Here is a 112,377-nt window from a genome sequence, read left to right as displayed (position 1 = left end):
GCGCCACCAGCGCCCGGTGGAACGCGCCGTTGCGCCACTGCAGCGTGGAGGTGTCCACGGCCAGTTCGATGTCGGAGAGCCAGGCGGTGAGCCGCTCGATCGCGGTGGTGGCGATCAGCAGCGCATGCCGCTTCACGGGGCAGGCGTGCGGACCGGCCGCCCAGGCCAGGTGCGAGCCGCCGCCCGAGCCGGGACCCGTCTGCCCGGTGGTGTCGAACTGGCTGTTGGCGGCCGCGTACGACACCATCACCAGCTGGCCCTTGCGCACCCAGGTGCCGTGGAAGAAGACGTCACGGACCGGGAAGTGGGCGGAGTAGTTGGTCAGCGGCGGGTCGTTCCACAGCACCTCGTTGATCGCGTCGTGCGCGGTGAGCGCGCCGCCGGTCAGGGTGTTGTAGTAGCGGTCGTCGGAGAGCATCCGCGCCAGCGCGTTGCCGATGAGGTTGGCGAGCGGCTCGTTGCCCGCGCCCATCGTGAGGATGATGTTGTGGATCAGTTCCTCGTCGTTCAGCCCGTTGGCGTGGTCCATGAACCAGGAGGTCAGGTCCGGCCCGCGCTGCGCCTTCTTCGCGCCCACCAGCTCCATGATGTAGGTGGTGAACGCGTCGTTGGCGGCGGCGGCCTCCTCGGGGGAGTTGCCGTCCAGCATGCCCGCGATGGCCGCGATCAGCCGCTCGCTGTACGAATCCGGCAGCCCGAAGAGGTTGTTGAACATCAACAGCGGGATCAGCCGCGCATAGTCGGCCATCAGATCGACCTCGCCGTGCGCACCGAACCGCTGGATCAGCATGTCCGCGGCGTGGTGGACGCGGGCCCGCAGCTCATGCGGCTCGACGAGCTTGAAGCTGTCGACGATGACGTCCCGGTAGCGGACGTGCGCAGGACCGTCCGCGTAGAAGACGTTGGGGCGCCACATCAGCATCGGCATGACGGGGGAGTCCGGCGGGACGGTCGTCATCCATTCCCGGGAGTCCTTGGACCAGGTGGCGTCGTCGTGCAGCAGATCGAGCGCCGCCCGGTAGTCGGTGACCAGCATCGCGGTCACCTCCGGTGCGATCTCGACCGGTGCCAGCGCGCCGTACTGGCGCAACTGCGCATAGATACGGCGCGGATCGGCGGCGAAGTCCGGTCCGTAGAGCTTCACCGGCGTCTGGGCGTCGGGCTGCGCGGGCGGGTACTGCTGCGGAGGGGCGGCGTGCGCCGGGCAGCCCGGTGGCGGCGCGGCTCCCGGCTGGTGCGGGGAAGTCACGGGTTCGGGTTCTCCTCGGGGGTGTGGGCCAGGACGTGCCCGACGAGCGCGATCAGCGCGTCGACGGACTGCTCCCGGTCGCGGGCATCGCACATCACCAGGGGGGTGTCGGGGTGCAGATCGAGCGCCTCGCGGAGCTTGTCTGCGTCGTAGTGGGGCGCGTCGGGGAAGGTGTTGACGGCGACCGCGTAGCGCAGCCCGGCCTCCTCGACGATGTCCATCACCTCGAAGGAGTCCGCCAGCCGGCGGGTGTCGGCGAGGACCAGCGCGCCCAGCGCACCGCGGGCGATGTCCTGCCACAGGGGCCGGAAACGTTTCTGCCCGGGTGTGCCGAACAGGTACAGCACCAGGTCCCCGGGCAGCGTCAGCCGTCCGAAGTCGATGGCGACGGTGGTGGTGGTCTTCTCCCGGACACCGGCGAGATCGTCGACACCGGCGCCGGTCTGGGTCATGACCTCCTCGGTGTGCAGCGGCGGGGTTTCGGACAACGCCCGGATGAGCGTGGTCTTGCCGACCCCGAACGGTCCCGCGACCAGCAGTTTGACCAGGGTCTGGTGCTCGCCGGAGAGGTACATGTTGCCGGTGCCCGCGGCCGTGTCGGCGCTAGCACTTGAGAGAGCGGAGTCCATCGAGAACCCTCTCCAGGATCTGTCGGTCGAATTGCTCGGCTTCGGGGATGGGGGGCCGGGCGTGCAGCCGCCCGGCGTCGACGAGATCGGCCACCAGCACCTTCACCACGCTCACGGGGAGGTGAAGGTGGGCGGCGACCTCGGCCAGAGACAGCGCCCCGGGCTGCAGCAGCTCCAGGATGCGCTGCTCCTCCGGGCGTACCTCACTGGTGATCGGCATCCCCACGCCGTGCAGCAGGGTCAGCCGGTCGAGGGTGTTGCGGCTCGGCCGGGCGCGTCCGCCGGTCGCCAGATAGGCCGGTACGAGGCGCCTGCCGCTGCTCTGGCGTGGTGTCATGCCGGGGTACCGAGGTCCCGGGCCCGGCTGTTCATGACCTTGTTGCCCAGCGTCGTGACCTGGACCTGCATGTGGTGTGCGACGACGCCCATGTTCACCTCCGGGCCGGCGAAGACGGCCAGGCAGGTGTTCTCGCCGGCCGGTATCGCAAAGACGAAACCCTCATCGGACTCGATGACCGTCTGCCGCAGCCTGGTGTCGTCCTTCTCGGCGAACGCGGCGGTGACGGCACGACCCGCGCCCTGGAGCGCGGACATCATGGCGGCGACCCCCTCGGCGGAGTCCCGCTTCAGCCCCGGCGAGGAGCCCTCGATGAAGCCGTCGCCGGAAATGACGGCCGCGTGGATAACATGCGGCAACTCCAGGAGGGGCGTGAGCACCCAGGACTTGTCCTCGGCGACACGGCGGCGGGTGGGGCTGTTCATGATTAAGCGTTCCCTTCGGGACTGCGAGGGGGTTCTGACTGGACGGCTGCCCGGCCGGATTCGGTGCCGCGCTGGAGTGCGGCCCAGCGGGACCCGGTCTCCTCCGGGGAGCGCGGGGGCGGCGAGGCGGTGCGCTCGGCGCTCTCCTCGCTCTCGGATACGGGCTTACGGCGGCGCCGGCGCGGGAGTTCGCCCTCCGCCTGGACGGGCGGCGCGGCCTCGGACCGGTCGTCCCGCCGCGGAGCCGGAGCCGCCGCTGCGGCAGGGGCGGCCGGTGCGGACGGGGCGGGCGCGGCGGCCGCAGGGGACGCGGTGCCGGTCGGCAGCACGGACGCGGACCGGTCCGGCACCCCCGAACGGTGCGGCATCGGCGCCATCACCGACATGGGCTGGGCGCTCTCGTCGAGGACGGTGAGCAGGGGGTCACCCGGGATGTACACGACCGCGCGCACGCCACCGTACGGCGACGGCTCGACGTGCACACCGAAGCCGTACTGGCGCACCAGCTGACCGGCGGCGGCGAAGCCGGACCGCGGCGGGTCACCGAGCTGGGTCAGCAGCACGTCCTCGTCGCCCGCCAGCAGCTCCATCGCGGCCTTGATCTCGTCGTCGTGCATGCCGACGCCGTAGTCGTCGACGAGGACCGACGCGCCGCGGTTGCCCTGCTGAAGGGTGAGGATGACCGGAAGCTCACGGTGCGAGTGGTGCAGCGCGTTCGCCAGCAGCTCGGTGACGACGATCGCGACCGGCTCGACGGCCCGCGCGACGACGGCGACCGGGTCGCGCAGCTGGTTGCTGATCTGTACGCGCTCGTAGCCGCGCAGCCGGGAGGTGGCGCCGACGACCAGCTCGGCGAGGTAGGAGTCCTCACGGGTCAGCCCCGGCCAGGCGCCGCACACGACGCCGGTGGCCTGGACCCTTCGCAGCGCCTGCTCGTTGAGGAAGTCGGCGTTCAGCAGGTCCTGGGCGACGTCCGGGTCGTCGTAGCGGTGCTGCATCTCCTGCAGCGCCGTCTGGAGCTGGTAGAGCAGCGCCTGAATGGTGGTGGTCGCCCCGCGCAGCGTGGACTGCGCGGCGGCGTCGACCCGCGCCCGCTCCCTGGTGATGGCGTCGCTGACCTGCTCCAGTACGGCGCACAGCGCCCGGTCGGCGTCCGTCCCGGCGAACCGGGCGTCCATCAGCCCCGGTACGGGCACATGCGGGTGCGCCAGCGCCATCGTCAGATCGGGGAGCCGGGTTTCGGCCAGGTGCCGGATCTCGGCCTCGGTGGCGCGCAGCCGGGCCGTCAGCTCCGTATTGCTGTGGAGCGTGGCGCTGTTCTGTTCCTCAGCGGCGGTGAGACGTGATCTCAGGTCCGCGCGCTGGCCGCGCGCCCGGATCGAGAGCGCCGCCAGGACCACGGCGGCGGCCGTACCTGCGCTGAGGCACCACAACAGCGCCTCCGGTATGGATGTCATCGAGATCCTCAAGTGGGGTACTGACGGGGTCGGCCGGCCTGCACGGGCGTCGTGTTGCCGATCATCACGGGATGCTACCGGGGAGTTGACGTGCCGTGAGGGGCACTTCCCCGGGGGGACTGAGAAGCGCGGAAGGTCGCCTTCCACCCGTGATGCCCCGGACCATAACGTGATGCGGCCCCGTCATCCAGTGCGATGGCGGGGCCTTTGTGTGCCTCTTGTGTGTGCCCGGTGAAAGCCGGTCAGGCGGTCGGTAGTTGCCTGTCTTTGACCGCGTCTACGAAGGCCGTCCAGGAGGCGGCCGGGAAGACCAGGGCGGGGCCGTGCGGGTTCTTGCTGTCGCGGACGGGGACTACGCCGGGGTGGTCGTCCGACACCTCAAGGCAGTTGTCGGAGGCACCGCTGCTGTAGCTGCTCTTGCGCCACTGAACGGTGCTCAGGTCGTATCGGCTCATGTGTTCCTGTAGCTCTCCGCCGCCGACTCGATCAGAGACAGGGACGCCTCCGGCGACAGCGCGGCGGCCCTGAGGAGATCGTAAGTCGCTGTCGCTTGCTTCACGAGCGTTGGGTCGTCGAGCAGTTGGCCCCAAAACAGGCCCTCTGTATAGACGGTGGGTGGTGCGTCCGCGAACTCCATGAGCTTCATGGAGTGAGACATGACCGCGTGTGCGCCTTGCGCATAGGGGATCACCTGGACCACCACCTGACGGCTGCGCACGAGAGCCGCAACGTGATCCAACTGCTCGGCCATGCGAGCCGCGCCGCCGACCGGGATGCGTAGGGCGGTCTCGTGCACGACCGCCCAATACTCCGGCTTTGCAGGACCCTTGAAGATCTGTGCCCGTTCCATTCGGGCCGATACCTTTTCGTCCAGCTCTTCGTCGGGGGCGAACGGCGCGGCCGACAGCATCACCTCACGGGTATACGCCGGTGTTTGCAGCAATCCCGGTACAAGTACCGACTCGAACTCGCAGATCCTGGTTGCGAGGGCTTCAAGCTCCGCTACCGCCGCGAAGTAGGATTCGAACGGCGAAGCGCCGATCAGCCGTCGCCACATCCGCTCGAAAAAGCCATCGGTTTGCAGGACGCCATCGATCCGGATCGCCACATCCAGCTGCGGCTTCCGGATCGCCTGCTCGAACTGGCCGATGTAGCCGCCGGACACGAACACCATCCCCCCAAGTGCCTCCTGGGTTAAGCCCGCATCCTCCCGCCGTCGCTTGAGTTCCGTTCCCCAGAATTCCCACGCGGCCTGGCGTGAAGCGTTGGCCATGACGTACGTCCTCTCTCTGCGCGCCCGTTGCAGCGTCGGCCCCCTTGCCCAGCGTAGTTCCGTAGCGTCACTCTCTGACTGCGAACAGTGAAACCCCTCACGGAAAGTGCGGATGCTCATGCAGCAGCAGTTCAAAGAAGTGGAAGACGTGACGACGGAACTGCGGGAGGCGCTGGCCCGTGCGGGGGTGGTCCTCCCGTCGCTGCGTCCGGACCCCGTGTCGATCGCCCACCGCTATCTGCCGCCGCTCGTTGAGCTGGGGCGATGTTCGATGGACGTCGCCCGGAAGCTCACCGCCGCGCTGACCGAGCCCTCCCGGGGCGACCGGGTCTGAGGACGGGCTGAGGGACACCCGGTCCCGCCGATGCGCGAGAATGACGCCATGAGTCTGTTCCGCGACGACGGCATCGTGCTGCGCACCCAGAAGCTGGGCGAGGCGGACCGGATCATCACGCTGCTCACCCGAGGTCACGGACGGGTCCGTGCCGTGGCCCGGGGGGTGCGGCGGACGAAGTCGAAGTTCGGGGCGCGGCTGGAGCCGTTTTCGCACGTCGACGTGCAGTTTTATGCGCGCGGCAGCGAGCTGATCGGGCGCGGGCTGCCGCTGTGCACGCAGAGCGAGACGATCGCGGCGTACGGCGGCGGGATCGTCACCGACTACGCCCGCTACACGGCCGGTACCGCGATGCTGGAGACCGCGGAGCGGTTCACCGACCACGAGGGCGAGCCCGCCGTGCAGCAGTATTTGCTGCTGGTCGGCGGGCTGCGGACGCTGGCCCGCGGTGAGCACGAGCCGCATCTGGTGCTGGACGCCTTCCTGCTGCGCTCACTCGCGGTGAACGGTTATGCGCCGAGTTTCGACGGCTGTGCACGGTGCGGAATGCCCGGTCCGAACCGGTTCTTCTCGGTTGCGTCGGGCGGTGTGACCTGCGGTGACTGCCGGGTGGCGGGGAGCGTCGTACCCTCCTCTGAGGCCATTGCGCTCCTGAGCGCGCTGCTGACCGGCGACTGGGAGACCGCGGACGCCTGCGAGGCCCGCCACGCCCGTGAGGGCAGCGGACTCGTCACGGCGTATTTGCACTGGCATCTGGAGCGGGGCCTGCGTTCCCTCCGGTACGTAGAGAAATGACGCAAGCGACACATAGGAGACGTGGGCCGCATGGCACGACGCGGGATTCTGGGCCGCAATCGACGTGAGTACCTGACGCCGGAGCCGCATCCGTCGGGTGCGCGGCCGCCGAAGATCCCCAGTGAGCTCGTCCCGAACCATGTCGCGGTCGTCATGGACGGCAACGGCCGGTGGGCCAAGGAGCGCGGGCTGCCGCGCACCGAGGGCCACAAGGTCGGCGAGGGCGTCGTCCTGGACGTCCTCAAGGGCTGCATCGAAATGGGCGTGAAGAATCTTTCGCTGTACGCCTTCTCGACGGAGAACTGGAAGCGGTCGCCCGACGAGGTCCGCTTCCTGATGAACTTCAACCGCGATGTGATCCGCCGGCGCCGTGACGAGATGGACGCGCTGGGTATTCGTATCCGCTGGGTCGGGCGGATGCCGAAGCTGTGGAAGTCCGTGGTGCAGGAGCTCCAGGTCGCCCAGGAGCAGACCAAGAACAATGACGCGATGACGCTGTATTTCTGCGTGAATTACGGCGGGCGGGCGGAGATCGCGGATGCGGCGGCCGCCATCGCGGCGGATGTGCGGGCCGGAAAGCTGGACCCGTCGAAGGTCAATGAGAAGACCATCGCGAAGTACATGTACTACCCGGACATGCCGGATGTGGACCTCTTCGTGCGGCCGTCGGGCGAGCAGCGGACCTCGAACTATCTGATCTGGCAGAGCGCTTACGCCGAGATGGTCTTCCAGGACATCCTGTGGCCGGATTTCGACCGGCGGAACCTGTGGGAGGCGTGCCTGGAGTACGCGAAGCGGGACCGCCGGTTCGGGGCGGCGCCGGTGGCGGAGGGCGAGTCCGCGACGTAGGTCCGGCGGATGTCGAGTCTGTGAGAAAAGGGGGCCGGTGGCGTTCGGGCGAACGCCACCGGCCCCCTTTCGCATAGCCGCTACCCGTCAGGAGTGCCAGACCTCGCGGAGGTGCGAGACGGCGCCGGAGCCGTTCAGGGTGAGCTCGTAGATGTCTCCCGAGCAGGCGAGCGGCGCCTTGACCTGGTCGTGCTTCAGGCAGGCTGTGAGGTGCTCGGAGAGCGCGGCGAGGGGCACCGTGCGGTGGCCGGTCGCGCTGGTGGTCAGCTCGGCCGTGGCTCCCGCGGCCAGCCGGTACTGACCGGCCTTGCCCGTCCCCGCGTATCCGCCGCCGTTGGGGTCGCAGGCGAACTGCGCCTCCTTGACAGACAGTTGGCCCCCGGCCGGCGCCCGGGTGACCTGCACCATCCGGTGCCCCTTGGGCAGCTTGGCCGGGGTGCAGTCGGACGACGGCTCCGGGTCGATCGGCAGGTCCTTCTGGCCGGAGGAGGCGGAGGCCGAGGGGGACGGGGCGTCGGTCGGCGCGGCGGTCGGCTTGGACGCCGGTGAGGCGCTCGCCTCCGGGGAGGCGGCCGGGTCCTCGCCCTTGCAGGACGTGAGGGTGGCCAACGACGCGGCAAGGACGGCTGCGGTGAGCAGTCGGCGGGTGAACATACAGGCGTTCTCTCTCGTGTGCGGAGCGGAGGCCGTGTGGGGCGGGGGCCGTACGGGCGGGGCCGTCCGGGACGGGGGCCGCGCGGCGCAGTGGCCGCGCGGCTCGGAGTCCGTGCGGGTCAGAGGCCGTTGCGGCGGTAGGGGACGTACGGCTGGCCGATCGACCTCTCGTGGGCGGCGTCGCCCGAGTAGTACGGGTACGGGATGACGTGGGAGACGGTGCCCTGGGAGCCGTTGTCCTCCAGGGCGATGTACTTGGTGTGCTCCTTGTCGGCCCAGCCGCCGAAGAGGACGGTGTGGTCGCCCGCGATCAGCGCGTCGCCCGGCTGCAGATCGTCCTTGGTGATCGCGTGGGCGGTGTTGTTGCCCATCAGGCCGTAGGTGTTCAGGCCCGGCGGCTCCAGGCCCCAGGCGGCGGAGACGAAGCCCGAGCAGTCGTCGCGGTAGCCGTTGGTGGTGGCCGACTGGCTGTAGCCGATGCGGTGGTTCACCCGCTCCAGGGCGCGGTCGATGATGTCCTTGCGCTCACCGGGCAGCCCGGAGGTGTCGGGGGCGGTCTCCACGCCCGCACCGGTGGTGGTGTGGTGCTTGCCCGGTGACCAGGCGTCCCAGTCGCCCTTGGTGTCCCACTTGCCGTCGCCGTGGCCCTGGGTGGGGGCCGGGCCGCCGGCGCCGCCGCCGGTGCTGCCGCCGCCACCGCCGCCTGCGCCGCCGCCTGCGCCACCGCCTGCGCCGCCACCGCCGTTGCCGCCTCCGCCTCCACCGCCGGCGGAGTGGCCGGACGTGGCGGGGGAGTCGTGCCGTGCGCGGTGCTTGATCTTCTTCAGCGCGTCTTCGATCTTCTTCTCGTTGGCCTCGTACTCGGCCTTGACCTTCTTGATCTTCTCGGCGTCCCCCGCCAGCTCCCCGAGCAGCTTCTTCTTGCTCTCCTCAAGGCGCTTGCTGACCTCCGCGATCTCCTTCACGTCCGCGAGCACCTGGTAGGCGATGCCGAAGCCGGGGAGTGACGCGAGCGGTGCCGCGGCGAGGTCGATCGAGGCCGCGGTGAACAGCGTCTCCTTGATCTCCCCCAGGTGCTGGTTGAGCTCCGCCATGCGCCGGCTGACCGCGTGCCAGTCCTTCTCGATCTTGGCGAGCTCCGCCATCTCGACACCGAATGTGTCGCCTGCCATCCGAACAACCCCCGTGATGTGGTGGTGAACCGCGAAGAATCCGGCATGCCGGGCTCGTGTGCTCCCGGGGCGCCGGCTCCGTGAATGCGGGCTCCGGAAGGGCCGGGCCCGAGAAGAGAGTGAGGGTCTGTCAGTAGACCTTGGAGAGCCGGTCGACCGAGTCACCCAGCGTGCCCAGATCGTCGGAGATCTGGTTCATCTCCTTGACGCGGCTGTGTGCGACGGCGACGAAGGCGTCGGAGGCCGGGCCGTGCCAGGAGAGCTTTCCGAGGGTGGAGTTGATGTCCTTGGTCAGGACGTCCAGCTCCTTGCTCAGCGCCTTCAGCTCGGCCGAAATCTTGTGCAGATCCGCCTCGCCGCCGCCGAACATCTGGGTCAGCGCCCAGTGCGCGATTTCGGCCGGCGCCATCAAGACGTCCTTGCCGACCTCGACCACATCGCCGACCAGCTTCGTGCCGTCGTCCCAGAGCTCGCCGAGAACGCCCATTCCTACCCCCCGTGGTGTGCGCGTACAGCCGCGCTGATGGCCCGTCGAGGATACCACCAGCGTGTACCTGACAGCTTTCCCGCGCGAGGGAAAACGGAGGCCGGACGGGGTGGTCGCCCCGGCCTCACCGGGCAGGCCGGGGCGGCGTCAACGGGCAGGTCGGGAGGGGTGTCAGGGGGAGGCGGGGGAGCCGGCGGGGCAGGTCGCGGAACCGGGAACAGCCGCCCGCCGGACGCCCGGAACACCGAACGGGCCGCCTCCGTAAGGAAACGGCCCGATCGGCTGGTCATCGGCTCCAGGGGGCTGGCCCCTGGGTCTTTGCGGGTCCGGGGCTACTGCTTGCCGCCGGACGCCTCCGCGGATCCCTCCGCGCACTCCCCGCAGGTCCCGAAGATCTCGATGGTGTGCGCGACGTCCCGAAAGCCGTGCTCCGCGGCGATCTGGTCGGCCCACTTCTCCACTGCGGGGCCCTCGACCTCGACGGCCTTGCCGCAGCTCCGGCACACCAGATGGTGGTGGTGATCGTCGGTGCTGCACCGGCGGTAGACCGCCTCGCCGTCGCTGGTGCGCAGCACATCGACCTCACCGGCGTCGGCGAGCGACTGCAGCGTGCGGTAGACGGTGGTGAGCCCCACCGAGTCGCCACGGTGCTTGAGCATGTCGTGCAGCTCCTGCGCGCTGCGGAACTCGTCGACCTCGTCGAGTGCGGCCGACACCGCGGTCCGCTGCCGCGTCGACCGGCCGCGTACCGGAGATCCCGCGCTCGTCGCCACCGTTGCCTCCCTAGGACGTCAGGACTTCCCCCTGCACGTGCGTGCTGCCATTGTGCCAGGTGATGACCGGCCCCCTGGGGGGACGCTTACACGCACATCTGTCTGCGCCCGCCGACGCCCCGCTGCCGAACTCATCCGGCCACGCTCACATCGTCCGTGGCGCCGCGGCTGCCGGGTACCTCCAGAGTGCACCCGCGGGAGGTCTGTGCGGCAGCCCTTGCGCGCTTTTTCGCGAGCGGCGCGGCGAGCGCGGTGAAGACCACGAACAGCCCGATGGCGAACAGCACGATCGTTGCGCCGGACGGCACATCGACGTAGTACGAGGTGGTGGTGCCGGTGACGGTGACGGCGACCCCGATGGCGACGGCCGTGGCGAAGGTGACCGCGAAACTGCGGCTGATCTGCTGGGCGGCCGCGACCGGGATCACCATCAGGGCGCTGACCAGCAGCAGGCCGACGACGCGCATGGCGACGGTGACGGTGACCGCGGCGGTGACCGCGACCAGCAGATTGAGCAGCCGCACCGGCAGGCCGGTCACCCGGGCGAACTCCTCGTCCTGGCAGACGGCGAACAGCTGGCGGCGCAGCCCGACCGTGATCGCCAGTACCAGGGCGGCCAGCACGTAGATCGTCGTTATGTCCTGCGGCGAGACGGTGGTGATCGAGCCGAAGAGGTAGGTCCCGAGGTTGGCGTTGGAGCCCGCGTCGGAGAGGTTCATCAGCATCACACCGCCCGCCATACCGCCGTAGAACAGCATGGCCAGCGCGAGGTCGCCGCGGGTCCTGCCGTACCAGCGGATCAGCTCCATGACGACGGAACCGGCGACGGCGACGGCGGTGGCGACCCACACCGGGCTGGTGTTGAGCAGAAAGCCCAGGCCGACGCCGGTGAGCGCGACATGGCCGATACCGTCGCCCATCAGGGCCTGGCGGCGCTGGACGAGGTAGATGCCGATGGCGGGAGCGGTGATGCCGACGATCAGGGCGGCGATCAACGCCCGCTGCATGAAGGCGTAGTCGAGGATCTCCATCAGCTCAGCAGCCCCGTCCGGATCGGTTCCGCGGCCACGTCGGCGTGCGGGTGGACATGGTCATGGCCGGGCAGCGCGTGCTGGCCGACGGCCTCGGGCGGCGGGCCGTCGTGGACCACGCAGCCGTCGCGCAGCACCACCGCGCGGTCGATCAGCGGCTCCAGCGGACCCAGCTCGTGCAGCACCAGCAGGACCGTGCTGCCGCGGCCGACCTGCTCGCGCAGGGCGGCGGCGAGCACCTCCTGGCTGGCCAGGTCGACGCCGGCCATCGGCTCGTCCATGATCAGCAACTCCGGTTCGCCGGCCAGCGCGCGGGCGATCAGCACCCGCTGGTGCTGGCCTCCGGAGAGCGCGTTCACGGAGTCCTTGGCGCGGTCCGCCATGCCCACCAGCTCCAGGGCGCGGTGCACCGCGGCCCGGTCGGCCTTGCGCAGGATGCCCAGCTTCGTACGGGCCAGCCGGCCGGCCGTGACGACCTCGCGGACGGTGGCGGGCACCCCGCCGGCCGCGGTGGTGCGCTGCGGGACATAGCCGACCCGGGCCCAGTCCCTGAAGCGCCGGAACTCGGTGCCGAAGAGGGTCAGCTCGCCGCCGGTGAGCGGGACCTGGCCGATCACGGACCGGACGGCGGTGGACTTGCCGGAGCCGTTGGCGCCGAGCAGCGCGACGACCTCGCCGGTGCGGACGGTGAGATCGACGCCGCGCAGTACGGGCCGGGCGCCCAGCGAGGCGGTGGCGTTGCGCAGGTCGATGACGGGTGCGGGGAGCGGATGGTTCATGGTGACCTCCGTCGCGGGCGGTGCGGGGTGTGTCACTTGCTGCCGAGCGCCTTCTGGAGCGCGGCGAGGTTGGCCCGCTGCACACCGAAGTAGTCCTTGCCGCGGCTCTTGCCGGTGATCCCCTCAAGAGGGTCGAGGACATCGGTCTTCAGATGGAGATCGCCGGCCAGGGCCTTGGCGGTGGCCGGGTTGGCGATCGTCTCGAAGAAGACGGTGGAGACGTGGTGCTCCGTGGCGAGGGTGTGCAGGTCCCTGATGCGGTGGGCGCTGGGCTCGGCCTCCGGGTCGAGGCCGCTGATGGCCTCCTCGGTCAGGCCGTAGCGCTCGGCGAGGTAGCCGAAGGCTGCGTGGGTGGTCAGGAAGGTGTCCGAGGACCGCTTCTTCAGCCCGTCCCGGAATTCCCTGTTCAGGCCGTCCAGCTTCTTGACCAGTGCGTCGGTGTTCTTCTGGAAGTCGGCCTTGTGGGCCGGGTCGGCCTGGGCGAGGGTTTTGTTGACGCCCTTGGCGACCTCGGCGTACTTCACGGGGTCGAGCCAGATGTGCGGGTCCTTGCCGCCCTCGGACTCGGAGTGGGAGTGGTTGTCCCCCGTGGTGTGGTGGTGGCCGTCGACCTCGGTGCCGTGCTTCTCCAGCGAGGTGAGGGCGGCGGCGTCGGCGATGTGCTTGGCGCCGGACTGGGCGACCGCGGCGTCCACGGCGGGCTGCAGGCCCTTGAGGTAGACGATCGCGCCGGACTCGCCGAGCTGGCCGGTCTGCTTCGGGGTGAGCTCCAGGTCGTGCGGCTCGACGCCCGGCTTGGTGAGGTCGGTCACCTCGACGTGCTCCCCGCCGATCTGCTGGGCGAGGAATTCCATGGGATAGAAGGAGGCCGTCACACGCAGCTTGCCGTCCTCGGTGCGTGCGCCGCTCGCGGGGGAGCACGCGGAGAGGGCCACCAGGCCGAGCACCGAGGCTCCGGCGAGGGCCGCGGTGATGATATGACGGCGTATGTTCATGACACTCATTTTCAACAAAAGTGGAAACGGTTGTCAACAAGAGCCGGGGCGGTGTGAGCGGGCCGACAATGGGCCCGGAACCGATTTGATCCAGGGGGTACGGCCGCCGGTACCCTGAACTATTCGCCCACCCGTCTCCCGACCACCACCCTCCGTCGAGACGCCAGGGCGCCGCCCGTCCATCGTTCGTCGTCGTAATGAAGAGAGCACCGTGGCCGCCGACAAGATCGATACCATCGTCAGCCTGAGCAAGCGCCGTGGCTTCGTCTACCCCTGCAGTGAGATCTACGGCGGCTCCCGTGCTGCCTGGGATTACGGCCCGCTGGGCGTCGAGCTCAAGGAGAACATCAAGCGTCAGTGGTGGCGCGCGATGGTCACCTCCCGCGAAGACGTCGTCGGTCTCGACTCGTCGGTGATCCTGGCCCCCGAGGTCTGGCAGGCGTCCGGCCACGTCGCCACGTTCACCGACCCGCTGACCGAGTGCACCTCCTGCCACAAGCGCTTCCGCGCGGACCACCTGGAGGAGGCGTACGAGGCCAAGCACGGCCGGCTCCCCGAGAACGGCCTCGCCGACGTCAACTGCCCGCACTGCGGCAACAAGGGCGGCTTCACCGAGCCCAAGCAGTTCTCCGGCCTGCTCTCCACCCACCTCGGCCCGTCCCAGGACACCGCCTCGGTCGCGTACCTGCGCCCCGAGACCGCGCAGGGCATCTTCACCAACTTCGCCCAGGTGCAGCAGACTTCCCGCAAGAAGCCGCCGTTCGGCATCGCGCAGATGGGCAAGTCCTTCCGCAACGAGATCACGCCCGGCAACTTCATCTTCCGGACCCGTGAGTTCGAGCAGATGGAGATGGAGTTCTTCGTCAAGCCGGGCGAGGACGAGAAGTGGCAGGAGTACTGGATGGCCGAGCGGTGGAACTGGTACCGCGACCTCGGCATCCGCGAGGAGAACATCCGCTGGTACGAGCACCCGGCCGAGAAGCTCTCGCACTACTCCAAGCGCACCGCCGACATCGAGTACCGCTTCAACTTCGGCGGCACCGAGTTCTCCGAGCTGGAGGGCGTGGCCAACCGCACCGACTTCGACCTCTCGGCGCACGCCAAGGCCTCCGGCCAGGACCTTTCCTACTTCGACCAGGAGGCCGGCGAGCGCTGGACTCCGTACGTCATCGAGCCGGCCGCCGGTGTGAACCGCGCGATGCTCGCCTTCATGCTCGACGCGTACATCGAGGACGAGGCGCCCAACGCCAAGGGCAAGATGGAGAAGCGCACCGTCATGCGCCTCGACCCGCGCCTGGCGCCGGTCAAGGTCGCGGTGCTGCCGCTGTCCCGCAACCCGCAGCTGTCGCCGAAGGCCAAGGGCCTCGCCGCGGACCTGCGCAAGAACTGGAACATCGAGTTCGATGACGCGGGCGCGATCGGCCGCCGCTACCGCCGCCAGGACGAGATCGGTACGCCGTTCTGCGTCACCGTCGACTTCGACACCCTCGACGACAACGCGGTGACCGTGCGCGAGCGCGACACCATGAAGCAGGAGCGGGTGTCCCTGGACCAGATCCAGTCGTACCTGGGCGGTCGACTGCTGGGCTGCTAGTCCCCGGCGGGGCGGCGACGTAGCCTCGACTCCCTGGTGAGCCGACGCAGCCTCGACGCCTCACCGCCAAGCGCCGGTCGGGCTCGGATTTTCCGGGCCCGACCGGCGCTTTTGTGTGGGCTGCCGGGCAGGAATACCGTGCAGGAATACCGTTCCCCGCCTCCACGTTGTAGGCCCGCAGGGGGGCCTTGCGCCCCTTACGGGATGTGTTCGCCCACCCCCTAAGTAGCCCCCGCCCCCACTACCCCTGCCTCCCACTACCCCTGCGCCCGCCCCGCCGCGAGCCACGCGCACAGGGTCGCCAGGGGGAGTTCGGCCGCGACGGCCATGGCTATGGCGGTGGCCAGTTCCGGGCCGGGGGCGGCGGTGGCGAGGTCGATGCAGGCGTCGGCGAGGAGGAGGACGGCCGCGGCGGCCGCAGGCGCGCGGTGACGGTGGCCGCCCCGCAGCAGCCGGGTGCCGGCGGCGAGGAGGGCGGTGGCCTCCAGGGCGTCGAGGGCGACCCAGGCGGCGGCCTCGGCGGGCGGGAGGGTGCCGGCGAGGTAGCCGAGCCAGGGGAGGAGGGCGAGTCCGGCGCCGGTCAGGATCCTGCCCTGCCAGCGGCGCGGCGCGGAACACCGTACGGCGCCGCGGGCCGCCCGAGCTGACAGGTAACTGCCCTTGTTGGCAGGGGAGTTGAAGGCAACGAGGGTCATGGATCGGGTCTCTTCCGGAGTCGTGAACCCGGCCATCGGGCTCGTCATCAACACTCCGGATTTCGCGGGCCACCGTCAGTAATGCCGCTGTCCGACTCGTGGTGGCACCAGCTACACCCCCACTATGGACACTGTTGTCATGGCCGCCGCGGGAAGCGCCGCATACGGTTGGATCATGACCGTCCCACCCCGGCTGCGCCGGGCTCTCGTACGCCTGCGACGTGACATCGCCTTCATAGCCGCCGGGGTGACGCTGCATCTCATCGCGCTGCTGCTGCACGTCTGGGTGGTGATCCTGCTGCTCGGCACCATATTCGACCCGGATCCCGAGACGCCGGTGGTGCTGGCGCTGTCGGTTCCGCTGCTGATCGTCGCGGGTGTGGGGCTGACCGAGCCGCAGCGCTGGCGGTTTTGGAGGCTGTGCGGTGTGGAGCTGCCGCGGCTGCGGTTCAAGGGGGCCAAGCGGCAGTTCGGCTACAACTTGCTGATCGGTCCGCTGCTCGGGGTGCTGGAATGCCTGCTGCTGGCACTGCTGTTGGCGGCGCTGGCGGCAGCGCTGGTCCTGGTGTGGGTCTGGCTCGTGCCGTGGGAGTGGCGGGTCGAGCATCGCGGCTACACCACCACGGCCGCCTACCTCACCGTGGCGGGCCTGGTGGCGCTCGCCGCGGTACCGGGTCTGGCCGCGGGGCTCGTCCGGCTGGAGATCCTGGTCGGGCGGGCGGTACTGGGCGTGAGCCGGTCCGACGAGCTGGCGCGGCGGGTCGAGGACCTCACCGCGAGCCGGGCCGGAGCGGTGGACGCCGCCGATGCGGAGCGCCGGCGCATCGAGCGCGATCTGCATGACGGCGCGCAACAGCGGCTGGTTTCCCTGGCGTTGAACCTGGGGCTGGCCAAGGCGACGCTGACGGATCTGCCGCCGGAGGCACAAAAGGTCATCGATGCCGCGCACCGCGAGGCGAAGGACGCCATCGAGGAGCTCAACAGCCTGGTGCGCGGGCTCCATCCGGCGGTACTCGACGAACTGGGGCTGGATGCCGCGCTGTCGGGGCTCGCGGCCCGCGCGCCGCTGCCCGTACGGCTACGGGTGGATCTGCCGCCGGACCTGCCGCAGCGGACGGCGCCGGCGGTGGAGGCGGTGGCCTACTTCGTCGTCTCCGAGGCGCTGACGAACATCGCCAAGCATGCGCGGGAAGCGACCCGGGCCGAGGTGACGGTCACCCGGTTCGGCGAGATACTCCGGGTGGTGATCGCCGACGACGGAGTGGGCGGCGCCGATCCGTCCAAGGGGAGCGGTCTGAAGGGGCTCGCCCAGCGCGTGCGGTCCGTGGACGGAACCTTCCGGATGAGCAGCCCCATGGGGGGCCCGACCATGATGAGCGTGGAGCTGCCGTGCCTGACGTGAAGCCTGCTGTGCCCGAGGTGCGGGCCGTGCCCGAGGTGCGGCGTGCCGTGATCGCCGAGGACTCCGTGCTGCTGCGGATCGGGCTGGTCAAGGTGGTGGAGATGGCGGGATTCGAGGTGGTGGCCGAGGCGGGGGACGCACCGGAGCTGCTGGCGGCGGTCGAGGAGCACCGGCCCGAGCTCGCGGTGGTGGACGTCCGGATGCCGCCCGGCTTCACGGATGAGGGGGTGCGTGCGGCTCTGTCGATCCGCCGGCAGCGGCCCGACACCGCGGTGTTGATCCTTTCCCAGTACGTCGAGGAGCGGTATGCGGCCGATCTGCTCGCGACGAACACCAGCGGGGTCGGCTATCTGCTCAAGCAACGGGTCGCGGACGTCGAGGAGTTCATCGAGGCCCTGCGGAGGGTGGCGGACGGCGGCACCGCGCTGGACCCCCAGGTCGTCGCCCAGCTGCTGGTACGCCGGGCCAGCGATCCGCTGGAACGGCTGACCGCCCGCGAACGGGACGTCCTCGCCCTGATGGCCGAGGGCCGCTCCAACGCGGGCATCGCCGCCCAGCTGGTGGTGAGCGAGAGCGCGGTGGCCAAGCACATCAACAACATCCTGGCCAAGCTGGACCTGCCGAAGGCGGACGCCGACCACCGCCGGGTGCTGGCGGTGCTGCACTTCCTGGGAGTGGGCGGGTAGGGCGGGCACCGGCGCGGCCCGGGAGGTGGCGCGGCAACACCTCGCCCACCTCGCCCACGGCGTCAGCTGCGCAGGCCCCGCAGGACCAGGTGGCGGACGGCGTCGAAGTCGGCGGCGATCTCGGGGCGGGACCACTCGGCGGCGTAGCACGGGTCGTGGAAACGGCCGGTGGCGTCGAACACGGCGCGGGCCGTGGTGGCAGGCGAGGGGGTGTGGAAGGCGCCCTGGCTGACGCCGGCTTCGATGAGGGTGGTGAGCTGGGCTTCGAGATCGGTGATGTGACGGTCGACCACGCCGCCGGCCTCGCCGATCAACGTCATATAGGTGGCGAAGAGTTCGGGATCGTCACCGGCCTTGTGCCGCTTGGCTTCGAAGAGGGCGGTCAGCCAGCGGTCCAGCCGTTCCGGAGCCGGGCCCTCTTCGGTGACGATGCCCGACAGCTCCTGGCTCGTACGGTCCAGCCAGCGCGCCGTGACGGCTTCCCGCAGCGCCGCCTTCGTCCGGAAGTGGCGGTACACGCTGCCATGACTGACGCCCAGCGCGCGCGCCACATCCACGACCGTGGCCTTGGCCGGTCCGTAGCGGCGCAGCACCTCCTCGGTGGCTTCGAGGATGCGCTCGGGGGTCAGCGTTTCGGGGGGCATGGGGCGGGCGGCCTTTCGGGGAGAGGGGACGGGGGCGGGCGGACGGGAGGCGGCGGCAGCATCCTTTCGCCCTCGACGTCAGTGCGTACGCCGGGTCTCTACGGACGGTACCTGGCCGTTGCCCGTACCCGCTCCGGTGCTCAGCGCTCGCTGTCCAGATGGGCCATCTGCTCGGCGGGGTACCGGTCGCCTGCGGCGGCGCCGGCCGGGATGGCGCGCTCGATCGCGGCCAGATCGTCGGCATCCAGCGGGACGTCCAGGGAGCCGAGCGCCTCGGCCAGGCGGTCGCGGCGGCGGGCGCCGACCAGCGGGACGATGTCCTCGCCGCGGGAGAGCACCCAGGCGATGGCGGTCTGCGCGACCGAGACACCCTTCTGCTCGGCAATCTTGCGCAGGGCATCCACCAGATCGAGATTGCGGTCGAGGTTCTCGCCCTGGAAGCGCGGACTCATGCCGCGGAAGTCATTCGGGGCGAGCTTGCGGTCGCGGCCGAAGTGGCCGCTGATCAGGCCGCGGGACAGGACGCCGTACGCGGTGATGCCGATGCCCAGTTCACGGCAGGTGGGCAGGATCGCCTCCTCGATGCCGCGGGAGACGAGGGAGTACTCGATCTGGAGGTCGGAGATCGGGGCGACGGCGGCGGCCCGGCGCAGGGTCTCGGCGCCCACCTCCGACAGGCCGATGTGCCGGACGTGCCCGGCCTCGACCAGCTCGGCGATGGCGCCGACGGTCTCCTCGATCGGGACGTTCGGATCGATCCGGGCGATCCGGTAGATGTCGATGTGGTCGGTGCCCAGGCGCTGGAGGGAGTACGCGGCGAAGTTCTTCACCGCGTTCGGCCGGCCGTCGAAGCCGGTGAAGCCGCCTTCGACGGTGCGCAGGGCGCCGAACTTGACGCTGGTCAGCGCCCGTTCGCGGGCCGCGGCGGGGGCGGTGCGCAGCGCCTCGTTGATCAGCAGTTCGTTGTGGCCCATGCCGTAGAAGTCGCCGGTGTCGAGCAGGGTGATGCCCGCTTCGAGGGCGGCATGGAGGGTGGCGATGGACTCGGCGCGGTCGCTGTCGCCGTAAACGGCGGACATGCCCATGCAGCCGAGGCCGAGGGCGGAGGTCTGCGGGCCGGTGGCGCCCAGGGTGCGGGTCTGCACTGCGTGCTCCTGGAGGAAGAGGAAGAGGAAGAGGAAGGGGACGGAGGGGCGGCCACGCTGCCGTGACGCCGTGCACTCACCATGACATGACGGCTGACAGATTTCAATATCTGTCAGCCGTCATGTGTGACTCGGGCCCTCGCGTCCTTCCTCCGCGCGCTCCGGCGCAGGTCAGCGCACCGTCCGCGGCAGCCGCAGCGCGAGCAGAGTCGTGCCCGCCACGATCGCCAGTTGCGTCAGGAGGGCGGCGAGCAGGGCGTCGCGGATGCCGACGGACGGCAGCAGCGAGAGGAAGAGGGTGCCGAGGGTGGCCACGCCCAGGGCCATGCCGGACTGCTGGGTCGTGACCATGACCCCGCCACCCACGCCCGCCTGCGCCACCGGCAGTTCGCTCAGCACGATGCGCAGCAGGACCGGCAGCAACAGGCCCTGGCCGAAGCCCATGATCGTCATGCTCGGCGCGAGTCCGGCCACCGAGATCTCCGGCCAGCCCGCCTGCACGGTCAGTGCCAGGGTGATCAGCCCGGCGCCCTGGACCAGCGAACCGGCGAGCACCACCCGTCGGCCGAACCGCAGCACCAACCGCGGACCGGTGAGCGACGCGAGGAAGAAGGCGAGGCACAGCGGCGCCAGGGCCAGCCCGGCCGCGAACGGGCCGTAGTGCAGGCCGTTCTGGAGCGCGACGGCGATGACGAACATGAAGCCGCCGAAGCCCAGCGTGAACGGAACGATCATGGTCAGGCCGCTGCTCACGGACGGGATGCGCAGCAGCGACGGCGGGACCAGCGGCGTACGGCCGAGGCGCTCGGCCCGGCGCTCGACGAGCACGAACGCGGTGGCGGCGACGGGGAAGACGGCCAGCAGGATCCAGGACCACAGCGGCCAACCGGCCGCCCGGCCCTCGGTCAGCGGCAGCAGCAGGGTGAGCAGCGTGACGGCGAGCAGTGCGGTGCCGGGGCCGTCCACCCGGGACGGGTGCGGGGAGCGGGTCTCGGGGACCGTGCGGGCGGCCAGCAGCCAGGCCGCGGCGGCTATCGGGACGTTCACCAGGAACACCGCGCGCCAGCCGGTGCCCGCCAGGTCCGCGGAGACCAGCAGACCGCCGAGTACCTGGCCGACGGCGCTGGAGACCCCCGCCGTACCGCCGTACAGGCTGACCGCCTTGGCCCGCCGCTTGCCCGTCGTCGTCGCCTGGATGGTGGCCAGGACCTGCGGCAACAGCAGCGCGGAGGCGGCGCCCTGGGCGACCCGGGCGGCCACCAGCGTCCAGGCGTCCGGAGCGAGACCGCAGGCCAGTGAGGTCACGCCGAAGGCGGCCAGCCCCCACAGGAACAGCCGGCGGCGGCCGACCATGTCGCCGAGCCGGCCGCCGAGGACCAGCAGCATGGCGTAGGCGACGCCGTAACCGGCCACCACCATTTCCAGCATCGCCGGGCCGGCCTGCAGATCCCGGTCGATGGTCGGCAGGGCGACGTTGACGATGAAGAAGTCGATCATCGGGAGAGCCGCCCCGAGCAGCGCGGTCAGCAGGCCGAGCGGGGTCAGTACGGGCGGGGTGCGGTGCTGGTGCGGGGCGGGCCGGGCCGTGGTCGGCGCCGCCGGAGCGGCCGCGGCCGGGGGCGATGCGGCCTCGGGAGTGGTGGCGGCAAGGGTTGCGGCCGGTGCACCGGGGGTGGCGGACGGGGCTTCCGTGGTGGTCGTCTGTGCTGGCGTAGTGCTCACGGACTCGACGATCGTCGACCGCCCAGCCGGGTACCAGAGTGTCCTTATCCTGGTACCAGCTCTACCTGGCAACCGCCTCGGGCCTGCGGCACCCTGGACCAATGACCCTGGATGTGACCGTGACGCAGCGTGCTACGAGTCCCGGTCCCGTGACCGCGACGCAGCCTGCCACAGGGCCCGGTCCCGTGACCGCCCCGCGGGACAGCACCGCCCGCCGGGCCGAACTGGCCGCCTTTCTCCGCAGCCGCCGGGAGCGGATCACCCCCGAACAGGTCGGGCTGCCGCGGGGCGCCCGCCGCCGTACCCCCGGGCTGCGCCGTGAAGAGGTCGCCCACCTGGGCGCGGTCGGGGTCACCTGGTACACCTGGCTCGAACAGGCCCGGGACATCCATGTGTCGCCGCAGGTCCTGGACGCGGTGGCCCGTGCGCTGCTGCTCGACCGCGCCGAGCGCAGCCATCTGTTCGTGCTGGCCGGGGCGGTGGACCCGACGCCCGACAGGGAGTGCACGACCGTGACGCCCGCGCTGCGGCAAGTCCTGCGCCAGCTCGAACCCTTCCCCGCGGTCCTCCAGAACAGCCGGTACGACATCCTCGCCTACAACAGCACGTACAGCCGCCTGATGTGCGATCTCGATGCGCTGCCCGAAGAGGACCGCAACTGCATGTGGCTGGCGTTCACCCACCCCGAGTGGCGGGCGAGCGTGGTCGATCTGGACGCCACGATGCGGGTGATGGCCGCCAAGTTCCGGGCGTCGATGGCCGAGCATGTCGCGGAACCGGCGTGGAAGGCGCTGGTCGCGCGGCTGACGGAGGCGTCGCCGGAGTTCCGTGAGATCTGGGCGCAGCACGAGGTCCTCCGCCCGGTCAGCGCGGTGAAGCTCTTCCGGCATCCCCGGGTGGGCGTGCTCCAGCTGTCCGCCACGAGCCTGTGGACGGGGCCCAACCCCGGCCCCAAGCTGCTCTCCTACACCCCCGTGGACGAGACGTCCCGGGAGCGGCTGGAACAGTTGGCGGAGCTGGCGACGCTCGCAGTGGCGTGAGCGCGGGAAGGCGCTCGCCGTGAGGGAGCGCGGGGCGGCGGGCGTCGTACGGGAGAAGCGGGCGCCGTAGGGGAGAAGAGAGAGCCGGGCCCGTCTACGGCCGCGCGCCCGTCGCCCCCGGCCGCCGTGTCCCGTCGTCGTCGAACAGCGCCGCCGTGCGGCGGGCCGTCTCCTGCGCCCACCGCCCCGTCGTCACCGCGCCCAGCAGTAGAACGGCCGCGCCGCAGCCGGCGATGATCCACCAGGCCGGGCGGGCGGCCGCGAGGAAGGCGCCCGTGGTGGCGGTGGCATGCGCCCCGCTCGCCAGTACGGCGCCGATCACCGCGACCCCGAGCGACTGCCCGACCTGCCTGCTGGTGGAGGCGACGGCGGCGGCCACGCCGGCCTGGGCGCGCGGCATACCGGACACCGCGGTGTTCGTGATCGGCGCGTTGACCAGGCCGAATCCGATGCCGAACAGGACATAGCCGGTGAACATCAGTGCATTGGCCGACTGGGCGTCGAAGGCCGCGAAGAGCACCCCGCTGGCCCCCATCGCCGTACCTGCGCACAGCAGCGGCGGCCGTGGCCCGCGGCTGCCCACCAGCCGGCCCGACACCGGTGCGAAGATCAGCGTCATCCCGGCCATGGGGAGCATGTAGAGCCCGGCGTCCAAGGCGGACAGCCCGCGGATGTTCTGCAGATACAGCGTGTTGATGAAGAGGAAGCCGGCGAGCGCGGCGAAGGCGCTGACCGCCACGACGGTGGCCCCGCTGAACGGCGCGCTGTGGAAGAACCGCAGATCGATGAGGGGTTCGTCGCGGCGCCGCTCGTACCCGATCAGACCGGCCAGGGATCCCAGTGCCACCATCACGAACACCAGGATCTGCGGGGACGTCCAGCCGGCGTTCGGGGCCTCGATGATCGCGTACGTCAGCGAGCCGAGCAGCGTGATCACCAGCAACTGGCCGACCGGGTCGACCCGGCGCGGCCTGGGGGCGCGCGACTCGGGGACGTAGCGCAGGGTCAGGAAGAGCGCGAGCGCCCCGATCGGGACGTTGATCCAGAAGATCGAGCGCCAGCCGATGCTCTGCACCAGCAGCCCCCCGAGCACCGGCCCGGCCGCCATGCTGATGCCGACGACCCCGCCCCACACCCCGATGGCGCGGGCCCGCTCCCGCGGCTCGGTGAAGGTGTTGGTGATGATCGACATCGCGACGGGGTTGAGCATCGAGCCGCCGACCGCCTGCACCATCCGGAACACCACCAGCCACCCCAGGCCGGGCGCCAGACTGCACAGCAGCGAGCCGAGCGCGAAGACGACCAGCCCGACCACGAAGACCCGGCGCCGGCCCAGCCGGTCGGCCGTGGAGCCGGCCAGCATCAGCAGCGACGCCATGACCAGGGTGTACGCGTCGATCGTCCACTGCATACCGGAGACCGAGGCATGCAGATCATGCTGGATGGACGGCAGGGCGACATTCAGGATGGTGGCGTCGAGGCTGACGATCAGCAGGCTCATACAGCAGATCGCCAGCACCAGAAGTCGCCGTCGACGGCCGAGCTCAGACATTCTTGAACGCTACAACCATCCCGGTCGGCCGGGCCCGGCGGGGCCACTCGCGAGGTGCGGGACAATGGGAGATCGCAGCGGCCGCCCGCCCGTCAGGCCGCGGCCCGCCCGCCCCGCCAACGGAAGCCGAAGAAAGCCGAAGGTATCGCCGTCATGACTCTCCTGCAGATCGGTCCGCACGCGGTGCAGCCGCCCGTGGTCCTCGCGCCCATGGCCGGGATCACGAATGCCCCGTTCCGGACGCTGTGCCGGGAGTTCAGCGCCGGCAAGGGGCTGTTCGTCAGCGAGATGATCACGACGCGGGCGCTGGTCGAGCGCAATGAGAAGACCATGCAGCTGATCCACTTCGACGAGACGGAGAAGCCGCGCTCGATCCAGCTGTACGGCGTCGACCCGGACACCGTCGGCAAGGCCGCCCGCATGATCGCGGAGGAGGACCTCGCCGACCACATCGATCTGAACTTCGGCTGCCCGGTTCCGAAGGTGACCCGCAAGGGTGGCGGCTCCGCGCTGCCGTACAAGCGGAATCTGCTGCGCTCGATCCTGCGCGAGGCGGTGGCGAACGCGGGCGCGCTGCCGGTGACGATGAAGATGCGCAAGGGCATCGACGACGATCACCTCACCTACCTGGACGCCGGGCGGATCGCGGTCGAGGAGGGCATCACGGCGATCGCCCTGCACGGCCGGACGGCCTCCCAGCACTACGGCGGCACCGCCGACTGGGACGCCATCGCACGCCTCAAGGAGCACGTCCCGGAGATCCCGGTGCTCGGCAACGGCGACATCTGGTCGGCCGACGACGCGCAGCGGATGATGCGCGAGACCGGCTGCGACGGGGTGGTCGTGGGCCGCGGCTGCCTGGGACGGCCCTGGCTGTTCGGCGATCTGGTGGCAGCCTTCGAGGGCACGGGCACCTATGCCCAGCCCACCCTCAAGGAGGTCGCGGCGGTGATGCTGCGCCATGCCACGCTGCTCGGCGAGTGGATCGGCGACGAGACGCGCGGCGTGATCGACTTCCGGAAGCACGTCGCCTGGTACACCAAGGGCTTCTCGATCGGCTCCGAGATGCGCCGCAGCCTCGCGGTGACCTCCTCCCTCGACGAGCTGGACGCCCTGCTGTCGGAGCTGGACCTCGACCAGCCGTGGCCGCTGGGCGCGGACGGCCCGCGCGGCCGTACGTCGGGCCGCAACCGCGTCGTCCTGCCGGACGGCTGGCTGGACGACCCGTACGACTGCGCGGGCGTGGACGCGGACGCCGAGCTGGACACGTCGGGCGGCTGACCGGCTGACCTCGCTTCACGGCGCCGTCGGGGTCGTACAGCGCGTGTCGCGGTACGGAACGCGGGCGGACCGGCGGAACCGCGCTAGCGTTTGGCTCCGTACGGGATTCCGCCGCGGACGTCCCCACCCACGGCCGCGGCCGACGCCCGGCACGGCAGCGTGCGGAGCGCGGACGAACCGAGGGAGAAGCTGTGGTGAGCGGGCACCGTTCCCCTGCGGACACGGAGAAGGCGGTCCAGGCCAAACTCGGCGAGACCCCGCTCCACCACGAGCAGATGGCCGCGGTCGCGAACCTCTACCGCGCCGCGGCCGCCGTACGACAGCACTTCGAGAACTCCGTCCTGCGCGACGCCGAGCTGACCTGGACCGCCTTCGTCGTGTTGTGGGTGGTCTGGACCGGGGGCGAGCGGGAGACCCGCCGGGTCGCCGAGGAGGCCGGCATCTCCAAGGGCACGCTCACCGGCGTGGCCCGCACCCTGCAAAGCCGTGGCCTGCTGGAACGCAAGGTCCACCCGGCCGACGGGCGGCTCGCCCTGCTCGCGCCGACGCCCGAGGGGGAGCGGCTGATGGCCCGGATCCTCCCGGAGTTCAACGCCGAAGAGGTCTTCGTCACCGAGGCGTTGAGCGACGACGAGGCCCTGGACCTGGCGGATCTGCTGCGCCGGGTCGTCGTACAGGTCGAGACCCGCGGCGCCGAGCGGCGCCTGGAACTACTGGACGGCGCACAGCCCCGGCCCCGGCGCAGCGGTCGGCGCGCCAAGAGGTAGGGCGGGTCTTTACGGCGAGCGGCCGGCCGAACGGGGCTTTGAGCTCGACGAATTGCCCGTCGTGCCGGCGGGCGGTATACGAACCCGGACGCCGAGGTGGAGTTCCCGGCGGCCGAGAACTCTGGCCTGATGTTGACGCTCGGTGCCCCGTGGTCGGTGGCGCGGAGGAACGCCTGGATGCGGGATTCCTTGATCACGTAGCCGCGGTGGGTCCAAATGATGGAACCTGGTCACACATGAGCGCGTGATTCTCGCCACCCCTGATAGGGGGCGCGCTCAGATGAGCGCCGAGCGAGGGGTTCCATCTCTCCAATGGTGGCACCCGGTGCCACGGCTAGTCCGTTCGAGTGATGAACTCAATCGTCGCAATGAGTAGCACAGATCCGGGAGATCGCAACGGATTGGAATGATGCATTCAGGTAGTGAAGATGCCGCCAAACGCATGATCACTTTCGATCTGCTGGCGGACGACTGGTTACACGGGTATGTCGACCAAGTGGACGTACCCAGACGCCTTCGATCTGGGTATGTTCCTCGCCGTCAGGGCAGCCCGTCGGCGAGGAGTCAGTGCCGTGCCGGAAACACAAGATCCCCACGTATCCCAGCCTTCCTCCGCGAAGTTCGTGTACGACTTCACCGAGGGCAACAAGGACCTCAAGGACCTCTTGGGTGGCAAGGGAGCGAACCTTGCCGAGATGACCAACCTGGGACTTCCCGTCCCTCCCGGCTTCATCATCACCACCGAAGCCTGCAAGGTCTACCTCGACAGCGGCAGCGAGCCCGCGGCACTGCGTGCCGAGGTCTCCGAGCACCTTGAGGCCCTTGAGCAGAAGATGGGCAAGAAGCTCGGTCAGGCCGACGACCCGCTGCTGGTATCGGTCCGTTCCGGGGCGAAGTTCTCCATGCCCGGCATGATGGACACCGTCCTCAACATCGGCCTCTCCGATGCATCGGTTTCCGGCCTCGCCGCGCAGGCCGGTGACGAGCGCTTCGCGTGGGACTCCTACCGCCGCCTCATCCAGATGTTCGGCAAGACCGTGCTGGGCGTCGACGGTGAGCTCTTCGAGGAGGCGCTGGAGGAGGCCAAGCAGGCCAAGGGCGTCCGTGTCGACATCGACCTCGACGCCAAGGACCTCCAGGGCCTGGTCGCGCACTTCAAGGACATCGTCTCCAAGCAGACCGGCCGCGACTTCCCGCAGGAGCCCCGCGAGCAGATGGACCTCGCGGTGCGCGCGGTCTTCGACTCGTGGAACACCGACCGTGCCAAGCTCTACCGCCGCCAGGAGCGCATCCCCGGCGACCTCGGCACGGCCGTCAACGTCTGCTCCATGGTCTTCGGCAACCTCGGTCCCGACTCCGGCACCGGTGTCGCCTTCACCCGCGACCCCGCCAGCGGCCAGCAGGGCGTCTACGGCGACTACCTGCAGAACGCGCAGGGCGAGGACGTCGTCGCCGGTATCCGCAACACGGTCCCGCTCGCGGACCTGGAGCAGATCGACAAGGCGTCGTACGACGAGCTGATGCAGATCATGGAGACGCTCGAAACGCACTACAAGGACCTGTGCGACATCGAGTTCACCATCGAGCGCGGCAAGCTGTGGATGCTGCAGACCCGGGTCGGCAAGCGCACCGCCGGTGCCGCCTTCCGGATCGCCACCCAGCTCGTCGACCAGGGCCTGATCGACGAGGCCGAGGCCCTCCAGCGGGTCAACGGCGCGCAGCTCGCGCAGCTGATGTTCCCCCGCTTCGACCTGGGCGCGAAGTCCGAGATGATCGGCCGCGGCATCGCCGCCTCCCCGGGCGCGGCGGTCGGCAAGGCCGTCTTCGACTCGTACACCGCCGTCAAGTGGTCGCGTTCCGGTGAGAAGGTCATCCTGATCCGCCGGGAGACCAACCCCGACGACCTCAACGGCATGATCGCCGCCGAGGGCATCCTCACCTCCCGCGGCGGCAAGACCTCGCACGCCGCCGTCGTCGCCCGCGGCATGGGCAAGACCTGTGTCTGCGGCGCCGAGGAGCTGGAGGTCGACACCAAGGCCCGCCGGATGACGACCAACGGGACCGTCATCGAGGAGGGCGACGTCGTCTCCATCGACGGCTCCACCGGCAAGGTCTACGCCGGCGAGGTGCCGGTCGTGCCGTCCCCGGTCGTGGAGTACTTCGAGGGCCGGATGCACGCCGGCGCCGACGACGCCGACGAGCTGGTCAAGGCCGTCCACCGGATCATGGCGTACGCGGACCGGGTGCGCCGGCTGCGCGTACGGGCCAACGCCGACAACGCCGAGGACGCCGCCCGCGCCCGCCGGTTCGGCGCCCAGGGCATCGGCCTGTGCCGCACCGAGCACATGTTCCTCGGTGAGCGCCGCGAGATGGTCGAGCGCCTCATCCTGGCCGACACCGAGACCGACCGGGACGCCGCGCTCAGCGAGCTGCTGCCGCTGCAGAAGGCCGACTTCATCGAGCTGTTCGAGTCGATGGACGGACTGCCGGTGACCGTCCGGCTGCTGGACCCGCCGCTGCACGAGTTCCTGCCCGACATCACCGAGCTGTCGGTCCGGGTCGCGCTCGCCGAGGCCCGCAAGGACGCCAACGAGAACGACCTGCGCCTCCTCCAGGCCGTGCACAAGCTGCACGAATCGAACCCGATGCTGGGTCTGCGCGGCGTACGCCTGGGCCTGGTCATCCCCGGTCTGTTCGCGATGCAGGTGCGGGCGATCGCCGAGGCGGCCGCCGAGCGCAAGAACGCCAAGGGCGACCCGCGCGCGGAGGTCATGATTCCGCTGGTCGGCACCGTCCAGGAGCTGGAGATCGTCCGCGAGGAGGCCGAGCTGGTCATCGCCGAGGTCGAGAAGGCCCACGGCGTCGACCTCAAGCTCACCCTCGGCACGATGATCGAGCTGCCCCGCGCCGCCCTCACGGCCGGTCAGATCGCCGAGTCGGCCGACTTCTTCTCCTTCGGGACGAACGACCTCACGCAGACCGTCTGGGGCTTCTCCCGCGACGACGTCGAGGCGAGCTTCTTCACCGCGTACCTGGAGAAGGGCATCTTCGGCGTCAGCCCGTTCGAGACCATCGACAAGGACGGCGTGGGCTCGCTGGTCCGCAACGCCGCCGCGGCCGGCCGGGCCACCCGCCCGGACCTCAAGCTCGGCGTCTGCGGTGAGCACGGCGGTGACCCGGAGTCGGTGCACTTCTTCCACGAGGCCGGCCTGGACTACGTCTCCTGCTCGCCGTTCCGTATCCCGGTCGCACGGCTGGAGGCGGGCCGCGCGGCCGCCGAGTCGAAGGGCAGCGACAGCCGCTGACCCGAACGGTCACCGTGGGCGGTGCGCCCGCGGTGGCCGGAAATGACCACCGGAGCCGTGGGCGGGGCACCCAACCCTCAGCCGCCCGGCCGGCGGCTCCGGAACCCAACGAGGGCGGCACCTGTGCGGAGGTGCCGCCCTCGCTTTTCTCCGGACTCCCCCCTCGGGAGCTGCCGTCACCCCGGTCGGCGCGGGGTGCGGCCTTCAACGGGGCTGCCGAGCGGCCGGTTCCTTGCCCATCACCCCCCACGGGATCGAGCAATCCGGTCCGTCCGTGCCGCCGTCGAATTGAGTACAAGCATTCCTGCCGCTGCCCGGTGGCGCGAGCACTTTCAAGTCTGGCCAAAAGGGCATGGTAACGGCGCGTGTTGGCGTGCATACTCAGGCGTGCCGGGGGCCGACTGAGAAACCAGAGGTGGGGGTTCGGTGTTACGCGTCCATTTCAGTGGACTCGATCTGGCCCGTGTGCGCATTGCGGCACGCCCGGACGCACTGTGGGAGACCGTCTTAAGCTTTCATCGGCTACGTGACAGACGGGACGATTCGGCGTTCGGCAAATGGCGATCGGAAACACGGGGAAAGTTGAATGGCGAAGCGCGGCTGCTGGCACCGCTGGTGCCCACGCGCGGCTATTTTCCGGATTTCCTGACGCCCGCCGAAGGGCTGCTCGGCATGACCGACGCGCTCGCCGCACTGCGCGAGACGCCGGCCGGCCGGCTGCGTGAGGAACTGACCCGGCTCGCCGCGGCCTCCCGCCCGTTCCCTTCGTGGATACGGGAGATGGCCGAGGGCGACACCCGGGTCCTCGGCCGGCTCGCCGGGATTCTCCAGCGCTATTACGAGGCGGCCGTCGCCCCGTACTGGCCGCGCGTCCAGGGCCGAATAGAGGCCGACCGGGCCGCCCGGGGCCGGGCGCTGCTCGACGGCGGCGCGGACCGGCTGCTCGCCTCGTTGCCGGCGATGATGCGCTGGCGCTCGCCCGTCCTGGAGTGCGACTATCCGGTGGACCGCGATCTCCATCTCAACGGCCGGGGGCTGTTGTTGCTGCCGTCGTACTTCTGCCGGCGCACCCCCGTCACCTTCCACAACCCCGAGCTGACGCCGGTCCTGGTCTACCCCGTGGAGCACCCGGCGCCGCGGCTCACCCCTCAGGTGCCGCCCGAGCGCTCCCTGGGCCGGCTGGTCGGCCAGACCCGCTCCGCGATCCTCCAGCGCATCGGCGTCGGCTGCACCACCAGCGAACTCGCCCGCCGGGCCGATGTCTCGCTGGCCTCCGCCAGCCAGCACGCGACCGTGCTGCGCGACGCCGGTCTGCTGCTCACGCTGCGGCAGGGCAACGCCGTGCTGCACACCCTCACCCCGCTGGGCGCGGCCCTGTTGCGCGGCGCGCGTTCGGTGGAGGAGGCGGCGTACGAGCGGTTGAGGTGAGGCGGGCGGGGCGGCCGTGACGCGGGCGTCGCGCGCGGCAGGTGTGCCGGGCCCGCTCACCGGGGGCGGTCGCCCGCGATGGCGACCCGTTCGGCGACCCGGCGGTGCGTCCCGTAGTCGTTGACCGCGTAGTGCTGGGTGGCGCGGTTGTCCCAGAACGCGACGTCGCCGGCCTGCCAGCGCCACCGCACCTGGAACTCCGGCACCTGCGCCTGCTGGAACAACAGCCGCAACAGCCGGTCGCTCGCCGCCTCCTCCAGGCCGGTGATCCGGGTGGTGAAGGACGCATTGACGAACAGCATGCGCCGCCCGGTCTCCGGGTGCCGGCGCACCACCGGATGCTCCACGGGAGGGAACTGTGCCTGGAATGGCGCGAGTTGCGCCGGGGAGGAGAAGCGTGCGAAGCCCGGGAGATAGTCGTGCACCGCCCGTGCGCCGTCGATGCGCGCCCTGATTTGCCCGGGCAAATTGTCGTATGCCGCCGCCATATCGGCCCACAGGGTGTCCCCGCCCGAGGGCGGGACCTCGCGCAGCTGCAACACCGCGCCCATGGCCGGACGTTCCCGGAACGTCACATCCGTGTGCCATACGTTCTCGAAGGTCGGGGCGCCGCCGGCCGCCTTGTCGAACCGGACGACATCCTTCGAATCGCCCTGCGCCAGCAACGGATTGCTCTCCAACTCCCCCCAATTACTTGCGAATTCACGCTGTTCCCCGGAGCTCAGGTGCTGACCCCGGAAGAACAGCACCTTCCACTCCAGCAGCGCCCGGTTCAGCTCCGCGTGCAGCGCCCCGGACAGCGGCCGCGACAGGTCCAGTCCACGGATTTCGGCCCCGATGGTGGCTGCCTGCGGTACGACCTCGAACCGTTCGTACGGCCGCTCCGCCCAGCCGTCAGGCGTACGACGCAGGATGCGCCGCCCTTCGTACAGGCCGTCGGCGGGGATGCGGTGGGGGCGCAGGACGGGCAGGGGTGTGGTCGTCAACGGGTCCTCCTGGGAGGGGAGAAGGGGAAGGGAGGGGAGGTACGGGGAGGCCATGGGCCCTCGGTGCGGGGAGCGGGTGGGCCGGGCGCCGGCCCTCAGGGCCGCGCGGCGGGCCGGCGGGCTCGGGCCGTCAGACGCTCAGGCCGTCAGACGCTCAGGCCGTACGGAAACAACAGACCGGGGGAGACCCCACCCGGCCGCGGCGGCGCAGGAAGCTCATACCGCGGGGCGCGCACTCGCCGTGGGGGCCGCGGAACTGCGGCTCCACCTCACGGACGTCCGACTGCGTGCTCATGCCACGCACCGTACCCCATACGCCGGCCGCCGACGCCTCAGTCGTCGATCCCGCTGCGCTCCACCCCCGCGACGATGTACCGCTGGAGCAGCAGGAACACCACCACCAACGGGGCGATGGAGACCGCCGCGGCCACGAACAGCTCATGCAGATTGAGGTTCTGCGCGGTGGTGAACGTGGACAGCGCGACCTGCACCGTCCAGGCCTCCTGGTCCTGCCCGATCACCAGCGGCCACAGGAAGGCGTTCCACGCGCCGATGAAGACGATGGTGCCGACGGCGGCGAACACCGGGCGGGCGTTGGGGACCACGATGCGCCAGTACGTCCGCCAGTAACCGAGCCCGTCGACCCGCGCCGCATCCTCCAGCTCCTTGGGGAAGCCGAGGAAGTACTGCCGGAAGATGAAGCAGGCGAAGGCGCTGAACAGCGTCGGGATGACCAGCCCGCGCAGCGTCGAGAGCCAGCCGAGCGTCGACACCAGCACAAAGCTCGGTACGAACGTGACGGCCGCCGGGACCATCAGCGTCCCCAGGATCGCGTAGAAGACGGCATTGGCGTGCCGGTAGGGGATCCGGGCCAGGCCGTATCCCGCGAGCGAGGCCGGCAGCACCGTGCCGACGGTCGTCGACACCGCGATCAGCGTGGAGTTGAGCAGCGCCCGCCCCAGGGGGAGGTTCGGGTCCCGGAAGACCTCGGTGAGGTTGGACCACTGCAGGGCGTGCGGCAGGAACGTCCAGCCGGGCGCCGTGATGTCCCGCTCCGTGGCCAGACCGTTGCGCACCAGGAGGTAGAAGGGGATGAGGAACAGCAGCGCGAGGGCGATCAGGACGACCACCCGCAGCGCGCTCCCGGCCCTGGTCAGCGCGTCATGCATGGGTACTCCACGAGTGCTCCACGGGTGCTCACTCCTCCTTGCGGCCGAGGCCGAACCAGCGGGCCTGCACCACCGTCGCCACCGCGATGATCAGCGCCAGAATCACCGCACCCGCGCTGCCCAGCCCGAGATTCTGATCCCGGCCGAGCGCCGTGTAGTAGAGGTAGACCAACGGCGGCCGCGCATACGGCGGATAGCCGCGCGCATCGCTCAGCAGGTTGTAGAACTCGTCGAACGCCTGGAACGCATTGATCACCAACAGCAGCACCACCGCCACGGAGGTGGCGCGCAACTGCGGGAAGGTGATGTGCCGGAAGGTCTGCCAGCCGGGCCGCGCCCCGTCCACCGCCGCCGCCTCGTAGAGCTGCGGTGCGATCCGCTGCAGCCCGGCCAGGAACAGGATCATGTAGAACCCCGCCTGCAACCAGAGCCGTACGGTCACGATGACCAGCCAGTACCAGGGCGGATCGGTGGTCGACAGCCAGGCGGTCTGGTCCGCGCCGAACCACCCCAGCACGGTGTTGGCCAGCCCGAACCGCACCCCGTTGAAGAGCGACAGCTTCCAGATCACCGCCGCGACGACATACGAGCAGGCCGTCGGCAGGAAGAACACCGACCGGAAGAACGCCTGGGCGAAGCGCAGCCGATTGACCATCAGCGCCAGCGCCAGCGAGAGCGCGTAGGTGGCCGGCACGATGAACGCCGTGAACAGCGCGAACGTCCCCAGGCTGCCGAGAAAGGCGTCGTCGCTCAGCATCGCCGTGTAGTTGCCCAGCCCGACGAAGTCCGCGCCGGACGGGCTGACCGTGTTGTGCGCGTCGAAGAAGCTGAGGTAGACGCTCCACACCAACGGCACGTAGGTGAACAGCCCCAGCCCGAGGGCGAACGGCCCGACGAAGGCCCAGAACCACAGATTCCGCCGCTGGGGGCCGAGCAGCCGGGCACCGAACGAGGGGCGCGGGACGGCCGGTGTCACGGCGGCCGCGGGGCGCTGCGTGGTGGTGACCGCCGCCGCCACCCCTTCGGTCCCCTCCGTCACCTCTTCCCGACCCGCTGAAGCTCGGCATTGACCTTGCGCACCACGCTCTTCAGCTCGCTCTCCGGGTGGGCGCCGCCCTTGATGATCCGGCTCAGCGCGTCCTGGTAGGCCGTACGGTCCGCCGTCGTCCACAACAGCGGCTCGGCATGGCCGTGATCGGTCGCGAACCGCACCGCGTCCGCCGCCGGGCCCTCCCGCAGCTGGGCGGCCTTCCTGGCCAGCGAGATCCGGGCCGGGATGTGGAAGCCGTACGACAGCGCGAAGTCCTGCTGGAAGTCGGTGCGGTCCACCCACAGCCACTTCGCGAAGGCCTTGGCCTCCTTGACGTGGATGCTGCGCGCACTCACCGCGGAGGCGTAGGCGCCCACCGGAACGGACGGTTCCCCGCCGCTGCCGTCCTTCGGGAACGGCAGCACCCCGAAGTCGTCCCCCAGCGCCTTCTCGATCTGCGGCAGCGCCCACAGCCCGGACCACTGCATCGCGGTCAGCCCCTGGAGGAACGCCGCCGGATCGGACCAGTCCGTGGGCGCCCCCAGCAGCAACGACTTGTCCGCGTACAACTGCCGGATCTTCCCCAGCACCCGGGCCGCCGCCGGATCGTCGAACCCGGCCCTGCCGTCCGCATCGATCAGGCTCAGCCCCGCGGCGAACAACGGCGTCCCGCCGAGCACCCCGACGCCGCCGTCATTGCCCAGGAACAGCCCCTTGGTCTGCTTGCCGCTGAGCTTCCTCGCCCCGTCCACCAGCTCATCGAGCGTCTGCGGCGGCCGGACCCCGGCCTCCTTCAGCAGGCTCTTGCGGTAGTAGAGCAGCTGCATGTCGACGGCCTGCGGGATGCCCCAGACCTTGTCCCGCCAGATCTTCGGAGCAAGCACGGCCTGGTGGAAGTCGTCCTTCACCGGCTCGACCTCGGCGGTCAGATCGACCACCTGTCCGCTCCGGATCTGGTCCAGCAGCGGCCCGTTGACCTCGAACACATCCGGCCCCGAGCTGGTGAGCAGCGCGGCCGCGGTCTGCCGGTCGTAGTCGCCCGGCCGCCACTGCACCCGCACCTCGGCCTTCTTGTACGCGGCGGCATACCGCTGCACGGCCTGCTGGGTGCCCGGCTCCCCGTACTGGTGGTACCACTGGCTGATCCCCGGCCCCGAACCGCCGCCCCGCCCGGTGTGGGACCCGCAGGCCGTCGCCACCGCCGAGGCCAGGGCGACGCCACCGCCGGCCGCCAGCAGTCGCCGTCTGTCCAACTCCGTCATGGCACGTCGCCCCCTGCGCTCGTAACCTTCCGGTGATCACCGATCACCGACGGTGCGATCGTCCACTCTGCCGCACGGGCGTGCCGGGCGCATTGCATCCGGACGAATCCGGCGCCGGAGCCGGCCGAGTGGTGAGCGGGGCCTGAGCCGCCCGAGTGGTGAGAGGGGCCTGAGCCGCCCGAGTGGCCCCCGGTCTTCCGGCGGCGGGCCGTGGGCTCTCTCGTCGCTACGCACCCGGCGGGGGCGACGGTGCCGCAGCGCGGCTCACGCCGGTCGGTGCCCCGTGCGCCGGGTCGGGCCCGCCTTTCGCTCGTCGGCCGGGTCGGCTCCGGACCGGCCCGGAGAACCGGCAGGGGCGTTCTCGCCCTCGTCCTCGTCTTCGGGCCTCTCGTACGGCTCGCCGCCCGGGTACGCGGGTTCCATGAACACCGACGTGTAGTCGGGCTTGGCAGGGCGGGGCAGGGGCGGATTCATGCGGTCTCCGGTCTCGTGGCTGCACACAGCAGGGTGGTGGTGGGGGAACGTCGTCGGCGCTGCCGTCCGCCCCGGCCGGTTCCTGCGCCGGTCGGCGCGGGACGGCCGCCGGGCACGGAAGCGCCGAAGTCGGCTGCGACGCGAAGCACTTGGCGGTTGCCGCGACGAGGTCCGGACCGCGCCGAACAGCGTCCGCTGTCGAACGGCATCCGCACGCGTCACGACCTGCGGGAAGTATCCCCCACGCTGACAGTAGCTGGTTCTGGGACGGGATGAATTCCCGCCGGTCCGGCCGGCTGTAACGGGGTGCGGGGCGCAGCCCGCCTCAGGGTTTGAGGGCCTGCCGGTACAGCACGTCGCGCTCTCGCGGCGTCATGCCGTCGGCCCGCTGCGAGAGGTGGTCCTGGAAGGTCTTGTGGATGAAGGCCACACCGTCTCCCGAGCGTCGCAGGAGGGCGCGTTCACACGCGAAGTGCACGAAGTCCTTGCGCAGGTAGGGGAAGAGGGCGGCGAACCGGACCAGACGGATGGCGGCTCTGTAGAGCAGGCGGGACGGTGACGTGGAGGAGAGGAGCCTCAACTGCGCGATCTGGAACTTCACGGACATCAGTCTGATCCGGCGGCCGCTGTGCAATTGCTCCAGCACCTCGGGCGAGGCCTGGAGCATGATCCGCAACGGGTCGCTCGGGTAGATGACCGTGACCTGGTACCTGCGCATTTCCCTGGCCATGAGAAGCAGGCGGCTCGCCACCTGGTCGACGCTGAAACGCGGTGGTTTGGGGTCGCCGCGCAGCGTGCGGTCCCGGGTGACCATACGGGTCAGGAAGGCGTCGTAGACCAGACCGCGCCGCTCCTCCAGGGTGCCGGCGCTGCGGACCGCGCTCTCGTCCACCCCGGAGTAGGCGAGCACGGCGACCCCGAGCATGAGGGGAGTGGTGAGCAGCTCGGCGAGGTCGGGGTCGGCCGCGGCCGCCGCGCGTAATCCCTGCACCCGATTTCCCGCCGCATGCAGAAAGGCCTGCACGGCGGCGACCGGCAGCGGCTGCACCGTGACGGCGCCGTTCACGGTGAGCCGCTGTGACAGGAGCTGGTAGTCGATAAGGCGACACGAGACGGCGAGGGCGCAATGCGGATATCCGTCGGCGGAAATGAAGGCGTTGATCCGGGAGATGCATTCCTCTTGCCGTTCCAGGTCCACCTCGTCCAGGCCGTCAAGAATGAAGCAGATTTTCCCCTGCGCCAGCAGAGCGCGGGTGACGCCGGCGGATGTCCGGTAGCGGTGCTGGAGTTCGGAGATCAGCCAGTCGTCCAGCGGTCCGCCGCGCCAGTTGGTCAGGAGCAGGAACACCGGGACGGGCGCGTCGGCATCGGCGCGGGCCTCTTCGATAAGAGCGGCCGTCAGTTCCAGCAGATGCACCGTCTTGCCGGCGCCCGGCGCGCCGAGTACCAGCAGTTGCTGGCCGTGCCGCTCGAACATGGTCCGCAGGGCGGTCCCGGCGGGCAGCGGCGTGCCGGCCGCGGTGGTGAGCTCGCCCGACCCCCAGGGGTCATGGACGGCGGACGGAAAGTCCCGCAGCCCGACTTCGAGGCGGACGGCGTCGTTCCAGCGGAATTCCAGGTCATTCGTCCAGGTGTGGTGCACCCGATGCACCAGCGCCTTACGCCCCCGCTGCAATTGCCCGGCATCCGCCTCCGCATCGTCCCAGGAGTCCGCCAGCCGCGCTCGGAGGTGGCGGATGTAGAGGGCCGCCCCCGCCACGATCAGGGTCCCCACACATGCTGCCGCCACTCGCCGCGGACTTTCCCCCACCACGGACTTCAGTACGTCCGGAAACAGCCCCGCCGCCGTCTCCGAGCAGAGGTAAAGAACGAAGGCGACGAGCAATCCCCCGGCGCCCCAGGCCAGATGCCGGTGCCCCGGCCGCCGTCCAGGTTTCCCCATCATGCCCCCACAGTGCTCACCGTCGGCGCACGACACTAGCAACGCGCGTACGGCCAACTCGCGCTATTCAAAACAGAGTTCGCCGGCATTTTCTGTACGTTCCAGGCGTGGGGGACGCGGGGCGGGCCCCGGCCGCCGGTGTGCCTTCAGTCCACCCTCGTCCGGGGGCGCTCGGCATGCGGGGGGGGCGGGTCCCGGGTTCAGGAACTCAGGCGCTGCTGCCGGTAGAGCGCGATGGCCGCTTCGGTGGGGAAGTTGGGGACGGTGACGGTTTCCCCGGTGTCCTTGGACACCACGATCTTCGCCCCACCCGGCGGTGCCGGCAGCGGATTTCCCGCCGCGTCGGTGTCCGTGACCCGAGGGAAGGTGGCGTACACCAGGTAGCCGATGTCGAACTCGTGGACGTGCAGGGGTGCGGGCGAGCCGTCCGGCAGCTTGGGCTGGGCGTAGCGGCTGCGGACGATGGCGAGCGCTTGCTCAGGGGTGCTCGGAGGTGGCGTGGGGACGTCGTCCTGGGGCATAACACTCTCTCCTGATCCATGCAGATTCTCGCGCGGGAACTCGCTCACCGGATGGCGGGAACGGTCATCACGGCGCGAATGGTCATCACGACGCGAACGGTCATCACGACGCGAACGACTTGTCCTCCGTCAGATTTCCGTCCTTGTCCCATCGCCGGCGATGAGTTCGCCTGCCCTGCGGGCTGAAGACCGAGTGCTCGGCCAGCTGGCCATTGGGGTGCCACTTGCGCCAGTCTCCGACAGCCAGCCCGAAGGTGGCCTGACCTTCGTTCTTCTTCGTGCCGTCGGAATACCACTCCGCCTGTGGCCCAGAGGGGACGCCCTCGACGTAGGAAATTTCTGCGATCACTCGGCCGGTGTTGTCCCGGTGGACGACTTCGCCTGTGAAGAGTTCATCTTCGTAGTGGACGCGCATATCGTCGTCCAGGTAAGAGTCTTCGTAATCGATGCGCATTTTTAATCCGTTACGGGAGGTATCTGGTTTGACTCGTCCTGGCGCCGGTAATCCCCGATCGAGTACACCTGGCGACCGCCGTAGCTCGGTACGTCCCTGAGCATTCCGTTGCAGTTCGGGCAGGCTGGCGCTGATTGGCCGGGCAGGTGAATGATGTTCCCCTTGTTCTTCCCCTTCCCTCGCTTGTCTTCGATCCATCGCGGGTCGAATCGCATGTCATTCAGTGTCTCACGGCTCAGCGGGGGCGGGGTCGAGTCATCCCCGTGGGCGTCGCGCCATTCCTTCTCCAACTGACGCTGACGGGCCCACAGCAGCTCGTTCACGGCCTTTACCTCGGCGTGCCGCAGCGGATCGTCGAAGTAGGCGCGCCCGGTAAAGATCATCTCCGAGTTCGGGATCACCTTACCGTTTTCGTCGCGCTCTGCGGTGCCGTCCGCTGCGAGCCTGTTGCCCATCCGGATTTCATTCTCCGACGCCATGATCGGATGCATCCAGTTGGCCATGCCCAGGTAATTGTCCCGCAGTAGCGGATGCAGGTTCTCCAGGTCGATGACGTCCGTCAGCGCACCGTTGAGGCCCTCGGTGATCATTCCTGTGCGTCGGTCGATCGCCAGGGCCGAACAGGGCCCCTCAAGCGGCGTCCGCATTTCGGCATGCCTGATTGCCCGCGCCTCGGAAAGTTCCTGCAGGTAATCCTTGACGGATTTCCCGTCGATGCTGGTGATCAGGCCATCACTGTCGACCTGCACGCGGTCCGTGTCGTCCAGATCGATCTGCTCGACCAATCCACCACGACTCTTGTCGTCCACCCCGGAGTCCAGGTCATGGGTGTCAGGCGTGTCGCCGGGGTCGATCGCATCCGGCATATGGGGCGGATCGTCGACGGGGACATCACTTGCCGACGGCGCCTTGTAGCGCTCGGCGGGGTCATCACTTGCTTCGTGCTCGTTGTCGTCGCCGTCGTTGTGCTCGACCGAGGGCTCCGGCTCTCCGGCCGGGTCGGCGGGGGCCTTGGGTTCCGTCTGCTCCGTCGCCTCGTGCGCGGCATCGTGGTGGTCGCCGGCGGGGGAGGACGGGGCCTCCGGACGGGGGTGAGGGGCGCTGTCCGAGGCCGGGGTGTCCGAGGCCGAGGCCGGGGTGTCGGTGGGCGCGGATTGGTTGCGGGTGGTTTGGTCAGGTGTGGTCGGGTGCTGCTGGTTCGGCTCCCGGCCGTTCGGCTCCCGGTCGTTCGAGTCCCGGTCGTGCGGCTCCCGGTCGTCCGACTCCTCCGTGTGGGAGTCCTGTTCAGGCGCGTGACCGTCGGGTGATGCCACCGGGGGCTTGCCGTAGAGCCATGGGTTCTGGTCGCGGCGGAGCGCATCGGCGAGGTGGTGGGAGACGTCCGCACCACGGTTTTCGGGTGTGCTCTCGCGTCCGCCCGTAGTGGTGGGAGCCTGCTGCTGATCGGTGGTCGGGTGCTCGGGAGGCGTCGCCACCTGGTCGGCAGGCGGGTTGGCCGGATCACCGGACGTGTGGTCGGAGGCATCCGACGGGGTGTCCGCGGGGTCGCCGGCAGAGCCGTCAGCCGTCTCTTCGGGTTGTGGGTCTGGGGTGTGGTCGGGCTTGTTCTCGGGCTGTGGGTCTGCGGTGTGCTCCGGCTTGCTGTCGGGCTGCTCGGAGGGAGTGCTGTCCGGCTGTGCCACCACATGATCGGCGTGGAGCGGCTGGCGGTTGGCGTCGAGGGGGATGTGCCAGACGTGCTCTGCCTGGGAGATGTGGATCGGGTCGTGGCTGACCTGTCCGGTCTGGGTGTCGATCCAGATGACCTTGCCGTGGTAGTTGACGGCGTTGAAGGCATGGCCGCCGCCGTTGTCGGGCCAGTCGACCTGGACGATCGCTGCTGCGCCGTGACCGGCCTGTTGCAGGTCATGAGCGATGCGGGCCGGGGTGTTGGGGTCGTTGCCCGCCCCGGCGTAGGTGTGGGTGGCGCCGCTCCAGCGGATCTGGTTCTCGTTTGCGTCGTTCTCCGGAGACCAGGTGTCCGGGTTTCCGTGTTCGTCGGTGTCGGGCGTACGGGGAGCGGAGACCTGTGGATTTCCGTACCAGGTCTCCAGGAAGGAACGGGAGCAGTCGGCGCAGTTGTTGCTGCGTCCGGGGACGGTGTTGCCGCCGTCGTTCTGCAGCTGACCCCAGGGATCGAAGGGGTTGGCGAACTGCTGTGGCGTGCCGTCGGGGTTGCGCGGGTGTGCGTTCTCCAACAGTTCCTGGTCGTCGGGGTGCGGAGGGAGGAGGCCGCCGGTGTCCTGGTCGAGGTCGTTTCGGATCGCGCCGAGGCTGTTGGCGTCCTGCTGTTTGTTCTGCGGGGTTGCCGCGCCTTCCTCCCCGGCGGACGGCTCGTTCTGGGAAGGCAGGTTGGGGGGCGGCTGCGGCGGGTGGTGGGGCTGGGGCTGAGGGTTGGGGTTCGGTTGCTGGGGTGCTTGCTGCTGGGGGGCTTGCTGTTGTTGGGGTACTGCCTGTTGCTGGGGCGGCTGCTGGGCGTGGGGTGCCTGCTGTTGCGGGCTCGGCTGCGGCTGCGCCTGCTGTTGCGGGCTCGGCTGTTGCGGCTGGGGCTGCGGCTGCGGCTGGGGCGTGGGCTGGGGCTGTTGGGTGTACGGGTTTTGCTGCTGGTGGGGCTGGGGGAACGGGCCGGGCTGCTGCTGCGGAGTCTGTTGCTGCGGCTGCTGGGTGTAGGGGGTTTGCTGCTGCGGCTGTTGTTGTGGTTGCGGCTGTTGCTGGGGCTGGGTGTACGGGTTCGGCTGGGACTGCTGCTGGGTGTAGGGACCCGGCTGTTGCTGGTGGGGCGGGGCGTAGGGGCCCGGCTGCGGTGACTGCGCGTACGGCCCTGGCTGCTGGTGCGGTTGCTGCGCGTACGGGTTCTGCTGCTGGTGGGGTTGCTGATGCGGCCCGGGCTGCTGCTGGGCGTATGGGTTCTGCTGCGGGTGGGGCTGCTGCGGCGCCTGCTGGTGAGGTTGCTGCTGGGCGTGCTGTTGTGCCTGCTGCGGGTGCTGCTGGTACGGCGAGGGCTGTTGCGGGTGCTGCTGGTACGGCGAGGGCTGTTGCGGGTGCTGCTGGTTGTACGGGCTCGGCTGCTGCTGGTGGGGCTGTTGGTACGGCCCTGGCTGCTGCTGGTGTTGAGCCTGCTGTGGGTGCTGCTGCTGGTACGGCGAGGGCTGCTGCGGCGCCTGCTGGTACGGCTGCTGCTGGTGGGGAGCCTGTTGGTACGGCGTGGGTTGCTGCGGGGGTTGCTGCTGGTGCGGGGTGGGCTGGGGCTGCTGGTGGGGTGCCTGCTGGTACTGCGGGTGTTGTTGCTGCTGGGCGTACGGGTTTTGCTGCTGCTGTTGCTGGGCGTGCTGCGTCTGCGGGTTCTGCTGCTGGTGCTGCTGGTTCTGCGGGTGTTGCTGGGGCTGGGCCTGGGGGACGTAGGGCTGGCGGTTGGCGTCGAGGGTGAGGTGCCAGACGTCTACGCCCTGGGTGTGGATGGGCTGGTCGCTGACCTGGCCGGACTGTGCGTCGACCCAGACCACCTTGCCGTTGTGGTTGACGGCGTTGAAGGCGTGGGAAGAGCCGTCCTTCCACGCCACGACGATGATGGCTCCGGCGCCGGGCCCGGCGTTGTGCAGGTCCTGGGCGACGCGGGCGTAGCCCTCGGCCGTGTTCCCGGAGTGGCGCAAGGGCGTGTTGGCCCAGCGGTTGATGTTGTGGATTCCGCCGCGCTCGCCCGTACGGCGGTCGAGGCTGCCGTCGGGGTTGGTGTCCCAGGTGCGCGGGGCGGACACCTGCGGATTGCCGAACCAGGTCTCCAGGAAGGAACGGCTGCAGTCGACGCAGTTGTTGGAGCGGCCGGGGATGACGAGGCCGCCGTCGTTCTGGAGCTGCGCCCAGGGCTGGAAGGGGTCCGGGTGACGGACCGGGGTGCCGTCGGGGTGGCGAGGTACGGCGTCGGCCAGTAGTTGCTGGTCGATGGCGCGGGCCGGAAGCAGGCCCTGGGGGCCGCCCTGGAGATCGTTGCGGATCTGGTGGAGGGAGTGCGGTGCGTCGGCCGGGAGCCCGTTGGACTGCTGCTGAGGAACGTGTGGCGGCGGAGCCTGCTGGTGCTGGGCCTGCTGAGGGTGCTGCTGGTTCTGGGGCTGCTGGTGCACCGGCTGCTGCTGCGCGTACGGCTGCGGGGTCTGCTGCTGCGGCTGCTGATTGTGGGGTTGCTGCGGCGTCTGCTGCGGAGCCTGCTGCGGTGGTGTGTACGGCGTCTGGGCCTGCTGTTGGGGCGGCTGCGCATACGGGTTCTGCGGTGCCGGTTGCTGCGCGTACGGGTTCTGTGGTGCCGGCTGCTGCGCGTACGGCTGCTGCTGGTAATTCGGGTGCTGGGGCTGCTGGTTGGGGTGTGGCTGGTAACCGGGGTCGGCAGGGTGCGGCGGCGCGTCCTGGTGCGGTGCCGAGGCCTGGTCGGTCGTGGTGGCGTCGTTGCGCGGGCGGGAGGCGTCCGGCCCCGACGGGTCGGGGTGGGGGCCGTCCGGGTGAGTCCCGTCAGGGCGTGCGCCGTCGGGCCGGGTGCCGTCCGGGTGCGTCCCTTGGGGGTCGGTGCCGTCGTTCCGGGAGCCGTCGGGGCGTGCGCCGTCGGGCCGGGCCCCGTCCGGGTGCGTCCCCTCGGGGCCGGTGCCGTCAGGCCGGGAGCCGTCGGGACGGGCGTCGTTGGGGCGGGGGCCGTCGAGGCGTGGGTTGTGCGGTGGGCGTTCGGGGGTGGGGTGCTGGGTGTGGTCGTGGACGATCTGGGAGCCGTCGGGGCGGCGGTTGGTGCCGGGAGGTGTGGTGGGGGTGTCCCGGCGGGGGCCGTCGAGGCGTGGGTTGTAGGGCCGGGGCGTCTCTTCTCGGCGGGGGCCGTCGAGACGCGGGTTGTAGGCGGGGCGCTCGGGGCGGGGCCGGTCGGTGGCGTCCTGGATGGCCTGGGAGCCGTCCGGACGGCGGTTGCCGCCGGGGCCCGTTTGGGGGCTGTTGGACGGAGTGCCGCCGCGGGGCGGGGCGGAGGGGGCGGGGCCGCCCTGGGGCGGGATCGCGCCCATCATCGGGCCGTTGGCCTGGGGGGAGTTGGGCTGGGCCTGGTGCGGGGCGGGCGGGGTGCTGGTCCCGGCGTCGGCGGTGTGCGGGGTGGGCGGGGGAGCGGTGAGGGTGTCGGCGGACTGGGTGGTGACCGTGGTGTCGTCGGTGCCGTCGACGGTGGGCATGGGGTCGCCGGGGGCCGGGTCCCGCTGCTGGATGGGCTGGCCGGTCGACGGGGTGTGCTGGATGGGGGCGCCCTGGGGCGCCGGGCCGACGTGCGGCATCGACGGGCGGCCGCCGCCGGCGGAGTTGTCCCCGTTGCCGGCGCCGGTGTGGGTCCCGTCGCCGCCCGAGTGGTGGGAGTCGCCGTTGTACGAGGGCGGATTGCCGGCCACCGGGTCGGGGGTCGGCGATGGCGATGGCGATGGCGACGGTGACTCGGGAGTGTCCGGGCGGGCGCCGTCCGGAGAGTGGTCCGGTGCGGGTTGGGTGCTGATCGGGTCCGGGGCGGGGGCGGGGCGCGCTCCGTCCGGGGTGTTGTCGTGCGCCGGCTGGGTGCTGATGCCGTCCGGGGCCGGGCGTGCGGAGTCCGGGGTGGTGTCCCGTGCGGGCTGGGTGCTGGCCGGGTCGGAGTCCGGGCGGGCGCCGTCGGGGGTGTGGTCGGGCGTGGGGTGGGTGCTGACCTGGTCGGAGTCGGGGCGTGCCGGGTCCGGGCGTGCCGAGTCCGGGGTGTGGTCGGGCGTCGGCTGGGTGCTGGTCGAGTCCCCGTCCGGGCGTGCGGCGTCCGGGGTGTTGTCGGGGGTGAGATGGGGGCCGGCTGCGCCCGAGTCCGGGCGGGAGGTATCCGGGGCGGAGCCCGAGTCCGGGGTGGTGCCCGAGTCAGGGGTGTGGGATCCCCCGTAGGGGCTGTCGTTGCCGCCCTGGAAGCCCTCGTCGAAGGGGGAGCGCTGCGCCGGGGGCGGCAGGGGCTGTGCGTCGGGGACGCGGTGCGCCGGGTCCGAGCCGCGGGAGGTGCTGTCGGAGGAGGACGGGTCGTGGCCCGCGCCTCCGCCGTTGTCCGTTCCGCCCGCCGCTCCGCTGTGGTCCGACGCCCGGGGGCTGTGGGTGGTGGAACCGCTGCCGCCGTCCGAGCCGCTGCTGGAGTCGTTGGAGGTACGGGAGGAACCGCCGCCGTCCGAGCCGCTCCCGGAACCGCCGTCGGAACCAGCCCCACTACCGGACCCGCTGTCGGCCCCACTACCGGACCCCGATCCGCCGCCGTCCCCGCTGCGCGACCCGTCGCCAGACCCGCTGTCCGACCCGCTGGAGCCGCCGCCGTCCCCGCCGTCCCCGCTGTCGCTGCTGGAGCCGCTGCGTCCGGAACCGCTGGACTCGCTGTCGCCGCCGTCCCCGCCGCTGTCCCCGTGTTCGCCGCCGCGGCCGGCCGCGTGGTCGAGTCCGCCGCGGGCGCGGTGGCCCGCGCGGTGGCCGGCGCCGTCGCGGAGGCTCTCGCCGAGGGACTCGCCGGTGTTCTTGATGGCGTCGGTGGCGGCGCTCTGGCCTTCCTTGAGGGTCCGGCCGACGTTGTAGCCGTTCTGGGCGCCGAAGTTCTGGTTGACGGTCTGGGCGATGAGGTCGGAGGCCATGGCCTCCAGTGCGGAGATCACCGGTTCCTTGGCGGCCTCCATGATCGCGTCAAGGACCTGCTTGGCCACTTCCTTGAGGATCTTGCGGACCATTTCACGGGTGGCCAAGGTGGCGGCCGCACCGCCGATTTCGGAGAGGCCCAGGGTGAAGGGAGCCGCCGCCTGTGCCGCGATGATTTCGGCGGCCAGAATCGCCAATTGGACGATCACGGCGATTTTCATGCCGATGACCAGCGCGGCGGCGGCCTCGAAGGTGAAGGCGAGGACCTCGGCCGCCTCCCGGGCGTCGTGCAGATACCCCGAGCTGCCCGAGAACTTCTCCCAGGCCTTGCTGAAGCCCTCGATGGCATCGCCGGAGTTCTCCCCGAGGACATTGCTCGCGTAGGTGTTGCCGCGGGACTGGTGTCCCTCGACCTCGGCCGCGAACTGCCGCCAGACCTGGGCGCATTCGATGAGTTTGTCTTCATCTGCGGTCGGCCAGTTGAAGCCGAGCATCTCCAGGACCCACTCAAGAGGATCCGGCAGCATGACAGACACGATGGAGCTCCCCCGTGAAAAACGTGCAATGAGGCGTGCGGCAGACGCAGGTGGTGCGAGAAGGCAGCCGGGTCAGAATCCGGAACCGGTCGGCGGTCTCAGTGCTGGACGGGCCGGAAGGAAACCTGGACGTTGGGGTCGACCGTGGGGTCCCGCCACGCCTGCTCGTTCTCGACGTGCTGCTTCATCAGCGAGTTGTTGAAGTCCTCGTTCTCCGCATGGTTCCGGGACATCGACGTCAGCGCCTTGCCGATTTCCTGGAGCTTCGAGGAGAGGTGGCCCATCGACTCGTTCATGCCGTCACGCACGCCCTCGTAGACGACACCGAACTTCTCGCCGAGGTCGTCATCCCCCCACGGCGGGGCGCCGTCCTTGCTGTCGAACGTCGTCAGGCCGCTCATGAACTGCTGGCCGAACGACTTCTCCGGCGGCGCCGCCTCCTGCCCGTTGCTGGGCGGGCCCGCCCCCAGCGCATGCAGACCGTCCATCAGCCGCGCGACCGAGGAATAGAAATCCTCGCCAAGCTTGACGAAGTTCGTCCCCTCGGCCTTGAGGCTCTCCACATCCGTCTGGAAACCACCGGCACCTGCCACAACGTCCCCCGAGTTCGTAATGGTTGGCTCATGAGTTCTTCAAGCCAAAGTTTAGCGGGCGTTCCTGGCGCCCTGCCAGGAGTCCCCCGACGGGCAAATCCACCGGATTCAGGCGCCTTTCGGGCGGTAAGAGCGGTGAAAGAGCTCCACGGCCGTCTCCGGGGGGAAGTTGGGCAGGAAGGACACCTCGCCGTCGGACTTGGACACGACGACGTTGCTTCCTCCGGGCTCCGCGGGAGGGGCGGTGGGGTCCGCGGGCGGCGGCCAGCCCGCATGGATCAGGTAGCCGACGTCGAATTCATGGACGAACAGCTCGGCGGGCCCGCCGGGTGAGCCGACCTCGGGGAAGTACTGCCGGCCGATCGCCAGCGCCTCGTCCGCGTGCGTCGGGACGGGCTGCGGGGTGCCGTCGCTGCCCCCGGCATGCGGCGGGATGGGGGGAGGCGTGGGGGGCAGGCCGGGGTGGCGCTCCGTACGGTCGGATTCGGCCATGGTGAGGGTCTCCCGTGGGGGCTGATCGTGTCGCCGGTGGTCAACGATACGTACGCCGCAGTGACCTGAATGGTTCGCCCGGTGCAGGCAATCGTTCGCCCTGTGCAGGCAACCCGTCCGGCACGCGCTCAGCCGAACAGCACCCGCGCCAGCCAGAACTCCAGCAGCTCCGCATCGCCGGTGACCTCGAAGGTGGCGCGGTCGGCGGGGATGCGGCCGTAGATGAGGAGCAGGAGGTCGGTGAGGGGGCCGTGGACGGAGACGGCGGCGGGCTCCTGGGCGCGGCGCCAGGCGAGGGTGTCGCCGGTGAGGTCGACCAGCCAGTCCGCGGCCGCGTCCGGCGGGGTGTCCGTGGCGTGGAAGTGGAGGGTGCGGCCGGGGCCGAGGAGTGCGCGCCGGTCGGGGTGGAAGTCGAACATCTCGGGCAGCGAGCCCAGTGCCATCCACTCGTCCAGGGCGTCGAGGGCCACCGGCTGTCCGACCGTGAAGTCCGCACCGAGGGCGAGGGTGGCATCGGCACGGTGGATGACCGTCTCGTGGGTCATCCGGCGGGCGAAGAAACGCGGGTTTCCGGAGGGGAGCGGGGTCCAGAGCCGGCTGTCCGGGTTCGTGGCGCGCAGGGTTGCGGCGAGGAGTTCGGCGCCTTCAATGAGCCAGTCGGCGACTTCGGCCGCGGACTGGGTGGTGTCGCGGGGCAGGACGCGCAGGGCCGTGTCGGGCGGGGGCCGGTCTGCGCGGGTGCGGACGATCTCCTCGACCCAGCGGTGGGCCTCGCCGAGGTGATGGAGCAGCTGGGAGAGGTTCCAGTCCGGGCAGGACGGCACCGTTGCCGTGAGGTCGGCGCCCTCCTCCCGGAGACAGGACGCGAGCAGGCCGGTCTGCGTGCCGATCTCGGCGCAATGACCGTCGTACGCCATGGTCGAGTTCATGACCCCACGGTAGGGCGAGGCACTGACAATTCGGCGTCACCGCGTCACCGCGCCACCCGCCCGCCCGTCGCCAGCCGGAACCGCAAGCGGCAGATGACCGCGTCCGTGTCGCGGCGGACCGCGTGCGCGACGACCGCGCCCCGCTGGTTCTGGAGCAGGCGCTGCCACAGGTGGGCGGGCTCGGCCTCCGGGATCAGGACGGTGATGCGGGCGCCGGGGCGGCGGGCGCCCAGGGCGGTGACGTACGCGGCGATCGGGCGGCCGAGGGAGCGGGTGGCGGAGGGCAGTTCGAGGAGTTCCACGCCGGGGTTCCACAGCTCCCAGTCGCGGCGCAGGGCCTCGGTGGCCGGCCGGTCCTCGGGGGTGTCGTGGGTGACGGTGACCGCGATCACCTCCTCGCCCAGGGACACCGCCGCGTTCAGCGCCTCGCAGGTCAGCCGGGAGAGATGCGAGACGGGGACGATCACCAGGGAGCGGGCGCGGCGCGGGGGTTCAGGGATGCGGCCCAGGCCCAGGCGCGCCCCGATCCGGTCGTACGCACGGTGGACCGCCTCGAAGGCCAGGACCGTCAGCGGCAGGGCGAGGACCAGGAGCCAGGCGCCCTCGGTGAATTTGGTGGCGGTGACGACGACCGCCGAGACGCCGGTGAGCAGCGCGCCGAAGCCGTTCAGCAGGGCCTTGCCGCGCCATCCGGGGGAGCGGTGCAGGCGCCAGTGCCGGACCATGCCGATCTGGCAGAGCGTGAAGCCGACGAAGACGCCGATGGCGAACAGCGGGACGAGGGTGTTGACGTCGCCGCCGGAGAGGACGAGGAGGGCCGCGGCGACGGCCGCCAGCGCCAGGACGCCGTGGCGGTGGACCTGGCGGTCCGCCTTCAGGCCGAAGACATGGGGCAGGTGGTTGTCGCGGGCGAGCAGGCCCATCAGGACCGGCAGGCCGCCGAAGGAGGTGTTGGCGGCCAGCGCCAGCAGCACCATCGTGGCGAACTGGACGACGTAGAAAGCACCGTTGTGGCCGAAGGAGGCGTCCGCGAGCTGGGCGAGGACGGTGACCCCCGCGACCGGCTGGAGGTGGAAGCGGCCGATGAGGACGGCCAGGCCGATCAGCATCACCCCGAGCAGGGCGCCGAGCGCGACCTCGGTGCGCTGGGCGCGCCGGACGGCCGGGGCGCGGAAGGACGGCACCGCATTGGCGACCGCCTCGACACCGGTCAGCGCCGAACAGCCGGACGCGAACGCCTTGAGCAGCAGCAGGGCGCCGACGCCGGTGGCGTGGTCGGCGAGGACGGAGGCGTGCCCGTCGGCGGTGACGGTGGAGGCGGGTCCGGTACGGAAGAGGCCGACGGCGATCATCGTCAGGACGGCGCCGAGGAAGACGGCGGTGGGGACGAGGAACGCCTTCGCCGAGTCGACGATGCCCCGCAGGTTGATGCCGGTGAGCAGGAGGAGAACCGCCAGGCAGATCCCCGTCCGGTCGTCGTAGAGGGCGGGGAAGGCCGAGGTGAGGGCCGCGACACCGGCCGTCACGGAGACCGCGACATTGAGCACGTAGTCGAGGACGAGGGAGGCGGCGGCCACCAGCGCGGTGCGGCGCCCGAGGTGGGTCCTGGCCACCGCGTACGAGCCGCCGCCGTCGGGGAACGCGGCGATCACTTGGCGGTACGAGGCGACCAGCACGGCCAGCAGGGCGGCGATGGCGAGCGTCACGGGGAGGGTGCAGCCGAGGCCGTAGCCGCCTGCCGCAGCCAGGACCAGCACGATCGACTCGGGACCGTAGGCGACGGAGGCCATGGCATCGAGCGAGAGGGCGGCCAGGCCCTGGAGCGCGGTGAGCCGGTGGCGGGCGTCGGGCTCGCCGGTCGCGGCGCCGTCGGGGCCGCGGCCGTCGGGGCCGGGGCCGCCGTCCACGCCGTCGCCGGGGCCACGGTCCACGCCACCGGGGTGGCCCCCGTTGGTGCCGCCCGGCCGGGTGCCGACCGCGGCGGTGGCGGTATCCGGGGGTTCCTCGGGGCGGCCGTCGTGCGGGAACTCCCTCGCCATCGTTCGTCGTACCTCCGTGCGCACCGGGCTGGACCAGCTCAGCGTGCGGGGGCAAGACGGCCGCCGTCAGCGGGCTTTGGCGGCTCCTTGGCGGGCGGAGGCGGGATCTTCACGGGGTCTTGATGCGGGCGGGGGTGTCCGGCGCGCTACGCACGCGACTCAGCGCGCCGTGGCAGCCCGGAAGAAGTCGTAGTGCACGTCGGTGAGTTGCTCGGAGGCGGACCACAGACGCTCGCCGTTGGCGTCCTTCGTGGTCCACGGGGCGCGGAAGGACTGGGCGGGGGCGCCCCGCAGTCCGCTGCGCGGGCCGATGAAGGAGTCCGGCCGCATGTGCGGGGCGGTGGCCGCGCAGAGGGTGCCCAGGGCGCCGCCGTCCGGGGACTGCGCGACCGCGCGGTTGACCAGCTCGACCACCCGCTCCGTGGAGGTGCGGCCCTCCATCCGGACGCCCGCGGTGGCGAGGTTGGTGGCGGCGTATCCGGGGTGCGCGGCGGCCGCGATGACCTGCGAGCCGGCCGCGGCCAGCCGCCGGGACAGCTCGTGGACGAAGAGCAGATTGGCGCTCTTGGAACGGGCGTAGGCGATCCAGCGGCGGTAGGAGTGCGCGCTGTTGAGGTCGCCGTGGTCGAGGTCGGCGAGCATGTGCAGCATGCTGGAGACGGTGACGACCCGGGCGCCGGGGGTGGCGAGGAGCTTGGGCAGCAGCAGACCGGTCAGCGCGAAGTGGCCGAGGTGGTTGGTGCCGAACTGCATCTCGAAGCCGTCGGCGGTGGTGCGGTACGGCAGCGCCATCACGCCCGCGTTGTTGATGAGCAGGTCGAGGCGGTCGCCGTCGAAGTCGTCGAGGGTGGCGGCGAAGTCCCGTACGGAGGTCAGATCGGCCAGGTCGAGGGGACGGAACTCGGCCTCGGCGGTGGGGACCTCGGACCGCAGCCGGTCCAGTGCGGCGAGGCCGCGCGACTCACTGCGGCAGGCCAGCAGCACCCGGGCGCCGCGGCGGGCCAGTTCACGTGCGGTGACATAGCCGATGCCGCTGTTCGCGCCCGTGATGACCGCCGAGCGGCCGGTCTGGTCGGGGATGTGGCTGGTGTTCCACCGGGTCACGCCTGCACTCCTCCCTAGGGGGCAACAAGAGTACGTCGTGGGCAGGTACGGCTGGGGCGGGTGGGGCGGAAGTCAACAGACACATCCGCCCCGCGCCCGGTCACTCGCCCTCGGCGAGGCGCTTGATCGCCGACAGGCGGCTGTCCCAGGCGGCGGCCACCCGGTCCATCCACCGGGCGGTGACCCCCAGCCGCTCCGGTATGACCCGGTAGCGCGCCTCTCTGCCCTCCCGGTGGCCGGCGACCAGGCCGGCCCGGTCCAGGACCCCCAGGTGCTTGACGATCGCCTGGCGGCTGACCGGCAGTTCGGCCGCCAGGACCGTGGCGGTCGCCTCGCCGTGCGCGGCGAGGGCGTCGAGTATCCGGCGGCGGGTCGGGTCGGCCAGCGCGGAGAACACCTCCGCCACGGCGTCCCCGCCCGCCCCGGAGCCCCGGCCCGCATCCCCTACGGAGCCCCGGCCCCCGCTCGCCCCCGAGTCCCGGCCTGCATCCCCTACGGGACCCCGACCCTCGCCCGCCCCGGAGTCCCGGCCCGCACCCCCTACGGGACCCCGGCCGGCGCCCCTTCCCGTTCCTTCGCCGGTCGTCATGCCGCGAGCTGCTCCGCGTACTGCTTGACGTTCTTCATCTGGCCGGTCCAGCCCTCGGAGTGGCTGTCGTAGCCGGCGGTCGGCTGCCGCTCCTCCGGGATGGCGATCTCCTCGAACCCGGTCTCCACCACGCGCAGTCGGGTGCCGTCGCCCTCCGGTGTGAGGGTGAACTCGACGAGGGTGGAGTTTCCTTCGACCGCCACCTCGCCCGGGTAGGCGCTGGCCCAGCGGTACGAGAAGCGGCGCGGCGGGTCCACCGTCACGATCGTGGTCGGGAACTGGCCGTACTGGCCGTGGTCGAGCTGCATGATGCCGCCCGGCCGCAGGTCGACCGGGGTCGGCTCGCCCTGGCCGAACCACGAGCCGACGTGCTCGGGCTCGGTCAGCACCGCCCAGACCCGTTCGACGGGCGCGTCGATGCTGATCTCCCGCTCGATGCGGTTGCGGTCCTCACCGGCGCCCTTGCCGGTGTCGTTGGCGCTCTGAGTGCTCATGGGGGGCTCCTCCTGCCGCGCTGATTCCGCCTACGTGCTACCCAATGGTTGCACGTGGCGGTAGGAGGTGCAACCCCACGGTTGCGCATTGCGGAGGGGTGGGGCGAAGGGCCGGCCACCAGCCGCGACTCCGCCCGGCGGCCCGGACCCAGCGGACGGGCCCAGCGCCGCGGGCCCGGCGGCCCGGACCCATCCCTACGGACCCATCCCTACGGACCCAGCCCAACGGCCTCAGCGCCCCGCGCCCCCCACCCCATCCCGCACCCGCACCCGATACACCGGAATCGACTCCGCCGGATCGTCCAGGCAGTCCCCGGTGAGCAGGTCGAAGCGCTGCTTGAGCAGCGGTGAGGCCACGAACGGGCGGCCGTCGGCCGAGCCGGTCAGGCCGCGGGAGAGGACCTGGGCGCCGGTGAACGGGTCGCGGTTGCCGATCGCATGGATGCGGCCGCCGCGGTCCAGGAACAGCGCGGCCTGGGCGCCGTCCGGCAGCAGGGCGGCGACGCCGCGCCCGGGGAGCAGGTCGCCCGGCCCGCAGACCGGGATCCAGCTGCCCTCGGGGCAGCGGATCTCGACCGTGGCCGTGCCCGCCGCCGTCGCGTCGGCGGTGAGGGAAGCGGAGGCGTGCTGTTCGGCAGTGAGGGTGGTCATCAGACAGAGGTTCCTTCCAGGGTCCGAACGGGCAGGGTCGGGCCGGCCAGCAGCGTCAGGTCCGGCTTGACCTGGTCGCGCTCCGGTACGAAGCGGACGGACGGGTCCGGCACATCGGGTGCGTTGACGAACGAGACGAACCGGGCCAGCCGCTCGGGGTCGGCGAGGGTCTCGGCCCACTCGTCGCGGTAGTGGGTGACATGGGTGGCCATCAGGGCCTCCAGCTCGTCGCACAGCCCCAGGGAGTCATGGACGACGACGTCCCGGACGTGGTCGAGGCCGCCCTCGATCCGCTCCAGCCAGGCGGAGGTGCGCTCCAGCCGGTCCGCGGTACGGATGTAGAACATCAGGAACCGGTCGATCAGCCGGATCAGTTCGGCGTCCGAGAGGTCCTGGGCGAGCAGATCGGCATGGCGCGGATCGGCGCCGCCGTTGCCGCCGACGTAGAGGTTCCAGCCGTTGGAGGTGGCGATGACGCCGAAGTCCTTGCCGCGGGCCTCCGCGCACTCGCGCGCACACCCGGAGACCGCGGACTTCAGCTTGTGCGGGGAGCGCAGCCCCCGGTAGCGCAGCTCCAGTTCGATGGCCATCCGGACCGAGTCCTGGACGCCGTAGCGGCACCAGGTCTGCCCCACGCACGACTTCACGGTGCGCAGCGCCTTGCCGTACGCATGGCCCGACTCGAAGCCGGCGTCCACCAACCGGGCCCACACTTGCGGGAGTTGGTCGACCCGGGCGCCGAACAGGTCGATCCGCTGGCCACCGGTGATCTTGGTGTAGAGACCGAAGTCGCGGGCCACCTCGCCGATCACGATCAGCTTCTCCGGGGTGATCTCACCGCCGGGGATCCGCGGCACGATCGAGTACGAGCCGTTGCGCTGGAGGTTGGCGAGGAAGTGGTCGTTGGTGTCCTGGAGGGCGGCCTGCTCCCCGTCGAGGACATAGCCGCCGGCGCCGACGCTGGGCGCGAGGGAGGCGATGATCGAGCCGACGGTGGGCTTGCAGATCTCGCAGCCGTCGCCGTTCCTGGCCTCCGGGCGGCCGTGCGAGTCCAGCAGCTCGGCGAAGGACGTCAGCCGCAGGGTGCGCACGATCTCGTAGAGTTCGGCGCGGGTGTGCGGGAAGCAGCCGCACAGCCCGGTGTCGACGACGGCGCCGGACGCGGCCAGCTCGTCGTTCATCACCGCGGTCAGCGACTTGACGCAACTGCCGCAGCCGGTACCGGCCTTGGTGCACTTCTTGACCTCGGGCAGGGTGGTGCAGGAGTGCTCGGTGACCGCGGCCCGGACCGTCCCCTTGGTCACGTTGTGGCAGTTGCACAGCACCGCGTCGTCCGGCAGCGCGGACGGACCGAGCCCGCCGCCGCCCTCGGCCCCCGCGGGCAGGACCAACTGCTCGGGCGCCAGCGGCGGAACGGTGCCGGTCAGCGGCCGCAGCATGCCGTACGACTCGGCGTCGCCGACCAGGACCCCGCCCAGCAGCTCGCCCCCGGAGCCGATCACCAGCTTCTTGTAGACGCCGCTGCGGGAGTCGGCGTAGACCACGTCCAGCGCGCCGTCCGCCGTGCCGTGCGCATCCCCGAAAGAGGCGACGTCCACGCCGAGCAATTTGAGCTTGGTGGACAGATCGGCACCGGTGAAGCCGTCGGGCTGCCCGGTGTCGTCACCGAGCCGGGCGGCGATGTCGCCGGCCGTCACCCGCGCCATGTCGTAGCCCGGGGCGACCAGGCCGTAGACCCGGCCGTCGGAGGCCAGCGCGCACTCGCCGATCGCATACACGGCCGGGTCGTCGGTGCGGCACTGCTCGTTGACGATGATGCCGCCGCGCTCGCCGACCGGCAGTCCGCAGTCCCGGGCGAGCTGGTCGCGGGGGCGGACGCCGGCCGAGAAGACGACCAGGTCGGTCTCGATCCGGGAGTCGTCGGAGAGTCCCATGGCGGCCACCGCGCCGCTGTCGTCCGCGACGATCTCCTTGCCGCCGACACCGGTGTGCACCTCCAGGCCCATCTCCTCGATGGTGCGGCGCAGCGCGCGGCCGCCGCCCTCGTCGACCTGGAGGGCCATCAGCCGCGGGGCGAACTCCACGACGTGGGTGTGCAGCCCGAGGCCCTTGAGCGCACCGGCCGCCTCCAGCCCGAGCAGCCCGCCGCCCACCACCACACCCGTGCGGGCGTTCTTGGCGTACTCCTCGATGGCCAGCAGGTCGTCGATCGTGCGGTAGACGAAACAGCCCGCGCTGTCCTTGCCGGGCACCGGCGGCACGAACGGATACGAGCCGGTGGCCAGCACCAGGGTGTCGTAGCGGACGGTCAGCCCGGAGCGGGCGGTGACCGTGCGGGTGGTGCGGTCGACGGCGGTGGCCGGGTCGCCGAGGTGCAGTTCGATGCCGTGCCGGGCCAGGAATTCCGGGTCGGTCAGGCTCAGGTCGTCCGGGGTCCGGCCGGCGAAGTACGACGTCAGCTGGACGCGGTCGTAGGCCGGGCGGGGCTCCTCGCACAGCACGACCACCCGCGTCCGCTCGGTGACACCGCGGTCGGCCAGCTCCTCCAGGAAGCGCTGGCCGACCATGCCGTGGCCGATCAGGACGAGGGTGGGTGTGGTGCCGGGCGCGGCATCTGTGGTGGCATCCGGGTGCGGCGGCATCGAGGTCATGCCCCTCACACTGGGGCGTGGCTGTTACCCGCCCGCATCTGCTCTGTTTCCCGGGCGGAACGCTGCCCTCAGTGGCGGGGCGGCCGCCGTGTGAGGCCGGCCGCCGCGCGGGCCGCCGCCCTCCGGCAGATCAGCAGGTCAGCGGGCTGCCGACCGGTCGGTCAGCCGGTCAGCTGTGCCGGGCAGAGCCGTCGCGGCTGCTGGTCGGTGGCCAGCTTGGCATCCACACAGCCGCCCGGCAGGCCGCCATGGGCCTTGCTGCCGAAGTTGGCGGTGACGGTCAGCGCGCCCTTGCCGAAGACCGTGCGCTGGACGCTGCGATCACCGGTCAGCCACCGGAACGAGGACATCTGCTGCGTGCCGGCGGCGCGGTGCAGCGGCGAGAAGAACTTCTGCAGCGCGGCGAGCTCCGGCCCGTCCTTCCGCAGCGTCGGGCCGTCGAGAACGAAGTTCAGCGGGGTGTTGTAGAGCATCGCCAGCAGCGCCCGGGTGGTCTTCTGGGCCGGCAGCTTCTGGTACGACAGCTCCCAGCGCTCCACATTCACCAGCGAGCCGTGCAGTGCGCTCTCGTAGAGCGGCGCGCGGTACTTGGGGTCGTACATGGCGGTGGCCATCCGGGCGGGCAGCCGGACCGGCTTGAAGAAGGCGCCGGGGGCCTTCTCCGGCGCGTAGCCGCCCCACGTCTCCTTGTCCCGCTCCAGACCCCACAGGCCGTCGTCGACCGGGGTGCCCGAGCCGTGGTTGTAGGCCAGCACCTTGTTGGCCCACGCCTGGGCGCCCTCCGAACCCAGGACGAGGTTCTTCGACAGCCGCACCATCCGGGCCAGCCGGCTCGCGCGGTCGCCGGCCTTGGTCATCTCATGGCCCTCGCCGTGATCGCGGAACAGCTCTCCCGTCGCATCCACATCGAGGAAGTAGCTGTCGGCGCCGTTGGCGACCATCTTGCGGGTGCGGTCGGCGAGGTAGTGCCGGTCCGGCTCGGCCTTCTCGAAGGCGCGCGAGCTGAGGTAGCAGCCGCGCTTGCCGAAGCCCGGCTGCGGGGTCCCGTCGGCCCGGCGGATGCAGAAGTCGGGGTAGACCCGGCCCGGCCAGACGGAGGTGGGGCTGTCGGCCTTCGCGGGGTCCTGGCCGTTGGCGAAGGTGTCGTACGGCCCGACGAGATAGCCCGCCTTCTTGGCGGCCCGCACCGCCGGCGCCTTCATCGGGTCGGGACCGGAGTCGTAGCCGAGCCACATCCGGTCCACGCCCAGCTTCTTCAGCTCCTCGACCCCGGGGGCGGTCCGCGCATCGCCCCACACATACGCGTGGAACGCGCCCAGCAGCTTTTCGGTGGCCGGGTTCTGCCGGATCTTCTTGCGCAGGCCGCCGAGCTGGCCGCGCTGCGAGAGGTAGGAGCGGTAGTCGGCGGCGGGGGCGACCGGGTTGCCGTCGGTGAGGGCGAAGGAGACCTCGTAGTCACGGGTGCCCTCACCGGCGTCGAAGGCATGCTGGGCCGTGGTGCGCAGCCGGCCTCCGGCGGAGGTGAACCGCAGCGAGGTCCCGAGGTCGGTCGGGGTGAGGTAACTGACGCCACTCCCGCCGCCCTTGTCGCCCGCCCCGCCCATGGAGTAGCCCCACAGGGGCAGCGAGAGGGCCTCGCCCATGTCGACGGTGCTCCCGGCCAGCCCGCCCTTCTGGGGGCCGGCGTTCCAGAACGCGTCCCGCACCGGGATGTCCAGCCCCTCGCCGCGCGGCACCTGAACGGCGGAGGCGGCCCGGTCGGTGCCGGTCACCGGCCAGTCGACCGATCCGTCGCGGTCCGACCGCAGCGTGATCCGCAGCCGCCCGCGCGCCGAACTCGCGGCCACCTGAAGGCCCTTGTCGGGGTAGCTCCAGCGCGCCCCGTCGGCCGTCCGCGTCACCGCACCGGGCTTGCCCAGCCCGCCCGCGGCTCCCTCGGACAGCACCAGCTGCCGCCCACCGCTGGTGTGCGCGGTCACCGCGAGGGAGGCGGTGTCGACGACGGCGGTGCCGCCGGAGACGGGGAGTTGGAGCCGGCTGCCCTCCAGGGTGCCGGCTGCCGCACTGTCACATCCGGTGAGCCCGAGGGCGGTCGCGGTCAGCGCGAGCGAGGCGGCCAGCACGCGGGCGGGACGGCGGTGTCCAGCGGTCTTGTGGGGGTGGGAATTCATGAAGGACTGATTACGCATCAGCGGTAAGAGAGTTCTAAGAACCGCGCTCCAAGTACCGAGCTTCACATGCCGAGTGGCAAGTCGTACGTCGACGCCCTGGGTAGCGCTCAGCGGCCCTCGCCGCCACGGCGCCCGTAGACTGTCCGGCATCACGATCGAACCGGCGGGGGGCTGCGGGATGGTCAGGTACGAGGGTGCGGGCGGCTGGGTCGAGATCGGTGCGGCGTCGCTCACCGTCTGCCGGACGGACCAGCGGCCGAGCCCGCTTCCTCCGCGCGAACTGCCCTTCCAGGCGCTGTCCGGCGTGGAGCTCAAGGATGCGACGAGGCTGCGGCGCGGACACCTCCACCTGTGGTTCGGCGGCGGCGTCCTGGTCCCGGTGGGGTCCGCCGAGGACCCCAACACGATCGGTTTCACGTACGGGCAGCGCGAGGCGTTCCGCGGCCTCCACGAGTATCTGTGGAACGTCGTGCGGACGAACGACGCCCAGGACATCGACGTGGCCGCCGCCTATGAGGCCGCGCACGACCCCCTGGTCGCCTGGCTGGCCGACCGGGAACGCGCCCGGGAACGGGCCGCGGAGGACCGAGCCGTACGCGAACACGCCGCGGAGCAGCAGCGCATCGACCGACTCGCGCGCAAGATCGGCCCGGCGGCCGCCGCCCGCGAGGACATCATGGCCGCCGGGCTCGCCTCGGCCACCGGCGACCGCTGCTGGTTGAGCCTCAAGCACCTGCCCGGCCTCCTCCTCGGCGGGGAGCAGGTCTTCGTCGTGGCCGAGTGCTTCCTGGGCAACGACCTGGGCACGGTCGTCCTCACGAACCAGCGGCTGATGTTCGTCCGTGACAAGTTCTCCGGGCCGGAGCTGTCCGCGCTCCACCTAGGGGAGATCAGGGCGGTGGCGGGTACCCAGAAGGTGACCCAGGGCGTCCTGCGGGTGGAGACCCTGCGGGGTCCCGTCGTCGAGTTCGGACGCCTCAAGGGGGAGGACCTGGCACGGCTCGACGAGGCGTTGCGCCTGGCCGTGGGCTCCCTCGGGCGGACCGCCGCAGCTCCGTCCGCTGCCCCGGCCGCGCCCCCGGCTCCGTCCCAGGACGTCCTTGACCAGCTCGCCAAGCTCGGCGACCTGCACGCGGCCGGCGTCCTCACCACCGCCGAGTTCGAGCAGAAGAAACGGCAGTTGCTCGACCGGCTGTGACGGGGAATTCCGCCCTACGAGCCGCCGAGTTCTAAGAACCGTCCCGGCGCGCCAGCCGCGCCCGCTCCTCCTCGGGTGTGAACCCCGCCGTCAGCGGCGGCTCACCGCGCGCCCGGTCCCAGGCCAGGACATCGGCCGCGGTCACCTCCAGCGGGGTCGCGGGCAGCCCCGCCGCCCGCGCGCGGGCCGGGCTGCGCTGCTGGGTCGCCCAGTCGTCCCGCACCAGCGGAAACAACAGCGGCAGGTCGTCGTCCGGCACCCGTACGAGCTCGACCCGGCTGCCGGCCACCCGCGCACAGGTCTCGATCAGCCCGCCGAGCGTGACCGGCTCGGCCGGTCCCACCGCGTGGAAGGCGCCCGGACGGTCGTCGACGAGCAGTTGCACGACGAGGCGGGCCAGGTCCCGCGAGTCGATGATCTGCACCGGCTGTCCGGGATCGGCGGGCAGCGCCACGCGTCCGCCCCGGGCGGCCCGGCGCACCCAGTACGTGAAGGTGTCCGACGGGTCGTGCGGCCCGGCCACCTTCCCGGCCCGCACGATCGTCGCCCGCGCGCCGTACCGCGCCAGCACATCGTCCTCACAGGCCACCTTGCACGGGCCGTAGGTGGCCTCGGTCAGCTCCTCGGTGTCCCGTACGGGCGGGCGGCGCGGGGTGTCCTCGTCGGAACCCGGCCCCAGCCCCTCCCGCCGGTAGACCGCATGGCTGGAGAGGAACAGATACCGGCCGACCCGGTCGCCCAGTGCGTCCATCGCCTGCCCGACATGCCGCGGGACATAGCCGCTGACATCCACGACCGCGTCCCAACTGCCCTCACCCAGCGCCCCGTAGTCACCGGTGTCCCGGTCACCGATCAGCCGGGTCAGCTCCGGGAACAGCTCCGCCCCGGTCCTGCCCCGGCCGAATAAGGTGACCTCGACCCCGCTGCGCAGGGCGTCTTCCACAATGGCGCGGCCGACGAATGACGTACCGCCAAGAACAAGAATGCGCATGGAGGTTGACGCTATCGGCAGGCGCCTGCGGGACAACACCGGATTTCGCCCGTCAGACGGTGAACTCCCCGCGCTGGACGGCCGAGACGAAGGACGACCAGCCGCCCGCCGGGAAGACGAGCGCCGGGCCGTCGGGGTTCTTGGAGTCACGGACGGGGACGACCCCGTGGACTTGGGTGAGGGCGGGGGAGAACTCGATGCATTGGCCGCCGTCGCCATCGCTGTAGGAGGACTTGACCCAGGCGAGGTCGGGGGAGAATTCGATGCATTCCCCGCCGTTGGCGTCGCTGTAGGACGACTTGACCCACGTGAAGTCGCGGGAGAATTCGATGCACTGGCCGCCGTCGCCACCGCTGTAGGACGACTTGACCCACTCGGCGGTCGTAAGATCGAAGTCAGTGCTCACCATCTGTACTCCTTCAACAGGGACTTGATGAGGGCCCGCGATCTCTCAGGAGACAACGCGTTCGCCCGCAGTCGATCGTAGCTGTCGAGGTGTGTGCCCACAGTCTTGGCGGAGTCGTAAAGCTTGCCTCCCTGCGGGCCATCCGCGTAGAGCACAGTAGGAGAGTCGTCAAAGGCCAGCAGGGTGAATGGCAGGTGCACCGCTGGAGCTCCCGCTGAGTACGGCAGAACCTGGAGGTCGATGTGAGGTGAGGTGGCTGCCGTCAGCAGATACTCAAGCTGCTCGGGCATGGCCTCGGCGCCGCCCACATCCGTCCGCAGACACGCCTCATGAAGGATGACCCACAGGAGCGGTGGAGCATCGAGCTCGAACAGCTCACGACGGCGAAGGCGGGCGGCAACCCTGCCCTCGATCAGGTCCGACTCTTCGCGTGGATGCGTTGAGCGGAAGACTGCCCGTGCGTACGCCTCCGTCTGGAGGAGCCCCATCACAAGGCTCGCCGAATAATCCAGTATCCGCGAAGCCTTCCGCTCCAGATTGAGATACGGCACGAACCAACTCGGGTGATCCCCTTCGTCGATCCGACGCAGCAGACCGGCGAACAACTCCCCCGTCCCGAACACGGTGTCGCAGCCCTTGGCGAATTTCTCACTGGGCCTGGGCAGCATCGTGCCGGATTCGACCTTGCTGACGTACCCCTCGGAATAGCCCGTCGCCTTGCCCAGATGCTTCTGGGTGAGCTTGCGGGCCAGACGTACCTGTCTGACGTCGCGACCGAATCGCTGGAGCGGATTCAAGTGCTCGGGTGGGGTCGTCTCGTCCAACGCCATGACCTCTTGAGATGGGAGCGCGCGCCCAGGTCGCAGGCTTGAGTCCTACTGCCTCAAGCACCCCGATTCTATTGCCCGTTGCGTTGATCCAGTGACGATTTGACTACACCTGGTGTCCATGAGTAGGGGAGTTGAGGACATGACCGAACCCATCGCGCGGCTGCTGCCGTGGACGAGCCTGGACGGCAAGCCGTGCTTTCTGGTGAGCGACGGAACCGGGTACGTGGCCCGGGTCGCCGACGCCGTCGAGGAGGAACAGCTCGCCACGGCCGTCGACCTCATCGACGAAGCGCGGCGCGTCTTCGCGGGGCGCGGGTGGACGTCCGGGGAGCTTCAGCTGCTGGCCGTCGAGCTGACCGATGCGCTGGTGGAGGTGCACCGGGTCGCGAAGAGCCGGGGTACGCGTCTGCTCTTCCGCGACGATCAGTCGAGCCAGCGGGAGGCGAGCCCGGCGAGGTAGGAGAGCGACAGGGCGGTGGTGGTGAGCTGCAGCGCGGGGGTCCCGCCGGCCCAGTGCGTGAGGGCGGTCATGGCGGCGGCCACCCAGATGCTCGTACACCAGCTGCAACTGACCAGATAGGAGGGTTTGGAGTCGTCGCCGAAGCGGTCGGCGATCCAGGAGCGAAAACCCCCGGCGAGGGTGTCCTTCGTGAGGAATCTGGTGAGGCGGCACGTGGCGCCGAGGGAAAGCAGAAACTCTAAAAGGCTCATGGGGGAGTCCGTCCTCTCGCCGTGAGTTTCCCGAAAAGGAATTGGGGCCGCCTCGCGCCTCGGCAACTGCCCTGCTTCGAAGGCCGGGGCCGGCCGTTTCCCCGACCCGCTGGCGGAAGAGACGGCGGCACCGGCCGGTCGTTTCGGCTACTGATTGATGATGACGATGGTGCCGAGGCCGCCCGCCCGCTGGTTGGCGGCTTCTGCCTCTTGCCAGGTGTAGAACTGGCGGGCGGTGCCGTCGGGCAGATTCAACTGGTAGACAGTGGTGGTCGGGCGGGCACCTCCGCCGCAATTGCAACCCATGTCGCACTCCTTTGCCTATCCTTGTGGCCCTACAGCCGTCCCCCGTAGTTGCGATACGGGGGACGGCTGTGTTTCCGGGCCGCTCAGCAGCCCTGGGCCGGTTGTGCCGGTTCAGGTGAGCGACGGCACGCTGTGTGGCCGTGCCGCATGTGCGCCGGGGATCAGGTGGTGCAGAGGGTCAGGCTGCTGGTGGAAGCCTGCGTCCCGCTGGTCGCGGTGAAGGTGGCGAACCCCAGCTGGAAGAGGCTGAGGGTGGCCGTGCAGCTGGCGTTGCCGCTCGCGTCGGCAACGGCGGTGCACACCACGGTCCCGGTGGCCGTGCCCAGGTGGAACGAGACCGTCGAACCCGGCGTCGCGCCACTCGCGGTGAACGTGGCGTGGGCGGACAGCGGCGGGAAGTCCAGCCGGTAGCAGGCCGGGTTCGCCGTGAGGGTCCCTGTCCCCACGCCCCCGACGGTCACGGTCGTGGTCGCGGAAGAGCCGAGGCAGTTGCAGGTGGTGGGGGCGAAGAGAACGGTGGCCGTGACGGCGTTGGCGCCGGCGGGCAGCGCGCTGGTGGTCGCGCTGGCCGTGCCGGTGAGACCGGTGACACCGACGCCCAGGGGACCGCTGGTGCTGGTGAAGAGGACCACCGCGCCCACGACCGGGGCGCCGTTGCACGTGACGGTGGCCGTGAGGGTCACCAGCTGGCCGACGACCGGGCTGGCGGGCGACGAGGTCAGGGTGACCACGCAGCCCGGCGCCGGGGTGACGGTCACGGTGGTGGTCGCGGCGACGCCGACGCAGGTGCAGGTGGTGGTGGCAGCAGCGACGGTGGCTGTGACGACGTTGGCTCCAGCGGGCAGCAGGCTGGTGGTCAGGGTGGCCGTGCCGCCGGCACCGGTGACGCCGGCCCCCAGAGGACCGCTGGTGGTGGTGAACAGGACCGTCGCGCCCACGACCGGGGCGCCGCCGCAGGTGACGGTGGCGGTGAGGGTCACGGGCTGGCCGGCGACCGGGGTGGCGGGCGACGAGGTCAGGGTGACCACGCAGCTCGGCGCCGGGGTGACGGTCACGGTGGTGGTCGCGGCGACGCCGACGCAGGTGCAGGTGGTGGTGGCAGCAGAGACGGTGGCCGTGACGGCGTTGGCGCCGGCGGGCAGCGTGCTGGTGGTCACGGTGGCCGTGCCGCCGGCGCCGGTGACGCCGACGCCCAGCGGACCGCTGGTGCTGGTGAACAGGACCGTCGCGCCTACGACCGGGGCGCCGTTGCACGTGACGGTGGCGGTGAGGGTCACGGGCTGGCCGGCGACCGGGGTGGCGGGCGACGAGGTCAGGGTGACCACGCAGCTCGGCGGCGGGGTGACGTTCACGGTGGTGGTCGCGGCGACGCCGACGCAGGTGCAGGTGGTGCTGGCGGCGACGACGGTGCCCGTGACGACGGTGCTGCCGGTGGGCAGCGCGGAGGTGGTCAGGGTGGCTGTGCCGCCGGCACCGGTGACACCGACCCCCAGGGTTCCGCTGGTGGTGCTGAAGACGACCGTCGCACCCGGGACCGGGGTGCCGCCGCAGGTGACGGTGGCGGTGAGGGTCACGGGCTGGCCGGCGACCGGGGTGGCCGGCGACGAGGTCAGGGTGACCACACAGTTCGGCGCCGCGGTGACGGTCAGCTGCGCCGAACCGGAACCACTGGCGGCGGTGGCAACAACCGGCCCCGAAGTGGTCGCCGTGAGGGTGGCGGACGCAGAACCGCTGCCGTTGGCGTTCACCACCACGGGTGTTGCCGCGTCGTAGGTGAAGGTGACCAGCTCTCCCGGTACGGCACCGGTGGCCGTGGCGGTGAATACGCCGCCCGCCGGAACGGTTGACGGGGTGAGGGAGACAGTGAGTGCCATGTTGGACAGCCCCTTTCGAAGGCTCCACGAAGGAGGTGGGGGGCTGCTGCACGCCAGAGAAAAGGAAACGCTCCGCACATGCTCACCTGCCGGGGGTGCCCTGAAGAACAGGACGGAATTGCCGCATGACGGCAGTCGTCCCTGGTCCCCCGACAGGGGATGGGCACCCCACCGTCGGTAGCACCGATTGAAGTGACCGGCCGGACGACGCACCACAGTTGGCACGCCATTTAGCCCGATCGGCGCAGCGCACTTCGGTGGCGGGTACCAGCCCCCGGACACAACGGCGCGGGCTCGCCCGGACATTGGCGCCAGGCTTCCGCGGCCCGGCGGCGGCCGAATTCCCCCGGCCCGGGCGCGCACGGTCCCTAAGATCACCTGGTGCCCGCTGACATATCGCTGTTCACCCTGACCCTGCTCGCGCTGGCCGCCCTCGCGGCGGGCTGGATCGATGCCGTCGTGGGCGGTGGTGGACTGCTGCTGCTCCCGGCGCTGCTGGTCGGCCTCCCGCACACGCCGGCCGCCTATGTGCTCGCCACCAACAAGTCCACCGCCATCGTCGGCACCACCGCGGCCGCGGTCACCTACGTCCGCAAGGCCCCGATCGATGTCCGGACGGCGCTGCGGATCGGGTTGGCCGCGATGGCCGGTTCGCTGGGCGGGGCGTTCTTCGCGGCGGGCATCAACAGCGCGGTGCTGCGGCCGCTGATCATGGCTGTACTGCTGGCGGTGCTCGTCTTCGTCCTGCTCCGCCCCGCCTTCGGCACCGCACCCGCGCCCTCGGGCCCGGTCTCCGCCCGGCGCGTGCTGGCGGCCGTCCTCGTCGCGGGCCTGGGCATCGGCTTCTACGACGGCCTGATCGGGCCCGGGACCGGCGCGTTCCTGATCCTCGCGCTCGCCGCGCTGCTGCACATGGACCTGGTGACCGCCTCGGCCACCGCCAAGGTCATCAACGTCTGCACCAACATCGGCGCGCTGACGATGTTCTCGCTCCAGGGCACCGTGCTGTGGCAACTCGGCGCCGTGCTCGCGCTGTTCAATCTCGCCGGCGGAATGGTGGGCGCCCGGATGGCGCTCAAGCGCGGCGCGGGCTTCGTCCGCGGGGTGCTGGTGGTCGTGGTCGTCGCCCTGCTGTGCAAGCTGGTCTACGACCAGTGGCTGGCGGGCTGACGGTCCCGCCGCGGGCCGCCCCGCTCAGAACCGGCAGTGGTAGAGCCGCGCCATGTCCCGCACCGCGGGCACCTTCGCCAGCGCCCGGGCCGCCAGGCGGTAGCGGGCCGGCAGTTTGCCGATGCCCGGGAGCTCCAGGGCGCTGAGGCTCTCGACGATCTCCAGCTTCGGGCTCAGCCGCGCGAGGCCCGCGGCGTCCGTGCCCCAGTACAGTCGCGCGCCGGCCGCCACGACGACGCGGTTGATCCGCTGACTGCGGATCGCGAACCGGCTGAAGGCGTCGAAGGCCAGCTCACCGCGCGGTGCGTGCGCCATCAGCCGACGCAGCAGCGCACTGCCGTCCGCCTCGGTCAGATACATCAACAGGCCCTCGGCCACGACCATCGTCGGCCGGTCCGACGGAACCCGCGCCAGCCATTCCGGGTCAGTCACCGACGAGGCGAGGGCCGTGTATCCCGCGCGCTCCGGATAGAGCTGCCGCCGCAGCGCGATGACCTCGGGGTAGTCGATGTCGTACCACCGCACCCCCGGGCCCGGGTCGAGCCGGTGGACCCGGCTGTCGAGGCCGCAGCCCAGGTGGACCACCGTCGCCTCCTCGTGCCGGGCGAGGAAGCGTGCCGTCCAGACGTCCAACTGCCGGGCGCGCAGGGCGATTGCGGCGGCGTCGGCGGGGCTGATCCGCATCTTCGTGAAGTCGTAGTCGAGCCGCCGCACGGTGTCGGCTGCCGTCGGGTCCCCCAGGATCGGGTCCTGTGCACGGCTGTCGACCGCGCGGCCGTAGAGCGTGGCGAGGAGGGTTTCCTTCTCGCCGGTCAGCTGCACCTTCGCACGCGGACTGGTCATACTCGCGAGAGTACACAACATTCAGAAAAGCGTGAAGTCTGGGAAACCTCGGGCCCGGGAATCCGTTCCGCTACTTCCGGGCCGCCCCCACTACTTCCGGGCCGCCCCCACCGCCGCCGTCGCCGCCTTGCGGTGGTCCCGGTCCGGTATCTCCGTGACGGCCGTCAGCAGCACCGCCGCGTCGTCAAGGGCCAGCAGGCCGTTCCGCTCGCGCGGGCTCATCGCGACCTGACCGGCCGTCAGTTCCTGGCCGCCGCCGGACCCGGTCACCCGGACCCGCCCGTGAAGTACCTGAAGGCTGGCGGCCGGAGGGGTGTTGTGCTCGTCGAGTGCGGTGCCGGCGATCATCGCGATCACGCTCTGCCGCAGCGGGCCGTCGTGCAGGAAGAGATGGCCGCTGCGCCCGTGGGCGGAGGCCCTGGCGTCGTCGAGCTGCTGACGGGCGAGTGCGCTGAGGTCGTCCATGATGCGGGCCTTTCGCGTGCGGACCGACGGGCCGGGCTCCCCTTCCATCGTTGCCGGTGCGCGGGGCCGCGCAACCGGGGAGTTCGCCGGGCGGGGCCGGACCTCCGAGGGGGGCGTCCGGGTGCATACCCGAGCCGAGCGGGCCAAGTCACTTACGGGATGATCATCTCGGTCCGTACGATGCATTGCGGTCCAGCGCCATCGGACAGGCGTGCTTGTCCGATGCGGCCCCACCGTCCCGTCCCCCCACCGCGAAGGATGCGCAACGTGGCCGACCCGAGTGCCCTGAACGACGTGCCCGACCCCACCGGGCGGCAGGCCCGGTTCCTGACCGTCATGACCACCATCGACAGCGAGGCCAAGGCCGCGCAACTGGCCCGCGGCGCGATCGAGGGCAGGCTCGCCGCCTGCGCACAGATCAGCGCCCCGGTGACCTCGGTGTTCCGCTGGGACAACGCGGTCGAGACCGGCCAGGAGTGGCAGGTGCTCTTCAAGACGGCCGAGGCGCGCTATGACGCGCTGGAGGCCTATCTCCTCAACGCCCACGACTACGACACCCCGGAGATCATCGCCACCCCCGTCACCCGCGGTGGCGCCGGCTATCTGTCCTGGGTCACCAAGGAGACGAGCTGACGTGCAGCGAGACCAGACGGGGAACCACGAGATGACGCGAGCCGAGCAGCGGCGGCGCAACCGCCGGTGGCGCAGGGGCGCGACGGCCGCACTCGGCCTGGCGGTGTGCCTGGCCGCCGCGCCCTTCGGCCATGCGGTCGACGGCGCCCGGCACGAGGCGCCGAAGGCCAAGAGACCCGCCACGGACGCCGGCTGGACCAGCCGGGACGCCGCCGCCTACTGGACGGCCGAGCGGATGGCGGCCGCGGCGCCCGCCGGGCCCCAGGCCCAGGGCTCCGCCATGACGGCCCGGTCGGCCCCGGCGGCCGGCCAACGTACCGCCACCGCACGGCACTTCGACGGCATCCCGTCCGTCGGCGTGCTGTTCTCCGTCGACGGGGACGCCCGCGCGCACCACTGCACCGCCAGCGTGGTGCACAGCCCGCACGGCAATCTGATCCTCACCGCCGGGCACTGCAATCCGGGCAGCCGTGCCGCTTTCGTCCCGCAGTATCGTTCCGGCGCGACCACCCAGCCGTACGGCGTGTGGGCGATAGACGACACCTTCGCCTACCCCGGCCGCGGGACCACCGGTGACGGGGCGGACCTCGACTTCGCCTTCGCCACCGTCGCGGCCGACGACGACGGCCGCCGCATCGAGGACGTCACCGGCGGCAACACCCTCACCCCGACGCCCGGTTACGGCAACGACGTCACCGTCATCGGCTACCCGAACGTCCGCAACGACCCCCAGGACCGGGCGGTGCGCTGCGCCACCCGCACCGAGCGGCTGACCGGAACCCGCGAACTGCGCATGTCGTGCGGCGGATTCTACGGCGGCACCTCCGGCAGCCCCTGGCTGACCGACTACGACGAGCAGAGCCACACCGGCCGGGTCATCGGCCTGATCGGCGGCCTGAACGGCGGTGGTCCCAAGGGCCCGGACAACGACCGGACCAGCTACAGCCCGTACTTCGGGACGAAGATCCTCAGCCTGTACGCCCGGGCGACCCAGGGGTGAGCCCGCGGGCCTGTCTTACGGATCACTGCTCCCGTGATCTGTAAGACAGGCACGGGGTGACGGGGGCGCTACTGGGGCTCATCGTAGTGCGCCGGGCTTCGGCCCGGTGGTGAAGCGATTCCGGGGACTGCTCTTTGCACGATCGACGGCGGAGCACCAGGCGACCCGGCGAAGTACTACCACGCCGCCGTGATGATCGGTTCGGGTGTTCTCCGGTACGGGCATAAACCACTGTATTACGGTGATCGGCATGCAGTTGAGGTACAGCTTCCGCCTGTACCCGAACGGCCCTCAGCGCACCGCGCTGGCCCAGGCGTTCGGGTGTGCGCGGGTGGTCTACAACGACGCGCTCCGCGTTCGTGAGACCGCCCGCGCCGCAGGTGAGCCGTTGCTGAAGGCTGGGGTGCTGTCCAAACTGCTGATCACCGAAGCGAAGAAGACCGAAGAGCGCGCCTGGCTTGGCGAGGTGTCAGCCGTCGTGCTGCAACAGTCCTTGCGGGACCTGGAGACCGCCTACCGGAACTTCTTCGACGGCCTCAAGGGCAAGCGCCCGCGCATGGGAGCCCCGCGCTTCAAGTCCCGCAAGGACAACCGGCAGACCGTACGGTTCACCGCGAATGCCCGGTGGAAGATCACCCCCGGCGGCGACCTGTCCCTGCCGAAGATCGGGGACGTACGGGTGAAGTGGTCTCGCACCCTGCCTTCGGTCCCGTCCACGGTGACCGTAATCAAGGACGCGGCCGGCAGGTACTTCGCGAGCTTCGTTGTTCAGACCGGCCCCGAGGTGTTGCCCGAGACCGAACCGGTCGTCGGCATTGACCTCGGACTTGGACACTTCGCCGTCCTGTCCAACGGTACGAAGATCGATGCCCCGCGCTTCCTGCGCCGGGCGGAGAAGAAGCTCAAGCGCGCGCAGCAGGCTCTCAGCCGCAAGGCGAAGGGCTCGCATAACCGGGACAAGGCCAGGGGCAAGGTCGCCCGCGCTCACGCACGGGTGGCCGACGCACGGCGAGAGTTCCACCACCAGCTCTCCACAAGGATCATTCGCGAGAACCAAGCGATTGCCGTGGAGGACCTGGCGGTGAAGGGACTCGCCCGCACCTGCCTGGCCAAGTCCGTGCACGACGCCGGATGGTCCTCGTTCGTCGCCATGCTGGAGTACAAGGCCGCCCGGTTCGGCCGGACCTTCCACCGCATCGGACGCTTCGAGCCGACGTCTCAGGTCTGTTCGGTCTGTGGCGCCAAGGACGGCGCCAAGCCCCTGCACATCCGTACGTGGCAGTGCGCGGCGTGCGGAACCGTCCTTGACCGGGACATCAATGCGGCGGTCAACGTCGCCAGGGCCGCCGGACTGGCGGTGCCAGCCTGTCGAGCGCAGGTAAGACCGGCACTCATCCCGGCGCAGCGCGGTGAAGCAGGAACCCACCGAGACGGTCAGACGACCGTGGTAGGAATCCCCTCCCTTTAGGGAAGGGAGCGGGAGTCAACGCAGCGCCTCCGTCACCCCCTTCTCGCGCGGCCCGAGGAAGTGCGGGTCGGGCCGCAACAACGCCTCCGCCGACGCCTTCCCGGCCGCGAAGATCTCCCGGACACCGCCGTACGCCCAGGTCACATCGTGCTTCGCGGCGACGGCGACCCCGTAGGAGTCGACCCCGGCCGCCCCGCACAGCGCCAGCGCCCGCCGGATGTGGAAACCCTGGCTGACCAGCACCGCCCGGTCCACACCGAAGATCCGGTGCGCGCGGCTGCAGGAGTCCCAGGTGTCGAAGCCCGCATAGTCACTGACGATCCGGCGGGCCGGGACGCCGTGCCGCAGCAGATAGCCGCGCATCGCGTCCGGCTCGTCGTAGTCGCGCCGGCTGTTGTCGCCGGTGACCAGCACCGCGCGGACCGTGCCCCGCTCGTACAGCTCGGCGGCCGCGTCCAGCCGGTGCGCGAGATACGGCGACGGCTCGCCCTTCCACAGGCCCGCGCCGAAGACGAGGGCGACCGGCGCGGCGGGCGCGTCCGCCACACCGCGCACCCGCGGCCCCGCGGTCGCGTTCATCCAGGTCGCCGGCGCCAGCGCGAGCACCGTCAGCGCCACCACGGCCTGGAACGTCCGGCGTTGCCCCCGCCGGGTCCGCGGCAGCCGCAGCCGCCGCACCCCCTGCCGTATCCGCCGTACCGGCTCCGGTACTCGCATCTGCGCCCCGTCCCTGCTCGCCTGGTTGCTCGCGTGTCTGTTCGTGATCGGCCCTGCAGGCTCCGACGCCGGGCGCGCGGCGGTGGTTGCACCGGTGGCCTGGCATCGTGGCCGGGGGAACCCGTAGCCCCGGAGAGGAAGCCACCACCATGACCACCGAGCCCGAGCGGCTGCCGTTCTTCGTCTACGGAACGCTGCGCCCCGGCGAGGTCAACTACGCCCGGACCCTGCGCGGCCGGACCGCGGCCGAGGAACCTGCCCACATCCGCGGCGCCCTGCTCTACGACGGCCCCGGATTCCCGTACGCGACGGCCGGGCCCGCCGACGCGGTGGTGCACGGCGCCCTGGTCCTGCCCCGCGAGGGTGCCTACGACGAGGTGTGCGCGGCCCTGGACCGGCTGGAGGGCTACGTCCCGGGCGACCCGGCCAACCTCTACGAGCGGGTGTGCACGGAAGCGGTCCGCGCCGACGGCCGCACCGTCCGCGCCTGGGTCTACCTGGCCGCCGCCCCGCTCGCCGCCCGGCTGCGCGCCACCGCCACCCCCCTCGCCGGCGGCGACTGGCGGGGCGGCACGCCGGCGCAGGACCACCGGCACCCGCCCGGCCCGGGGCGCCGCCACGGCCACTGACCGCACCCCGGCTAACCTGGACGATTCCTTCCCCTTCCCCGGCTTTCCCGGCCAAGGGCCCTTTCCCGCACAGCAGAACAGGTGTGACCCGCGTGCCTTCCTCCCCGTCCGCTCCCTCCCCCGCGCCGCTGCCCAAGGCGGAGCTGCATCTGCACATCGAGGGCACTCTGGAGCCCGAACTGGCCTTCGCGCTCGCCCGGCGCAACGGCATCGAGCTGCCCTACGCCGCCGAGGACGCGCTGCGCCGCGCCTACTCCTTCGCCGACCTGCAGTCCTTCCTGAACCTCTACTACGCGCTGATGGCCGTGCTGCGCACCGAGGACGACTTCGCCGACCTCGCGCACGCCTACCTGGCCCGCGCCAAGGAGCAGGGCGTACGCCACGCCGAGATCTTCTTCGACCCGCAGGCGCACACCGCCCGCGGCGTCCCGATCAGCACCGTCATCGACGGCCTGGCCCGCGCGCTGGACGCCGCCGAGGAGACCTACGGCATCAGCACCCGCCTGATCATGTGCTTCCTGCGCGACGAGAGCGCCGAGTCGGCCCTGGCGACCTTCGAGGCGGCCCGCCCGCACCTGGACCGGATCACCGCCGTCGGCCTGGACTCGGCCGAGGTGGGGCACCCGCCGTCGAAGTTCCGGGAGGTCTTCGCGCGGGCGCGGGAGGCCGGGCTCAAGTGCGTGGCGCACGCGGGGGAGGAGGGGCCGCCGGCCTACGTGTGGGAGGCCCTGGACGTCCTCGGCGTGGACCGGATCGACCACGGGGTGCGCTCCATGGAGGACCCGCAGCTGGTGGCCCGCCTGGTGGCGGACCAGGTGCCGCTGACCGTCTGCCCGCTGTCCAACGTCCGGCTGCGGGTCATCGACGACCTCGCGGACCACCCGCTGCCCGCGATGCTGGACGCCGGGCTGCTGGTGACCGTCAACTCCGACGACCCGTCCTACTTCGGCGGCTACGCGGACGACAACTTCCGCGCCGTACGCGACGCCCTCGGCCTCGACCAGGAGACCCTGCGCACCCTCGCCCGCAACTCCTTCCGCGCCTCCTTCCTCGATGAGGCGGTCCGTGAGCGCTATCTGGGGGAAGTGGACGCGCACCAGGTGTAGCGCGCCCCCCGTGGCGGACGGGCGGCGGGGTGCGCGATGCCCCTGCCGCCCGCCCCGGTGGCCGTGGCCGGTGACAGCCCGACGGAACACGAACGTCGCGGCCGGGAAACGAGGCCGCAACGCCCCGCTGCCACGCTCCCGGTATGACGGCGCCGATACCGCACTCAGCCTCCCGTCCCGCCCCCACCACCACCGGCCCGGAACCGGCCGCTCCGGACGACCGCCCCGAGGGACGGCCCGCGTCTTGCGGCCCCGCCGCGCCCCTCGGCACGGGCGAGCTCGCCGCCGAGATCACCGCGCAGCTCAGCAGGCGGCTCAGCAGGGTGCGGCTGCACGGCTTCCGCCCGCAGCCGCCCGCCCCCACCCTCGTCGCCGTCGCCCACGGCAGCCGTGACCCCCGCGCCCTGCCCGCCGTCCGGGCGCTGCTCGACCGGGTCCGGGCGCTCCGCCCCGGCCTGCCCGTACGGCTCGGACACGTCGAGCTGAACCGGCCGCTGCTCAGCGACACCCTGGCCGAGCTGCGCGGCGAGGCCGTCCTCGTCCCGCTGCTCTTCGGCCGCGGCTACCACGTCACCCACGACCTGCCCGCCGCGCTGGCGGCCGCCCCCCACCTGACCGGCCGGATCGCCACCCCCCTCGGGCCGCACCCCCTCCTTGCCGAGGCGCTCCACGGCCGCCTCCTGGAAGCCGGCTTCCCCCCGGACCCCGGCCCGCGCACCGCCGTCGTCCTGGCCGCCGCCGGCTCCCGGTCCCCGCAGTCCGCCCAGGACACCGCGCGCATCGCACAGCTGCTCTCGGCCCGGCTCGGCGGCCTCCCCGTCCAGCCCGCCTTCGCGCACTCCGCGCCGGCCGCGGACGGCGCCCCTCCCACCGTCGCCGACGCGGTCCGCACGCTGACCGCCCGCGGCCACGACCACCTCGCCGTGGCCGCCTGCTTCACCGCCCCCGGCCGCTTCGCCACCCGGTGCGCGGACGCCGCCCCCGGCATCGCCGCCGCGCCCCTGGCAGACCACCCCGCACTGGCCCGTCTCGTACTGCACCGCTACGACCAGGCGCTGCTCGCACGCACCGGATCCGACCCCGAGCGCACCCGGGCGGCTACCGTCGCTGTATGACGGGCACACGACCGACCATCCCCGGCTACACCACGGCCGATATCGAGCGCTGGGTCACCGAGCCCGACAAACGGCCGGGGCGCACCGCCTTCCAGCGCGACCGCGCCCGGGTACTGCACTCCGCCGCGCTGCGCCGGCTGGCCGGCAAGACCCAGGTCGTCACCCCCGGCGGGCACACCCCCGCCTGGGACGCCACCCCGCGCACCCGGCTGACCCACTCCCTGGAGTGCGCCCAGGTCGGCCGGGAACTCGGCGCCGCCCTCGGCTGCGACCCGGACCTGGTCGAGACCGCCTGTCTGGCGCACGACCTCGGCCACCCGCCCTTCGGCCACAACGGCGAGCAGATCCTCAACGAAGTCGCCGGGCCCTGCGGCGGCTTCGAGGGCAACGCCCAGTCGCTGCGGCTGCTGGCCCGCCTGGAGCCCAAGCGGTTCGTGCCCGCCGCGGACGGCACGGCGGTCAGCGTCGGGCTGAACCTCAGCCGCGCCGCCCTGGACGCGGCCACCAAGTACCCGTGGCCGCGCGGCGCCCACCCCGGTGACCCCGCGTCCCGCAAGTTCGGGGTCTACGCGGACGACGTGCCGGTCTTCGAGTGGTTCCGGCAGGGCGCCCCCGACGGAGCACAGAGCTTCGAGGCGCAGGTCATGGACTGGTCCGACGATGTGGCGTACTCCGTGCACGACGTCGAGGACGGGCTGCACGCCGGGCATCTGGACCCCAACCTCCTGCTGGCGGACGCCGAGCGCGCCGAGATCTTCGCGGTCGCCGGGGAGCGCTATGCGCCCGGCGCCGGCCTCGAGGAGCTGGCCGCGGCGCTGGACCGCCTGCTGGACCAGGAGTGGTGGCCGCACGGCTACGACGGCTCCGCCCTCGCCCAGGCCCGCCTCAAGGACGCCACCAGCCAGCTGATCGGCCGCTTCTGCCTCGCGGCCGAGGCCGCCACCCGGGCCCAGTGGGGGAGCGGGCGGCTCACCCGTTACGGCGCCGAGCTGGTGGTTCCGGACGAAACCCGGCTGGAATGCGCCGTTTTGAAAGCGGTCGCCGACCGGTTCGTCATGCAGCGCCCCGACCAGGAAGTGCTCCGCGCCGACCAGCGTGTCGTCCTCGCCGAACTGGCCGAGGCGTTGCTCGCCCGCGCCCCCGACGGCCTTGACCCACAGTTCCGTTCACTGTTCGACACGGCCCCCGACGACACCGCGCGGATGCGTGCCGTCATCGACCAGATCGCGGCCCTGACCGACACCTCGGCCCGCTCCCTGCACGCCCGTCTCACCCGGCCGCCTGGTTACCGGAGGGGCAACGGGGGGTGACCCTGGGGGAAGCCCCTCTTCCCCCCTCACGCTCCGTGCGGGACGCTCGAACCCGGCCGTCATCGAACGGAGCACCCTGACAACAGCGCACAGCGAACCCAGGCCACGGCACACGGGAGAGCCCGATCGGCGGCGAACGGGAACCCCGGCGGCGCCCCGTACATCAACGGGGGAGAGGAATCCGGGGGTATATCGGGGGCGTTTACGGACGCGGACGCGGACGTACGGCACCGCAACGAGGAGGAAGCAAGTGGTCGACGCACACCAGACGTTCGTCATCGTCGGGGGTGGCCTGGCCGGAGCGAAGGCCGCGGAGACGCTCCGCTCGGAGGGCTTCACCGGCCGGGTGATCCTCATCTGTGACGAGCGCGACCACCCGTACGAGCGCCCCCCGCTGTCCAAGGGGTACCTGCTCGGCAAGGAGGAGCGCGACAGCGTCTTCGTCCATGAACCCGCCTGGTACGCCCAGGCACAGATCGAACTCCACCTGGGCCAGCCCGCCGTCCATCTGGACCCCGAGGCCAAAACGGTCCGCCTCGGCGACGGCACCCTGATCGTCTATGACCGGCTGCTGCTGGCCACCGGCGCCGAACCGCGCCGCCTGGACATCCCCGGCACCGGCCTGGCCGGCGTGCACCACCTGCGCCGTCTCGCACACGCCGAACGACTGCGCGGCGTCCTGGCCTCCCTCGGCCGAGACAACGGCCACCTCGTGATCGCCGGCGCCGGCTGGATCGGCCTGGAGGTCGCCGCCGCCGCCCGCACCTACGGCGCCGAGGTGACCATCGTCGAGGCCGCCCCGACCCCGCTGCACGGCGTCCTGGGCCCCGAACTCGGCGGCCTGTTCGCCGATCTGCACCGCGAGCACGGCGTCCGCTTCCACTTCGGCGCCCGCCTCACCGAGATCGTCGGACAGGACGGCATGGTCCTCGCCGTCCGCACCGACGACGGCGAGGAACACCCCGCCCACGACGTGCTCGCCGCGATCGGCGCCGCCCCGCGCACCGCCCTCGCCGACCAGGCCGGGCTCGACCTGGTCGACCGCGCAGCCGGCGGCGGCATCGCGGTGGACTCCGCACTGCGCACCTCCGACCCGTACATCTACGCCGCCGGCGACGTCGCCGCCGCCCCGCTCTCCCTCTCCGAGGACACCCCCCAGGACACCCGCCTGCGGGTCGAACACTGGGCCAACGCCCTCAACGGCGGCCCGGCGGCGGCCCGCGCCATGCTCGGCCAGGACGTCAGCTACGACCGCATCCCCTACTTCTTCTCCGACCAGTACGACGTCGGCATGGAGTACTCCGGCTACGCCCCGCCCGGCTCGTACGCCCAGGTCGTCTGCCGCGGGGACCTCGCCAAGCGGGAGTTCATCGCCTTCTGGCTCGGTGCGGACGGCCGGCTGCTCGCGGGGATGAACGTCAACGTCTGGGACGTCGCCGAGTCCATCCAGCAACTGATCCGCTCCGGCGCACCGTTGGCGCCCGGGGCCCTGGCCGATCCGGAGGTTCCGCTGGCCGCGCTGCTCCCGTAGCGTGCGGCCATGACACCGAGTCCCGACGGCCCCACCGGTCCCACCGGCCCCGGCAGCACCGACGTCCCGGTCGTCACGTTCGACGACGTCCGGGACGCCGCCCGGCGGCTGGCGGGCGTGGCACACCGCACGCCCGTGCTGCGCTCCCGGACCCTCGACGCGCTGGTCGGCGCCGAGATCCACCTCAAGTGCGAAAACTTCCAGCGGGTCGGCGCCTTCAAGTTCCGCGGCGCCTACAACGCCCTCTCCCGGCTGTCCGCGCAGCAGCTCGCCCGTGGGGTCGCCGCCTACTCCTCCGGCAACCACGCCCAGGCCGTCGCCCTGGCCGCCCGGGAGCTGGGCAGCCGTGCCGTCATCGTGATGCCCGAGGACGCCCCGGCGTCGAAGGTGGCCGCCACCGCCGGATACGGCGCCGAGATCGTCCGCTACGACCGCTACACGGGCGACCGCAACGCGGTCTGCCGGCAGCTCGCCGAGGAGCGCGGGCTCACCCTGATCCCGCCGTACGACCATCCGCACGTCATCGCCGGCCAGGGCACCGCCGCCCTGGAGCTGATCGAGGAGACCGGGCCGCTGGACGCGCTGCTCGCGCCGGTCGGCGGCGGCGGGCTGATGGCCGGCTCGGCCCTCGCCGCCACCGCCCTGGCGCCCGGCATCCGCATGATCGGCGTGGAGCCGGCGGCCGGCGACGACACCCGGCGCTCCCTGGCCGCCGGCCACCCCGTCACCATCCCCGTCCCGCGCACCATCGCCGACGGCCAGGCCGTCGAGAGCCCCGGCGAGCTGACCTTCTCCGTCAACCGACGGCTGCTCGACTCGGTCGTCCTGGTCAGCGACGACGAGATCCGCGCGGCCATGAAGCTGGCCTTCGAACGACTGAAGATCGTCACCGAACCCAGCGGCGCCAGCGCCCTGGCCGCCCTGCTCGCCGGCCGCATCGACCCGCTGCCACCCCGCGTCGGCGTGATCATCTCGGGCGGCAACGTGGGGGTGGAGCGGTTTCTGGAGCTCATGGGGTGAGCGGGGTGGGGCGGTGGCTGGTCCCGTGCGGCTGGTCCCCTGTGGCTGTTCCGCGGCGGCTGCTCCTCCGCGGCTGCTCCTCCGCGGCTGTTCCGCTGCGGCTGCTCGCCCGCCCTGCGGTGCTCCCCCGCCCCCTCCCCCTCCTCCCCCTTCGGGGGAGGGGGCGGGGGTGGGTTCGGGGGTGGGGGGGGGTAGCCGTCAGCGCTCGCCGGAAATTCCCTCGCCGCTCGCCGCTCGCCGCCCGCCGCCCGCCGCCCGAGCCATACGCCCCGCCGGGCCCGCCTCCGCCGCCCGCCGGGCCTGCCTCCGCCGCCCGCCGGGCCCGCCCTCGCCGCCCGCCGATCCCGACCTCGCCGCTCCCGGACGACTCCCGGCCCGGACTGTCCGACCCCGGCCGTAGAATTCACGCGTGGCAGGCAGGATCAACGATGACGATGTGAAGGCGGTACGGGACGCGGTCCCGATCGACGCCGTCGTGTCCGAGTATCTCCAGCTCCGCAACGCCGGCGGCGGCAACCTCAAGGGCCTGTGCCCCTTCCACGACGAGAAGTCCCCGTCCTTCCACGTCAGTCCGGCCAAGGGCCTCTACCACTGCTTCGGCTGCCAGGAGGGCGGCGACACCGTCGACTTCATCATGAAGATCGACCACCTCTCCTTCGCCGAGACCATCGAGCGGCTCGCCTCCCAGGCCGGCATCACCCTGCGCTACGAGGAGGGCGGCTACACCCCCGGCCGCCAGCAGGGCGAGCGCACCCGCCTGGTCGAGGCGCACAAGGCCGCCGCGCAGTTCTACGTCGACCAGTTGGACGGCACCGAGGCCGAGATCGCCCGCAAGTTCCTTGCCGGGCGCGGCTTCGACCAGTCCGCCGCCCAGCATTTCGGCGTCGGCTACAGCCCGGCCGGCTGGGACCACCTCACCCGCTTCCTGCGCGGCCGCGGCTTCAGCGACCAGGAGCTGGTCCTCTCCGGACTCTCCCAGGAGGGCCGCCGCGGCCCCATCGACCGCTTCCGCGGCCGCTTGATGTGGCCGATCCGCGATATCGCCGGCGAGGTCGTCGGCTTCGGCGCCCGCAAGCTCCGCGACGACGACAACGGCCCCAAGTACCTCAACACCCCCGAGACCCCCATCTACCGCAAGTCCCATGTCCTCTACGGCATCGACCTCGCCAAGAAGGAGATCGCCAAGACCAGCCGCGCGGTCGTCGTCGAGGGCTACACGGACGTGATGGCCTGCCATCTCTCCGGTGTCACCACCGCCATCGCCACCTGCGGTACGTCCTTCGGCGAGGGCCACATCAAGATCCTCCGCCGCCTGCTGATGGACCACTCCGGCTCCGAGGTCGTCTTCACCTTCGACGGCGACGCCGCAGGCCAGAAGGCCGCCCTGCGCGCCTTCGAGGACGACCAGAAGTTCGCCGCGCGTACGTCTATCGCTGTCAGCCCAGACCAGATGGACCCCTGCGATCTCCGCCTGGCGAAGGGCGACGATGCCGTAAGGCAACTCGTCGAGGGACGCACACACCTCTTCGAGTTTGCGATCCGTTCGGTGGTCTCTCGGTACGACGCATCACCTGAGGGGCAGGCCGCGGCTCTTGAAGCCGCCGCTCCGATCGTGGCGCAGATCAAGGACCTGTCCATTCGGCATAAGTACGCCGTGATGCTCTCTGGCCTGCTGGGCTACGTGACAGACAACCAATTCGTGGTTCAGCGAATTGCCCAGTTCGCACGCTGGGCGCGTGAGCGGGGCAAGGCGCCCGACCAGGGAGCGGGTCGTCAGCGGAACTCTGCCCCGCAGCCGCCGGCACCGCGGCAGTCTTCTGGGCCCAGTGGCCCTGCCCTGAACCTGCGCAGTCCTTCTCATCGCGTTGAGCGTGAGCTCCTCAAGGTGGCTCTGCAGAGGCCTGACCTGGTTTCCCCGTTGTTCGACGCATTCGGGGTCGATGAGTTCACCGCCCCGCCGTACGCCACGGTCCGTCAATGCATCGAAGAGGCGGGCGGCGCCGGTGCCGCTGACAACGACTACATGACCCGAGTCCTGGATGCAGCACCTGATGACACGGTTCGCAGAACGATCAGAGAGCTGGCAGTAGAGACGCTGCACATCCGCCGCGATCCCGATGAGGTATATGCCGGCGTCCAATTGGTAGCTGTCCGGCTCGCAGCCGTAAACAGGCGCGTCGCAGAAATTCACAGCACACTCAACCGTCTCGGCCCGCGTGCCGCCCCTGATGAGCTCGCTGCCATCCAGCAGGAACTCTTGGTGCTCCAGCAGTATGGGCATTCCCTGCGGGAGCGCGGCGCCGCCGCACTGTAGCCCCGGCCCCGCCCCTAGGGGGTGTCCCCCTAAGCACCGCCTTACCCACCCCGCGGTAGCCGTCCGGTCACAGAACGGACTCAAAAAGTGCTCGCACGCCCCTCGTAGCAGGCGTGTGTCGTACTCCACACTGAGAAGCGGTGCCTGAGTCCTCGGAGCGCGGCGGTCCCGGACGTCCCCCACCGGAAACCCCCGCGGAACCGCTCTTGATGTACGGGACGGACGGCGGCTCGGCCGCAACCGTGCCCGACCTTTCTGCCGCCTCAGCAGCGATCACCCTGGAGGTCGCCCCCGTGCAGACCCAGACCCTCGCCGACGCGCCGGCCGCCGAAGACCCGCTCACGGATCCGGCCGCGGAACCGCTCACCGTGCCGCAGCAGGCCGAACCCCCCGCCGCCGAGATGCTCATCGAGGAGATCACCTCGGAACCGGTGCCGCGCCCCGAGGCGGGCAGCCCGTCCTCCGACCTCTTCCGCCAGTACCTCCGCGAGATCGGCCGGATCCCGCTGCTCACCGCCGCCGAGGAGGTCGAGCTCGCCCGCCGCGTCGAGGCCGGTCTCTTCGCCGAGGAAAAGCTCACCAACACCCCCGACCTCTCCACCCGGCTCGCCGTCGACCTCGACCGGCTGGTGGTCCTGGGCCGGATGGCCAAGCGCCGCCTGATCGAGTCCAACCTGCGCCTGGTGGTCTCCGTCGCCAAGCGCTACGTCGGCCGCGGGCTGACCATGCTCGACCTCGTCCAGGAGGGGAACCTCGGCCTGATCCGCGCCGTCGAGAAGTTCGACTACGCCCGCGGCTACAAGTTCTCCACGTACGCCACCTGGTGGATCCGCCAGGCGATGTCCCGCGCCCTGGCCGACCAGGCCCGGACCATCCGCGTCCCGGTCCATGTCGTCGAGCTGATCAACCGCGTGGTGCGCGTCCAGCGCCGGATGCTCCAGGAACGCGGCTACGAACCCACCCCCGAGGAGGTCGCCGCCCACCTCGGCCTGACCGGGGAACGCGTCACCGAGGTGCTGCGGCTGGCCCAGGAGCCGGTCTCGCTGCACGCCCCCGTGGGCGAGGAGGAGGACGTCGCGCTCGGCGACCTCATCGAGGACGGCGACGCCGCCTCACCCGTCGAATCCGCCGCGTTCCTGCTGCTCCGCGAGCACCTCGACGCGGTCCTGTCCACCCTCGGCGAGCGCGAGCGCAAGGTCGTCCAGCTCCGCTACGGCCTCGCCGACGGCCGCCCGCGCACCCTGGAGGAGATCGGCCGGATCTTCGGCGTCACCCGCGAACGCATACGGCAGATCGAGTCCAAGACCCTCGGCAAGCTCCGCGACCACGCCTTCGCCGACCAGCTCCGCGGCTACCTGGACTGACACCCACGGCCCCGCACGGTACGCGGCATCTCCCGCCTGGAAGGCACGGCACGTCACGCCACGCCTCACGCCTCCCGCTGGAACGCCCCCGGATGGGCCTCGTCCCGCACCGCCATGTACTGCTGGCGCACGGCCCGGCCGACCGGCAGCTCCTCGCCCGGCTCGAAGACCTGGCTCGCCGCGGCCGGCCACTGCGGCGGATCGATCCAGGGGCTCTGGCCGCCCGGCCCGGCCTCCGCGCCGGGGGCCGGCGTGAGCGTGCCGTGTGCCACCCCCCATGCCCAGGCCGCCTGCCGCGCCGCGCCCAGCGCCGCGTAGTCACCCGGCTGCGGCACCACGACCGACACGCCGAACAGCCCCGGAGCGACCGCCTGCACCGCACCCAGGTCCGCCGCAGCGCCCAGCAGGAATACCCGGCGCACCGCCACACCCCGCCCGCGCAGCACATCCAGCGCGTCCGCGAGCCCGCAGAGCATGCCCTCCACGGCCGCCCGCGCCAGATGCTCCGGCCGCATGCTCTCCCGCCGCATCCCGTGCAACGACCCGGCGGTGTGCGGCAGATGCGGCGTCCGCTCACCCTCCAGATACGGCAGCAGCACCATGCCGTACGCACCGGGCGACGACTTCAGGGCCAGCTCGGACAGCCCTTCCAGGTCCGTCCCCAGCATCTCCGCCGCACCGCGCAGCACCCGCACCGCATTGCTGGTGTGCACCACCGGCAGATGCCGGCCGGTCGCGTCCGCGAACGAGGTGATCGTCCCGGTCGGGTCGGCCAGCGCCTCGTGATGGATCCCGAACACCGACCCCGAGGCACCCAGCGACACCACGGCGTCGCCCTCCCCGACCCCGAGCCCGAAGGCCGCCGCCATCGTCTCGCCCGTACCGGCCGAGATCAGCAGCCCCTCCGGGGTGAACCCGGCCGTCCCCGACGGGCTCAGCACCTCCGGCAGCCGCACCTGATGGCCCAGCGCCAGCTCCACCAGATCCGGCCGGTACGCCGCGGTCGCCGCCGACCAGAAGCCGGTCGCCGAGGCCCCGCCCCGGTCCGTCGTACGCCGGGCGGGCCGCCCCAGCAGCTGCCACGCCAGCCAGTCCTGCGGCTGCATGATCTCCGCGATCCGGGCCGCATGCGCCGGCTCCGTACGCGCCAGCCAGCGCATCTTCGTCACCGGATGTGTCGCCTGCGGCACCGCCCCGACGGCCTGCGCCCAGGCGCTGCGCCCGCCGAGCGAGTCGATCAGATCCGCGGCCGCGCTCTGCGCCCGCTTGTCATTGCCCACCAGCGCGGGCCGGACGAGGTTGCCCTCGACGTCCAGCGGCACCAGGCCGTGCGCCTGCGCCGAGACGCCGATCGCCTGCACCCCTTCGAGCAGCCCCTGGCCCGCCGCCTCACCGAGGGAGATCAGCCACGCCTGCGGATCGACCTCGGGCCCCTTCTCGACAGGGTGCGGCGCATACCCCTGCCTGATAACGGCACCTGTGTCCGCATCGCAGACGACGATCCGTGTGCTTTCGGACGAACTGTCCAATCCGGCGACTATCCCCATGACTCCAGATGATGCCGCATGAGACCCATAAGGACAGCGTCAGGGTTTACCCGGCCGGGGGTGGCCCGGCCGAGCTCTTTCCCCCCGGCTCAGGTATTGCTCGTACCCCACTCGTCCTCGTCGGAGCCGCGCTGCACGCGCAGCGAACGGACCCGGTCGCTGACGGCGTGCGGCATCCGTTCCCCGACCTTGGCCGACACCGTCCCGAACGCCTTCGAGGCCGCGTCCCGCCCGGTCAGCGCGGCGGACTCGGCGGTGTTCCGGACCGCCGGATTCTGCGAGACCCGCTGGGCGGCCTTGCGGAGCTGTTCATACCGCTCCCGGCCGGCTCGTGTGCCGAGCACGTACCCGGTGGCCAGTCCCGCGATGAACGTGAGCCGGTAGCGCATTGCTCCACCCTTCCCTCTCGTCGGTTCCCGTCCGGTGCCGGTACGCCACCGGAGTGCCGGGCTGTGCCGCGCGCCTACCCTCCGGGGCCGCAGATCACCCGAGGTGACCTGAGGCGATACCGATTGGCGGAGCACCCCCCTGCTTGCGCTAATGTATGTGTCGCAGCGAGCGCGCGCCGTCCGGTTCCCCCGGACAGCGGCGCATTCGAGGCACACAGAGCAATCCCCTGTAGCTCAATTGGCAGAGCAGCCGGCTGTTAACCGGCAGGTTACTGGTTCGAGTCCAGTCGGGGGAGCTCGGTCCCCTGTAGCTCAATTGGCAGAGCATTCGGCTGTTAACCGGAGGGTTACTGGTTCGAGTCCAGTCGGGGGAGCAGAGAGAACGAGGACCCCGCGAGGGGTCCTTTTTCTTGTGCCATGGAACCGAACCCCCGGTGATCGCGGTCCTCTTGGGCGTGCGTGGTCGCCCGACGGCAGCCCTCACGGGCAGCAGATCGTATGAGCGGCTATGCTGCGGCAGACGGCGCGCACAAATGTGCGCGACGCGCCGTGGGGGGCGGTAGCTCAGCCGGTTAGAGCAGCGGACTCATAATCCGTCGGCCGTGGGTTCGAGTCCCACCCGCCCCACTCATGTGGGTCAGTGAAAACTTGATCTGACCTGTGTAAGCGCACCGTCGAGGGCCGCCGCGAGCATCGCGGCGGCCCTCTCTTTGTTGCCCGATTAAGGTCCCGTGGACGCGCCAGTGGACACGAGGCGCCCGAAAGGGACCTCGGCCGTGCGTCGGATGGCGCGGGCGCGGAAAGCGCCGCTGGGTGCGGTATGAGGGACCGGATGATCGAGTGGAGCCGGGGCTGACTGATCCGGCGCTCGCGGTGGAGTCGGGCAGCCGTAAGGAGATCCCGGCGCCGTTGCGTTCATGTGGGTGATCTCGTGTCAGGCATCGGCGACGGGGTGCTCGATGCCACCGCACCAAACGCGGGTGAGGGCGCGGGTGGCGCGGATATCGGCGAGGGGGTCGCCCTCGACCAGGACGAGGTCGGCGCGCAGGCCGGGGGCGATCGCGCCACGGTCGGTGAGGCCGAAGTGCCGGGCCGGGAGGCTGGTGGCGGCGCGTAGTGCTTCGGTGGGAGTCAGTCCGGCGGTCACGAGCAGCTCCAGCTCGTGGTGGAGGCTTGTCCCGTGCGGTACCTGGAACGGCACGCCGGGCTGGGTGTTGGCGTCGGTGCCGGCCAGTAGGGGCACACCCGCGCGGTGCAGGGCCGCGACGCTCGCCATGGAACCGGCGAATGCCTTCTCATCGCCGCGCGCGGTGGCGATGCCTTCCATCATGGTCAGGGTCGGGACGCTGATGTGTCCTTGGGAGCTCATGCGCTCGACTGCCGCGGGGTCCAGCGGCGTGCCCAGGGGGATGTGGGTGACGATGTCGGCCCCGGCGTCCAGGGCCATGGTGAAGGCGCCGTGTGAGGAGGCGTGGGCGATCACCCGGATTCCCCGCGCATGTGCGGCCGCGACGAGGGCTGTGGCCGCTGCGGCTTCGGGACCGCCTTCGCCGGGCGCCTCCAGAATGATCTTGAGGTAGTCGGAACCGGCGGCGATCCGGTCGACGACGTACCGGTCCGCGTGCGCGGCGTCGCGGATGACGGCGTCTTCGGCCAGAAAGCGGGAGTGGGGACCGCCAGGGCCGATGACGGGAGTGCCTGCGCTGCGGATGCCGGCGGTGCCGGGTACGTCGCGCAGCGAGGCCAGTTGCTCGGGTGAGTTCGCCATGTCCAGGCCTGTGGTGACTCCCCAGTCGGCGAGCTGGTCGAGGAAGTCCGGGCCGTGCAGGTGGACGTGGGCGTCGATCAGGCCGGGCAGCAGCACCGCGCCGCCGGCGTCGAGGGTCCGGGCGCCGCCGGCGTCGGTGCCGATCGTGCTGCCGTCGATGACGACGGTCGTGGGGTCGGTCAACCGGTGGCCGTCGAATACCCGGACGTTGATGAGTGCCGTCTTCAGGGCGGCAGATGCCATGTGAACCTCTTGACGTAGCGGTGGATCTTCTTTGCCCTCCTGGCGCCGTGCGCCAACCGGAGCAGCCGATCTCGCCGACCGGTAACGATGCTCCGACGCAGTGATCGACCCTCTACGGCCTACCGTGCAGGAGGCCATGCGGGCTGCTGGCCGAACTCGGCGAAGATGCCGGCGAGGAAGGTCGACAGATGACTGAACTCGATCTGGTCGAGGAGGAGTTCGCAGGCGAAGGCCCGCGCCCGGTCAAGGCCGCCGTTGAAGTGCTTGGCGCGGGGCTTGTTCTTGATCCGTTCGGCGTTGCGGCGGAACAGGTCCTGGGTGGGGAGCGGGTGGTACGTGACAGGCGGCATGGCCATTCCTTCCACCCGCGGGTGCGGTAGGACGGTGTCCGGCGAGGAGTGGGCAGATCCAACATACATGAATCTGAGTTCAGGTTCATGTACTGGTCTCGAATGCGACAATCGACGATGTGACCACCGACAGCACCCCTCGGCCTCCGCAACAGAAGCGCAGTCGCGCCGCCATGGAACGCATCCTCGGTGCCGCCCAGGAACTCGTGGCCGAACGAGGCGCCGCCGCGCTGACCATCGCCGACGTTGCGGTGCGCGCCGAGGTGGCCGTCGGCACCATCTACAGCCGCTTCGCGGGCAAGGACGCGCTTCTGGCCGCGGTGCAGGACCGGTGGCTGGACCAGCTCATCGCCCGCCACCAGGCCAACCGCACCGCGGTCACCGAAGTGTCAGCGGACTTCCAGGACGTGGTCGCCCGATGCGTCTCCGGCATGGTCGGCACATTCCGCGACCATGCGGACCTCATCCGCGAGTTCGCCCTGCGCAACGCCGCGCAGCCCGTCCAGGACAACGCGGCCCTCCGCAAGCTCCACGAAGTGTTCACCCAGCTGTGTGACGTCATCCTGGCCCACCCCGGCCGACCGGACGAGATCGACAGGCGCCGGGTCGCCCTGGCCGTGCGTGCGGCGCAGGCAATCCTGGAGTGGCGAGTGACCACCCCCCTCGCGGTGGCGCCGGACAACGACTGGGACACGCTCAGCCAGGACCTGCCCGGTCTGGCCATGCGCCACCTCAGCGGCAACGCCTCCTGACCCCCCTCGCTCCTTGGTGCCCGCCTGCGGTGTTCACATTCGCCGCTCTCCCTTCGTCACCACCGAATCCGCGCCAGGGCCTGATTCATGACACTCCCGGTCCACGACGCGCAGCGTCGTCACGGCCGGGTCCGCAGCGCCCCGTACGTGACCGTTGGGCGCTGCCGCGGTGCGGTGGAAGAACTCGACGAGCTCCGCGGTGATGACTTCTCCGGGCAGGACGTTGGGAATGCCGGGCGGGTACGCGGCGAGCGTGTCTGCAGAAATCCGCCCGACGGCCTCGTTGGCCGGCACGGTGCGGCTGGGCGCGAGGAACGCCTCACGCGTGGTCATCTTGAGGGCACCGGGGGAGGGCAGACGCAGTCGGTCCGCCGGAGCCTGTTCGCCGAGCGGGCTCGGGAGGGCGTGCAGGGCTTCGGTGAAGCGGTCGACGTCGGGCGCCGCGCCTGCGCCGACCACGGCGACGATGGCCGCGTCGGTGGCGACCTCGACCATGATCCGGTGATCACGCATCAGGTGCCGTCGGGCCTCGTGCCCGGAGATGCCGCCGGCCCGGGTGTCGATCGCTACCCGCAGCGGATCGGTGGTGACGATGTCGGGAATGCGTCCGAAGTCGTCGCTGACCACGCGGAACCGGTCGGCGGAGCGGACCTGGGAGCGCATCTTGTCCGCTGCCTCCAGTGAGGCACTGATCCGGTCCTGGCCGGTCACGAGAGTCTGTCGGGCCACGTCGAGAGAAGCCAGGAGCAGTGCGCTGGCGCTGGTCGACTGCGTCACGTGGAAGACCCGCTGGATCAGGGGCTCCAGGGTGTCGGCGAAGGGTCCCTCGCCGAGGTGCAGCATCGCGGACTGGGTGAGGCTTCCGGCCAGTTTGTGGGTGCTGGAGATGGCGATGTCGGCACCCTGTGCGAGGGCGTTCGCCGGGAGTTCGGGGTGGAAGCCGAAGTGCGATCCCCAGGCTTCGTCGATGATGAGCGGGATACCCGCGGCGTGGGCCACGTCGGCGCAGGCGCGTACGTCGGCGACCGCGCCGAAGTAGCTGGGCGTCACCAGGTAGGCGGCGGCCGCTTCCGGGTGGGCGGCGATGGCCCGGGCCAGGTCGGCCGGGGTCACCCCGTGCGCGATGCCCAGGTCGGCGTCGACCGACGGATAGGCGAAGGCGGCCTTCTGGCCGGAGAGGACCAGGCCGTCGATGACGCTGGAGTGGACGCTGCGCTGGACGATCAGTGTTTCGCCGAGTGCCCGGGTGACCAGGGTCGCCATCCGATTCCCCTGGGAGGCGCCGTTGGTGAGGAACCACGTCCTGCGTGCGCCCCAGGCATCTGCCGCCAGAGTGAGCGCCTCGTCCATGGGGCTGCGGGTGCCGAGGTCGATGCCCTCCAGCAGCGGCGGCAGGTCCAGCCGTAGGGGGACGTCGCCGACGAGCTGCGCGAGCGGGCCGAAGTGCAGCGTGTCGGCGGAGTGCCCGGGGACGTTCAGCCGCAGCCAGTCCTCGCGGGCGAAGGCGTGGACGGCCTCGGCGTAGGGGGCGGTGTGCTGGGCGGTGCGAGTGGTTCGGTAGGTCACACGTCGCAGCGTCACAAGGAACATCGCTGAGAGGAATACTCTGTTTTTATGGATGGCTCCAGAGAAATCCTATAGCTCCGCCCACCTCCGAAGACTGGCCTGCCATGCTCGAACTGCGCCATTTCCAGGTTCTGCGCGCCATCGCCCACGAAGGTTCCCTCGCCGGCGCTGCCCGAGCACTCCGCTACACCCAGCCGACGGTGACGTACCACCTCACGACCCTCGAATCGCACTTCGGTGCGCCGCTGTTCCACCGAGGCCCCCGTGGTGCAGTCCTCACCGAGGTCGGAGAGGCGCTCCTGCCGCACGCGGAGGCGGTCCTGGAACGCGTCAAGCTCGCCGAGCAGGAGATCCGTGGCCTGGTCCAGCGCGGCACCATGACCCTGCACGTGGGAACGTTCCCCACGGCCGGCGCCTTGCTTCTCCCCCCGGCCGTCCGCACCCTCCACCAGAGGGGAGTTGATATCACGTTGCGCGAGGGAGAACTGCCTGCACTGCTTGCCGCGCTTCGCTCCCGGGAACTGGATCTGGCCTTGGTCTTCTCCCAGCCGGGAGACCCACTCGACCTGGGGGAGGAGTTCGTCGTCCATCCGCTTGTCGAGGACCCCCTGCTGCTGGTGCTGCCTGCCGACCATCCGCAGGCGGGGCGGGAACGCGTCCCGCTGACGGCACTGCGCGAGGACGGCTGGATCATGGGCACCACCGACTGGGACCCGTGCGACCGCCTGCTGTCCTGGGCCTGCGCACGGGAGGGCTTCGAACCCGTGCGGGTCATGCGAACCGACGACTACGGGGTGCTGCAGGGATTCGTCGCCGCAGGTGTCGGCGTCGCGCTCGTCCCGCGTCTGGGACTGGGAAGTCCCCGAAGGGACATCGCGATCCGACCGGTCGACGGACCGGTGCTGGCCCGGCAGATCGGTGTCGCGGTGCTGCGGACCACCACGGCCGTCAGCGCCGGCCAGCTGCTGGCCGAGCTGCGGACCGAGGCCGAGCGGATCCAGGCCGGGCACGGTGGCGCGGAATCCTTCTCGGCGATCACCTCGGCCGGTGACTCTGCCGGCCAGGATCACCCAGCGTCGGGAGCGCCGTCCAGCAGCTGACGGACCGTGCCGGCGGGATCGTCCGGAAAGGGCAAGTCGCCTACAGCCGTGGCCGGTTGATCAGACGGGAGAGCACGATCACACTCTCGGTGCGGTCGATGACCGGGGCCTCACGGACCCGCTGAATGGCCTGCTCCAGGTGCGTGATGTCGCCGGCGAGCATGTGCAGCATCGCATCCGCCGCGCCGGAGACGGTGCACGCCTCGACGACTTCCGGGATCTCGTCCAGATTCCGTCGCAGTTCGGCGGGAGAGGGATTGCCCCTGCAGTACACCTCGACGAACGCCTCGGTCCGCCACCCCAGTGTCTGGGGGTCGATGAGCGCGGTGAACCCGCGAATTGCGCCCGTGGCGACGAGCCGGTCGAGTCGGCGCTTGGCAGCGGGCGCGGACAGCCCGGCCGCTTCACCGATCTCGGCATAGGTACTGCGGGCGTTCCGCAGAACGCAACGGATGATCTCTTCGTCGACAGCGTCCACGCTGCTACCTCCCCGGGAGAGACGACCTGTGCGAAGCGAAGAAAATCTCCACGTCAGGCGTAAATAAGCAAGAAATCGATACTGCAAGGAAAGATATAGCGATTGTTTGCGTCTGGGCGCGAACATAGCATCCGTGGTTATTCGCTGAGCCGCAACGACGGGAGTGACCACATGACAGCAGTGCTCAGTGCGGGGGAGCGCGCTGCCCTGGAGGAGATCGACGAGACCGCCATCGCCCGGATGCTGCTGGAGCTTCTCGCGGTCCCGAGCGTGACCGGGAGCGCCGCCGAGAGCGAGATGCAGCACCTGCTGGCCGGGCAACTGGACCGGCTGGGCCTCGATGTCGACCTGTGGCCCGTGGACCTCCCCGCCGTGCGCGCGCACCCCGACTTCCCCGGGACCGAGGCACCGCGCGAGGAGGCCTGGGGGCTCGTGGCGACCACACCGGACGGCGGTGACGGGCCGACCGTGATCCTTCAGGGGCACGTCGATGTCGTCCCGCCCGGCGACCTCCGGCAATGGGACGGCGATCCCTTCGTCCCGAGAGTGTCCGGGAACGTCGTGCACGGCCGCGGTGCCTGCGACATGAAAGCCGGACTGGTCGCCAATCTCGCCGCGTTGGCGGCTCTTCGCGCCAGCGGAGCCAGGCTGCGCGGTCGGGTGGCCCTCCACTTCGTCGTCGGTGAGGAGGACGGCGGGCTCGGAGCCTTCGCCACCCTCCGGCGCGGACACACCGGCGATGCGTGCCTCATCGCCGAGCCGACCAGCGGCACGCTGGTGACCGCGAACGCCGGCGCGCTGACCTTCCGCATCGAGGTCCCCGGCCAGGCCACACACGCGAGCACGCGCGACGCGGGAGTCAGTGCCATCGAGGCGTACTGGACCGTCCACCAGGCGCTCGCCCGCCTGGAAGCCCGGCGCAACATGGCTGCCGACCCGCTGATGGCGGAGTACACCACCCCGTACGCACTCTCCGTCGGCACGCTCCGCGCAGGTGACTGGGCAAGCAGCGTGCCGGACCGCCTCATCGCCGAGGGCAGGCTGGGCGTTGCCCTCGGCGAGGATCCGGCCGAGGCGGTCGCCGACTTCGAGACCTGCGTGGCCGAGGCCTGCGCACAAGATCCCTGGCTGCGCGAGCACCCGGCGATCGTGACCTGGCCCGGCGGCCGGTTCGCGAGCGGCCGACTGCCCGCGGGCCATCCGCTCGGGGCTCTGGTCCGGGAAGCGCACGCTGACGCGGTCGGCGGGCCGCAGGTGCGCGAACGCGGCGCGCCCTACGGAAGCGACCTGAGGCTTTACGCCGCGGCCGACATCCCGACCCTGCAGTTCGGGCCTGGCGACGTGCGGCTGGCCCACAGCACCCGGGAACAGGTCCGCGTCCCCGAGATCGCTGCCGTGGCCCGCACCCTCGCACTCACGGTGCTGCGCGCCGTAGGCACCGCATAGCGAGGAAACGACAGCAGCCCACACAGGGGCATGGCCATCGACCTCGGACAGGAGGTCGGCCACTCGGCCGGGTGAGCAGCGCTTCCGTACGGAACAGCGGCAGCACCCGATGCCCCGCCGATGGGGACCCGGCACCCGATCCGTGCACAAGGCCCGGACACACCCGCAGCGAAAGGGACACCGTCATGACCTCAGCGGAGGTTGACCAAGGCCGGATCAGTGACGAGGCCGCTGAAACCGCGCCGGAAGAAGGGTATCGGCGCGGGCTCAGTGCTCGCCAGATTCAGATGATGGCCATCGGAGGCGCGATCGGCACCGGGCTCTTCTACGGCTCCAGCACAGGCATCGCCATGGTCGGGCCGAGCCTGGTGGCGTGTTACGCGGCCGCAGGCATCGTCATCTTCCTCATCATGCGGGCGTTGGGTGAGCTCCTGACCTATCGCCCCGCCTCAGGAAGTTTCGCCGACTACGCGCGCGAGTTCTGCGGCCCGTTCGCAGGCTTCGTCACCGGCTGGTCGTACTGGGCCGCCTGGGTCGCTTCCTGCATGGCCGAGGTGACCGCCGCCGGCCACTACATCGCCTACTGGTGGCCCGCCGTCCCGGTCTGGGCCACGGCCGCGGTGGCCCTGGGCGTGCTGCTCGTCGCGAACCTGGTGTCCGTCAAGCTCTTCGGCGAGCTGGAATTCTGGTTCTCCACCGTCAAAGTCGTCGCGATCATCGCGATGATCGTCATCGGCATCGGCGTACTGTCCTTCGGTTTCTCCTCCCTCGGGCACACCGCCTCCGTCCGGCACCTGTGGGCCGACGGGGGATTCGCACCGTACGGCGCCTGGCAGTCCATGCTGGCCATGCAGGGCGTCGTCTTCGCCTATCTGGGCGTCGAACTCGTCGGCGTCACCGCCGGCGAGGCCAAGAACCCCCAGCAGACCCTCCGCAAGGCGATCAACACGCTTCCGATCCGCATCGCCGTCTTCTACATCGGTGCACTGATCATCCTGCTGTCCGTCCTCAGCTGGACCGAGTACACCCCCGGCGTCAGCCCCTTCGTCCAGGTCTTCGCCAACGTAGGCATCCCCGGCGCCGCCGGCATCATGAACTTCGTCGTTCTCACCGCCGCCCTGTCCGCCTGCAATTCCGGAATCTACTCCGCCGGCCGGATGATCCGCGGCCTGGCAGTCAACGGCGAGGCCCCACAAGCCATGACGAAACTCAGCGACCGCCAACTTCCGGTACCCGCAGTGGTGCTGTCCATCCTGGTCATGGCCGTCGGCATCGTCGTCAACGCCATCTCCCCGGACAAGGCATTCGTCTACATCACCTCGGTCAGCGCGTGCGCCGGACTGTGGACATGGTCCATGATCCTCGCTGCGCACCTGCGCTATCGGGCCAAGGTGCGCGCCGGGCTCCTGCCCGGTGTCGACTTCCGGCTGCCCGGCGCCCCGGTCACCAACTGGATTGCCCTCGCCTCACTCGTCTTCGTCTTCGTGCTGATGGCCCTCTCCAGCGACACCCGGCTCGGTCTGTACGCATGGGCGGTGTGGTTCACCGTCCTCACGATCGGCTACCAGGCCGTCAAACGGCGCACCCCGCGGTCGGCTTCCGCCCACCAATAGGAGCGACCGGGACGGCTCGCAGCGGCCCGCACGCGCCCTTAGGACTATGGGATCGGCTGCCGGTGACGTGGTCGTCGGCCGTCAGATGACCGGTGGCCGGCCCAGTTTCGTCATGCGCCATACCGTGCGCCAGTGCATCGGGCGGCGGCGGCCGCAGGGGGTGCGTACGCCCTCGGCGAAGCCTGCGGCCCAGGCGCGGATGCCGGGCACGGAGCGGGTGCGGGCGGCCGTCAGTATTGCCCATACGCCCAGGTAGAGCGGTACCAGGAGGGCGGGCAGGTGGCGCTTGGCCAGCCAGACGCGGTTGCGGGCGACCATGCGGTGGAAGACGGCGTGCCGGGTGGGGGAGGTGTAGGGGTGCTGGAGCACGAGCTCGGGTGCGTAGCGGATGGTCCAGCCATCGTCCAAGGCCCGCCAGGCGAGGTCGGTTTCCTCGTGTGCGTAGAAGAATTCCTCGGGCCAGCCGCCGATTCTGTCCAGCATCGGCACGGACAGCGAGTGTCCGCCGCCGAGGAAGGTGGTGACCAGGCCGCCGCGTCCCGGGTCGCCGACCCGCAGGCGGGGGACGTGGCGGCGCTGGGTGCGGCCCAGTTCGTCGGCGATGCGGAAGCTCACGATCCCCAACTCCGGCTCACGGCTGTGCAGTTCGGCCAGCCGGCTGAAGACGTCGGGGCTGATCAGCAGGCCGTCGTCGTCCAGGTCGACCACCAGGTCGAGGTCTCCGAGCTTGCGCAGCTCGTCCAGGGCGACGTTCCGGCCGCCGGAGACGCCGAGGTTGTCGGTCAGCTCGACGCCCTTCGCGCCGTGCGGCAGCGGGGGGAGCGGCGAGCCGTTTCCGATGACCACGATGTGCGCCGGCTGGAGGTCCTGCTTGGCGATCGAATCCAGCAGGGCCTGTAGCTCGGCGGGGCGGTTCCCCATGGTCAAGATGGCGACGCCTACGCGCAGATGACGCACAGAAGAGTGCTCCGTTCTTGCGGTCCTTTCGGGATGCTAGCCGCCGGAGGAGGCGGTTGCGCGCCATCGCACCTCCACGGCGACAACCCGGCCGGGCGGCCCCGGTGGGGGCGGCCTCACCGGTGGCCGGGTGCGCGGCCGCGGCGCACCATGGAAGGACCAGATGGAAGGGCCAGGGGGCAGGCAGGCACGACCAGGGGGGTGGCAGGAGGGAGCCCTCATGTTGATGGAAGTCAAGACGGTCGACAAGCCGGATGAGCGGCGCGACTTTCCCCGGGGTCACCTCGAAGCCCTGCACCTCACCGGACTGGACTTCGCCGTGGCCACCTTCGAGCCCGGATGGCGCTGGTCGGAGTCGGTGCGCCCGCTCGCCGGGACGGACAGCTGCGAGATCCACCACAACTGCTTCATGGTTCAGGGCCGTATGCGGATCCGGATGAATGACGGCGCGGAGTCCGAAGTGGGACCCGGCGACGTCTTCGTCTGCCCGGCCGGTCACGACGCCTGGGTCGTCGGGGACGAGCAGGTCGTCGTGTACGACTTCGCGGGCGGTATGGCGACCGAGTACGGAAAGGCCAAGGGGTAGCCGGCTGCGCCCTGTGCGGCGTGGAGGCCGGAGTACGGCCGGGGCGCGGCGGCCGACGGTTGCCGCACCGGCCGCAGAGGGGCGCTGTGCGCGGCGGGAAGCCGGGCCGGCGCCCCCGCGCAGGGGGCGGCGAGGCCTGGTGGGCGCCGCGCCGGGAGGGCGGCGGACGGCGTGGCGAGCCCCACGTGAATCGGGATGTCTAGGAACGTGATCGGTGGGCAGGGGTGCGGGACGGTCCGGCGCGCGGAATACGTCACGGGATGTTCCCGTTGCCGCAGCCGGAGACCGACTGGTAATCGTCGACAGACCGGAAGCAGGGAAATTCGCATGAGCACCATCGAGCTCACCAAGGAAAACTTCGACGAAATCGTCTCCGGCAACGATTTCGTTTTGATCGACTTCTGGGCCGAGTGGTGCGGGCCGTGCAAGCAGTTCGGCCCGGTCTTCGAGAAGTCGTCGGAGACGCACGACGACCTGGTCTTCGCCAAGGTCGACACGGAGGCGCAGCCCGAGCTGGCGCAGGCCCTCCAGATCCAGTCCATCCCGACCGTGATGATCGTCCGGGAGAACATCGCCGTCTTCGCCCAGCCGGGCGCGCTGCCCGCGGAGGCCCTGGAGGACGTCATCGGCCAGGCCCGCGCACTGGACATGGACGAGGTCCGGGCGTCGGTCGCCGAGGCCCAGCAGGCCGAGCAGGCGCAGGGCGAACAGGGACAGCAGGCGCAGAGCTCGTGAGCGACCTCCTTCTGGTCCGGCACGGCGAGACCGAGTGGAGCAGGGACGGCCGGCACACCAGCTGGACCGATCTGCCGCTGACCGTGGACGGTGAGGAGCAGGCCCGCGCTCTGCGGCCGCTGCTGTCGGACCGGAAGATCGGGCCGGTGTACGCCAGCCCGATGCAGCGGGCGCTGCGCACCGCCGAGCTGGCGGGCCTCGCCCGTCCGCAGATCGACGCCGACCTGCGGGAATGGGACTACGGCGGCTACGAGGGCGTCACCACCGCCGAGATCCACTGCGGCCGGCCCGGCTGGTATCTGTTCTCCGACGGTGTCGCCGAGGGGCCCGCGGCACATCCGGGCGAGTCGCCCGAGCAGGTCGGGGCGCGCGCCGACCGGGTGCTGGCGCGGATCGCGCCCCGGCTCGCCGCCGAGGAGGGCGATGTGGTGCTGGTGGCGCATGCGCACTTCCTGCGGGTGCTGGCCGCCCGCCGTCTTGGGTTGCCGGCCGCCGCCGGCGGGCTCTTCACCTTCGAGACCGGGACGGTGGGCGTGCTGGGGACCGAGCACGACCGCCCCGCGGTGGTGGCCTGGAACGCGCGACGTCTGTGAGGGCGCAGTCTTTGGGGACGAGGTTCTGAGGGCGGGGAGGGATGAGGGCGGGCCGGGTCCGGTCCCCTAGGGCGCCATCGGGTCGAGGTGCAGGGGCTGTACTTTGCCCTCGATCATGGCTCCGAGCCCCATGACGGCGCAGATGTCGGGGCGGTCCGCGGTGTGCACCGGCATGGTCGTCGCCTGATGGATCATCGGCTCCAGGCCGGGGATCAGTGCGCTGCCGCCCGCGAGCACGATGCCGCGCTCCCCGAGGTCGGCCACCAGGTCCGGTGGGCAGCGCCGCAGGACGGCCCCGATGGCGTCGAGGATCGCGGTCAGCGGGGTGGTGATGGCATCCCGTACCCGCTCGGTGTCGACATGTACGGAGCGCGCCATGCCGCTGACCAGGTCCCGGCCGTGCACCTCGGTGGAGCCGGGGGTGAGTCCGTCACCGCCGGAGAGCACCATCTGCAGCGGACGGACGGCCTGACCCGCCAGCATCAGCTCGTGGTGCAGCCGCAGATGCTGGATGACCGCATGGTCGATAGCGTTGCCGCCCACCGGCACGGTCTCCGCCGCCACGATCGAACCGAGGGAGAGCACCGCGACCTGCGTGGTTCCCGCGCCGCACACCATGATCATGGTGGCCTCGGGCTGCTCCACCGGCAGTCCCGTCCCCACCGCGGCGGCGACCAGGGTGTCGACCAGCTCCACCCGCCGCGCCCCCAGCCCGGTCAGGGTCTCCACGGCGGCCCGCTGCGCCAGCGGCTCACTGCCGTGCGGGAGGCAGACCGCGGCTCGCGTCGAGGGGCGCCGCCGCCAGGTCTTGCGCAGCTTGTCGCCGACCAGGGTGCGCAGCAGCCGTTGCGCCATGTCGATATCGACGATGGTGCCGTTCGAGACCGGGCGCACCACCCGGATGTAGTCGGGCGTGCGGCCGTCCATCACCTCCGCCTGGGCGCCGACGGCCAGCAGCGCCCCGGTACGGGTGTTGATGGCGGCGACGGTCGGTTCGTCCACGACCAGCCCCTGGTTCTTCACATACACCCTGGTCCGGGCGGCGCCGACGTCGATGGCGGCCGAGCAGCGGCGCAATTGGGCGAGGCTGATGTTCATGGGTGATTCCTCCCCGACGGGCCGGTGTGGACGGAGCGCTCGGGCGGCCCGTTCGCGAGGAGCCGCTGTGCGTCATCCTCCGGTCGCGGGCGGCCGGCCGCCTGTCGGGAGGTCCGCTCGGGGGACGGGTGACGGGGGGTTGCGGCAGCGGAGTGAGGCGGCGGGCGAACCGCTGCGGCGGGCGCCTCAGCCGGTCAGCCGCTGGTACAGACCCCAGGTGAATTCGGGGACGATGTCCTGCGGGGTGCCGTCGGGGCCGGGGGCGGTACAGGCCAGGCGCCAGCGGGTGGGGGCGCTGCCCTCCATCGGGCGGGCCGGGGCGAAGGCGCGGGCGACCTCGTCGACCGTGCAGGACCAGGGCCGCAGATCCGCGGTCGTACGCAGGTCAGGGGCGGTGGCGCCGGGTGCCCGGACCAGCCAGGCGTTCCAGACGGTGCCCCGGCCGGCGGTGAGGACCTCGAACCGGAGGCCGGGCCAGAGCGGGACGGGCCAGGTCACGGCCTCGCAGGTGAGATCGCCGATCCGGCGGGGGGCGACGGCCTCGGGGGTGCCGAGCAGCGCACGATAAGGCTGGATGCCGCCGGGCGCCCGCGGGGCGTGCATCCGTGCCTGCCAGCGGCGGTTGGCCTCACGCAGGTCCGCGCGGGAGACCTCCAGGGTGCGCAGCGCGTCCTCGACCAGGTCCGGGTGGTGGTCGGCCATCCGGCGCAGGAGGACGAGCTGGAAGGCGACGGGGCCCGGCAGTCCGGAGGGGGTGCCGGGGCCGGCGGGCGGGTCGCTGTCAGGGGTGCGGTTCATGGGGGACATGGTGGTGGACGGCGGGCGTCGGCGGCATGGGGGCGGTCACGCCGTGGAGGAGCGGCCGGTCGCGCCGGGACCGCGGTGTGAAGCCGGCCGGCCGGGCCCCGCGGGGAAGTCGGCCGGCCGGAACCCGCCGGGAAGTCGGCCGGCCCAAGTCAGCTGCCCCCGCCGGGAGTTCACCCGGCGTCATCGGCCCCCGCGGCCTGCCGGTCGATCAGTGTCGCCATCCCGTCCAGGAGGCGGGCCAGCCCGAACTCGAAGATCGACTCCAGGTTCACCGCGCCCTCGTCGGCCCCCGAGATCCCCGCGTACATGGGGTACGAGCCCGAGGTGAGAATGCCCTCGAACACCGGCTCCATCGCCGCCATCCACTGGTTCTGGTCCAGGCCCGTCTCCTGCTCGGCCTCCAGATCGTCCTCGAAGCCGGCGGCGGTGGCGAGCACGTGGTTCAGCAGCGTGATGGCCATGTGGATCAGCGTCACCGGGTCGATGCCGGTCACCCGCGCCATGGTCCACTCGATCAGTGCCATCGCCCGCGGCATCGGCTGGGGCCGGGTGATCGACAGGTACTGCGCCAGCCAGGGGTGGCGCCGGTAGAGCTCCCATTGCAGCCGGGCACCCGCCTCCATCCGCGCGCGCCAGCCGTCCGGCGCGGGCTCGGGCAGCTCGATGCCGGCGAACGCGGCGTCCGCCATCAGCAGCACCAGTTCGTCCTTGCCGGCCACATGACGGTAGAGCGCCATCGACGACACCCCGAACTCGGCGGCGACCCGGCGCATCGACAGCGCCCGCAGCCCCTCGGCATCGGCGACCCGGACCCCGGCCCGTACGACGCTCTCGCGACTCAGTCCGCGGTCCGTCTCGCGCGGGCGCCGCTCACGTGGGGCCGCAGCTCCCGCGGCCCGCGGCGCCGGCGGCTCGGCCACCACCGTGCCCACCCCCGGTACGGCCCGGACCAGGCCCTCCTGACGCAGCGTGGTGAGCACCTTGGTGGCGGTCGCCATCGCCACGCCCCACTCCTGGGTGATCCGCCGGGTCGAGGGCACCCGGTCGCCCGGCGCCAGCTCGCCGGTGTCGATACGGCGCCGGATCTCGTCGGTGATCCGGCGGTAGGGCGGCGGGGCGGGCTGTGCCACGGGACGGCCTCCGTACTAGTGCACTAGGGCGGTTTCGCTGGCATCGAGGGTAGCAGCGGGCGGTCCGACTGGGCGTTACCTCGCCCTGGCGCACTAGTGTGATGCACATCCAATTCCCTTACTGGTGCTGCTGTTTGCGCCGTAAGCGCAGCCTGTTTACCGTGTCATCCATGTCGTTTACCTCGTACACATCGCCACCGCGGGCCGGCCGCCGGGAGTGGACCGCCCTGGGCGTCCTGCTGCTGCCCTGCCTTCTCGTCTCGATGGACGTCTCGGTGCTCTACTTCGCCGTGCCGTTCCTGACCGCCGAACTGGAGCCCAGCAGCGTCCAGCAACTGTGGATCCTGGACGTCTACGGCTTCGTGCTGGCCGGCCTGCTGATCACCATGGGTGCCCTGGGCGACCGCATCGGCCGCCGCAAGCTGCTGCTGTCCGGTGCGCTCCTCTTCGGCCTCGCCTCCGGGCTCGCCGCCTATGCGCAGAGCGCCGAGATGCTCATCGCCGCACGGGCGTTGCTCGGCGTCGGCGGCGCGACCCTGATGCCGTCCACCCTCGCCCTGATCCGCAACCTCTTCCATGACGCCAAGCAGCGCGGCAAGGCGGTCGCGATCTGGTCGGCCGCGGTGACCGGCGGCATCGCGATCGGTCCGGTGCTCAGCGGGGTGCTCCTGGAGCACTTCTGGTGGGGGTCGGTGTTCTTGATGAACGCACCGGCGATGGTGCTGCTGCTGGTCTGCGGGCCGTTGCTGCTCCCGGAGTTCACGAACCCGGCTGCCGGGCGCTTCGATCTGACCGGCTCGCTGCTGTCGCTGCTCGCGATGCTGCCGGCGGTCTACGGCATCAAGGAGATCGCCCGCGACGGCGTGGCGGTGCTGCCGGTCCTCGCCCTGGTCGCCGGCCTGCTGGCCGCCGCGGCCTTCGTCCACCGTCAGCGCACCGCCCGCCATCCGATGCTGGACCTGGCCCTGTTCCGCAACCGCGGATTCAGCGTCTCGGTGCTGCTGAATCTGCTGGCGATGTTCGCCATCGTCGGCTGCGCGGTGTTCTTCACCCAATACCTGCAGTCTGTACGGGGCATGAGCCCCATGGAGGCGGCACTGTGGAACCTGCTGCCCACCCTGGCGGTGGGCGGGATGGCGCCGGCGGCCACGGCGCTCGCCCAGCGGATCGACCGGGCCGTCATCATCGCCATGGGATTCGCCATCGCGGCGGGCGGCTTCGTCTGGCTGTCCTGGCTGGAGCCGGGCTCGGCCCTGTGGTTCGTCCTGGTCGGCTCGTCCGTCTACGCCTCCGGCCTGGTGATGGTGATGTCGCTCGGCAACGAAATGGCCATCGGCCTCGCACCGCCCGAGCGGGCCGGTTCCGCCTCGGCCGTGCTGGAGTCCGGCACCGAACTGGGCGGCGCGCTGGGCATGGCCCTCCTGGGCAGCATCGGAAGCGCCGTCTACCGGAGCGGCATCGGCGATGCCCTGCCCCCCGGCCTTCCCCCGGCGGCGTCCGACGCGGCACGGGAGATGCTGGCCGGAGCCCTCGCGGTGGCCGCCGAACTCCCGGGCCGGGCCGGCGAATCCCTGCTGGCCGCGGCCCGTACGGCATTCACCGAGGGGCTGCAGACGGCGGTGCTGGTCGCCGCGGGCGTGATGGCCTGCGCCGCGGTACTGGCGCTGACCCTGCTGCGGGGGCTTCGGGTGGGGGGAGTTGCGGGGGAGGCGGACCGCGGTGGGGAGGCTGACGGCGCCGGGGAGGCTGACGGCGCTGGGGAGGCGGAGGATGCCGGGGTCGTCGGCGGGCCGCGGGCCGGCGTCTTTTTGACGGGTGGGGTGGAGCCGGTCGGTGGAGCGGGGGCCGGTGCCCGGTGAACGGCCCTTAGGTGACGGGGGCCCTTCCCCAGCCCGGGCCTCCGGTTCACTTCACTCCGGTGCGACGCCCAGCATCCGCTGGAGCAGCTCCTTGAGCAGCGTCCGCTCGGCGACCGTCAGGCGGCCGAGGGGTTCGCGCGCGAAGCTGAGTGACGTGCGCAGCGCCTCGGCCGTGCGCACGCCCTCGTCGGTCGGGGCGGCGAGCTTGACGCGGCGGTCGGCCGGATCGGGGCGGCGCTCGACCAGGCCGCGGGACTCCAGGCGGTCCACGATGCCGGTGATGTTCGACGGCTCGCACTTCAGGCACTGGGCGATCTTGCGCATCGGCAGCGGTTCGAGGGAGAGCAGCCTGAGCACCCGGGCCTGGGCGCCGGTGAGGGAGTGCTCGGCCGCGGCGTGCTCGTACTCCTCGTAGTAACGGGAGACGACGGTGCCGATGAGATCGACGACCTCGACGGTCAAGGTGTCTGCGCGCGGTGTCATGCACAGCAGGATACCCAATTGCTTGACAACATGAAATATCGAGGAGCATCATTGTTTCATCACCTGAAGCATTAGGAGGATCCGCGCTATGTCTGCACTGCCCACGACCGGTCGCGAATGGCACCTCGTCGCCCGCCCCCACGGCTGGCCCACCCCTGAGGACTTCGCGCTGCGCGAGGCCGCGGTGCCCGAGGTCGGCGAGGGCCAGATCCTCGTCCGCACGAAGCACTTCTCCGTCGACCCGTACATGCGCGGCCGGATGAACGATGTGAAGTCCTACGTCCCGCCCTTCCAGCTCGACCAGCCGATGGACGGCGGCGCGGTCGGCGAGGTCATCGCCTCGCGCGATGGCTCCTTGGCCGTCGGCGACCATGTGCTGCACAACTCCGGCTGGCGCGAGTACGCAGTCCTGGACGCCAAGCGCGCCGCCAAGGTGGACCCGACGCTGGCGCCGCTCACCGCCTACCTCGGCGTGCTCGGCATGCCGGGCCTGACCGCATACGCGGGGCTGCTGGAGGTCGCCTCCTTCAAGGAGGGCGACGCCGTCTTCGTGTCCGGTGCGGCCGGTGCCGTGGGCAGTGAGGTCGGCCAGATAGCCAAGCTCAAGGGCGCCTCCCGGGTCATCGGCTCGGCCGGCTCCGACGAGAAGGTCAAGCTGCTGGTCGAGGAGTACGGCTTCGACGCCGCCTTCAACTACAAGAACGGCGATGTCGCCAAGCAGCTCAAGGAGGCCGCGCCGGACGGCATCGACGTCTACTTCGACAATGTCGGCGGTGACCACCTCGAAGCGGCCATCAGCTCCCTCAACGTCCATGGCCGCGCCGCCATCTGCGGCATGATCTCGATGTACAACTCCACCGAGCCGACCCCGGCGCCGCGCAACCTCGCGATGGTGATCGGCAAGCGGCTGCGTCTGCAGGGCCTGCTGGTCAGCGATCACGCCGCGCTGCAGCCGCAGTTCGTCGAGGAGGTCTCCGCCTGGATCCGCTCCGGCGAGCTGAAGTACAGCGAGACCAAGGTGGCCGGCATCGAGAACGGCGTCGAGGCGTTCCTGGGCCTGCTGCGCGGTGAGAACACCGGAAAGATGATCGTGAGCCTCACCGACTGACGGTCGGCCGCGCCGCCGCAGTCCCGCAGTCCCGCAGTCCTGCAGTCCCGCAGCCCGCCGGCGGGCCGGCGGGCTGCGGAGGTGGGGCGGGGGAGGCGGAAGCTGAGGCGGGGGCGCTGGTGAGGCGGAGCGCTTGTTGAGGTGGGGCCGTCTGTTGAGGTGGGGCCGCCCGTTGAGGTGGAGGCGCTTGTCGAGGTGGGGGCGCCTGTTGAGGTGGGGTGGGGAGGGGGAGGGGGAAGCCGTAGAAACCGTGCACCTCTCCCCCCACCCCCGCACCCCCGCCGTTAGGCTCGGCGGCACGCCGTCGCGATCCGTGGGCGCGAGTCGCGGCGAACCACAGGAGGATTCGGTATGTCCATCCAGACCGTCGACGTCGTCTACACCGCCGTCGCCACCGCTGAGAACGGCCGTGACGGCCGCGTCGCCAGCGACGACGGCAAGCTCGACGTGGTCGTCAACCCGCCCAAGGAGCAGGGCGGCAGCGGCGCCGGCACCAACCCGGAGCAGCTCTTCGCGGCCGGCTACAGCGCCTGCTTCCAGGGCGCGCTCAGCGTCGTCGCCCGCCAGGAGAACGTCGATGTCTCCGGCTCCCGGGTGACCGCCGAGGTCGGCATCGGCAAGACCCCCGACGGCGGCTTCGGCCTCACCGTCGAGATCTCCGCCAAGATCCCGAACGTCGATGCGGCCACCGCCCAGGACCTCGTGGAGAAGGCGCACCAGGTGTGCCCGTACTCCCGCGCCACCCGCGGCAACATCGAGGTCAAGCTCACCGTCGCCTGACAGCCGGCGCCGCCGGCGATGCCACACCAGGGGCCGCATCCCGCTATGGGGTGCGGCCTCCTCGGGTTGGTGCCGGGTTCGGGGGCCCTCGCGTGCGTACCGGGGTGGCGAGGTGCGGTCCCGGCGTGGGTACCGGGTCGGCGAGGTCGGCCACGGCGCAGTGGGCTGGCGAGTGTGGCCGCCCTGGAGCAGGTGCCTGGTTCCGGTCGGAGTTTCGTCAACTCGCGCTATTCTTACGGAGCTTCACCGCGTTCCTCCCCACAGCTCCGCCGGCGGCCGGCCGGTGGAGGCCCCGGCCTCCGGGGCCTGTCCGGAGGAGCGAGGAGGAGCGATGGACGATCAGGACACGGAGCAGGAGAGCGACCGGTGGGCGCCGTCTGACAGATGGCAGGTCGTCATCGGGGTGCTGGGCCTGTTTGTGGCGATCGTCGCGTGTGTGGGGCAGTTCACCCGCTGAGTGCCGGGTCGCCCCAGAGGGTCCGGACACGGCCGGTGCCCGCCGTCGAGGCGGGGCGGTCAACGGGGGAGTGCCCGGGCTCGGCAGGTCCTGCAGCGCTCCCGGCCCGGTGCGGCGCGAGTATCCCCTGATGTGACACAGGCAACACGAACGCCGTCTTGACGCACCCGCCGTGTAATCGATTTCGTAGGCCCTCGCGCATTCCTACGAAATCGATTACATCCCGATCATGCGAAGCCGGTCCTCGGGCCGGTGAGCGATCGCACGGACAGAATGGCAACGGCGCCATGGCGAACATCAAGGATGTGGCAGAGCGGGCTGGAGTCTCCGTCGCCACGGTCTCCCGGGTCCTCAACGGCCGCAGTCCGGTTGCCGAGACCCGTGAGCGGGTGCTCGCCGCCGTACAGGAGCTGGGCTACCGCCCCAACAACGTCGCCCGCGCGCTGCGCACCGCACGGACCGGCGCGCTCGGCCTGATCATCAGCGATCTCACCAACCCGTTCTTCACCGAGCTGGCCGATGCCGTCGAGGACGAGGCCCGCAGCCTCGGCTACAGCCTGGTCATCGGCAACGCCGGCGAGCGCCCCGCGCAGCAGGACGACTACATCCGTACCCTGCTCGACCGCCGGATCGACGGCCTGCTGGTCAGCTCGGCGGGCACCGGCTCGGCGATGCTCAGCGAGGTCGTGGCCTCCGGCACCCCGCTGGTCCTGCTGGACCGCACGGTGCCCGGCATCGACGCGCCCTGCGTACGCGCCGACGGCCGCACCGCGCTCACCGAGCTCGCCGGCCATCTCGCCGCCCTCGGCCGCCGCCGTCCCGCGATCATCGTCGCCCCGGCCGGCACCCCGACCGGCGAGGAGCGCCTCGAACTCTTCCGTGCCGCGCTGGCCGAACACGGCCTCGCGCTGCCCGATGAGCGGGTCGGCAGCAGCCCTGATCTCCAGCACACCGGCGGCCGGCGGGTGATGAACGCTTTCCTCGACCTCGCCGAGCCGCCGGACGCGGTGCTGGCCACCGACAACCTGATGGCGCTGGGCGCGATGGACGAACTCCGCGCGCGCGGGCTGCGGGTCCCGGACGATGTGGCGCTGGTGGTCTACGACGACGTGCCGTGGTTCACCCACATCGATCCGCCGCTGACCGCCATCGCCCAGCCCACCCGCGAACTGGGCCGGGCCGCCGTGCACACCCTGCTGGCGCGGATCGAGGGCCAGCCCGCCGATTCGGTACTGCTGCCGGCCCGGCTGGTCGCCCGTCGCTCCTGCGGCGAGCCGCCCACCCCCTGAGCCGAGCCGGTGCGCTGCCGGGCCCTGTGATCCGGGACCGGCCACGCACGCGACCCGTGGGCAACGACCAGCCCAGCCACCCGAAGTCATCAACCAGCCCAGCCACCCGAAGCCAACGACCGGTCCAGTCACCCGAGTCAACGCCCCAGGCCGACCGCCCCGAGCCGGCCCCCCCATCAAACCCCCACCAACCCATCGCCCACCCCCCACCACACAAAGCAAGCCACCCAGGAAGAGAGGTGCAGCGCATGACCGGCGTCAATGACGACGTACCGGGCGGCCGCCAACTGCTGTGCGTGGAGGGGGTGACGAAGTCGTTCCCGGGCGTGCGCGCGCTGGACGGCGTGGACCTGACCCTGTGCGCCGGTGAGGTGCATGTCCTGCTCGGCGAGAACGGCGCGGGCAAGAGCACCCTCATCAAGATGCTCTCCGGCGCCCACCGCCCTGACGCGGGCCGCATCCTCGCGGCCGGCGGGCAGGCCACCAGGCAGGATGCCGCGCGCGAGGGCCTGCAGAACGGTGTGCACGACGGTCTGCAAGAGGTGCACATCCGTTCCGCGCAGGACGCCGAGCGGCTCGGCATCGCCACCATCTACCAGGAGTTCAACCTCGTCCCGGGGATGACCGTCGCCGAGAACATCTTCCTGGGCCGCCAGCCGCGCACCCGGCTCGGGCTGGTCGACAAGAAGACGATGCGGGCGCGCGCCGCCGAGCTGCTGCGCCGCGTCCGGCTGGACGTGTCCCCGGACACCCCGGTCTGCGAACTGGGCATCGCCCGCCTCCAGATGGTCGAGATCGCCAAGGCGCTCAGCCTGGACGCCCGTGTTCTGATCATGGACGAGCCGACCGCGGTGCTGACCTCCGAGGAGGTCGAGACCCTCTTCGAGATCGTCCGTGAGCTGCGCGACGCCGGCGTCGGCATCATCTTCATCACCCACCACCTGGAGGAGATCGGCGCCCTCGGCGACCGGGTCACCGTCCTGCGCGACGGCCGCTCGGTGCGGGAGGTGCCGGCCGCCACCGACCAGGACGAGCTGATCCGGCTGATGGTGGGCCGGGACATCGCCGAGCAGTACCCGAGGCAGCGCCCGGGCGAGCCCGGCGCGCCCCTGCTGCGGGTCCGCGGGCTGACCCGGCACGGCGCCGCGGCCGGGCCGGTCTTCGAGGGCATCGACTTCGAGGTGCGGGCCGGTGAGGTCGTGGGCCTGGCCGGGCTGGTCGGCGCGGGCCGTACGGAGGTCGTACGGGCGATCTTCGGCGTGGACCGCTACGACGCCGGTACGGTCGAGATCGACGGCAAGGAGCTGGCCCGCGGCGATGTGCGGGCCGCGATGCGCGCCGGGCTCGGCCTCGTACCGGAGGACCGCAAGGGCCAGGGCCTGGTCCTCGACGCGTCCCTCCAGGACAACCTCACCCTCGCCCGGCTCGACCGCGACACCCGCGGCGGGCTGGTGGACCGGGGCACCCAGCGGCGCGAAGCGGCCGCCGTCGCCGAGCGGTTGCGGGTCCGGATGAGCGGTCTGGGACAACGCGCGGGCACCCTGTCCGGCGGTAACCAGCAGAAGATCGTCATCGGCAAATGGCTGCTCACGGACGCCAGGCTGCTGATCCTCGACGAGCCGACGCGCGGTATCGACGTCGGCGCGAAGGTCGAGATCTACCAGCTCATCAACGAACTGACGGCGTCCGGCCGGGCGGTGCTGATGATCTCCAGTGATCTGCCCGAGGTGCTCGGTATGAGCGACCGGGTGCTGGTGATGTCACAGGGCCGGCTGGCCGGTGAGCTGCCGGTCGAAGCGGCCACGCAGGACGCCGTGATGGAGCTGGCGCTCCAGGCGCCGGATCACCCGAGCACGAAGCACAACGACGAGAGCGCGAGGGAGGGCTCCGATGTCCACTGAGGTGAAGACAGGAGCTGCCGCAGAGGCGGTGGGACGGGCACCGGGCCGGGACGGCCTGGCGAACTGGCTGAGCCGGGCGGTCCTCAGGAACGGCCCGCTCGGCGGTCTGATCGCGCTGGTCGTGGTGATGGCCGTGCTGTCCAGGGACTTCCTCAACGGGCAGAACCTGCTCAATGTCGGCGTCCAGGCGTCGGTCACCGCGATCCTCGCCTTCGGCGTCACCTTCGTGATCGTCTCGGCCGGTATCGATCTGTCGGTCGGTTCGGTCGCCGCGCTCTCCGCCACGGTGGTGGCCTGGGCGGCCACCGGCGAGGGCCTGCCGGTCTGGACGGCGGTGCTCCTCGGCCTGGCGGTCGGTGCGGCCTCCGGTCTGGTCTCCGGGGCACTGGTCGCGTACGGCAAACTGCCCGCCTTCATCGCCACGTTGGCGATGCTCTCGGTCGGGCGGGGCCTGGCCCTGGTCCTCTCCGGAGGTTCGCCGATCGCCTTCCCCGGTGCGGTCGCCGCGCTCGGTGACACCCTCGGCGGCTGGCTGCCGGTGCCGGTCCTCGTCATGATCGTGATGGGGCTGGTCGCCGCGCTGATCCTGGCCCGTACGTACTCCGGCCGTGCGATGTTCGCGATCGGCGGCAACGAGGAGGCGGCCCGGCTCTCCGGTATCCACGTCAAGCGCCGCAAGCTCGTGATCTATGCGCTGTCCGGCCTGTTCGCGGCGGTCGCCGGCATCGTGCTCGCGGCCCGGCTCACCTCCGCCCAGCCGCAGGCCGCAACCGGCTATGAGCTGGACGCCATCGCCGCCGTGGTGATCGGCGGGGCCAGTCTCTCCGGCGGCTCCGGCAAGGCTTCCGGCACGCTGATCGGCGCCCTGATCCTGGCAGTCCTGCGCAACGGGCTCAACCTGCTGAGCGTTTCGGCCTTCTGGCAGCAGGTGGCCACCGGACTGGTCATCGCGCTGGCGGTGCTCCTGGACACGCTGCGCCGCCGGAGCGCGCGATGAGGGCGGGGAGGACGGCGCGGAGGACGGTGACCCGGATGAACTCCCGTACGGGCGCCCGGCCCACGGCCCGTACGGGGGCCCGGCCCACGGCCCGTACGACGGTGTCGCTGGTGGCCGCGCTGGCCGCGGCCGGCGCCCTGGCCCTGACCGGCTGCGACCGCGGGGGCAACACCGACCTGGGGCTGGCGCTGTCCACGATGAACAACCCGTTCTTCGTCGGCATCAAGGAGGGCGCCCAGGCCGAGGCGGACGCTCGCGGTCTGCACCTCAACATCACCGACGCCCAGAACGACCCCACCCAGCAGATCAACCAGATGGAGACGTTCACCAGCCAGAACGTCAAGGCGGCCATCATCAACCCGGTCGACTCCGACGCCGCCGTCCCGGCCGTCGGCGTCGCCAACCGGGCGAAGGTGCCGGTGATCTCCATCGACCGCGGCGTCAACGGCGGCACGGTCGGCTCGACCATCGCCTCCGACAACGTCGCGGGCGGCCGGCTCGCCGCGAAGACGCTGGCCGATTCGCTCGGCGGCAAGGGGAAGGTGGCCTTCCTGGAGGGCCAGGCCGGTACCTCCGCCGCCCGGGAGCGCAGCGAGGGCTTCGAGGAAGGCCTCAAGAAGTACCCCGGCATCCAGGTCGTCGCCCGGCAGCCCGCGGACTTCGACCGCACCAAGGGCATGGACGTGATGTCCAACATGCTCGAGGCGCACCACGACATCGGCGGGGTGTTCGCCGCCAACGACGAGATGGCACTGGGTGCGGCCAAGGCGCTGGGCGGCCGCTCCGGCAAGGACGTCAAGGTGGTGGCGTTCGACGGCACCCCGGACGGCGTCAAGGCGGTCCGCGGCGGTGCGCTGACCGCGACCGTCGCCCAGCAGCCCGAACTCCTCGGCAAACAGGCCGTGGACTGGGCGCTGAAGGCCGCCCGCGGTGAGAAGCTGCCGCGGTCGGTCAGGGTGCCGGTGGTGCTGGTGACGGGGAAGAACGCCGCGAAGTTCGGCGGCTGAGCCCGCAGCCCGGCGGCGGGTGGCCGAGACCGACAGAGGCGGGCCGCCGACAATGACAGAGGAGAAGAAGTGGGAGAGCGGTGCATGTATGACGTCCTGGTGGTCGGCTCGGCCAACGCGGATCTGACGGTACGGGTCGAGCGGCGGCCCGGCGCGGGGGAGACCGTGCTCGGTACGGACCTGGTCGAATCGGCCGGCGGGAAGGGCGCCAACCAGGCGGCCGCCGCGGCCCGGATCGGCGGGCGCACCGCACTGCTGGCGCGGGTCGGCGGCGATGCCTTCGGCGAGATGCTGCTGGCCGCGCAGCGCGCGGCGGGCACCGATGTCGCCCCGGTCATCGTGGACGACGTGGCCCGCAGCGGCACCGCGATGATCATCGTCGACCCGGACGGCGACAACAGCATCGTGGTCTCGCCCGGCGCCAACGCCGCCCTCTCCCCGCGGGACGTGGCCGCCGCGCAGGACACCATCGCCGCCGCCTCGGTGGTCTCCCTTCAGCTGGAGATTCCCATGGAGTCGGTACGGACCGCGGCCGCGGCCGCGGAGCGGGCCGGCACCCGCGTCGTCCTCAACCCCTCACCGGCGCCCGAGGCGGCACTGGCTCCCGAACTCCTGGCAGTGTCCGATCCGTTGGTCGTCAACGAGCACGAGGCGCGCCGGCTGTCCGGGCGCGCCGACGGCAGCCCGGCCGAGTGGGCGCAGGCGCTCCGCGAGCAGGGCGCCCGCTCCGTCGTGGTCACCCTCGGCGGCGACGGTGCGCTGGTCCTGGATGCCTCGGGCAGCGAGGACATCCCCGGGGTGCGGGTCAAGGCGGTGGACACCACCGGCGCCGGCGACGCCTTCACCGGTGCCCTCGCCACCCGCCTGGCCCGCGGCGACACCCTGCCCGACGCGGCGCGGTTCGCCGTACGGGTCGGCGCTGCCGCCGTCACCAAGCCGGGCGCCCAGCCGTCCTATCCGACCCTGGCGGAACTGGCGGCGACGGTGCCCGAGGAGCCGTCGCAGGGGTGACACCGGTGCGGGGCCGGTGGCGCACCGGCGCCGGCCCGGCGGGACCTCACTCCCCGTCCAGCTCCTCCAGTCGTACCCGGGCGGCGCCGCCCCGGCCGGGCCTCACTCCCCCTCCAGCTCCATCGGCCCGTACAGCGCATGGTCCGCACCGGTCGCCAGTGCCCAGTAGCGGTCGCCGTAGGACCAGTGCCACCACTCCGTCGGGTAGTTGACCAGGCCCGCTGCGGTGAGGGCGGCGGTCAGCACCTGGCGGGCGGTGCGGACGGCAGGGGGCAGGCCCGGCGCGCCCGTGTAGCAGGCGCCGTCGCTCTCCTCGGGGGAGGCATTGATCGGCGTCCCCATGTCGACCTCTTCGCCGTCCGCGGTGACCAGGGTGAGATCCACGGCCCCGCCCGCACTGTGCGGGGCTATCTCAGGGGGCGACACATACCGGCTGGCGTCCTGGTGGAGGCGCTGCGCCTGCCGTTCCGGGAAGGCGGCGCGCAGTTCCTCCGCGTACTCCTCGAAGTAGCGGCGCTGCAGTGCCGGAGGACGGTAGCCCTCGACTATCTGCAGCCGCAGCCCGTCCGGCAGCAACTCCTGGGCCGCCAGCAGCCGTTGCAGCACGCCCTGGCGCAGGTGCGCGAAGTGCCCTCGGGCGTCGTGCCGGTCCTTGGCCACCAGCAGCGCGGGCGCCGCGGTCCGGATGTCCACCAGCGGCTCGCCGCACTCCTTGACGGGTATCGCGGCGATCGCCGGGTCCGCCATCAGCGTGATGCGGTCGCGGACATCGCTCAGCACCAGCTCCGCACCGTCGCCCGGGACCGGACCGCTCCACTCGGCGGCCGCCGCCACCCGCTCGCCGGTCGGCAGCCAGCCGCCGCTGAGGCCGCATGCCGGGCCGCAGCTGCCGATGCCGGTGCCGTTGGCCAGCAGCACCTGCAGCCCGCTGTCCCGGGCCAGCTCCGCATACCGCTCCACGCGCTCCGCCGAGTCGTGGAAGGCACTGGCCAGATACACCCCGCAGCCGTCCGCCGCGGCCCGCGCCGGTACCTCGGGGAAGCTGCTGTCCAGGCAGGTGGCGAGCGCGAACCGGACCCCGCCCAGCATGAAGCGGCCGTCCGCGCCGCCCGGCGTGAAGAGCTTGCGCTCCTCCCCGGACAGATGGCGCTTGTCGTAGCGGGTGAGCAGCGCACCGTCCGGCCCCAGGACGAACGAGGAGAGGGTCGGTCCGGCCGCGCCCTCGCGGGCCCGGCCCGCCGCATTCACCACCGCCGCGATCCCGGCCGCCCGGCAGGCCTCGCGCACGGGCGCCAGCCGGGCATCGTCCTCGGTGACCGTCATCCCCACCGGATCGGCGGCTATCAGGCGCAGGTCGTAGTGCGTCAGCGCGAGTTCGGAGAACGCCACCAGACCGGCGCCGCGGTCGGCGGCCTCGCCGACGAGCGCGGCCATCCGTGCGGCATTGGCCTCGATGTCGCCCGGGACGGAGGGGAATTGTGCGGCAGCAATGATCATTCGTCCATGATGCCCGGCGACGGCGCGGAGCGGGCGGGCCTGTGGATAACCGGCCCGCCCACGCCCCGGCTACCTGCCTGCGGCCCCGGACGCCGCCACCGTCAGGATCGCCCGCACCTGCTCAGTGATCGCGACCCGGTTGCGGACGAAGTCCGGGTCGGTGACCGGCCCGGACGGGTCCGTGTTGGCGGCGCCGAACTCCAGCACCGGCGTGTGCAGATGCCCGCCCGGCAGCGCCGGCCGCACCGCGTCCCGCAGCAGCGTCGCCCGGTAGGCGATCTCGTTGGACAGGTAGTCCCCGCCGCCGCCCGCACGGGCCGTGGACCCCGCGGTCGGCCCGTCCGGCCGCTCCACCGGCGTGGTGCCGCCCGCCGGGATCTCCGTGACGGCGGTGTGGTCGACCACCGGATACGGACCCGTGCCGGCCGCCACAATCCGTGCGTACGGCAGGCTGGTGACCGTCCACTGCGGCTGCGGCAGTACGGTCGGCACCCCCGCCGGAATCGGCACGGTCCCGGTGCGCTCTGCCCGCGCATTGTCCGGATAGCCGCCCCGCCAGGCCCCGTTGGTCCGCTCGACGTCGAATCGCCCGGGCCGTCCCTGGCTGATGGTGGTGAACAGATCGGCCTGCCGCGGTCCGCTGCGGAAGTGCGGCAGCAGGGTGCGCTCCACCGTGCCCTGCGCGAAGTCGGCCCAGCGCACCGGGAAGACCGCGGTTTCGATCCGGGCCGGTTCACCCGAGGCGGTCCGTACGGTGGTCCCGTCCAGGGCCAGCGCCGCCGCCCCCGACGGATTGCTCCGGCGGGCGTCGTCGTCCAGCTGGAAGGGGTCGAATCCGGTCACCACGATCCGCAGCACATGGCGGCCGGCAGGCAGGTCGATCGAGTCCTGTCCGCGCGAGCCCCGCTCCAGCGCGTCGAGGAGAGCGGCGCGCCGGGCCCCGGTCAGTGGGAAGTCCGGCCGCCACGCCCGCAGTTGGCTGGTCATGCCCAGCCGCGCCCAGTACAGCGGCCGGTCGTCGTCCCGGCTCAGATCGCCGCCGTCCGGCCCGCGCCCCTGGGCCCGGTCCACGGCCCGCCGCCACAGCGCCCGCCCCTCGTCCGCGACATAGCGCCTGGCCTCCGGGTACGTCGTCAGCCGCGCCAGCCCGGCCCCGAACTCCCCCGCCCAGGCATCGAATCCGCTGCGCCGCAGGATCTCCTGCGGCGCGGCCTGGGTCAGCCGGCCCTCCTCGACCGTGCTGTCCGGCGCGGTGGCCGCGCGGGCCGGCGCCGTCAGCGACAGCGGGACGGCGGCCAGCAGCGCGACACCGAGCGCGCCCATCCTGGTACGTATGTGTCTCATGGGGGCGAGTAAAGCGGTGCCCGAGGCGGGGCGGTAGAGGCCCTCGGTGCGCGACGGCCGGAAGCGGCGCGGCTGAGTCAGCCCCGTTCCGGCTCGCCACCAGCCCGATCGGGTGACTCAAGGCGGTGTGGGCGCGGGTGTCTCGGCCCTTGGGGAGCAGGCGGATAGGTTGAGCGGGATCCGGCCGCTCGAAGCGGTACCCACGAGGCCGGATCTCCGGCCTTCGCAGTCTCGTCGCAGCAGGAGGTGAAACCACCGGGATGGACGTGCTCTTCCTCACGAGCGTGGCGGTGGTCGTCGCCGACCCGCCGCTGAGCCGCAAGCTGTTCATCGAGGCTCTTGGTCTCCCCCTGGAGGGGGAAGGCAACGGCTACTACTCCAGCGGGAGCGTCCCCGGCAGCAAGCACTTCGGCCTGTGGCCGCTCTCGCAGGCGGCCGAGGCATGCTTCGGCACGGCTCAGTGGCCCGCCGACCGGGTGGTCCCGCAGGCATCGATCGAGTTCGAGGTGGCGAACGCGGAAGCCGTCACAGTCGCCGGCGCCGAGCTGCAGCGCGCGGGCTTCGAGCTGGTGCACCAGGCCCGCACCGAGCCGTGGGGCCAGACGGTGGCCAGACTTCTCACGGCGGACGGGTTGATCGTCGGGATCTCCTACGCCCCCTCCTTGCACGACGTGCAGGACGACCAGCCCCCCGGGTGAGCCCGGCCCGAGACCGGTGAAGGCGACGCAGTCGAGCCGCTAGCTACCGGGCCCGTCGGCCTCTTCCCCACCCGGCCCGTCAGCCTGCTCGCCACCCCGCCCGCCGGGGCCCTGTTCCCCACCCGCTCCGCCGCCCAGCTCCAGCAGCGCGAGGAAGTCCCGGAACGCCGCCGGCATGTCCACCTCCTGCGGATCCAGCAGCCATTGCAACTGGAGCCCGTCCATCACGGCGACCAGCAGCGGCGCCGCCCGCTCGGGCGTCAGGCCGCCGGGGAGGGTGTCGCCGCACTCCGCCCGCAGCGCCTCGGCCAAGTAGGCGCGTACGGCGCGGAACCGGGATTCGAAGAAGGCGCGGGCGGGGTGGTCCTCGGTGACGCTGTCGGCGGACAGCACGGTGTACGTACGGACGATGCCGGGGCGGGTGGCGTTGTAGTCGACGAGCGCGGCCAGGGTGTCGGTGCGCCGGCTGCCGGACGCCGCGGCGGCCGAGGCCAGGTCCCAGCGGTCGCGCGCCTCCAGCACGCC

At 71.2% G+C, this 112,377-nt stretch carries 102 protein-coding genes, 3 tRNA genes and 1 pseudogene (2 of these 106 only partly in view); 44 read left to right on the top strand and 62 right to left on the bottom strand.

Going from position 1 to position 112,377, the window contains the following annotated elements:
• The 7 genes from BKA18_RS11930 to BKA18_RS11900 all read right to left on the bottom strand — a co-directional run.
• On the bottom strand, positions 1 to 1,249 hold the 5' portion of the coding sequence (locus tag BKA18_RS11930; protein WP_366043124.1) for a cytochrome P450 family protein. Its footprint begins 134 nt before the window's first position; the window shows 1,249 of its 1,383 coding nt (coding positions 1-1,249); its start codon is at positions 1,247 to 1,249; its stop codon lies off the left edge, out of view.
• On the bottom strand, positions 1,246 to 1,824 hold the full coding sequence (locus BKA18_RS11925) for a GTP-binding protein (protein WP_235447198.1): 579 nt from the start codon (positions 1,822 to 1,824) through the stop codon (positions 1,246 to 1,248). Before BKA18_RS11925 ends, BKA18_RS11930 begins: the two co-directional genes overlap by 4 nt.
• 28 nt (positions 1,825 to 1,852) lie before the next feature.
• Entirely contained in the window at positions 1,853 to 2,215 is a 363-nt protein-coding gene (locus tag BKA18_RS11920) for a DUF742 domain-containing protein (protein ID WP_006605714.1), read from the bottom strand.
• Positions 2,212 to 2,640, bottom strand: a complete 429-nt coding sequence (locus BKA18_RS11915) for a roadblock/LC7 domain-containing protein (protein WP_366043123.1) — start codon at positions 2,638 to 2,640, stop codon at positions 2,212 to 2,214. Before BKA18_RS11915 ends, BKA18_RS11920 begins: the two co-directional genes overlap by 4 nt.
• 2 nt (positions 2,641 to 2,642) lie before the next feature.
• Positions 2,643 to 4,097, bottom strand: a complete 1,455-nt coding sequence (locus BKA18_RS11910) for an ATP-binding protein (protein WP_366043122.1) — start codon at positions 4,095 to 4,097, stop codon at positions 2,643 to 2,645.
• Positions 4,098 to 4,339: 242 nt separating this feature from the next.
• Entirely contained in the window at positions 4,340 to 4,552 is a 213-nt protein-coding gene (locus tag BKA18_RS11905; protein ID WP_366043121.1) for a DUF397 domain-containing protein, read from the bottom strand.
• Entirely contained in the window at positions 4,549 to 5,370 is an 822-nt protein-coding gene (locus BKA18_RS11900; RefSeq protein ID WP_366043120.1) for a helix-turn-helix domain-containing protein, read from the bottom strand. Before BKA18_RS11900 ends, BKA18_RS11905 begins: the two co-directional genes overlap by 4 nt.
• Positions 5,371 to 5,482: 112 nt before the next feature.
• Here BKA18_RS11900 and BKA18_RS11895 point away from each other — a divergent pair, with 112 nt between their 5' ends.
• The 3 genes from BKA18_RS11895 to BKA18_RS11885 are packed head-to-tail and all read left to right on the top strand — an operon-like array spanning position 5,483 to position 7,348.
• Positions 5,483 to 5,704 carry a hypothetical protein gene (locus tag BKA18_RS11895; protein WP_006605719.1) on the top strand — a complete coding sequence of 74 codons (222 nt, stop codon included), beginning with the start codon at positions 5,483 to 5,485 and terminating at the stop codon, positions 5,702 to 5,704.
• Between the two features lie 48 nt (positions 5,705 to 5,752).
• Positions 5,753 to 6,499, top strand: coding sequence for a DNA repair protein RecO (gene recO, locus BKA18_RS11890; protein WP_235447188.1), 747 nt, complete (start codon positions 5,753 to 5,755; stop codon positions 6,497 to 6,499).
• A 30-nt stretch (positions 6,500 to 6,529) separates the two neighbouring features.
• Positions 6,530 to 7,348 (top strand): isoprenyl transferase, encoded by an 819-nt coding sequence (locus BKA18_RS11885; RefSeq protein WP_006605721.1) that lies wholly within the window; start codon positions 6,530 to 6,532, stop codon positions 7,346 to 7,348.
• A gap of 87 nt (positions 7,349 to 7,435) precedes the next feature.
• On the opposite strand, the gene BKA18_RS11880 is transcribed toward BKA18_RS11885, so the two are convergent.
• The 7 genes from BKA18_RS11880 to BKA18_RS11850 all read right to left on the bottom strand — a co-directional run bounded on the left by BKA18_RS11880 (position 7,436) and on the right by BKA18_RS11850 (position 13,239).
• The gene (locus BKA18_RS11880) at positions 7,436 to 8,002 is read right to left on the bottom strand and encodes a hypothetical protein (protein ID WP_366043119.1); all 567 of its coding nucleotides are present in this window, start codon (positions 8,000 to 8,002) and stop codon (positions 7,436 to 7,438) included.
• A 119-nt stretch (positions 8,003 to 8,121) separates the two neighbouring features.
• The gene (locus BKA18_RS11875; RefSeq protein WP_366043118.1) at positions 8,122 to 9,174 is read right to left on the bottom strand and encodes an NlpC/P60 family protein; all 1,053 of its coding nucleotides are present in this window, start codon (positions 9,172 to 9,174) and stop codon (positions 8,122 to 8,124) included.
• Positions 9,175 to 9,304: 130 nt separating this feature from the next.
• Positions 9,305 to 9,661: a WXG100 family type VII secretion target gene (locus tag BKA18_RS11870; RefSeq protein ID WP_366043117.1), complete on the bottom strand. Its 357-nt coding sequence runs from the start codon at positions 9,659 to 9,661 to the stop codon at positions 9,305 to 9,307.
• Between the two features lie 332 nt (positions 9,662 to 9,993).
• Positions 9,994 to 10,434, bottom strand: coding sequence for a Fur family transcriptional regulator (locus BKA18_RS11865; RefSeq protein ID WP_093483142.1), 441 nt, complete (start codon positions 10,432 to 10,434; stop codon positions 9,994 to 9,996).
• Between the two features lie 131 nt (positions 10,435 to 10,565).
• Positions 10,566 to 11,465, bottom strand: coding sequence for a metal ABC transporter permease (locus BKA18_RS11860; RefSeq protein ID WP_366043116.1), 900 nt, complete (start codon positions 11,463 to 11,465; stop codon positions 10,566 to 10,568).
• The gene (locus BKA18_RS11855; RefSeq protein ID WP_366043115.1) at positions 11,465 to 12,244 is read right to left on the bottom strand and encodes a metal ABC transporter ATP-binding protein; all 780 of its coding nucleotides are present in this window, start codon (positions 12,242 to 12,244) and stop codon (positions 11,465 to 11,467) included. The genes BKA18_RS11860 and BKA18_RS11855 overlap by 1 nt, the downstream gene beginning before the upstream one ends.
• Before the next feature lie 32 nt (positions 12,245 to 12,276).
• Complete coding sequence (locus tag BKA18_RS11850) at positions 12,277 to 13,239, bottom strand: metal ABC transporter substrate-binding protein (protein WP_366043114.1); 963 nt, start codon at positions 13,237 to 13,239, stop codon at positions 12,277 to 12,279.
• Between the two features lie 211 nt (positions 13,240 to 13,450).
• Here BKA18_RS11850 and BKA18_RS11845 point away from each other — a divergent pair, with 211 nt between their 5' ends.
• Positions 13,451 to 14,833 (top strand): glycine--tRNA ligase, encoded by a 1,383-nt coding sequence (locus BKA18_RS11845; protein ID WP_006605729.1) that lies wholly within the window; start codon positions 13,451 to 13,453, stop codon positions 14,831 to 14,833.
• A 257-nt stretch (positions 14,834 to 15,090) separates the two neighbouring features.
• Here BKA18_RS11845 and BKA18_RS11840 read toward each other — a convergent pair whose 3' ends face one another.
• On the bottom strand, positions 15,091 to 15,528 hold the full coding sequence (locus BKA18_RS11840) for a hypothetical protein (protein WP_366043113.1): 438 nt from the start codon (positions 15,526 to 15,528) through the stop codon (positions 15,091 to 15,093).
• A gap of 175 nt (positions 15,529 to 15,703) precedes the next feature.
• Here BKA18_RS11840 and BKA18_RS11835 point away from each other — a divergent pair, with 175 nt between their 5' ends.
• Complete coding sequence (locus BKA18_RS11835) at positions 15,704 to 16,930, top strand: sensor histidine kinase (RefSeq protein ID WP_366043112.1); 1,227 nt, start codon at positions 15,704 to 15,706, stop codon at positions 16,928 to 16,930.
• A 47-nt stretch (positions 16,931 to 16,977) separates the two neighbouring features.
• Positions 16,978 to 17,616, top strand: a complete 639-nt coding sequence (locus BKA18_RS11830) for a response regulator (RefSeq protein ID WP_096215564.1) — start codon at positions 16,978 to 16,980, stop codon at positions 17,614 to 17,616.
• A 62-nt stretch (positions 17,617 to 17,678) separates the two neighbouring features.
• Here the strand turns inward: BKA18_RS11830 and BKA18_RS11825 are convergent, their stop codons facing one another.
• The 3 genes from BKA18_RS11825 to BKA18_RS11815 form a co-directional block, all read right to left on the bottom strand.
• Positions 17,679 to 18,260 carry a TetR/AcrR family transcriptional regulator gene (locus BKA18_RS11825; RefSeq protein WP_366043111.1) on the bottom strand — a complete coding sequence of 194 codons (582 nt, stop codon included), beginning with the start codon at positions 18,258 to 18,260 and terminating at the stop codon, positions 17,679 to 17,681.
• A 140-nt stretch (positions 18,261 to 18,400) separates the two neighbouring features.
• A complete protein-coding gene (locus BKA18_RS11820; RefSeq protein WP_366043110.1) occupies positions 18,401 to 19,405 on the bottom strand; it encodes an aldo/keto reductase in 1,005 nt (334 codons plus the stop codon).
• A gap of 171 nt (positions 19,406 to 19,576) precedes the next feature.
• Entirely contained in the window at positions 19,577 to 21,127 is a 1,551-nt protein-coding gene (locus BKA18_RS11815; protein ID WP_366043109.1) for an MFS transporter, read from the bottom strand.
• 185 nt (positions 21,128 to 21,312) lie between these two features.
• Here BKA18_RS11815 and BKA18_RS11810 point away from each other — a divergent pair, with 185 nt between their 5' ends.
• Complete coding sequence (locus BKA18_RS11810) at positions 21,313 to 22,167, top strand: helix-turn-helix transcriptional regulator (protein WP_366043108.1); 855 nt, start codon at positions 21,313 to 21,315, stop codon at positions 22,165 to 22,167.
• Between the two features lie 94 nt (positions 22,168 to 22,261).
• On the opposite strand, the gene BKA18_RS11805 is transcribed toward BKA18_RS11810, so the two are convergent.
• Entirely contained in the window at positions 22,262 to 23,719 is a 1,458-nt protein-coding gene (locus BKA18_RS11805) for an MFS transporter (protein WP_366043106.1), read from the bottom strand.
• A gap of 153 nt (positions 23,720 to 23,872) precedes the next feature.
• Here BKA18_RS11805 and dusB point away from each other — a divergent pair, with 153 nt between their 5' ends.
• The 4 genes from dusB to BKA18_RS11785 all read left to right on the top strand — a co-directional run bounded on the left by dusB (position 23,873) and on the right by BKA18_RS11785 (position 30,500).
• Positions 23,873 to 25,000, top strand: coding sequence for a tRNA dihydrouridine synthase DusB (gene dusB / locus BKA18_RS11800; RefSeq protein WP_093483130.1), 1,128 nt, complete (start codon positions 23,873 to 23,875; stop codon positions 24,998 to 25,000).
• Positions 25,001 to 25,194: 194 nt separating this feature from the next.
• A complete protein-coding gene (locus BKA18_RS11795) occupies positions 25,195 to 25,767 on the top strand; it encodes a MarR family winged helix-turn-helix transcriptional regulator (RefSeq protein WP_366043105.1) in 573 nt (190 codons plus the stop codon).
• A gap of 527 nt (positions 25,768 to 26,294) precedes the next feature.
• Positions 26,295 to 29,072 (top strand): pyruvate, phosphate dikinase, encoded by a 2,778-nt coding sequence (ppdK, locus tag BKA18_RS11790; RefSeq protein ID WP_429638406.1) that lies wholly within the window; start codon positions 26,295 to 26,297, stop codon positions 29,070 to 29,072.
• Between the two features lie 582 nt (positions 29,073 to 29,654).
• Positions 29,655 to 30,500, top strand: coding sequence for an ArsR/SmtB family transcription factor (locus BKA18_RS11785; protein ID WP_366043102.1), 846 nt, complete (start codon positions 29,655 to 29,657; stop codon positions 30,498 to 30,500).
• A 56-nt stretch (positions 30,501 to 30,556) separates the two neighbouring features.
• On the opposite strand, the gene BKA18_RS11780 is transcribed toward BKA18_RS11785, so the two are convergent.
• The 20 genes from BKA18_RS11780 to BKA18_RS11685 all read right to left on the bottom strand — a co-directional run bounded on the left by BKA18_RS11780 (position 30,557) and on the right by BKA18_RS11685 (position 57,262).
• The gene (locus BKA18_RS11780; protein WP_366043101.1) at positions 30,557 to 31,486 is read right to left on the bottom strand and encodes a TauD/TfdA dioxygenase family protein; all 930 of its coding nucleotides are present in this window, start codon (positions 31,484 to 31,486) and stop codon (positions 30,557 to 30,559) included.
• Positions 31,487 to 31,640: 154 nt separating this feature from the next.
• Complete coding sequence (locus BKA18_RS11775; protein ID WP_167551465.1) at positions 31,641 to 31,781, bottom strand: hypothetical protein; 141 nt, start codon at positions 31,779 to 31,781, stop codon at positions 31,641 to 31,643.
• A gap of 37 nt (positions 31,782 to 31,818) precedes the next feature.
• Positions 31,819 to 32,655 (bottom strand): carbohydrate ABC transporter permease, encoded by an 837-nt coding sequence (locus BKA18_RS11770; RefSeq protein WP_366043100.1) that lies wholly within the window; start codon positions 32,653 to 32,655, stop codon positions 31,819 to 31,821.
• A gap of 28 nt (positions 32,656 to 32,683) precedes the next feature.
• Entirely contained in the window at positions 32,684 to 33,631 is a 948-nt protein-coding gene (locus BKA18_RS11765; RefSeq protein ID WP_051007021.1) for a carbohydrate ABC transporter permease, read from the bottom strand.
• A gap of 59 nt (positions 33,632 to 33,690) precedes the next feature.
• On the bottom strand, positions 33,691 to 34,947 hold the full coding sequence (locus BKA18_RS11760; protein WP_366043099.1) for an ABC transporter substrate-binding protein: 1,257 nt from the start codon (positions 34,945 to 34,947) through the stop codon (positions 33,691 to 33,693).
• 264 nt (positions 34,948 to 35,211) lie between these two features.
• Positions 35,212 to 35,421, bottom strand: coding sequence for a hypothetical protein (locus tag BKA18_RS11755; protein ID WP_366043098.1), 210 nt, complete (start codon positions 35,419 to 35,421; stop codon positions 35,212 to 35,214).
• Between the two features lie 325 nt (positions 35,422 to 35,746).
• Positions 35,747 to 37,195 (bottom strand): NACHT domain-containing protein, encoded by a 1,449-nt coding sequence (locus BKA18_RS11750; RefSeq protein WP_366043097.1) that lies wholly within the window; start codon positions 37,193 to 37,195, stop codon positions 35,747 to 35,749.
• Between the two features lie 368 nt (positions 37,196 to 37,563).
• Positions 37,564 to 37,884: a hypothetical protein gene (locus tag BKA18_RS11745; RefSeq protein ID WP_006605748.1), complete on the bottom strand. Its 321-nt coding sequence runs from the start codon at positions 37,882 to 37,884 to the stop codon at positions 37,564 to 37,566.
• A gap of 103 nt (positions 37,885 to 37,987) precedes the next feature.
• Positions 37,988 to 38,338, bottom strand: a complete 351-nt coding sequence (locus BKA18_RS11740; protein ID WP_366043096.1) for a toxin-antitoxin system YwqK family antitoxin — start codon at positions 38,336 to 38,338, stop codon at positions 37,988 to 37,990.
• Between the two features lie 2 nt (positions 38,339 to 38,340).
• The gene (locus BKA18_RS11735; RefSeq protein WP_366043467.1) at positions 38,341 to 45,540 is read right to left on the bottom strand and encodes a toxin glutamine deamidase domain-containing protein; all 7,200 of its coding nucleotides are present in this window, start codon (positions 45,538 to 45,540) and stop codon (positions 38,341 to 38,343) included.
• A gap of 107 nt (positions 45,541 to 45,647) precedes the next feature.
• Positions 45,648 to 46,112 (bottom strand): hypothetical protein, encoded by a 465-nt coding sequence (locus tag BKA18_RS11730; RefSeq protein ID WP_429638403.1) that lies wholly within the window; start codon positions 46,110 to 46,112, stop codon positions 45,648 to 45,650.
• A 138-nt stretch (positions 46,113 to 46,250) separates the two neighbouring features.
• Positions 46,251 to 46,634, bottom strand: a complete 384-nt coding sequence (locus BKA18_RS11725) for a hypothetical protein (protein ID WP_366043094.1) — start codon at positions 46,632 to 46,634, stop codon at positions 46,251 to 46,253.
• Positions 46,635 to 46,762: 128 nt separating this feature from the next.
• Positions 46,763 to 47,563 carry a maleylpyruvate isomerase family mycothiol-dependent enzyme gene (locus tag BKA18_RS11720; RefSeq protein WP_366043092.1) on the bottom strand — a complete coding sequence of 267 codons (801 nt, stop codon included), beginning with the start codon at positions 47,561 to 47,563 and terminating at the stop codon, positions 46,763 to 46,765.
• A 44-nt stretch (positions 47,564 to 47,607) separates the two neighbouring features.
• Positions 47,608 to 49,602, bottom strand: a complete 1,995-nt coding sequence (locus BKA18_RS11715; RefSeq protein WP_366043090.1) for an APC family permease — start codon at positions 49,600 to 49,602, stop codon at positions 47,608 to 47,610.
• 159 nt (positions 49,603 to 49,761) lie between these two features.
• Positions 49,762 to 50,706 (bottom strand): oxidoreductase, encoded by a 945-nt coding sequence (locus BKA18_RS11710; RefSeq protein WP_366043089.1) that lies wholly within the window; start codon positions 50,704 to 50,706, stop codon positions 49,762 to 49,764.
• A gap of 100 nt (positions 50,707 to 50,806) precedes the next feature.
• Entirely contained in the window at positions 50,807 to 51,112 is a 306-nt protein-coding gene (locus BKA18_RS11705; protein ID WP_147245182.1) for an ArsR/SmtB family transcription factor, read from the bottom strand.
• A gap of 179 nt (positions 51,113 to 51,291) precedes the next feature.
• Entirely contained in the window at positions 51,292 to 51,789 is a 498-nt protein-coding gene (locus BKA18_RS11700; RefSeq protein ID WP_366043087.1) for an SRPBCC family protein, read from the bottom strand.
• Positions 51,790 to 52,020: 231 nt separating this feature from the next.
• The gene (nirD, locus tag BKA18_RS11695; protein ID WP_366043086.1) at positions 52,021 to 52,440 is read right to left on the bottom strand and encodes a nitrite reductase small subunit NirD; all 420 of its coding nucleotides are present in this window, start codon (positions 52,438 to 52,440) and stop codon (positions 52,021 to 52,023) included.
• Positions 52,440 to 55,091, bottom strand: a complete 2,652-nt coding sequence (nirB, locus tag BKA18_RS11690; RefSeq protein WP_366043085.1) for a nitrite reductase large subunit NirB — start codon at positions 55,089 to 55,091, stop codon at positions 52,440 to 52,442. The genes nirD and nirB overlap by 1 nt, the downstream gene beginning before the upstream one ends.
• A gap of 161 nt (positions 55,092 to 55,252) precedes the next feature.
• Positions 55,253 to 57,262: a glycoside hydrolase gene (locus BKA18_RS11685; protein ID WP_366043084.1), complete on the bottom strand. Its 2,010-nt coding sequence runs from the start codon at positions 57,260 to 57,262 to the stop codon at positions 55,253 to 55,255.
• Positions 57,263 to 57,440: 178 nt separating this feature from the next.
• Here BKA18_RS11685 and BKA18_RS11680 point away from each other — a divergent pair, with 178 nt between their 5' ends.
• Complete coding sequence (locus BKA18_RS11680; protein WP_366043082.1) at positions 57,441 to 58,460, top strand: SHOCT domain-containing protein; 1,020 nt, start codon at positions 57,441 to 57,443, stop codon at positions 58,458 to 58,460.
• A 31-nt stretch (positions 58,461 to 58,491) separates the two neighbouring features.
• Here the strand turns inward: BKA18_RS11680 and BKA18_RS11675 are convergent, their stop codons facing one another.
• Genes BKA18_RS11675 through BKA18_RS11665 form a run of 3 tightly spaced genes read right to left on the bottom strand, consistent with a single transcriptional unit; the run spans position 58,492 to position 60,687 of the window.
• Positions 58,492 to 59,451 (bottom strand): NAD-dependent epimerase/dehydratase family protein, encoded by a 960-nt coding sequence (locus tag BKA18_RS11675; protein WP_366043081.1) that lies wholly within the window; start codon positions 59,449 to 59,451, stop codon positions 58,492 to 58,494.
• A gap of 52 nt (positions 59,452 to 59,503) precedes the next feature.
• Positions 59,504 to 59,860 carry a DUF397 domain-containing protein gene (locus tag BKA18_RS11670; protein WP_366043080.1) on the bottom strand — a complete coding sequence of 119 codons (357 nt, stop codon included), beginning with the start codon at positions 59,858 to 59,860 and terminating at the stop codon, positions 59,504 to 59,506.
• Positions 59,854 to 60,687, bottom strand: a complete 834-nt coding sequence (locus BKA18_RS11665) for a helix-turn-helix domain-containing protein (protein ID WP_366043079.1) — start codon at positions 60,685 to 60,687, stop codon at positions 59,854 to 59,856. Before BKA18_RS11665 ends, BKA18_RS11670 begins: the two co-directional genes overlap by 7 nt.
• Before the next feature lie 139 nt (positions 60,688 to 60,826).
• Between BKA18_RS11665 and BKA18_RS11660 the strand changes: the two genes are divergently transcribed.
• Positions 60,827 to 61,147, top strand: coding sequence for a hypothetical protein (locus BKA18_RS11660; RefSeq protein WP_366043078.1), 321 nt, complete (start codon positions 60,827 to 60,829; stop codon positions 61,145 to 61,147).
• Here BKA18_RS11660 and BKA18_RS11655 read toward each other — a convergent pair.
• The 3 genes from BKA18_RS11655 to BKA18_RS11645 form a co-directional block, all read right to left on the bottom strand.
• Positions 61,111 to 61,398: a hypothetical protein gene (locus BKA18_RS11655; protein WP_366043077.1), complete on the bottom strand. Its 288-nt coding sequence runs from the start codon at positions 61,396 to 61,398 to the stop codon at positions 61,111 to 61,113. The two genes, BKA18_RS11660 and BKA18_RS11655, sit on opposite strands and share 37 nt — an antisense overlap.
• A gap of 147 nt (positions 61,399 to 61,545) precedes the next feature.
• On the bottom strand, positions 61,546 to 61,704 hold the full coding sequence (locus tag BKA18_RS11650; protein ID WP_366043076.1) for a DUF7196 family protein: 159 nt from the start codon (positions 61,702 to 61,704) through the stop codon (positions 61,546 to 61,548).
• Positions 61,705 to 61,865: 161 nt separating this feature from the next.
• Entirely contained in the window at positions 61,866 to 63,578 is a 1,713-nt protein-coding gene (locus tag BKA18_RS11645; protein WP_366043075.1) for an Ig-like domain repeat protein, read from the bottom strand.
• A gap of 381 nt (positions 63,579 to 63,959) precedes the next feature.
• On the opposite strand from BKA18_RS11645, the gene BKA18_RS11640 reads away from it, so the two are divergent.
• Entirely contained in the window at positions 63,960 to 64,748 is a 789-nt protein-coding gene (locus BKA18_RS11640; protein WP_093483103.1) for a sulfite exporter TauE/SafE family protein, read from the top strand.
• 24 nt (positions 64,749 to 64,772) lie between these two features.
• Here BKA18_RS11640 and BKA18_RS11635 read toward each other — a convergent pair whose 3' ends face one another.
• Both BKA18_RS11635 and BKA18_RS11630 read right to left on the bottom strand, forming a co-directional pair.
• Positions 64,773 to 65,591, bottom strand: a complete 819-nt coding sequence (locus BKA18_RS11635; protein WP_366043073.1) for a class I SAM-dependent methyltransferase — start codon at positions 65,589 to 65,591, stop codon at positions 64,773 to 64,775.
• A gap of 90 nt (positions 65,592 to 65,681) precedes the next feature.
• Positions 65,682 to 66,056: a cupin domain-containing protein gene (locus tag BKA18_RS11630; RefSeq protein ID WP_366043071.1), complete on the bottom strand. Its 375-nt coding sequence runs from the start codon at positions 66,054 to 66,056 to the stop codon at positions 65,682 to 65,684.
• Between the two features lie 267 nt (positions 66,057 to 66,323).
• Between BKA18_RS11630 and cutA the strand changes: the two genes are divergently transcribed.
• The 3 genes from cutA (at position 66,324) to BKA18_RS11615 (ending at position 69,157) form a co-directional block, all read left to right on the top strand.
• Positions 66,324 to 66,689 carry a divalent-cation tolerance protein CutA gene (gene cutA, locus BKA18_RS11625; protein ID WP_366043069.1) on the top strand — a complete coding sequence of 122 codons (366 nt, stop codon included), beginning with the start codon at positions 66,324 to 66,326 and terminating at the stop codon, positions 66,687 to 66,689.
• A gap of 1 nt (position 66,690) precedes the next feature.
• The gene (locus tag BKA18_RS11620) at positions 66,691 to 67,689 is read left to right on the top strand and encodes a trypsin-like serine peptidase (RefSeq protein ID WP_366043067.1); all 999 of its coding nucleotides are present in this window, start codon (positions 66,691 to 66,693) and stop codon (positions 67,687 to 67,689) included.
• A 250-nt stretch (positions 67,690 to 67,939) separates the two neighbouring features.
• Positions 67,940 to 69,157, top strand: a complete 1,218-nt coding sequence (locus BKA18_RS11615) for an RNA-guided endonuclease InsQ/TnpB family protein (RefSeq protein WP_366043065.1) — start codon at positions 67,940 to 67,942, stop codon at positions 69,155 to 69,157.
• A 15-nt stretch (positions 69,158 to 69,172) separates the two neighbouring features.
• Here BKA18_RS11615 and BKA18_RS11610 read toward each other — a convergent pair whose 3' ends face one another.
• Complete coding sequence (locus BKA18_RS11610) at positions 69,173 to 69,874, bottom strand: SanA/YdcF family protein (protein ID WP_366043064.1); 702 nt, start codon at positions 69,872 to 69,874, stop codon at positions 69,173 to 69,175.
• A 149-nt stretch (positions 69,875 to 70,023) separates the two neighbouring features.
• Here BKA18_RS11610 and BKA18_RS11605 point away from each other — a divergent pair, with 149 nt between their 5' ends.
• From BKA18_RS11605 to BKA18_RS11570, 8 genes are all read left to right on the top strand, one after another.
• Entirely contained in the window at positions 70,024 to 70,503 is a 480-nt protein-coding gene (locus BKA18_RS11605; RefSeq protein ID WP_366043063.1) for a gamma-glutamylcyclotransferase family protein, read from the top strand.
• A 92-nt stretch (positions 70,504 to 70,595) separates the two neighbouring features.
• The gene (locus BKA18_RS11600) at positions 70,596 to 71,609 is read left to right on the top strand and encodes an adenosine deaminase (protein ID WP_366043062.1); all 1,014 of its coding nucleotides are present in this window, start codon (positions 70,596 to 70,598) and stop codon (positions 71,607 to 71,609) included.
• 143 nt (positions 71,610 to 71,752) lie between these two features.
• Positions 71,753 to 72,724: a sirohydrochlorin chelatase gene (locus tag BKA18_RS11595; RefSeq protein WP_366043061.1), complete on the top strand. Its 972-nt coding sequence runs from the start codon at positions 71,753 to 71,755 to the stop codon at positions 72,722 to 72,724.
• Positions 72,721 to 74,034, top strand: coding sequence for a deoxyguanosinetriphosphate triphosphohydrolase (locus BKA18_RS11590; protein WP_366043060.1), 1,314 nt, complete (start codon positions 72,721 to 72,723; stop codon positions 74,032 to 74,034). The genes BKA18_RS11595 and BKA18_RS11590 overlap by 4 nt, the downstream gene beginning before the upstream one ends.
• A gap of 250 nt (positions 74,035 to 74,284) precedes the next feature.
• Positions 74,285 to 75,565: an NAD(P)/FAD-dependent oxidoreductase gene (locus BKA18_RS11585; protein WP_366043059.1), complete on the top strand. Its 1,281-nt coding sequence runs from the start codon at positions 74,285 to 74,287 to the stop codon at positions 75,563 to 75,565.
• 9 nt (positions 75,566 to 75,574) lie between these two features.
• A complete protein-coding gene (locus tag BKA18_RS11580; protein ID WP_366043058.1) occupies positions 75,575 to 76,585 on the top strand; it encodes a threo-3-hydroxy-L-aspartate ammonia-lyase in 1,011 nt (336 codons plus the stop codon).
• A gap of 409 nt (positions 76,586 to 76,994) precedes the next feature.
• The gene (dnaG, locus tag BKA18_RS11575; RefSeq protein WP_366043057.1) at positions 76,995 to 78,899 is read left to right on the top strand and encodes a DNA primase; all 1,905 of its coding nucleotides are present in this window, start codon (positions 76,995 to 76,997) and stop codon (positions 78,897 to 78,899) included.
• Positions 78,900 to 79,039: 140 nt separating this feature from the next.
• On the top strand, positions 79,040 to 80,263 hold the full coding sequence (locus BKA18_RS11570) for an RNA polymerase sigma factor (RefSeq protein ID WP_366043056.1): 1,224 nt from the start codon (positions 79,040 to 79,042) through the stop codon (positions 80,261 to 80,263).
• Positions 80,264 to 80,328: 65 nt separating this feature from the next.
• Here the strand turns inward: BKA18_RS11570 and BKA18_RS11565 are convergent, their stop codons facing one another.
• Positions 80,329 to 81,810, bottom strand: coding sequence for an FGGY family carbohydrate kinase (locus tag BKA18_RS11565; protein WP_366043055.1), 1,482 nt, complete (start codon positions 81,808 to 81,810; stop codon positions 80,329 to 80,331).
• A gap of 89 nt (positions 81,811 to 81,899) precedes the next feature.
• The gene (locus BKA18_RS11560; RefSeq protein WP_006605790.1) at positions 81,900 to 82,199 is read right to left on the bottom strand and encodes a hypothetical protein; all 300 of its coding nucleotides are present in this window, start codon (positions 82,197 to 82,199) and stop codon (positions 81,900 to 81,902) included.
• Between the two features lie 223 nt (positions 82,200 to 82,422).
• On the opposite strand from BKA18_RS11560, the gene BKA18_RS11555 reads away from it, so the two are divergent.
• The 3 genes from BKA18_RS11555 (at position 82,423) to BKA18_RS11545 (ending at position 82,826) form a co-directional block, all read left to right on the top strand.
• Positions 82,423 to 82,495: transfer RNA gene (locus BKA18_RS11555), tRNA-Asn, on the top strand.
• Positions 82,496 to 82,500: 5 nt separating this feature from the next.
• A tRNA-Asn gene (locus tag BKA18_RS11550) sits at positions 82,501 to 82,573 on the top strand.
• 179 nt (positions 82,574 to 82,752) lie between these two features.
• Positions 82,753 to 82,826: transfer RNA gene (locus BKA18_RS11545), tRNA-Ile, on the top strand.
• Positions 82,827 to 83,133: 307 nt separating this feature from the next.
• On the opposite strand, the gene BKA18_RS11540 is transcribed toward BKA18_RS11545, so the two are convergent.
• On the bottom strand, positions 83,134 to 84,210 hold the full coding sequence (locus BKA18_RS11540; RefSeq protein ID WP_366043054.1) for an amidohydrolase family protein: 1,077 nt from the start codon (positions 84,208 to 84,210) through the stop codon (positions 83,134 to 83,136).
• Between the two features lie 119 nt (positions 84,211 to 84,329).
• Positions 84,330 to 84,560: a hypothetical protein gene (locus tag BKA18_RS11535; RefSeq protein WP_366043053.1), complete on the bottom strand. Its 231-nt coding sequence runs from the start codon at positions 84,558 to 84,560 to the stop codon at positions 84,330 to 84,332.
• Positions 84,561 to 84,679: 119 nt separating this feature from the next.
• Between BKA18_RS11535 and BKA18_RS11530 the strand changes: the two genes are divergently transcribed.
• Positions 84,680 to 85,312 carry a TetR/AcrR family transcriptional regulator gene (locus BKA18_RS11530; protein WP_366043052.1) on the top strand — a complete coding sequence of 211 codons (633 nt, stop codon included), beginning with the start codon at positions 84,680 to 84,682 and terminating at the stop codon, positions 85,310 to 85,312.
• A 33-nt stretch (positions 85,313 to 85,345) separates the two neighbouring features.
• Here the strand turns inward: BKA18_RS11530 and BKA18_RS11525 are convergent, their stop codons facing one another.
• Positions 85,346 to 86,878: an aminotransferase class I/II-fold pyridoxal phosphate-dependent enzyme gene (locus BKA18_RS11525; protein WP_366043051.1), complete on the bottom strand. Its 1,533-nt coding sequence runs from the start codon at positions 86,876 to 86,878 to the stop codon at positions 85,346 to 85,348.
• Between the two features lie 104 nt (positions 86,879 to 86,982).
• Here BKA18_RS11525 and BKA18_RS11520 point away from each other — a divergent pair, with 104 nt between their 5' ends.
• On the top strand, positions 86,983 to 87,978 hold the full coding sequence (locus BKA18_RS11520) for a LysR family transcriptional regulator (RefSeq protein ID WP_366043050.1): 996 nt from the start codon (positions 86,983 to 86,985) through the stop codon (positions 87,976 to 87,978).
• Between the two features lie 40 nt (positions 87,979 to 88,018).
• Here BKA18_RS11520 and BKA18_RS11515 read toward each other — a convergent pair whose 3' ends face one another.
• The gene (locus BKA18_RS11515) at positions 88,019 to 88,456 is read right to left on the bottom strand and encodes an Lrp/AsnC family transcriptional regulator (protein ID WP_366043049.1); all 438 of its coding nucleotides are present in this window, start codon (positions 88,454 to 88,456) and stop codon (positions 88,019 to 88,021) included.
• A 171-nt stretch (positions 88,457 to 88,627) separates the two neighbouring features.
• On the opposite strand from BKA18_RS11515, the gene BKA18_RS11510 reads away from it, so the two are divergent.
• Positions 88,628 to 89,902 carry an ArgE/DapE family deacylase gene (locus tag BKA18_RS11510; RefSeq protein WP_366043048.1) on the top strand — a complete coding sequence of 425 codons (1,275 nt, stop codon included), beginning with the start codon at positions 88,628 to 88,630 and terminating at the stop codon, positions 89,900 to 89,902.
• A gap of 185 nt (positions 89,903 to 90,087) precedes the next feature.
• Complete coding sequence (locus tag BKA18_RS11505; protein WP_366043047.1) at positions 90,088 to 91,515, top strand: amino acid permease; 1,428 nt, start codon at positions 90,088 to 90,090, stop codon at positions 91,513 to 91,515.
• Positions 91,516 to 91,596: 81 nt separating this feature from the next.
• Here BKA18_RS11505 and BKA18_RS11500 read toward each other — a convergent pair whose 3' ends face one another.
• Positions 91,597 to 92,472: a glycosyltransferase family 2 protein gene (locus BKA18_RS11500; protein ID WP_366043046.1), complete on the bottom strand. Its 876-nt coding sequence runs from the start codon at positions 92,470 to 92,472 to the stop codon at positions 91,597 to 91,599.
• 223 nt (positions 92,473 to 92,695) lie between these two features.
• On the opposite strand from BKA18_RS11500, the gene BKA18_RS11495 reads away from it, so the two are divergent.
• The 3 genes from BKA18_RS11495 (at position 92,696) to BKA18_RS11485 (ending at position 94,386) form a co-directional block, all read left to right on the top strand.
• On the top strand, positions 92,696 to 93,058 hold the full coding sequence (locus BKA18_RS11495; protein WP_006605799.1) for a cupin domain-containing protein: 363 nt from the start codon (positions 92,696 to 92,698) through the stop codon (positions 93,056 to 93,058).
• A 327-nt stretch (positions 93,059 to 93,385) separates the two neighbouring features.
• A complete protein-coding gene (gene trxA, locus BKA18_RS11490) occupies positions 93,386 to 93,793 on the top strand; it encodes a thioredoxin (protein ID WP_006605800.1) in 408 nt (135 codons plus the stop codon).
• Complete coding sequence (locus tag BKA18_RS11485; RefSeq protein WP_366043045.1) at positions 93,790 to 94,386, top strand: histidine phosphatase family protein; 597 nt, start codon at positions 93,790 to 93,792, stop codon at positions 94,384 to 94,386. Before trxA ends, BKA18_RS11485 begins: the two co-directional genes overlap by 4 nt.
• 66 nt (positions 94,387 to 94,452) lie before the next feature.
• Here BKA18_RS11485 and BKA18_RS11480 read toward each other — a convergent pair whose 3' ends face one another.
• The 3 genes from BKA18_RS11480 to BKA18_RS11470 all read right to left on the bottom strand — a co-directional run bounded on the left by BKA18_RS11480 (position 94,453) and on the right by BKA18_RS11470 (position 97,421).
• Positions 94,453 to 95,484 (bottom strand): rod shape-determining protein, encoded by a 1,032-nt coding sequence (locus tag BKA18_RS11480; RefSeq protein ID WP_006605802.1) that lies wholly within the window; start codon positions 95,482 to 95,484, stop codon positions 94,453 to 94,455.
• Between the two features lie 186 nt (positions 95,485 to 95,670).
• A complete protein-coding gene (locus BKA18_RS11475) occupies positions 95,671 to 96,282 on the bottom strand; it encodes a hypothetical protein (protein WP_366043044.1) in 612 nt (203 codons plus the stop codon).
• Positions 96,283 to 96,461: 179 nt separating this feature from the next.
• Entirely contained in the window at positions 96,462 to 97,421 is a 960-nt protein-coding gene (locus BKA18_RS11470; protein ID WP_366043043.1) for a TetR/AcrR family transcriptional regulator C-terminal domain-containing protein, read from the bottom strand.
• A gap of 170 nt (positions 97,422 to 97,591) precedes the next feature.
• On the opposite strand from BKA18_RS11470, the gene BKA18_RS11465 reads away from it, so the two are divergent.
• A complete protein-coding gene (locus BKA18_RS11465; protein ID WP_366043042.1) occupies positions 97,592 to 99,280 on the top strand; it encodes an MFS transporter in 1,689 nt (562 codons plus the stop codon).
• 51 nt (positions 99,281 to 99,331) lie between these two features.
• Here BKA18_RS11465 and BKA18_RS11460 read toward each other — a convergent pair whose 3' ends face one another.
• On the bottom strand, positions 99,332 to 99,763 hold the full coding sequence (locus tag BKA18_RS11460) for a MarR family winged helix-turn-helix transcriptional regulator (RefSeq protein WP_366043041.1): 432 nt from the start codon (positions 99,761 to 99,763) through the stop codon (positions 99,332 to 99,334).
• Positions 99,764 to 99,851: 88 nt separating this feature from the next.
• On the opposite strand from BKA18_RS11460, the gene BKA18_RS11455 reads away from it, so the two are divergent.
• From BKA18_RS11455 to BKA18_RS11425, 7 genes and pseudogenes are all read left to right on the top strand, one after another.
• The gene (locus BKA18_RS11455; protein WP_006605807.1) at positions 99,852 to 100,871 is read left to right on the top strand and encodes an NADP-dependent oxidoreductase; all 1,020 of its coding nucleotides are present in this window, start codon (positions 99,852 to 99,854) and stop codon (positions 100,869 to 100,871) included.
• Positions 100,872 to 101,222: 351 nt separating this feature from the next.
• Positions 101,223 to 101,651: an organic hydroperoxide resistance protein gene (locus BKA18_RS11450; protein WP_366043040.1), complete on the top strand. Its 429-nt coding sequence runs from the start codon at positions 101,223 to 101,225 to the stop codon at positions 101,649 to 101,651.
• Between the two features lie 331 nt (positions 101,652 to 101,982).
• Positions 101,983 to 102,108, top strand: a complete 126-nt coding sequence (locus BKA18_RS11445) for a hypothetical protein (protein ID WP_256331947.1) — start codon at positions 101,983 to 101,985, stop codon at positions 102,106 to 102,108.
• 287 nt (positions 102,109 to 102,395) lie between these two features.
• Positions 102,396 to 103,397 carry a LacI family DNA-binding transcriptional regulator gene (locus BKA18_RS11440; protein ID WP_366043039.1) on the top strand — a complete coding sequence of 334 codons (1,002 nt, stop codon included), beginning with the start codon at positions 102,396 to 102,398 and terminating at the stop codon, positions 103,395 to 103,397.
• A 248-nt stretch (positions 103,398 to 103,645) separates the two neighbouring features.
• Entirely contained in the window at positions 103,646 to 105,298 is a 1,653-nt protein-coding gene (locus BKA18_RS11435) for a sugar ABC transporter ATP-binding protein (RefSeq protein WP_366043038.1), read from the top strand.
• A pseudogene (locus BKA18_RS11430) lies at positions 105,288 to 107,302 on the top strand (ABC transporter permease/substrate-binding protein). The gene BKA18_RS11435 and the pseudogene BKA18_RS11430 overlap by 11 nt, the downstream one beginning before the upstream one ends.
• 84 nt (positions 107,303 to 107,386) lie before the next feature.
• Positions 107,387 to 108,313, top strand: coding sequence for a ribokinase (locus tag BKA18_RS11425; protein ID WP_366043037.1), 927 nt, complete (start codon positions 107,387 to 107,389; stop codon positions 108,311 to 108,313).
• Positions 108,314 to 108,415: 102 nt separating this feature from the next.
• Here the strand turns inward: BKA18_RS11425 and BKA18_RS11420 are convergent, their stop codons facing one another.
• Both BKA18_RS11420 and BKA18_RS11415 read right to left on the bottom strand, forming a co-directional pair.
• Positions 108,416 to 109,810 carry a nitrilase-related carbon-nitrogen hydrolase gene (locus BKA18_RS11420; protein WP_366043036.1) on the bottom strand — a complete coding sequence of 465 codons (1,395 nt, stop codon included), beginning with the start codon at positions 109,808 to 109,810 and terminating at the stop codon, positions 108,416 to 108,418.
• A gap of 69 nt (positions 109,811 to 109,879) precedes the next feature.
• Positions 109,880 to 111,154 carry a pyroglutamyl-peptidase I gene (locus BKA18_RS11415; protein ID WP_366043035.1) on the bottom strand — a complete coding sequence of 425 codons (1,275 nt, stop codon included), beginning with the start codon at positions 111,152 to 111,154 and terminating at the stop codon, positions 109,880 to 109,882.
• A 260-nt stretch (positions 111,155 to 111,414) separates the two neighbouring features.
• Between BKA18_RS11415 and BKA18_RS11410 the strand changes: the two genes are divergently transcribed.
• Positions 111,415 to 111,852 carry a VOC family protein gene (locus BKA18_RS11410; protein WP_366043034.1) on the top strand — a complete coding sequence of 146 codons (438 nt, stop codon included), beginning with the start codon at positions 111,415 to 111,417 and terminating at the stop codon, positions 111,850 to 111,852.
• A 39-nt stretch (positions 111,853 to 111,891) separates the two neighbouring features.
• Here BKA18_RS11410 and BKA18_RS11405 read toward each other — a convergent pair whose 3' ends face one another.
• Positions 111,892 to 112,377, bottom strand: partial view of a TetR/AcrR family transcriptional regulator gene (locus BKA18_RS11405; RefSeq protein ID WP_366043466.1) — the 3' portion only. 189 nt of this gene lie beyond the right edge of the window; the window shows 486 of its 675 coding nt (coding positions 190-675); the start codon falls outside the window, past its right edge; its stop codon occupies positions 111,892 to 111,894.

The sequence above is a fragment of the Streptomyces auratus genome (assembly GCF_050433025.1).
Lineage (GTDB): Bacteria > Actinomycetota > Actinomycetes > Streptomycetales > Streptomycetaceae > Streptomyces > Streptomyces sioyaensis.
The sequence above is the reverse complement of the archived record's forward strand: the minus strand, read 5'-3'. Positions and strand labels throughout refer to the sequence as shown.

Bases quoted from the DNA above. Each gene is read 5' to 3' on its own strand.
- BKA18_RS11925 (WP_235447198.1), bottom strand. From the start codon at position 1,824: ATGTACCTCTCCGGCGAGCACCAGACCCTGGTCAAACTGCTGGTCGCG.
- BKA18_RS11920 (WP_006605714.1), bottom strand. From the start codon at position 2,215: ATGACACCACGCCAGAGCAGCGGCAGGCGCCTCGTACCGGCCTATCTG.
- BKA18_RS11915 (WP_366043123.1), bottom strand. From the start codon at position 2,640: ATGAACAGCCCCACCCGCCGCCGTGTCGCCGAGGACAAGTCCTGGGTG.
- BKA18_RS11910 (WP_366043122.1), bottom strand. From the start codon at position 4,097: ATGACATCCATACCGGAGGCGCTGTTGTGGTGCCTCAGCGCAGGTACG.
- BKA18_RS11905 (WP_366043121.1), bottom strand. From the start codon at position 4,552: ATGAGCCGATACGACCTGAGCACCGTTCAGTGGCGCAAGAGCAGCTAC.
- BKA18_RS11900 (WP_366043120.1), bottom strand. From the start codon at position 5,370: ATGGCCAACGCTTCACGCCAGGCCGCGTGGGAATTCTGGGGAACGGAA.
- BKA18_RS11895 (WP_006605719.1), top strand. From the start codon at position 5,483: ATGCTCATGCAGCAGCAGTTCAAAGAAGTGGAAGACGTGACGACGGAA.
- recO (WP_235447188.1), top strand. From the start codon at position 5,753: ATGAGTCTGTTCCGCGACGACGGCATCGTGCTGCGCACCCAGAAGCTG.
- BKA18_RS11885 (WP_006605721.1), top strand. From the start codon at position 6,530: ATGGCACGACGCGGGATTCTGGGCCGCAATCGACGTGAGTACCTGACG.
- BKA18_RS11880 (WP_366043119.1), bottom strand. From the start codon at position 8,002: ATGTTCACCCGCCGACTGCTCACCGCAGCCGTCCTTGCCGCGTCGTTG.
- BKA18_RS11875 (WP_366043118.1), bottom strand. From the start codon at position 9,174: ATGGCAGGCGACACATTCGGTGTCGAGATGGCGGAGCTCGCCAAGATC.
- BKA18_RS11870 (WP_366043117.1), bottom strand. From the start codon at position 9,661: ATGGGCGTTCTCGGCGAGCTCTGGGACGACGGCACGAAGCTGGTCGGC.
- BKA18_RS11860 (WP_366043116.1), bottom strand. From the start codon at position 11,465: ATGGAGATCCTCGACTACGCCTTCATGCAGCGGGCGTTGATCGCCGCC.
- BKA18_RS11855 (WP_366043115.1), bottom strand. From the start codon at position 12,244: ATGAACCATCCGCTCCCCGCACCCGTCATCGACCTGCGCAACGCCACC.
- BKA18_RS11850 (WP_366043114.1), bottom strand. From the start codon at position 13,239: ATGAACATACGCCGTCATATCATCACCGCGGCCCTCGCCGGAGCCTCG.
- BKA18_RS11840 (WP_366043113.1), bottom strand. From the start codon at position 15,528: ATGACCCTCGTTGCCTTCAACTCCCCTGCCAACAAGGGCAGTTACCTG.
- BKA18_RS11835 (WP_366043112.1), top strand. From the start codon at position 15,704: ATGACCGTCCCACCCCGGCTGCGCCGGGCTCTCGTACGCCTGCGACGT.
- BKA18_RS11825 (WP_366043111.1), bottom strand. From the start codon at position 18,260: ATGCCCCCCGAAACGCTGACCCCCGAGCGCATCCTCGAAGCCACCGAG.
- BKA18_RS11805 (WP_366043106.1), bottom strand. From the start codon at position 23,719: ATGTCTGAGCTCGGCCGTCGACGGCGACTTCTGGTGCTGGCGATCTGC.
- dusB (WP_093483130.1), top strand. From the start codon at position 23,873: ATGACTCTCCTGCAGATCGGTCCGCACGCGGTGCAGCCGCCCGTGGTC.
- ppdK (WP_429638406.1), top strand. From the start codon at position 26,295: ATGTTCCTCGCCGTCAGGGCAGCCCGTCGGCGAGGAGTCAGTGCCGTG.
- BKA18_RS11775 (WP_167551465.1), bottom strand. From the start codon at position 31,781: ATGAGCACGCAGTCGGACGTCCGTGAGGTGGAGCCGCAGTTCCGCGGC.
- BKA18_RS11770 (WP_366043100.1), bottom strand. From the start codon at position 32,655: ATGCATGACGCGCTGACCAGGGCCGGGAGCGCGCTGCGGGTGGTCGTC.
- BKA18_RS11760 (WP_366043099.1), bottom strand. From the start codon at position 34,947: ATGACGGAGTTGGACAGACGGCGACTGCTGGCGGCCGGCGGTGGCGTC.
- BKA18_RS11755 (WP_366043098.1), bottom strand. From the start codon at position 35,421: ATGAATCCGCCCCTGCCCCGCCCTGCCAAGCCCGACTACACGTCGGTG.
- BKA18_RS11745 (WP_006605748.1), bottom strand. From the start codon at position 37,884: ATGCCCCAGGACGACGTCCCCACGCCACCTCCGAGCACCCCTGAGCAA.
- BKA18_RS11740 (WP_366043096.1), bottom strand. From the start codon at position 38,338: ATGCGCATCGATTACGAAGACTCTTACCTGGACGACGATATGCGCGTC.
- BKA18_RS11735 (WP_366043467.1), bottom strand. From the start codon at position 45,540: ATGCTGCCGGATCCTCTTGAGTGGGTCCTGGAGATGCTCGGCTTCAAC.
- BKA18_RS11725 (WP_366043094.1), bottom strand. From the start codon at position 46,634: ATGGCCGAATCCGACCGTACGGAGCGCCACCCCGGCCTGCCCCCCACG.
- BKA18_RS11720 (WP_366043092.1), bottom strand. From the start codon at position 47,563: ATGAACTCGACCATGGCGTACGACGGTCATTGCGCCGAGATCGGCACG.
- BKA18_RS11715 (WP_366043090.1), bottom strand. From the start codon at position 49,602: ATGGCGAGGGAGTTCCCGCACGACGGCCGCCCCGAGGAACCCCCGGAT.
- BKA18_RS11700 (WP_366043087.1), bottom strand. From the start codon at position 51,789: ATGAGCACTCAGAGCGCCAACGACACCGGCAAGGGCGCCGGTGAGGAC.
- nirD (WP_366043086.1), bottom strand. From the start codon at position 52,440: ATGACCACCCTCACTGCCGAACAGCACGCCTCCGCTTCCCTCACCGCC.
- nirB (WP_366043085.1), bottom strand. From the start codon at position 55,091: ATGACCTCGATGCCGCCGCACCCGGATGCCACCACAGATGCCGCGCCC.
- BKA18_RS11685 (WP_366043084.1), bottom strand. From the start codon at position 57,262: ATGAATTCCCACCCCCACAAGACCGCTGGACACCGCCGTCCCGCCCGC.
- BKA18_RS11680 (WP_366043082.1), top strand. From the start codon at position 57,441: ATGGTCAGGTACGAGGGTGCGGGCGGCTGGGTCGAGATCGGTGCGGCG.
- BKA18_RS11675 (WP_366043081.1), bottom strand. From the start codon at position 59,451: ATGCGCATTCTTGTTCTTGGCGGTACGTCATTCGTCGGCCGCGCCATT.
- BKA18_RS11670 (WP_366043080.1), bottom strand. From the start codon at position 59,860: ATGGTGAGCACTGACTTCGATCTTACGACCGCCGAGTGGGTCAAGTCG.
- BKA18_RS11665 (WP_366043079.1), bottom strand. From the start codon at position 60,687: ATGGCGTTGGACGAGACGACCCCACCCGAGCACTTGAATCCGCTCCAG.
- BKA18_RS11660 (WP_366043078.1), top strand. From the start codon at position 60,827: ATGACCGAACCCATCGCGCGGCTGCTGCCGTGGACGAGCCTGGACGGC.
- BKA18_RS11655 (WP_366043077.1), bottom strand. From the start codon at position 61,398: ATGAGCCTTTTAGAGTTTCTGCTTTCCCTCGGCGCCACGTGCCGCCTC.
- BKA18_RS11650 (WP_366043076.1), bottom strand. From the start codon at position 61,704: ATGGGTTGCAATTGCGGCGGAGGTGCCCGCCCGACCACCACTGTCTAC.
- BKA18_RS11645 (WP_366043075.1), bottom strand. From the start codon at position 63,578: ATGGCACTCACTGTCTCCCTCACCCCGTCAACCGTTCCGGCGGGCGGC.
- BKA18_RS11635 (WP_366043073.1), bottom strand. From the start codon at position 65,591: ATGACCAGTCCGCGTGCGAAGGTGCAGCTGACCGGCGAGAAGGAAACC.
- BKA18_RS11630 (WP_366043071.1), bottom strand. From the start codon at position 66,056: ATGGACGACCTCAGCGCACTCGCCCGTCAGCAGCTCGACGACGCCAGG.
- BKA18_RS11615 (WP_366043065.1), top strand. From the start codon at position 67,940: ATGCAGTTGAGGTACAGCTTCCGCCTGTACCCGAACGGCCCTCAGCGC.
- BKA18_RS11610 (WP_366043064.1), bottom strand. From the start codon at position 69,874: ATGCGAGTACCGGAGCCGGTACGGCGGATACGGCAGGGGGTGCGGCGG.
- BKA18_RS11605 (WP_366043063.1), top strand. From the start codon at position 70,024: ATGACCACCGAGCCCGAGCGGCTGCCGTTCTTCGTCTACGGAACGCTG.
- BKA18_RS11595 (WP_366043061.1), top strand. From the start codon at position 71,753: ATGACGGCGCCGATACCGCACTCAGCCTCCCGTCCCGCCCCCACCACC.
- BKA18_RS11590 (WP_366043060.1), top strand. From the start codon at position 72,721: ATGACGGGCACACGACCGACCATCCCCGGCTACACCACGGCCGATATC.
- BKA18_RS11580 (WP_366043058.1), top strand. From the start codon at position 75,575: ATGACACCGAGTCCCGACGGCCCCACCGGTCCCACCGGCCCCGGCAGC.
- BKA18_RS11565 (WP_366043055.1), bottom strand. From the start codon at position 81,810: ATGGGGATAGTCGCCGGATTGGACAGTTCGTCCGAAAGCACACGGATC.
- BKA18_RS11560 (WP_006605790.1), bottom strand. From the start codon at position 82,199: ATGCGCTACCGGCTCACGTTCATCGCGGGACTGGCCACCGGGTACGTG.
- BKA18_RS11540 (WP_366043054.1), bottom strand. From the start codon at position 84,210: ATGGCATCTGCCGCCCTGAAGACGGCACTCATCAACGTCCGGGTATTC.
- BKA18_RS11535 (WP_366043053.1), bottom strand. From the start codon at position 84,560: ATGCCGCCTGTCACGTACCACCCGCTCCCCACCCAGGACCTGTTCCGC.
- BKA18_RS11520 (WP_366043050.1), top strand. From the start codon at position 86,983: ATGCTCGAACTGCGCCATTTCCAGGTTCTGCGCGCCATCGCCCACGAA.
- BKA18_RS11510 (WP_366043048.1), top strand. From the start codon at position 88,628: ATGACAGCAGTGCTCAGTGCGGGGGAGCGCGCTGCCCTGGAGGAGATC.
- BKA18_RS11505 (WP_366043047.1), top strand. From the start codon at position 90,088: ATGACCTCAGCGGAGGTTGACCAAGGCCGGATCAGTGACGAGGCCGCT.
- trxA (WP_006605800.1), top strand. From the start codon at position 93,386: ATGAGCACCATCGAGCTCACCAAGGAAAACTTCGACGAAATCGTCTCC.
- BKA18_RS11480 (WP_006605802.1), bottom strand. From the start codon at position 95,484: ATGAACATCAGCCTCGCCCAATTGCGCCGCTGCTCGGCCGCCATCGAC.
- BKA18_RS11475 (WP_366043044.1), bottom strand. From the start codon at position 96,282: ATGAACCGCACCCCTGACAGCGACCCGCCCGCCGGCCCCGGCACCCCC.
- BKA18_RS11465 (WP_366043042.1), top strand. From the start codon at position 97,592: ATGTCGTTTACCTCGTACACATCGCCACCGCGGGCCGGCCGCCGGGAG.
- BKA18_RS11460 (WP_366043041.1), bottom strand. From the start codon at position 99,763: ATGACACCGCGCGCAGACACCTTGACCGTCGAGGTCGTCGATCTCATC.
- BKA18_RS11455 (WP_006605807.1), top strand. From the start codon at position 99,852: ATGTCTGCACTGCCCACGACCGGTCGCGAATGGCACCTCGTCGCCCGC.
- BKA18_RS11450 (WP_366043040.1), top strand. From the start codon at position 101,223: ATGTCCATCCAGACCGTCGACGTCGTCTACACCGCCGTCGCCACCGCT.
- BKA18_RS11445 (WP_256331947.1), top strand. From the start codon at position 101,983: ATGGACGATCAGGACACGGAGCAGGAGAGCGACCGGTGGGCGCCGTCT.
- BKA18_RS11440 (WP_366043039.1), top strand. From the start codon at position 102,396: ATGGCGAACATCAAGGATGTGGCAGAGCGGGCTGGAGTCTCCGTCGCC.
- BKA18_RS11435 (WP_366043038.1), top strand. From the start codon at position 103,646: ATGACCGGCGTCAATGACGACGTACCGGGCGGCCGCCAACTGCTGTGC.
- BKA18_RS11425 (WP_366043037.1), top strand. From the start codon at position 107,387: ATGTATGACGTCCTGGTGGTCGGCTCGGCCAACGCGGATCTGACGGTA.
- BKA18_RS11420 (WP_366043036.1), bottom strand. From the start codon at position 109,810: ATGATCATTGCTGCCGCACAATTCCCCTCCGTCCCGGGCGACATCGAG.
- BKA18_RS11415 (WP_366043035.1), bottom strand. From the start codon at position 111,154: ATGAGACACATACGTACCAGGATGGGCGCGCTCGGTGTCGCGCTGCTG.
- BKA18_RS11410 (WP_366043034.1), top strand. From the start codon at position 111,415: ATGGACGTGCTCTTCCTCACGAGCGTGGCGGTGGTCGTCGCCGACCCG.